The 114,372-nt window shown below is 64.6% G+C and carries 103 protein-coding genes and 1 pseudogene (1 of these 104 only partly in view); 54 read left to right on the top strand and 50 right to left on the bottom strand.

The genetic code is table 11. The annotated features are described in order from the left end of the window. Both IQ16_RS32780 and IQ16_RS32775 read left to right on the top strand, forming a co-directional pair. Positions 1-431, top strand: partial view of a leishmanolysin-related zinc metalloendopeptidase gene (locus IQ16_RS32780; protein WP_018643184.1) — the 3' portion only. The gene continues 421 nt to the left of window position 1, outside the view; 431 of the gene's 852 nt are visible here — the last part of the coding sequence; the start codon falls outside the window, past its left edge; it ends in the stop codon at positions 429-431. Between the two features lie 99 nt (positions 432-530). After that, a complete protein-coding gene (locus tag IQ16_RS32775) occupies positions 531-803 on the top strand; it encodes a hypothetical protein (RefSeq protein WP_244635967.1) in 273 nt (90 codons plus the stop codon). 87 nt (positions 804-890) lie between these two features. Here IQ16_RS32775 and IQ16_RS32770 read toward each other — a convergent pair whose 3' ends face one another. Next, on the bottom strand, positions 891-2,084 hold the full coding sequence (locus IQ16_RS32770) for a CaiB/BaiF CoA transferase family protein (RefSeq protein ID WP_026312028.1): 1,194 nt from the start codon (positions 2,082-2,084) through the stop codon (positions 891-893). Positions 2,085-2,228: 144 nt separating this feature from the next. Further along, positions 2,229-2,453 carry a hypothetical protein gene (locus IQ16_RS32765; protein WP_244635966.1) on the bottom strand — a complete coding sequence of 75 codons (225 nt, stop codon included), beginning with the start codon at positions 2,451-2,453 and terminating at the stop codon, positions 2,229-2,231. Between the two features lie 300 nt (positions 2,454-2,753). On the opposite strand from IQ16_RS32765, the gene IQ16_RS32760 reads away from it, so the two are divergent. The 5 genes from IQ16_RS32760 to IQ16_RS32740 all read left to right on the top strand — a co-directional run bounded on the left by IQ16_RS32760 (position 2,754) and on the right by IQ16_RS32740 (position 10,147). Further along, positions 2,754-5,327, top strand: a complete 2,574-nt coding sequence (locus tag IQ16_RS32760) for a M10 family metallopeptidase C-terminal domain-containing protein (protein ID WP_018643188.1) — start codon at positions 2,754-2,756, stop codon at positions 5,325-5,327. Positions 5,328-5,880: 553 nt separating this feature from the next. Then, the gene (locus IQ16_RS32755; protein WP_026312029.1) at positions 5,881-6,729 is read left to right on the top strand and encodes a right-handed parallel beta-helix repeat-containing protein; all 849 of its coding nucleotides are present in this window, start codon (positions 5,881-5,883) and stop codon (positions 6,727-6,729) included. Between the two features lie 374 nt (positions 6,730-7,103). Next, a complete protein-coding gene (locus tag IQ16_RS32750; protein WP_018643190.1) occupies positions 7,104-8,300 on the top strand; it encodes a hypothetical protein in 1,197 nt (398 codons plus the stop codon). Between the two features lie 29 nt (positions 8,301-8,329). Beyond that, positions 8,330-9,424 (top strand): acyltransferase family protein, encoded by a 1,095-nt coding sequence (locus IQ16_RS32745; RefSeq protein WP_018643191.1) that lies wholly within the window; start codon positions 8,330-8,332, stop codon positions 9,422-9,424. Positions 9,425-9,577: 153 nt separating this feature from the next. After that, a complete protein-coding gene (locus IQ16_RS32740) occupies positions 9,578-10,147 on the top strand; it encodes a tetratricopeptide repeat protein (protein WP_018643192.1) in 570 nt (189 codons plus the stop codon). A 147-nt stretch (positions 10,148-10,294) separates the two neighbouring features. Here IQ16_RS32740 and IQ16_RS32735 read toward each other — a convergent pair whose 3' ends face one another. Both IQ16_RS32735 and gspD read right to left on the bottom strand, forming a co-directional pair. Beyond that, a complete protein-coding gene (locus IQ16_RS32735) occupies positions 10,295-10,891 on the bottom strand; it encodes a prepilin peptidase (RefSeq protein ID WP_018643193.1) in 597 nt (198 codons plus the stop codon). A 4-nt stretch (positions 10,892-10,895) separates the two neighbouring features. Continuing rightward, complete coding sequence (gene gspD, locus IQ16_RS32730) at positions 10,896-13,277, bottom strand: type II secretion system secretin GspD (RefSeq protein WP_018643194.1); 2,382 nt, start codon at positions 13,275-13,277, stop codon at positions 10,896-10,898. A gap of 136 nt (positions 13,278-13,413) precedes the next feature. Between gspD and IQ16_RS32725 the strand changes: the two genes are divergently transcribed. From IQ16_RS32725 to gspM, 9 genes are all read left to right on the top strand, one after another. Further along, positions 13,414-15,102 (top strand): GspE/PulE family protein, encoded by a 1,689-nt coding sequence (locus tag IQ16_RS32725; RefSeq protein ID WP_430648221.1) that lies wholly within the window; start codon positions 13,414-13,416, stop codon positions 15,100-15,102. A gap of 216 nt (positions 15,103-15,318) precedes the next feature. Further along, positions 15,319-16,530 carry a type II secretion system F family protein gene (locus tag IQ16_RS32720; protein ID WP_145831972.1) on the top strand — a complete coding sequence of 404 codons (1,212 nt, stop codon included), beginning with the start codon at positions 15,319-15,321 and terminating at the stop codon, positions 16,528-16,530. A 23-nt stretch (positions 16,531-16,553) separates the two neighbouring features. Then, positions 16,554-17,009 (top strand): type II secretion system major pseudopilin GspG, encoded by a 456-nt coding sequence (gene gspG / locus IQ16_RS32715; protein ID WP_018643197.1) that lies wholly within the window; start codon positions 16,554-16,556, stop codon positions 17,007-17,009. Further along, positions 16,972-17,466, top strand: coding sequence for a prepilin-type N-terminal cleavage/methylation domain-containing protein (locus IQ16_RS32710; RefSeq protein WP_018643198.1), 495 nt, complete (start codon positions 16,972-16,974; stop codon positions 17,464-17,466). Before gspG ends, IQ16_RS32710 begins: the two co-directional genes overlap by 38 nt. Further along, positions 17,444-17,839 (top strand): PulJ/GspJ family protein, encoded by a 396-nt coding sequence (locus IQ16_RS32705; RefSeq protein WP_018643199.1) that lies wholly within the window; start codon positions 17,444-17,446, stop codon positions 17,837-17,839. Before IQ16_RS32710 ends, IQ16_RS32705 begins: the two co-directional genes overlap by 23 nt. Positions 17,840-17,865: 26 nt before the next feature. Continuing rightward, the gene (locus IQ16_RS32700) at positions 17,866-18,570 is read left to right on the top strand and encodes a general secretion pathway protein GspJ (protein WP_210315653.1); all 705 of its coding nucleotides are present in this window, start codon (positions 17,866-17,868) and stop codon (positions 18,568-18,570) included. Next, positions 18,567-19,481 (top strand): type II secretion system minor pseudopilin, encoded by a 915-nt coding sequence (locus tag IQ16_RS32695; RefSeq protein WP_018643201.1) that lies wholly within the window; start codon positions 18,567-18,569, stop codon positions 19,479-19,481. Before IQ16_RS32700 ends, IQ16_RS32695 begins: the two co-directional genes overlap by 4 nt. A 1-nt stretch (position 19,482) precedes the next feature. Continuing rightward, the gene (locus IQ16_RS32690) at positions 19,483-20,520 is read left to right on the top strand and encodes a PilN domain-containing protein (RefSeq protein WP_020607892.1); all 1,038 of its coding nucleotides are present in this window, start codon (positions 19,483-19,485) and stop codon (positions 20,518-20,520) included. Then, on the top strand, positions 20,517-21,107 hold the full coding sequence (gspM, locus tag IQ16_RS32685) for a type II secretion system protein GspM (protein ID WP_018643203.1): 591 nt from the start codon (positions 20,517-20,519) through the stop codon (positions 21,105-21,107). The genes IQ16_RS32690 and gspM overlap by 4 nt, the downstream gene beginning before the upstream one ends. A gap of 10 nt (positions 21,108-21,117) precedes the next feature. Here gspM and IQ16_RS32680 read toward each other — a convergent pair whose 3' ends face one another. The 3 genes from IQ16_RS32680 to IQ16_RS32670 all read right to left on the bottom strand — a co-directional run bounded on the left by IQ16_RS32680 (position 21,118) and on the right by IQ16_RS32670 (position 25,387). Beyond that, on the bottom strand, positions 21,118-21,459 hold the full coding sequence (locus tag IQ16_RS32680) for an addiction module antidote protein (protein ID WP_018643204.1): 342 nt from the start codon (positions 21,457-21,459) through the stop codon (positions 21,118-21,120). Next, the gene (locus tag IQ16_RS32675; protein ID WP_018643205.1) at positions 21,431-21,721 is read right to left on the bottom strand and encodes a type II toxin-antitoxin system RelE/ParE family toxin; all 291 of its coding nucleotides are present in this window, start codon (positions 21,719-21,721) and stop codon (positions 21,431-21,433) included. The genes IQ16_RS32680 and IQ16_RS32675 overlap by 29 nt, the downstream gene beginning before the upstream one ends. A gap of 69 nt (positions 21,722-21,790) precedes the next feature. Further along, positions 21,791-25,387 carry an autotransporter outer membrane beta-barrel domain-containing protein gene (locus IQ16_RS32670; RefSeq protein WP_018643206.1) on the bottom strand — a complete coding sequence of 1,199 codons (3,597 nt, stop codon included), beginning with the start codon at positions 25,385-25,387 and terminating at the stop codon, positions 21,791-21,793. Between the two features lie 334 nt (positions 25,388-25,721). Between IQ16_RS32670 and IQ16_RS32665 the strand changes: the two genes are divergently transcribed. The 7 genes from IQ16_RS32665 (at position 25,722) to IQ16_RS32635 (ending at position 34,059) form a co-directional block, all read left to right on the top strand. Further along, complete coding sequence (locus tag IQ16_RS32665) at positions 25,722-26,408, top strand: hypothetical protein (RefSeq protein WP_026312030.1); 687 nt, start codon at positions 25,722-25,724, stop codon at positions 26,406-26,408. A 210-nt stretch (positions 26,409-26,618) separates the two neighbouring features. Continuing rightward, the gene (locus IQ16_RS32660) at positions 26,619-28,172 is read left to right on the top strand and encodes a lipopolysaccharide biosynthesis protein (RefSeq protein WP_283812199.1); all 1,554 of its coding nucleotides are present in this window, start codon (positions 26,619-26,621) and stop codon (positions 28,170-28,172) included. 3 nt (positions 28,173-28,175) lie between these two features. After that, positions 28,176-30,014, top strand: a complete 1,839-nt coding sequence (gene asnB, locus IQ16_RS32655) for an asparagine synthase (glutamine-hydrolyzing) (protein WP_018643209.1) — start codon at positions 28,176-28,178, stop codon at positions 30,012-30,014. A gap of 3 nt (positions 30,015-30,017) precedes the next feature. Next, on the top strand, positions 30,018-31,106 hold the full coding sequence (locus tag IQ16_RS32650) for a glycosyltransferase family protein (protein ID WP_018643210.1): 1,089 nt from the start codon (positions 30,018-30,020) through the stop codon (positions 31,104-31,106). Between the two features lie 146 nt (positions 31,107-31,252). Continuing rightward, a complete protein-coding gene (locus tag IQ16_RS32645) occupies positions 31,253-31,873 on the top strand; it encodes an acyltransferase (RefSeq protein ID WP_018643211.1) in 621 nt (206 codons plus the stop codon). A gap of 67 nt (positions 31,874-31,940) precedes the next feature. Next, a complete protein-coding gene (locus IQ16_RS32640) occupies positions 31,941-32,873 on the top strand; it encodes an NAD-dependent epimerase/dehydratase family protein (protein ID WP_018643212.1) in 933 nt (310 codons plus the stop codon). After that, a complete protein-coding gene (locus IQ16_RS32635; protein WP_018643213.1) occupies positions 32,866-34,059 on the top strand; it encodes a glycosyltransferase family 4 protein in 1,194 nt (397 codons plus the stop codon). Before IQ16_RS32640 ends, IQ16_RS32635 begins: the two co-directional genes overlap by 8 nt. Here the strand turns inward: IQ16_RS32635 and IQ16_RS32630 are convergent. The 10 genes from IQ16_RS32630 to IQ16_RS32585 form a co-directional block, all read right to left on the bottom strand. Further along, positions 34,056-35,399, bottom strand: a complete 1,344-nt coding sequence (locus IQ16_RS32630) for a hypothetical protein (protein WP_018643214.1) — start codon at positions 35,397-35,399, stop codon at positions 34,056-34,058. The two genes, IQ16_RS32635 and IQ16_RS32630, sit on opposite strands and share 4 nt — an antisense overlap. A 43-nt stretch (positions 35,400-35,442) precedes the next feature. Further along, entirely contained in the window at positions 35,443-36,405 is a 963-nt protein-coding gene (locus IQ16_RS32625; RefSeq protein ID WP_026312031.1) for a UDP-glucuronic acid decarboxylase family protein, read from the bottom strand. A gap of 161 nt (positions 36,406-36,566) precedes the next feature. Beyond that, positions 36,567-37,316 (bottom strand): glycosyltransferase family 2 protein, encoded by a 750-nt coding sequence (locus IQ16_RS32620; RefSeq protein ID WP_018643216.1) that lies wholly within the window; start codon positions 37,314-37,316, stop codon positions 36,567-36,569. Positions 37,317-37,327: 11 nt separating this feature from the next. Further along, positions 37,328-38,731, bottom strand: coding sequence for a capsular polysaccharide export protein, LipB/KpsS family (locus IQ16_RS32615; RefSeq protein ID WP_026312032.1), 1,404 nt, complete (start codon positions 38,729-38,731; stop codon positions 37,328-37,330). Between the two features lie 3 nt (positions 38,732-38,734). Then, entirely contained in the window at positions 38,735-40,123 is a 1,389-nt protein-coding gene (locus IQ16_RS32610; protein WP_018643217.1) for a surface carbohydrate biosynthesis protein, read from the bottom strand. A gap of 69 nt (positions 40,124-40,192) precedes the next feature. After that, positions 40,193-41,707, bottom strand: a complete 1,515-nt coding sequence (locus IQ16_RS32605) for an MATE family efflux transporter (RefSeq protein WP_018643218.1) — start codon at positions 41,705-41,707, stop codon at positions 40,193-40,195. Between the two features lie 13 nt (positions 41,708-41,720). Further along, on the bottom strand, positions 41,721-42,542 hold the full coding sequence (locus IQ16_RS32600) for an SDR family oxidoreductase (protein WP_018643219.1): 822 nt from the start codon (positions 42,540-42,542) through the stop codon (positions 41,721-41,723). A 13-nt stretch (positions 42,543-42,555) separates the two neighbouring features. Further along, positions 42,556-43,257 (bottom strand): acylneuraminate cytidylyltransferase family protein, encoded by a 702-nt coding sequence (locus IQ16_RS32595; RefSeq protein ID WP_018643220.1) that lies wholly within the window; start codon positions 43,255-43,257, stop codon positions 42,556-42,558. After that, complete coding sequence (locus tag IQ16_RS32590) at positions 43,254-44,162, bottom strand: Gfo/Idh/MocA family protein (protein ID WP_018643221.1); 909 nt, start codon at positions 44,160-44,162, stop codon at positions 43,254-43,256. Before IQ16_RS32590 ends, IQ16_RS32595 begins: the two co-directional genes overlap by 4 nt. Beyond that, positions 44,159-45,208 carry a nucleotidyltransferase family protein gene (locus tag IQ16_RS32585; RefSeq protein WP_018643222.1) on the bottom strand — a complete coding sequence of 350 codons (1,050 nt, stop codon included), beginning with the start codon at positions 45,206-45,208 and terminating at the stop codon, positions 44,159-44,161. Before IQ16_RS32585 ends, IQ16_RS32590 begins: the two co-directional genes overlap by 4 nt. A 198-nt stretch (positions 45,209-45,406) precedes the next feature. Here IQ16_RS32585 and IQ16_RS32580 point away from each other — a divergent pair, with 198 nt between their 5' ends. Then, a complete protein-coding gene (locus tag IQ16_RS32580; RefSeq protein ID WP_018643223.1) occupies positions 45,407-46,018 on the top strand; it encodes an acetyltransferase in 612 nt (203 codons plus the stop codon). Here IQ16_RS32580 and neuB read toward each other — a convergent pair. From neuB to IQ16_RS32550, 6 genes are all read right to left on the bottom strand, one after another. Next, complete coding sequence (gene neuB, locus IQ16_RS32575; protein ID WP_018643224.1) at positions 46,015-47,085, bottom strand: N-acetylneuraminate synthase; 1,071 nt, start codon at positions 47,083-47,085, stop codon at positions 46,015-46,017. The genes IQ16_RS32580 and neuB overlap by 4 nt on opposite strands. Further along, on the bottom strand, positions 47,082-48,260 hold the full coding sequence (gene neuC, locus IQ16_RS32570) for a UDP-N-acetylglucosamine 2-epimerase (RefSeq protein WP_018643225.1): 1,179 nt from the start codon (positions 48,258-48,260) through the stop codon (positions 47,082-47,084). Before neuC ends, neuB begins: the two co-directional genes overlap by 4 nt. Next, positions 48,253-49,467: a LegC family aminotransferase gene (locus IQ16_RS32565; RefSeq protein WP_018643226.1), complete on the bottom strand. Its 1,215-nt coding sequence runs from the start codon at positions 49,465-49,467 to the stop codon at positions 48,253-48,255. The genes neuC and IQ16_RS32565 overlap by 8 nt, the downstream gene beginning before the upstream one ends. After that, the gene (locus IQ16_RS32560) at positions 49,460-50,479 is read right to left on the bottom strand and encodes an NAD-dependent 4,6-dehydratase LegB (protein ID WP_018643227.1); all 1,020 of its coding nucleotides are present in this window, start codon (positions 50,477-50,479) and stop codon (positions 49,460-49,462) included. Before IQ16_RS32560 ends, IQ16_RS32565 begins: the two co-directional genes overlap by 8 nt. Positions 50,480-50,613: 134 nt before the next feature. Beyond that, positions 50,614-51,816, bottom strand: coding sequence for an HAD-IIIA family hydrolase (locus tag IQ16_RS32555; RefSeq protein ID WP_018643228.1), 1,203 nt, complete (start codon positions 51,814-51,816; stop codon positions 50,614-50,616). Between the two features lie 124 nt (positions 51,817-51,940). Then, the gene (locus tag IQ16_RS32550; RefSeq protein WP_244635958.1) at positions 51,941-54,034 is read right to left on the bottom strand and encodes a hypothetical protein; all 2,094 of its coding nucleotides are present in this window, start codon (positions 54,032-54,034) and stop codon (positions 51,941-51,943) included. 195 nt (positions 54,035-54,229) lie between these two features. Here IQ16_RS32550 and IQ16_RS46730 point away from each other — a divergent pair, with 195 nt between their 5' ends. The 3 genes from IQ16_RS46730 (at position 54,230) to IQ16_RS32540 (ending at position 56,424) form a co-directional block, all read left to right on the top strand. Continuing rightward, the gene (locus tag IQ16_RS46730; protein WP_244635956.1) at positions 54,230-54,490 is read left to right on the top strand and encodes a hypothetical protein; all 261 of its coding nucleotides are present in this window, start codon (positions 54,230-54,232) and stop codon (positions 54,488-54,490) included. A gap of 258 nt (positions 54,491-54,748) precedes the next feature. Further along, on the top strand, positions 54,749-55,489 hold the full coding sequence (locus IQ16_RS32545; RefSeq protein WP_018643230.1) for a hypothetical protein: 741 nt from the start codon (positions 54,749-54,751) through the stop codon (positions 55,487-55,489). 59 nt (positions 55,490-55,548) lie between these two features. Next, a complete protein-coding gene (locus IQ16_RS32540) occupies positions 55,549-56,424 on the top strand; it encodes a hypothetical protein (RefSeq protein WP_018643231.1) in 876 nt (291 codons plus the stop codon). 88 nt (positions 56,425-56,512) lie between these two features. On the opposite strand, the gene IQ16_RS32535 is transcribed toward IQ16_RS32540, so the two are convergent. Then, a complete protein-coding gene (locus tag IQ16_RS32535) occupies positions 56,513-57,451 on the bottom strand; it encodes a glycosyltransferase family 2 protein (protein ID WP_035666528.1) in 939 nt (312 codons plus the stop codon). Between the two features lie 235 nt (positions 57,452-57,686). On the opposite strand from IQ16_RS32535, the gene rfbF reads away from it, so the two are divergent. From rfbF to IQ16_RS32515, 4 genes are read left to right on the top strand one after another with little or no spacing between them, the layout of a single operon-like run. Next, complete coding sequence (rfbF, locus tag IQ16_RS32530; protein WP_026312034.1) at positions 57,687-58,457, top strand: glucose-1-phosphate cytidylyltransferase; 771 nt, start codon at positions 57,687-57,689, stop codon at positions 58,455-58,457. Then, positions 58,454-59,515 carry a CDP-glucose 4,6-dehydratase gene (gene rfbG / locus IQ16_RS32525; protein ID WP_018643234.1) on the top strand — a complete coding sequence of 354 codons (1,062 nt, stop codon included), beginning with the start codon at positions 58,454-58,456 and terminating at the stop codon, positions 59,513-59,515. Before rfbF ends, rfbG begins: the two co-directional genes overlap by 4 nt. Positions 59,516-59,540: 25 nt before the next feature. Continuing rightward, entirely contained in the window at positions 59,541-60,782 is a 1,242-nt protein-coding gene (locus IQ16_RS32520; protein WP_244635954.1) for a class I SAM-dependent methyltransferase, read from the top strand. Further along, entirely contained in the window at positions 60,775-61,746 is a 972-nt protein-coding gene (locus tag IQ16_RS32515) for a Gfo/Idh/MocA family oxidoreductase (RefSeq protein WP_018643236.1), read from the top strand. The genes IQ16_RS32520 and IQ16_RS32515 overlap by 8 nt, the downstream gene beginning before the upstream one ends. Here the strand turns inward: IQ16_RS32515 and IQ16_RS32510 are convergent. The 8 genes from IQ16_RS32510 to IQ16_RS32475 all read right to left on the bottom strand — a co-directional run bounded on the left by IQ16_RS32510 (position 61,735) and on the right by IQ16_RS32475 (position 70,459). Continuing rightward, positions 61,735-63,096 (bottom strand): hypothetical protein, encoded by a 1,362-nt coding sequence (locus IQ16_RS32510; protein WP_018643237.1) that lies wholly within the window; start codon positions 63,094-63,096, stop codon positions 61,735-61,737. The genes IQ16_RS32515 and IQ16_RS32510 overlap by 12 nt on opposite strands. Before the next feature lie 135 nt (positions 63,097-63,231). Next, complete coding sequence (locus IQ16_RS32505; RefSeq protein WP_018643238.1) at positions 63,232-64,071, bottom strand: SDR family oxidoreductase; 840 nt, start codon at positions 64,069-64,071, stop codon at positions 63,232-63,234. A gap of 14 nt (positions 64,072-64,085) precedes the next feature. Continuing rightward, entirely contained in the window at positions 64,086-64,847 is a 762-nt protein-coding gene (locus tag IQ16_RS32500) for an SDR family NAD(P)-dependent oxidoreductase (RefSeq protein ID WP_018643239.1), read from the bottom strand. Beyond that, positions 64,844-65,692 carry a sugar phosphate isomerase/epimerase family protein gene (locus tag IQ16_RS32495; RefSeq protein WP_026312035.1) on the bottom strand — a complete coding sequence of 283 codons (849 nt, stop codon included), beginning with the start codon at positions 65,690-65,692 and terminating at the stop codon, positions 64,844-64,846. Before IQ16_RS32495 ends, IQ16_RS32500 begins: the two co-directional genes overlap by 4 nt. Beyond that, complete coding sequence (locus IQ16_RS32490) at positions 65,689-66,453, bottom strand: SDR family oxidoreductase (RefSeq protein ID WP_018643241.1); 765 nt, start codon at positions 66,451-66,453, stop codon at positions 65,689-65,691. Before IQ16_RS32490 ends, IQ16_RS32495 begins: the two co-directional genes overlap by 4 nt. Further along, entirely contained in the window at positions 66,446-67,135 is a 690-nt protein-coding gene (locus IQ16_RS32485; RefSeq protein ID WP_018643242.1) for an acylneuraminate cytidylyltransferase family protein, read from the bottom strand. Before IQ16_RS32485 ends, IQ16_RS32490 begins: the two co-directional genes overlap by 8 nt. Beyond that, complete coding sequence (locus IQ16_RS32480) at positions 67,135-69,054, bottom strand: N-acetylneuraminate synthase family protein (RefSeq protein WP_244635952.1); 1,920 nt, start codon at positions 69,052-69,054, stop codon at positions 67,135-67,137. Before IQ16_RS32480 ends, IQ16_RS32485 begins: the two co-directional genes overlap by 1 nt. A gap of 22 nt (positions 69,055-69,076) precedes the next feature. Beyond that, positions 69,077-70,459: a GHMP family kinase ATP-binding protein gene (locus IQ16_RS32475; protein ID WP_018643244.1), complete on the bottom strand. Its 1,383-nt coding sequence runs from the start codon at positions 70,457-70,459 to the stop codon at positions 69,077-69,079. A gap of 374 nt (positions 70,460-70,833) precedes the next feature. Between IQ16_RS32475 and IQ16_RS32470 the strand changes: the two genes are divergently transcribed. From IQ16_RS32470 to IQ16_RS32460, 3 genes are read left to right on the top strand one after another with little or no spacing between them, the layout of a single operon-like run. Beyond that, on the top strand, positions 70,834-71,895 hold the full coding sequence (locus IQ16_RS32470) for a Gfo/Idh/MocA family protein (protein WP_026312036.1): 1,062 nt from the start codon (positions 70,834-70,836) through the stop codon (positions 71,893-71,895). Then, positions 71,892-72,347 carry an acyltransferase gene (locus tag IQ16_RS32465; protein ID WP_018643246.1) on the top strand — a complete coding sequence of 152 codons (456 nt, stop codon included), beginning with the start codon at positions 71,892-71,894 and terminating at the stop codon, positions 72,345-72,347. Before IQ16_RS32470 ends, IQ16_RS32465 begins: the two co-directional genes overlap by 4 nt. Positions 72,348-72,373: 26 nt before the next feature. After that, positions 72,374-73,471: a DegT/DnrJ/EryC1/StrS family aminotransferase gene (locus tag IQ16_RS32460; protein WP_018643247.1), complete on the top strand. Its 1,098-nt coding sequence runs from the start codon at positions 72,374-72,376 to the stop codon at positions 73,469-73,471. Positions 73,472-73,568: 97 nt separating this feature from the next. Here IQ16_RS32460 and IQ16_RS32455 read toward each other — a convergent pair whose 3' ends face one another. After that, entirely contained in the window at positions 73,569-74,792 is a 1,224-nt protein-coding gene (locus IQ16_RS32455) for a phenylacetate--CoA ligase family protein (protein WP_018643248.1), read from the bottom strand. 86 nt (positions 74,793-74,878) lie between these two features. Between IQ16_RS32455 and IQ16_RS32450 the strand changes: the two genes are divergently transcribed. Beyond that, complete coding sequence (locus IQ16_RS32450) at positions 74,879-76,030, top strand: AGE family epimerase/isomerase (protein ID WP_018643249.1); 1,152 nt, start codon at positions 74,879-74,881, stop codon at positions 76,028-76,030. 17 nt (positions 76,031-76,047) lie between these two features. On the opposite strand, the gene IQ16_RS32445 is transcribed toward IQ16_RS32450, so the two are convergent. The 6 genes from IQ16_RS32445 to IQ16_RS32420 form a co-directional block, all read right to left on the bottom strand. Continuing rightward, positions 76,048-76,887, bottom strand: a complete 840-nt coding sequence (locus IQ16_RS32445; protein WP_018643250.1) for an ABC transporter ATP-binding protein — start codon at positions 76,885-76,887, stop codon at positions 76,048-76,050. A gap of 145 nt (positions 76,888-77,032) precedes the next feature. Then, positions 77,033-78,316 (bottom strand): ABC transporter substrate-binding protein, encoded by a 1,284-nt coding sequence (locus IQ16_RS32440; protein ID WP_018643251.1) that lies wholly within the window; start codon positions 78,314-78,316, stop codon positions 77,033-77,035. A gap of 43 nt (positions 78,317-78,359) precedes the next feature. Then, complete coding sequence (locus IQ16_RS32435) at positions 78,360-79,433, bottom strand: branched-chain amino acid ABC transporter permease (RefSeq protein WP_018643252.1); 1,074 nt, start codon at positions 79,431-79,433, stop codon at positions 78,360-78,362. Positions 79,434-79,436: 3 nt separating this feature from the next. After that, positions 79,437-80,330 carry a branched-chain amino acid ABC transporter permease gene (locus IQ16_RS32430; RefSeq protein WP_018643253.1) on the bottom strand — a complete coding sequence of 298 codons (894 nt, stop codon included), beginning with the start codon at positions 80,328-80,330 and terminating at the stop codon, positions 79,437-79,439. A 76-nt stretch (positions 80,331-80,406) separates the two neighbouring features. Beyond that, complete coding sequence (locus IQ16_RS32425) at positions 80,407-82,338, bottom strand: long-chain fatty acid--CoA ligase (RefSeq protein WP_018643254.1); 1,932 nt, start codon at positions 82,336-82,338, stop codon at positions 80,407-80,409. Then, positions 82,335-83,156, bottom strand: a complete 822-nt coding sequence (locus IQ16_RS32420; RefSeq protein ID WP_026312037.1) for an ABC transporter ATP-binding protein — start codon at positions 83,154-83,156, stop codon at positions 82,335-82,337. The genes IQ16_RS32425 and IQ16_RS32420 overlap by 4 nt, the downstream gene beginning before the upstream one ends. Positions 83,157-83,492: 336 nt before the next feature. Here IQ16_RS32420 and IQ16_RS32415 point away from each other — a divergent pair, with 336 nt between their 5' ends. After that, positions 83,493-84,167, top strand: a complete 675-nt coding sequence (locus IQ16_RS32415; RefSeq protein WP_018643256.1) for a Crp/Fnr family transcriptional regulator — start codon at positions 83,493-83,495, stop codon at positions 84,165-84,167. A gap of 6 nt (positions 84,168-84,173) precedes the next feature. Here the strand turns inward: IQ16_RS32415 and IQ16_RS32410 are convergent, their stop codons facing one another. Beyond that, positions 84,174-85,436 carry an MFS transporter gene (locus IQ16_RS32410; RefSeq protein WP_018643257.1) on the bottom strand — a complete coding sequence of 421 codons (1,263 nt, stop codon included), beginning with the start codon at positions 85,434-85,436 and terminating at the stop codon, positions 84,174-84,176. 141 nt (positions 85,437-85,577) lie between these two features. Then, the gene (locus IQ16_RS32405) at positions 85,578-86,420 is read right to left on the bottom strand and encodes a uroporphyrinogen-III synthase (protein ID WP_018643258.1); all 843 of its coding nucleotides are present in this window, start codon (positions 86,418-86,420) and stop codon (positions 85,578-85,580) included. A 157-nt stretch (positions 86,421-86,577) separates the two neighbouring features. Between IQ16_RS32405 and purU the strand changes: the two genes are divergently transcribed. Continuing rightward, the gene (gene purU / locus IQ16_RS32400; protein WP_026312038.1) at positions 86,578-87,441 is read left to right on the top strand and encodes a formyltetrahydrofolate deformylase; all 864 of its coding nucleotides are present in this window, start codon (positions 86,578-86,580) and stop codon (positions 87,439-87,441) included. 114 nt (positions 87,442-87,555) lie between these two features. On the opposite strand, the gene IQ16_RS32395 is transcribed toward purU, so the two are convergent. Next, positions 87,556-87,849: a hypothetical protein gene (locus IQ16_RS32395; RefSeq protein ID WP_018643260.1), complete on the bottom strand. Its 294-nt coding sequence runs from the start codon at positions 87,847-87,849 to the stop codon at positions 87,556-87,558. A gap of 583 nt (positions 87,850-88,432) precedes the next feature. Between IQ16_RS32395 and IQ16_RS32390 the strand changes: the two genes are divergently transcribed. From IQ16_RS32390 to IQ16_RS32365, 6 genes are all read left to right on the top strand, one after another. Next, complete coding sequence (locus IQ16_RS32390; RefSeq protein WP_018643261.1) at positions 88,433-89,611, top strand: ABC transporter substrate-binding protein; 1,179 nt, start codon at positions 88,433-88,435, stop codon at positions 89,609-89,611. Between the two features lie 136 nt (positions 89,612-89,747). Then, positions 89,748-90,617, top strand: a complete 870-nt coding sequence (locus IQ16_RS32385) for a branched-chain amino acid ABC transporter permease (protein ID WP_018643262.1) — start codon at positions 89,748-89,750, stop codon at positions 90,615-90,617. A gap of 8 nt (positions 90,618-90,625) precedes the next feature. After that, on the top strand, positions 90,626-91,654 hold the full coding sequence (locus tag IQ16_RS32380) for a branched-chain amino acid ABC transporter permease (RefSeq protein ID WP_018643263.1): 1,029 nt from the start codon (positions 90,626-90,628) through the stop codon (positions 91,652-91,654). Continuing rightward, complete coding sequence (locus IQ16_RS32375) at positions 91,651-92,406, top strand: ABC transporter ATP-binding protein (protein ID WP_018643264.1); 756 nt, start codon at positions 91,651-91,653, stop codon at positions 92,404-92,406. Before IQ16_RS32380 ends, IQ16_RS32375 begins: the two co-directional genes overlap by 4 nt. Continuing rightward, entirely contained in the window at positions 92,399-93,112 is a 714-nt protein-coding gene (locus IQ16_RS32370) for an ABC transporter ATP-binding protein (RefSeq protein ID WP_018643265.1), read from the top strand. The genes IQ16_RS32375 and IQ16_RS32370 overlap by 8 nt, the downstream gene beginning before the upstream one ends. 68 nt (positions 93,113-93,180) lie before the next feature. Beyond that, complete coding sequence (locus IQ16_RS32365; protein WP_018643266.1) at positions 93,181-94,299, top strand: cobalamin-independent methionine synthase II family protein; 1,119 nt, start codon at positions 93,181-93,183, stop codon at positions 94,297-94,299. 57 nt (positions 94,300-94,356) lie between these two features. Here IQ16_RS32365 and IQ16_RS32360 read toward each other — a convergent pair whose 3' ends face one another. The 5 genes from IQ16_RS32360 to IQ16_RS32340 all read right to left on the bottom strand — a co-directional run bounded on the left by IQ16_RS32360 (position 94,357) and on the right by IQ16_RS32340 (position 100,326). Next, on the bottom strand, positions 94,357-95,472 hold the full coding sequence (locus tag IQ16_RS32360) for an acyltransferase family protein (RefSeq protein WP_080648066.1): 1,116 nt from the start codon (positions 95,470-95,472) through the stop codon (positions 94,357-94,359). A 16-nt stretch (positions 95,473-95,488) separates the two neighbouring features. Continuing rightward, a complete protein-coding gene (locus tag IQ16_RS32355) occupies positions 95,489-96,214 on the bottom strand; it encodes a site-2 protease family protein (RefSeq protein ID WP_018643268.1) in 726 nt (241 codons plus the stop codon). Beyond that, entirely contained in the window at positions 96,211-97,140 is a 930-nt protein-coding gene (locus IQ16_RS32350; RefSeq protein ID WP_018643269.1) for a DUF2167 domain-containing protein, read from the bottom strand. Before IQ16_RS32350 ends, IQ16_RS32355 begins: the two co-directional genes overlap by 4 nt. A 313-nt stretch (positions 97,141-97,453) precedes the next feature. Beyond that, positions 97,454-99,175, bottom strand: a complete 1,722-nt coding sequence (locus tag IQ16_RS32345) for a caspase family protein (protein ID WP_018643270.1) — start codon at positions 99,173-99,175, stop codon at positions 97,454-97,456. Positions 99,176-99,264: 89 nt separating this feature from the next. Continuing rightward, positions 99,265-100,326, bottom strand: coding sequence for a retropepsin-like aspartic protease (locus IQ16_RS32340; RefSeq protein WP_244635949.1), 1,062 nt, complete (start codon positions 100,324-100,326; stop codon positions 99,265-99,267). 170 nt (positions 100,327-100,496) lie between these two features. On the opposite strand from IQ16_RS32340, the gene IQ16_RS32335 reads away from it, so the two are divergent. The 6 genes from IQ16_RS32335 (at position 100,497) to IQ16_RS32310 (ending at position 107,680) form a co-directional block, all read left to right on the top strand. Continuing rightward, entirely contained in the window at positions 100,497-101,852 is a 1,356-nt protein-coding gene (locus IQ16_RS32335) for a hypothetical protein (protein WP_018643272.1), read from the top strand. A 63-nt stretch (positions 101,853-101,915) separates the two neighbouring features. Next, positions 101,916-103,112 (top strand): methionine adenosyltransferase, encoded by a 1,197-nt coding sequence (gene metK / locus IQ16_RS32330; protein WP_018643273.1) that lies wholly within the window; start codon positions 101,916-101,918, stop codon positions 103,110-103,112. A 123-nt stretch (positions 103,113-103,235) separates the two neighbouring features. After that, positions 103,236-104,657, top strand: coding sequence for an adenosylhomocysteinase (gene ahcY / locus IQ16_RS32325; RefSeq protein WP_018643274.1), 1,422 nt, complete (start codon positions 103,236-103,238; stop codon positions 104,655-104,657). Between the two features lie 160 nt (positions 104,658-104,817). Next, complete coding sequence (locus IQ16_RS32320) at positions 104,818-106,278, top strand: flavin-containing monooxygenase (RefSeq protein WP_018643275.1); 1,461 nt, start codon at positions 104,818-104,820, stop codon at positions 106,276-106,278. A gap of 141 nt (positions 106,279-106,419) precedes the next feature. Further along, entirely contained in the window at positions 106,420-107,082 is a 663-nt protein-coding gene (locus IQ16_RS32315) for a ParA family protein (protein ID WP_018643276.1), read from the top strand. Further along, the gene (locus tag IQ16_RS32310) at positions 107,051-107,680 is read left to right on the top strand and encodes a phasin family protein (RefSeq protein WP_018643277.1); all 630 of its coding nucleotides are present in this window, start codon (positions 107,051-107,053) and stop codon (positions 107,678-107,680) included. The genes IQ16_RS32315 and IQ16_RS32310 overlap by 32 nt, the downstream gene beginning before the upstream one ends. Positions 107,681-107,705: 25 nt before the next feature. Here the strand turns inward: IQ16_RS32310 and IQ16_RS32305 are convergent, their stop codons facing one another. Genes IQ16_RS32305 through IQ16_RS32295 form a run of 3 tightly spaced genes read right to left on the bottom strand, consistent with a single transcriptional unit; the run spans position 107,706 to position 109,947 of the window. After that, positions 107,706-108,953, bottom strand: coding sequence for a YbfB/YjiJ family MFS transporter (locus IQ16_RS32305; RefSeq protein ID WP_018643278.1), 1,248 nt, complete (start codon positions 108,951-108,953; stop codon positions 107,706-107,708). A 30-nt stretch (positions 108,954-108,983) separates the two neighbouring features. Further along, on the bottom strand, positions 108,984-109,220 hold the full coding sequence (locus tag IQ16_RS32300; RefSeq protein ID WP_026312040.1) for a tautomerase family protein: 237 nt from the start codon (positions 109,218-109,220) through the stop codon (positions 108,984-108,986). 16 nt (positions 109,221-109,236) lie between these two features. Continuing rightward, a complete protein-coding gene (locus IQ16_RS32295; protein WP_018643280.1) occupies positions 109,237-109,947 on the bottom strand; it encodes an SDR family NAD(P)-dependent oxidoreductase in 711 nt (236 codons plus the stop codon). A 213-nt stretch (positions 109,948-110,160) separates the two neighbouring features. Here IQ16_RS32295 and IQ16_RS32290 point away from each other — a divergent pair. From IQ16_RS32290 to IQ16_RS32275, 5 genes and pseudogenes are all read left to right on the top strand, one after another. Continuing rightward, positions 110,161-111,083, top strand: a pseudogene (locus IQ16_RS32290) (LysR family transcriptional regulator). Positions 111,084-111,230: 147 nt separating this feature from the next. After that, positions 111,231-111,386: a hypothetical protein gene (locus tag IQ16_RS45940; RefSeq protein WP_014493894.1), complete on the top strand. Its 156-nt coding sequence runs from the start codon at positions 111,231-111,233 to the stop codon at positions 111,384-111,386. Positions 111,387-111,531: 145 nt separating this feature from the next. Beyond that, positions 111,532-112,461 carry an aspartyl/asparaginyl beta-hydroxylase domain-containing protein gene (locus IQ16_RS32285; RefSeq protein WP_018643281.1) on the top strand — a complete coding sequence of 310 codons (930 nt, stop codon included), beginning with the start codon at positions 111,532-111,534 and terminating at the stop codon, positions 112,459-112,461. A 182-nt stretch (positions 112,462-112,643) separates the two neighbouring features. Further along, positions 112,644-113,375, top strand: coding sequence for a sulfite exporter TauE/SafE family protein (locus tag IQ16_RS32280; protein WP_018643282.1), 732 nt, complete (start codon positions 112,644-112,646; stop codon positions 113,373-113,375). 141 nt (positions 113,376-113,516) lie between these two features. Next, the gene (locus IQ16_RS32275; protein WP_018643284.1) at positions 113,517-113,975 is read left to right on the top strand and encodes a YybH family protein; all 459 of its coding nucleotides are present in this window, start codon (positions 113,517-113,519) and stop codon (positions 113,973-113,975) included. Positions 113,976-114,372: the final 397 nt, after the last annotated feature.

The following is a 114,372-nucleotide window of genomic DNA, read 5'->3' as shown; positions in this document are numbered from 1 at the left end:
TCGGCATCGGAACGATCTGGACGAACAAGAAATTGCTGAAAGGCGCCCATTCCCACAATCCGACGTTCCATGGTGCCCACGCCATGCACGAATACGGCAAGCTCCGCGGCTCCGCGGCGCCACTGCCCGTTCCCGTCGAAAACACGGGCGGTGAAGGAACGGTGGACTCGCATTGGCGCGACACCGTGTTCGGCGCGGAGATGATGACCGGCTTCGTCAATGAAGGCGGCAATCCGATGAGCCGGATGACGATCGCCAGCCTGCAGGATCTCGGCTATCAGGTGAACATGGACGCCGCTCAGCCGTATCACCTGCCCAATCACCTCCATATGGCCGAAGCAGGAATAGTTGCAGCGCAGGCCGACAACACAAGAGGCATCGTGCTCCGGCGGATTCCGATCACGTTGCCCGAGGACAGCCTCGGCTCTTGAGTGAGGACACTTAAGCCAAGGCGCTGCTAAGCCAAGGCGCTGCTAAGCTAAGGCACTGCCAAGCCTTGCATAGTTCAGGGATGTCGGATCATGGAGGGCATGAAGCGACCGGAAGTGATCGTGCTGCCGGATTCGTCATTGATCCCGTCGGACTGCCTGATCTCGCCGCCGCCCAATCAGTTCACCCACGAGGTGGCGAGATCGCAGCCGTTCTACGTCTCGCGCGGTCTACCGAGCGGGCCGCCGGCCGGGCAATTCGAAGCGGGCGCCAAGGTCGTTCTGCTCTACCATGACGGCGGAGAGCTTTGCCGGGTTGTCGATGCTGCTGGCCACTATGTCGACACGCGGGTCGACGGTTTGCGCAAGATCTAGACGCTTGCGCAAGGCCGTCGGCGTCCGGCCGACCGTGATGTCGTGACGAGCTGGATCGGAAAGGCGGCTGTGAGAGCTGCCGCTCTGTCACACCACCTTGTGCTGACGCAGATCCGCGATCTCGTCCGCACTGAGGCCGAATTCCTTCAGCACCTCGTCGGTCTGCTCGCCGAATTCCGGCGGTCGCGCCACCATCCTGCTCGGCGTGCGCGACAGCGTCACGGGCTGGCCGACCAGGCGGATAGGCCGGCCCTCGTCGTTCGGCACGTCCTGCGCGATGCCGAGATGCTTGACCTGCGCGTCCTCGAACATCTGGTCGATGGCGTAGATCGGCCCGCAGGGCACGCCGGCCTCGTTGAGCTCACGGACCCAGGTCTCGGTCGACTTCGTCACGGTGCGCTTCTCGATCTCTGCGTTGAGCGCGTCGCGATTCCTGGAGCGGGCGGGGGCCGTCGCATAATCGGGATGATTGTAGAGCTCCGGCGCGCCGATCGCCTGCGCACAGCGCTCCCAGATCCGCCCGCCGGTCGTGGCGATATTGATGTAGCCGTCCGAAGTCTTGAACACGCCGGTCGGAATGCTGGTCGGGTGGTTGTTGCCGGCTTGCTTTGCGACCTCCTTCTCCATCAGCCAGCGCGCGGCCTGGAAGTCGAGCATGAAGATCTGGGCCTGCAGCAGCGAGGTCTGCACCCACTGGCCCTTGCCCGAGACCTCGCGCTCGAGCAGCGCGGTGAGGATGCCCATGGCGCAGAACAGGCCCGCCGTGAGGTCGGCGACGGGAATGCCGACCCGCATCGGGCCTTCGCCCGGCGCGCCGGTGATCGACATCAGCCCGCCCATGCCTTGCGCGATCTGATCGAAGCCCGGCCGCTTGTGATAGGGGCCGTCCTGGCCGAAGCCGGAGATGCTGCCATAGACGATGCGCGGATTGATCGCGGCGAGGCTTTCATAGTCGATGCCGAGCTTCTTCTTCACGTCGGGACGGAAATTCTCGACCACGACGTCGGCCTTGGCGGCGAGGCGCTTGAACACGGCGAGCCCGCGCTCGTCCTTCAGGTTCAGCGTCATGGCCCGCTTGTTGCGATGCAAATTCTGGAAGTCGGAACCGCGGCGCGGCCCGCCCGGCTGCTCGCCGCCGGCATCCTCGGTCAGTGCGTCGATCTTGATGACGTTGGCGCCCCAGTCGGCGAGCTGACGCACGCAGGTGGGCCCGGACCGGACACGTGTCAGATCGAGCACGGTGAAGCGCGACAGGGCTTCGGAGGCATGCGGAAAAGGCATCTTGAAAGGCTCCGGGACAGATTGCGGAGCCACCATAGTGCCGAAACGTCAGGCGGCAAGACGGCCGCGACGCGGATGCCGCCTGTCGAAATGCAAGGACTGGCCGGGGCTGGCCTGACGCAGCGGGTCGCGCCGCGCAAGGGATCAGCGCGACAGGCGCTTCAGCTCGGCGCGCGCCTGCTCGGCCAGCGGGTCATCGCCGTGGCGCGCGATGAAGAGCTCGAACGCCTGCCGCGTTCCCGTCCGACGGGCGGCTTCGAATTCCTCGGCCACCGCCGCGGAAGGATCGCGGGCCATTGGCATGGAGGGGGCGCGTCCCCCCTTGGTGTTCCCCTTGCTGCTTTCGTCCGCATTGGCTTTCGAAGCCATGACTGGCTGTTCTCCGATGGGCTGACGGTCCGGCCCGGCGAGCATGGCCAAGGCTCCAATTAAGGCTCCAATCAGGCCGGCCGAAAGTGGGCTCAGTTTCATAGTTTCCTTTACGGAACACGCTAGGCGCGGTACTGAATGCCGTCGCTGCTCCGTATCATTACGGACGTTGATGGCTAACACGGCGTTACGGCCCGACTGACGGCCCGACGCCCAAATTAAACCAAACGTATAACTCTCTAGCTAGAATCATGCCCCTGCGCGGCGAATCGCGCGCGATGCATTGCTTCGGAGAGTTCATTGGCTACCTCGGTTTCCATCAATGCCACCAACAACGCCGAGATCGACGGCCTGCTGTCGGGCTATAAATGGACCGGCACGATCAGCTACAGCTTTCCGGATTCGCCCAGCGATTATTCCAATCCTTACAGCGGCGGCAGCAGCGAACCGACCTCGTCGGGTTTCGCCTCGGCGGCCACTCAGATGCAGGCGGCGATCAACTACGCGATCGGGCTGATCCTCGGCTACACCAATGCCACGATCCAGTACAACGGGACTGGAAGCGCCGACATCATGATCGCGCAGTCCCCGTCGGCCAATCCGACCTCCTACGCCTACTATCCCGGCAACTATGCGTCCGGCGGCGACATCTGGTTCGGGACCCAATACAACTACTCGCTGGCCAAGCTCGGCAACTACTATTTCACGACGGCGCTGCACGAGCTCGGCCATGCCCTCGGCCTCAAGCACAGCCAGGAGACGGGTGGCCCCGCCAACGTCGCGGTGCCGAGCGCGCATGACGACAGCGAATACACCGTCATGAGCTATCGCAGCTATGTCGGTGCGTCGACGACCAGCGGCTACACCAATGAGTCGTATGGATATCCGCAGACCTATATGGCCAACGATATCCTCGCGCTGCAGACGATGTACGGCGCGAACTACACGACCCAGAGCGGCAGCACGGTCTACACCTGGAATCCGACGACGGGCCAGGAGTTCATCAACGGCGTCGGGCAACTGGCGCCGGGCGGCGGCGCCGGCGGCTCGGCCAACCGCATCTACGAAACGGTGTGGGACGGCGGCGGCGTCGATACCTACGATCTGTCGAACTACACGACCAACCTGAGCATCAACCTCAATCCCGGCGCGTCGTCGCTGTTCTCTGCGACGCAGCTCGCCAATCTCGGCAACGGCCATTACGCCTCGGGCAACGTCTACAACGCCTACCTCTACAACAATGACGCGCGCTCCTACATCGACAACGCCATCGGCGGGTCCGGCAACGACACCATCGTCGGCAACGCCATCCCCAACACGCTGAACGGCGGCACCGGCAACGACACGATCACCGGCGGCAGCGGTAACGACAGCATCGTCGGCGGAGCCGGCACGGACACGGCGGTGTATTCGGGCAACCGGGCCAACTATGTCGTCTCATACAATTCGGCGACGCAGACCTTCACGATCGCCGACCAGCGCGGCAGTTCGTTCGACGGCACCGATGCGGTCACGGGGGTCGAGTATTTTCAGTTTGCCGATCAAACGGTCGCGAGCTCGACGCTCACGGGCCCTGTCACCCTCGAATCCGTCGGCGTAACAGCGCTCGTTCTCGACACCCAAAACTACGAGCTCAATCCGACCGCGGGCGGTACCGGTCCCATCCTCAAGAATGGCGGCGCGGCGGTGATCGCGGGAAAGTACGGCGCTTGGTCACCCGTCGCTGCCGAGCAGGTCTCGGGCGGCGGTTATGATGTCGCCTGGAAGAATTCTTCGACAGGCTATTTTTCGATCTGGAGCACCGACAGCAACGGCAACTTCCTGACGACGTTGACGCCGGAAGTGCCTGGAACGGACTCCCGGCTGATTTCGCTGGAGACCTCGTTCCATCAGGACCTCAACGGCGACGGCAACATCGGTGCTGCAATCATCACCATCGAAGCCCAGGGGACGACCAGCCTGGTCCTGAGCGCAGGCAACTACTATCTCAATCCGACCGCAGGCGGCACCGGTCCCCTCCTGAAGATTGGCGGGGCGGCGGTGATTGCCGGCAACTACGGTGCCTGGTCGCCGGTGGCTGCCGAGCAGGTCTCTGGCGGCGGTTACGACGTCGCCTGGAAAAATGCCTCGACCGGCTATTTCTCGATCTGGAGCACCGACAGCAATGGCAACTTCCTGTCGATGCTGACGCCGGAGGTCGCGGGAAACGACGCCTCTTTGGTATCGCTGGAGACGTCGTTTCATCAGGATCTCAACGGGGACGGCAGTATCGGTGCCTCGAACGCTCTGGCGAGCACCACGATCGAGAATGCGGGCACGACCAGCCTGATCCTGAGCGCAAATAACTACTACCTTAATCCGAGCGCGGGCGGCACCGGCCCCGTCCTGAAGAATGGCGGGGCGGCGGTGATCGCTGGCAATTATGGCGCCTGGTCGCCTGTTGCCGCCGAGCAGGTCTCTGGCGGCGGCTATGACGTCGCATGGAAGAATGCCTCGACCGGCTATTTCTCGGTCTGGAGCACGGACAGCAACGGCAACTTCGTTTCAACGCTCACGCCCGAAGTGGCTGGAACGGACTCCCGCCTGAAGGCGCTCGAGCCGGTATTCCACCAGGACCTCAATGGGGACGGTGCCGTGGGCGCAGCGCCGCTCGCGGTCTCCGACGGCAGCTTTGTCTTCAATCAGAGTGCGGGCGGAACGACGCTGTCCGCATTGCCTGAGCTGCCGGACACCATGCCTGCGCCAGCCAACGCGCAGATCCCGTCAGAGCAGGGGACTGTCGCCGATGCGGCGGGGAATCAGGACGCGGCGATGATCCACAGTCTGATTGACCTTCTCCACAACCTCCACGATACCGGCTTCATGCTCGGCTGACGGATTCCAAAGATTGACAGGAAAATTCAAAATTGACAACGTAGACTTGCCAATGAAAAAGTCACGCTAAGGTTGAACCTCCCGCGATCCCGTGCGACCACTGGAAGACCCTGCGATTGAGTAGCTCGATCCACGACATCGCAGGAGTGGTGACAGCGTGCTTCCCGATATCGTTGTCGGGCTGAGGACATTATATGACGTGACACTATCGCCTGAAGCTTCCCATTTCCTCCTTCGGTAGTCGGTCCTCCGTTCCCATGAATCCATCAGATAACAATTTGCGACGATCGACGGCCGGGTGCCGCGAGGCAACAAGCGCGCCGGCCAAATAGCCGACGAGGCTCGTCTCGACTGAGTTTACCTTCACGTCTCTTAACCCACGGTAGTATTTGCGTATTTCAGTATCGGAAGCTGCCTAAGCCAAATTGCGCTCGCCGGCAGCGGCGGGGTTCCAGCAGAAAGTTGCGTTTGTGTTGTCGGCTGCGAGCTGCGCGGCCGGTTGATCATCGTGCATCCTAACAAGCTGACTATGTCAGCGATTACGGAGGTTGAAATGCGTCGAATTGCCTTCTTCGCCCTTGCCATTGGATTGTTCATACCCTTGATTGTGGCGCAGCCGGCTCAAGCCCAAGCCACCAGAACCTGGGTTTCTGGTGTGGGAGACGACGTCAATCCGTGCAGCCGCACGGCGCCGTGCAAGACCTTTGCCGGAGCGATCTCGAAGACGGCGGCAGGTGGTGAAATCAATTGTCTCGATTCCGCCGGTTTCGGCACTGTGACCATCACCAAGGCGATTTCCATCTATTGCGAAGGAGTCATCGGTGGCGTGCTGGCGTCCGGCACAAATGGAATCAATGTCAACGCAGCAGCGACTGATCATGTCGTTCTGCGCGGCCTGGATATCGATGGTGCCGGCACAGGGCTCAAAGGGGTGAATGTCTTGCAAGCTGCGTCAGTGGTTATCGACCACTGCTCGATCAGGAACTTCAATGCTGGCAGTGCGCAGGGAGTTTCGTTCGTGCCGGCAAATTTCAACTCGATGCTGCTGATCCGCGACAGCGTCATCTCGCACAACGGCGGAGCAGCCACCGGCGGCGGCGTCTTCGTGGACTCCACTGCAGGAAGCGCCCGGGGATCGATCGTCAACACGTCCATTCACAAGAACTTCGTCGGTCTCACCGTTCAAAACCAATCCAATGTTCAGGTCAACGCGAGCAACATCTCCGAGAACGTCGGCACGGGAATTGCTCAGAGTGGCGCGGCTGGCTTGCGTGTTGGCCGGTCGATGATTGTCAACAACCTCGGATCGGCCACGACCGGCACCGTCCTGTCGTACCTGGACAACCAGATTAACGGGAATAATCCGGACACCACGCCGGGAACAGCAGGCGGCTATCACTAGGACTCTTCGCTCGACGAGCTCCGGGCGTCCGCGCCCGGAGCTTTTTCGTGTCTACACTTCGGGATTCGTTGTTCTGCGATGGCCTCCGCAGGGACGTACGAGGCCTAACTCGGCAAACAACGTTGCGGCTTTGCGGGTGTTCATTCTGCTTGCCGAACTCGGCGAGACTGCCGTCCGGGGCCCATCTTGGAAGAGATCACGCGGCGGATGCCGAAGCTCGGCAGGCGCTGAAATCTACGCAATTCCGGAGCAGGAGTTGGGATTGCCAGGCTATTGAAGTCCTAGCGGCCACTCTGCTAAATGGCGTCGTTCCTGTTCTTTCAGACCAGTCAACGGTGCCTAGGTGCCGAGGCGCTGCTAACCGGGTTGTGGATATGTCGGCATCACTGGGCAATGAGACCGACGACGCGTCACCTTCGCTCAAAACGCTGTTTGCGTATTGGCTCGTGCCAAGCGTCTTGGTCGTTTTGTGGCACTACGGCGAGTTCCCCGCGCGCGTAATGCATGCGCTCACTGGTCTGCCTTGGCGGCCGATGAAGGTCGCCCTCTTGGCGCCGGTCGCGCTCGCCCCATTCTTGGTATTGATTTATTTTCGCAAGTACTTCGCCACTCGGACGAGGATCGGCTTGCTGGTCTGTTGTGGTCTTGCCTTATCGGTAGCCACGAACGAGGCCAATTATCTCCGGGCCGCAATGCAACACAGCCTGGATAACGAAATCGCGTACGTTACGAAACTGAACTTGGTGGAAGGCGTCATTCGACCGCTCATTTCGCGGATCGTTCAAGGTTATGTATGGGTTCTCGGCGACGATAACTCAGGACGCTCGACCTACGTTACGCATCTTTCTATCAACTATATGTTCGATTCTGCGTCGTTCATTGCCGCGTTTGCGCTGGCGACCGTCCTTGTCCGGCCAGCCTCGTTATTGATTCACATTCTCTTTGTCCTCTTCGTTGCATTTTTCGCAGAAGCCGCCTTCGTTCCGGGCCGTATGGGGTCGGCCTTCTTAGCGGGCGGATTCTTTTGGCAACTGTTTCTAATAGCATCCAAAAGATATGGTGTAGCGCTCTTGAGCGGGCTCCTCATTAGCTTCGCGCGAACGGACGTGGTTTTTGCTGCCGCTTTTGCCATCCCGGGAATACTCTGGTTTGAGCGTCGTTGGTCGGATTCCTGGGCGTGGCTGACGTTCGCTGGACTGCTCATCATTTCGTTAGTCATTCCGAAAATCCTTATCGCGCTTTCTCCCGTCCAGCCGGATTTCTCCTCCTTTCTCCTCACCCATGGAGATTATTTCACGAAGCCTCTGGGCAATCTTTCCGCCTCGCGGATAGCCGCTGGTATGGCAGCGCCGTTATTCGTCCTGCTGATCTTGACATGGACGCCTGGTGTGTCGCGAACGACCGCGCTGATGCTTCCGCCCGCGCTCGTCTATCTGGCGATGGTTTTCGTGATAGCTGATTTCTCTGAGACAAATAAACTGGGGCCAACACTCGGAGCTTTGGCCCTGATATGTAGCGAGCGACTCGCGACCTACTTCCAGCCGAAGACCGAACCAAACGTGGAATCCTGAGTGAGGCCGACCGGATGGGGAGACCGAGTATGTTTAGCTTAGATCCGGCAAAAAACGACACCTCGGTTACTTTGGACTTGCTGAGAGCCGTTGCGGCGCAAATGGTTTGCGTTGGTCATGCTTTCAACTTTGGTGGATTTGGAACGACATACATCCCCACCGATGGTGTGTTGTTGTTTTTCGTTCTATCTGGCTTTCTGATCGCCTATACGCTTGACTTCAAATCGGCTTCGACGGGCTACGGCATTGTCGAATTTGGCATAGAACGGTTTGCAAGAATCTATACGGCGTATCTGCCGGCCATCTTGCTCATCGGCCTCGTCACCGTGCTTTTTCGATGGTACGGCATCGAAATAAAGGCTGATCCAACCAATCTGAAAACCTTCATCGGCAATATCTTCATGCAGCAGAACGTGCCCTGCTGCCTGAGTGTATCGACGTTTGGGACGGCGGGACAGCTCACTTCGGTGGCGCTCGAATTTCACATCTACTTTTTTGTCGGCGCACTGTACTTCCTGGTGCGAGGGCGAAATGTAGTGCTGTGCTGTGTTGTTGCCGCGATGTTTGCTTTTATGCCCCTCGCATATTTCTCGAATTTGCCGGGCACTGATCGGGCGCTGTTCGCGCTTTGGCTATTGGCGTTCGCCTCCTATTTCGTTGTGAAAGCGCTAGCCGAACACAAGGCGAATGTGGGCTTCTGGTGTTTGGCCTTGGTAGTCACCCTGGCGACTTGGTTGATCCAGCGTACGCCTGGTGATGATGCGAATTTGCGGCAGTATCCGATGTTGATCCTCTCGTTCGTGAGCTTGGTGCAGATCACTCAGGCGATCCGAATCGTGCCGCGACGGTTGGCTTCGTTCATCAAGGTGGTTGCAGACTATTCCTTTTCGCTCTTTCTGATTCATCTCACGATACAGCGTGTGATATTCAGCTTTTGGACGGATGCAACCGTGTCGCGACTGCTGGTCGCGGTTGTTGTGACCAACGTCTTGGCATTCGTTTTCTCGCTTCTTTTCGAGCGGCACTATCATCGAGTGGCGAACGCGATAAAGACTCTTCTCGGTCGACCAGCGCGCAACTGGCGCAGCGAGGTGACCGCGAACGCCTCGGCGGGAGCCTCCTAAGTCCAATTGGTGTAGACGAAAGAGCCGGATTCATCTCGGTCGCATCGAGCGTTAGGCCAACCCATGCCCGGCGAATTGTTGTGCTCGGCACTCACTCTGGATTTCGCGGTGCTACCGGACTAATCTGGCTGCGGAGCAGGGAGAGCGGGCGGGATGGGGACCCTCGACAGCCACGATCAGGGGTTTTGCCGACAGATGCCGCGGGAAGCGGCGCGCGGTTTTGCGCGACGGACAGGATGGGTCGCCGCTGTTCTCGTGTTGCTCGCGACGCTCACCCTCGCCGCACCGGCCGAGGCCCAGTCGCTTCGTCAGGGCGTCTCCGCGTTCCAGCGCCAGAACTATGCGGCGGCCTCCCGCATCTTCATTCCGCTGGCCGAGCGCGGCAACGCGGCGGCGCAGACCTATCTCGGCTTCCTGTTCGAGACCGGGCGCGGCGTGCCGCAGAACTATACCGAAGCTGCGATGTGGTACCGCCGTGCGGCGGAGCAGGGCGACAGCCGTGCCCAATATTCCCTGGGCCTGCTCTACGACCGCGGCTTCGGCGTGCCGCAGGACATCGTCGAGGCCTCCAAGTGGCTCAACCTGTCGACGGCTGCAGCGCCCCCTCCGGCGCGCGAGGCGCGGGCCCGGATCCGCGATGCCGTCACCACCAAGATGACGCGCGGAGAGATCGCCCAGGCCCGCCTGCGGGCGCTGGAATGGGCGCCGAGCCGCGAGCACTGACGGCCTTCACGCGCCGGGCTTGCCCCGGCGGTTCGCGCCCCCAAACAAAAAACTGCGAAAACAACCCCATGCACAGTAGACGGCGACCGTCGGCGCGGCGTCTTCCGCGTGCGGTGGAATGACCATTCCTCCTGCTATCACCGCGCCTTAGCCGGGCCAGCCACCAGGCCAGTTGGCGTACCAGGTCTCGCCCAGCCAACCGAGCCAGACCGCCGGGGCGAGGAACAATCCGAACGGCAGAAAGGCGGTCGCGCGCAGCGGTCTCCTTCGCAGTGCAGCATTGGCGGCATAGACGGCGATCGCGAGCAGGGCCGCAAGCTCGATCACCGCCGCCACGGTCACGAGATCGAGCCAGGCGCCGCACACCGCGGCGAGCTTGACGTCGCCGAGCCCGAGCCCGTCACGGCCGCGCCAGCGCCGGTAGAGCGCCATCAGCAGCAGCAGCGGCAGCGCCACGGCTGCGGCACGGGCGAGCGGCCAGAGCAGTGCCTCCAGGCCGACATCGGGCACGAGCGCCCCGGCGCGGAGCAAGGCGAGGGCGAAAGCTGCGCCCGTCAGCTCGTTCGGAATGAGGTAGTGGCGGGCATCGTACGCGGCGATCGCCAGCATCAGGGCAGCCAGGAACGCGCCGTACAGGCCTTCCGCCCCCGGCGCGGTGACGAGGCTCGCGAACACCCCTAGCAGCGGGGCGATGCCGAGCGCGAGCGGAGCGCCCGTGCCGTCGTTCGCCGCCTGATCCGTCACGCCGTCAGCGCGCCGCCCTGGGCGGGCTCACGGTGACCACGGGATTGCTGGTCCCGACCAAACGGCCGTTCATCTTGCTGCGCATCTCCTCGGCGATGACATGCGCATCGACGCCGTCCTTGATCACGGTCGGACGGATGAACAGGATCAACTCGGTGCGGGCACGCGCGGTGGACTGATGCGAGAAGGCATCGCCCACGCCGGGAATGGAATCCAGGATCGGCAGGCCCTGGCGCTGCCTGTTCTCGGTCTCGCTGATCAGGCCGGCGAGCAGCACGGTCTGCCCGCTCGTCACCGCGATCGAGCTCTTGACCCGGCGCTGCGAGATCGTCGGCGTCAACGAGTTGGCACTGCCGGCGGCCACGCTCGAGATCTCCTGCTCGATGTCGAGCACGACGTTGCCGTTGGCGTTGGCGCGCGGCAGCACGCGCAGGATGATGCCGGTGTTCTTGTAGTCGATGGTGTTGACCACGGTGTTGTTGGCGGTCAGCACGGTCGCAGTGCCCGTCGAGAACGGCACCTGGTCGCCGACCTGCAAGGTCGCGGCCTGGTTGTCCAGCACCACCAGCGACGGGTTCGACAGCACCTTGACGTTGGTGATGCCGTGCAACGCGTCGAGCACGACGCGCGGCGAGTTCTCGGCGCCGATCAGGAAGTTGAAGCCCGGCAACGCGCGGCCGAGCAGGGCGCCGGCGGCGGCATTGACCGCGTTGCTCGCCGGCTCGGTGTTGCTGCCGATCGTGGCGCTGTTGCTGATGCCCGAAATGGTGTTGGAGATCGAGCCCTGCTTGCTGGCGAGGAAGAACTGCACGCCATAGTTCAGCTGGTCGTTCAGCGTCACCTCGGCGATCGTCGCTTCGATGGCGATCTGGCGCTGCGGCCTGTCGATCTGACGGATGGTCTGCTCGACGATGCGCTGCGACTCCTGATTGGCGTAGACCAGCACGGCGTTGTTGGTGACGTCGGCGGTGATCCGTACGTTCTGGAGGATGCCGTTGAGGCCGGACTTGGCGCCGCCGCCCGGCGGACCGCCGAGGCCATTGTCCTGCGCCGGCGTCGCGGCGGCGGCCGGAGCGGGACGGGCGCTGAGCGATGATCCCGGAGGCGTGGTGACGGGCGTTGCCGCGCCCGCGGCGGCAGTCGGCAGTGCGCTCAGCGACGCCACGGGATTGCTGGAGGACGTCGTCGACATCCCGGCGCCCGGTGCAATCTGGCTCGACGCGTTGTCCAGCGTCGAGCTGCTTGCCGAGCCTTGGCTGAGCAGCATCTCATTCAGCAGCGACACGATCAGCTTGGAATTGCCGTAGCGCAGCGGATAGGACTTCAGGTTCACCCCGTCGGTGTCGGAGCGATCGAGCCGCGCGATCCACGTCTGGGCGCGCTTGAGATATTCCGGCTTCTGGCTCACCACGAGAATCGAGTTGAGCCGCGAGATCGGCTGGAACTTGATCACGTTCTGGCTCATGCCGCCTTCACCGGAATCCATGATCTTCTCGATCTCGGTGATGACAGGCTCCGGCGAGGAATTGCGCACCGGGAAGATGCCGACGGATTGTCCGCGCATCCAGTCCGCGTCGAAGGAGAGGATGGTGTCGACTGCGGCCGCGCGATCGCTGCCGCTGCCGCTGACGATCAGCGTGTTGCGGGCATTGTCGGCACGCATGGTCGAGGCCTTCACACCGAAGGCATCGAGCAGCTTGAAGATGTTCTGCGACGAGACATAGCGCAGCGGCACCACTGTGATGCCCTGACCGGCCGCTGCGTTCACGGAACGATCGACCCCGCCGGGACCGGCTTCCGGCGCCGGGAGCAGGCGATAGCCGGTGCGGTCGCGGACCAGCGCGACACCGGACATGCGTAGCGCGTTCTCCAGCACGTAGAGCGCGTCCGCCTTGGGCACGGGGCGCACCGAGGCCAACGTCACGGTCCCCTGCACGCGCGGGTCGATCGTGTAGCCGACGTTCAGAACGTCGCCAAGAATGACCTTTGCCACGCTGGCGACCGGAGCATTCTCGAAATTGAGGTCGTAGCCGCTGCCGCCGCCATCGTCGCGCTCGGCGAGCGCGCCACCTTGCGGCGTTGCACCATCGCTGAGGTAGATCGCGGGCTTGGACGATTTCGCCTGAGCAATGCCGCTCGCGCCCGCATCCGCAGGTTGCCGCGGCTGCAGGTCGAGGGAACGGATCTTGTCGGCGATGTCCTGGGCGCGCGGATCCTTTGGATCGGCCTCGATCGACTGGTCGGCGGTGACGATGCAAGCGCCGAGCAGGAAGGCAGACGACAACAGGATGAGCGTTCCAGGCAACGCTGAGCGAAGGCGCGAAAGCGGCTGGAGCACCCTAAACAAAATACGCCTGCCAACGCTAGGAGTGATTGGAAATTGCATCCGATCCCCCTCGGTTCGGACGCGCAATCGTTTGCGCCACGATTATGTTTTTGCTAAGAAATAAGTCAAGGGCAAAGGGTCGTCCTTAACCCCTAAGTTGTTGCATTCAGGTAACAAGGTCAACGCTGTGAATGCGATGCGCGACCGCTCCGCAGATAGCTTCCGGCAGCACCTCCTGGAAAAATATTCACTGCCGCAGCGGGCGCACGCCCATATCGACAAGTCGGCCAATCCCGCGCTGACTCGCCCCTTGCGCGAATTGTGGGAGGCCACCGATCTTTCCGCAGCCGAATTCGCAGATGAAGTCTCCGACTATTTTGCCCTGCCGCGGCTGAGCCTTCCGCAACTGCTCGCGGCTGCGCCTCGTCTCGACGGCTTTTCGCGGCGTTTCCTGCGTGAATCCACCATTTTTCCCTTCAGTTCGACCGATGACGCGTTTCGGCTGGCCGTTGCCGATCCCTCCGACACCGCTGCCATTCGCGCCGCCGAAATCGTGTTCGGGACACCGGTCGATGTCGTCGTAGCGTCATATGAGGACATTACGACGGTGCTCGATCAACGGGCCGAGGCCGACGACGCAAATGCCGATCGAAGCGGCAGGAGCGTCGCGCAGCAGTCCGACGACGACATCGAAAGCCTGCGCGATCTCGCCAGCGGTGCGCCGGTGGTGCGCGCGCTCAACGATCTCCTGGAGCGCGCGGTGGACTTGCGCGCGAGCGACATCCATGTCGAGCCGTTCCGCGCCGGACTCGCCGTGCGCATGCGCGTCGACGGCCTCTTGCGTGCACTGCCGTCGCCGCACGGCATCCCGCCGCAGGCGTTGATCTCGCGCATCAAGATTCTCGCCAGCCTCAACATCGCGGAGCGGCGGCTGCCGCAGGACGGCGCCGCGCGCGTGCGTGTCGGGCGCAGCGAGCTCGACGTCCGCGTCGCCACCATGCCGACGCAGCACGGCGAGAGCGCCGTCATCCGCCTCTTGCCGCGCGACCGCGGTCTCCTGGAGACGAGCAAGCTTGGCCTCGCCGCACGCGACGAGAGCGTGATGACGCGCCTCCTGGCGATGCCGCACGGCATGATCGTCGTGACGGGGCCGACCGGCAGCGGCAAGACCACGACGCTCGCCACCATGCTGTCGATCCTGAACGAGCCGACGCGAAAGATCCTCACCATCGAGGATCCCGTCGAATACGAGATCCCCGGCATCAACCAGTCCCAGGTCAAGCCGTCGATCGGGCTGACCTTCGCCTCGGCCATGCGCGCTTTCGTGCGCCAGGACCCCGACGTCATCATGGTCGGCGAGGTCCGCGACGCCGAGACCGCCCATATCGCGATCCATGCCGCGCTGACCGGCCATCTCGTGCTGACGACGCTGCACACCGAGACGGCGGCCGCCGCCGTGCCGCGCCTGATCGATCTCGGCATCGAGGGCTTCCTGCTGAAGTCGACACTGCGCGCGGTGGTGGCGCAGCGCCTGGTGCGCGTCCTGTGCGACCGCTGCAAGGTGCCGCATGCGTTGACCGAGGCCGATCTTGCCAAGGATCCGCGCCTTGCGGTGATCGGCTTCAGGTGCGGCGAGGTCGTGCACGAGGCCGGCGGCTGCGAGCGCTGCGGCGGCACCGGCTATCGCGGCCGCAACGGCGTGTTCGAGATCCTCGAAATGTCCGACGAGGTGCGCCAGCTGGTCGGACCGCAGACCGACTCCCATTCGATCGACGCCGCCGCGATGCGAGGCGGCATGACGACCATGCTGGAGGACGCGGTGGCCAAATGCCGGGCCGGGCTCACCACCGTGCCCGAGGTCTTCCGCGTCACGACGGTGCGCTAGGACATGATGAGATCAGGCTCATATGCCGCGATGAGGGAGGGGTGCTCCCTCCCCCGCTTGCGGGGGAGGGTTGGGGAGAGGGTGTCTCCGCAATCGAGAACCCCCAAGAGGAGAGAGCCCTCACCCGCGCCTTCGGCGCGACCTCTCCCGCAAGCGGGAGAGGTGTACCGACCTCGCGGCCAATCTATTCAACCCAAGCTCATCTTGCACTGACGCATGCCGAACTATCGTTACCGCGCACTCAACGCCCACGGCGAACTGGTCTCCGGCGCCATCGCCGCGCCCGCGGCGAGCGACGTCGCGCAGCGGATCGAGCGGCTCGGCCTCGTCCTGGTCGACAACGTGACGCCGGAGGAGGGCGGCGCTGCCGGCCGCGTCACCAGCCTCTTCAACCGGCCGAAGCCGGAAGACGTCACCATCTTCACCCGCGACCTCGCGCTGCTCTTGCGGGCCGGCGCCCGCATCAATGACGGATTGGAGCTGCTCGCGGCCGATCCCGATTTCGGCCGGCTGCGGCCGGTCGTTGCCGACATCCGTTCCCGCGTCGTCTCCGGCGAGAGCTTCGCCGAGGCACTGGCACGGCATGAGGGGCTGTTTCCGCCGATGTACATCGCGCTGGTGCGGGTCGGCGAGGCCTCGGGATCCCTCGATCAGGTTCTGGAGGTGCTGGCCGGCGAACGCGCGCGCAGCGAGGCCTTGAGGCGCCGGCTGTCGGATGCGATCCGCTATCCCTTGTTCGTGCTCGGCGCGGCCGGCTGCGTGCTGCTGTTCTTCCTCACCTTCGTGCTGCCGCAGTTCGCATCCGTGCTGCAGGATTTCGGTGCCAAGGTCGATCCGGTCGTCGGTGTCTTCCTCAACATCTCGACCTTCCTGCGCGGCAATTCCGACGTGATGCTGGCCGGCCTTGCGACCGTCATCGCCGCGACATGGCTTCTGCTGCGGCAAGAGCGTATCCGCCGCGGCATCACCCATGCGATCACGCATCTGCCGGCGATCCGCAACATCATGAGCGCGTACCGCACGGCGCTGTTCTGCCGCAATCTCGGCCTGCTGCTCGGCAGCGGCGTCAATCTCACCACCACGCTGCGCATCCTCATCGACATGATGGCCACAACCGGCCCGTCCACGGTCTGGAGCGAGGCCGCCGACCGCGTCCGCCACGGCTCGAAACTTTCCGATGCGCTGGCCGAGACCGCGGCGTTGCCGGCGATGGCCGTGCGCATGCTCCGGCTCGGCGACGAGACCGGCCAATTGCCGATGCTGTCCGGGCGGGTCGCCGAATTCTACGAGGCCAAGTTGCAGCGAACGCTGGACCGTGCGGTCGGCATCGCGGGACCAGCGGCGATCATCGCGATCTCGCTGGTCGTCGGTGGCCTGATCACGTCGGTGATGACGGCGCTGATGTCGGTGAGCCAGATTGTCGGATAGGCAGGGAACGGGAGAAGTTTGAAGTGACCAAACATCCAACAGCAAGCCGCGGTCGGCGGCGCGCACGCCGAGGGGAAGCAGGCTTCACCCTCGTCGAGATGCTGGTCGTCATCACCATCATCGGGATGATCATGGCGCTGGTCGGGCCGCGCGTGCTGAACTATCTCAGCGAATCCAAGGCGAAGGCTGCGAAGATCCAGATCGAGAGTTTTTCCAGCGCGCTCGATCTCTATTATCTCGATCTCGGCCGCTATCCGACGTCCAATGAAGGCCTCGCGGCGCTGACCCGCAACAACAACCAGTCCGGCTGGAACGGGCCCTATTTGCGCGGCGGCGTGGTGCCGAGCGATCCCTGGGGCCACATATACGTCTATCGTTCGCCGGGCGCGAGCGCGCCCTACGAGATCATCTCGCTCGGATCGGATGGCCAGGAAGGCGGCAGTGGAACGGCAGCCGACATTGTCAGCGGCGCGCGCTGAGGACATCCGCGACGCGCGTGGCTTCGCGCTGATCGAGATCCTGTGCGTGCTCGCGATCATCGGCCTGCTCGCGGCGATCATCCTGCCGGCGATCCCGCGCTCGACGACCCGGGCGAGGCTGGAAAGCTACGCGGTCGAGACCGCGGCGCTGCTGAAGGCCGACCGCAGCGCGGCGCTGCGCCGCCAGGTCAGGGTGACGACGCAGGTGGACGCGGAGGCGCGCGCGATCCGTTCCGGCGTCACCGGGCGGACCATCCGCCTGCCGGGCGACGTGGTCATGCAGGCGATGCTGGCCTCGCGCTGTGCCGATCGCGCAACGGGGCGATCGATCGACTTCTTTCCGTCGGGCATGTCGTGCGGAGGAACGATTGCGCTGGCGCGGCCCGGCATGGGCTACGAGGTGCGCGTCAACTGGCTGACCGGAGGCGTCGAGATTGTCCCGCAGAAGCTGCTCTGACGCCGCCGGCTTCACGCTGATCGAGGCGCTGGTCGCGCTCGCGATCATCGCCGTCGTGCTGGGGACGATCGGCTCGGTCATCGCCACGACCGCGAAGGGCACGCGTGCGATCGACCAGCGTCTCGCACTCGCCGGCACGGCCGAGACTTTGCTTGCGAACCTGCCGGCGCGCGCCCTGCTGAAGCCCGGCCGGCAGAGCGGCGAAATGGCCGGCAGCCGCTGGCGCGTCGATGTTGCGCCGATGAGCGTGACGGGTGGCAATCCCGACACCGATCGCTTCGTGCCATTGGCCGTCAATCTGCGCCTCCAGCGCGCCGACGGCGCTGCGATCCAGATCACGACGGTGAAGCTGGTGCCGAGGGCTTCGCAGTGAAGGGCTTCTCTACTCAAGGCCCGGACATGAAGCGCCTGCGCCGCGCACTCGCCGATGAGGCGGGCTTCACCCTGCTCGAAGTGTTGCTGGCGACGCTGCTGATGACCGTCATCCTGGCGGCGCTCGCGACGGTGACGGCGCAATGGCTGCCGAACTGGAACCGCGGCATCGCCCGCGTGCAGCGCGCCGAGCGGCTTGCGACCGGGCTCGACCGCATCATCGCCGACCTGTCGGTCGCCGAGCAGATGACGGTCAACGGCGATGCCAAGGCGCCGCTGTTCGAGGGCGCCGAATTGTCGGTGACGTTCCTGCGCACCGCGCTCGGCCCTAGCGCGCGCCCTGGGCTCGAATTCATCCGCTTGATCGAGAAGGCCGACGCGCAGGGGCTCGCGCTGGTGCGCGAGCGCGCGCCGTTCCAGCCGATGCCGACGGACGGACAGATCCGCTTCGTCGACCAGGTCGTGCTGATCCGAGCGCCGTTCCGCGTCAGCTTCGCCTATGCCGGGCAGGACGGTCAGTGGCAGCCGACCTGGCGCGGCCAGCCGCAACTGCCGGCTCGCATCCGCATCACGGTGCGCGACGGCGCCAGCGGGCAGGTGCTGGCTGTGTCGGGCGCGGTGATCCCGCACATCACCGCGCCGGCCGAATGCGCGCGGGCCAAGAATCCGGTGACCTGCGTCGCGGCCGGCAGCCGGCCGCAACAGCCGACGAAAGAGGAGCAGCAGCTGTGAGCGGCGCGAGGCACGACCATGCGACGCCTGGTGACGGCCGCGGCTTCATCGTCGTCGCGGTGCTCTGGATGCTGGCGGCGCTGGCCGCGCTGGCGCTGATCTATCTGACCTATGTCACCAACACCGCGGTCACGGTCGCGGTCAACGCCGACCGGCTGCAGGCCGATGCGCTGGTGAACGCCGGGCTCGAACTCGCCGCCTACCGGCTGACGGCGCAGAACGAAGTGGCGCGTCCGACCAGCGGCACCTTCAATGCCCGCGTCGGGGCCGGGCAAGTGAGCGTGACGTTCCGCTCGGAGGCCGCGCGCATCGACCTCAACATGGCGCCGAAGCCGGTGCTCGCCGGGCTGATGACGGCGCTCGGCGTCTCCGCGAGTGATGCCCCGGCCTATGCCGACCGGATCCTGGCCTGGCGTTCGTCGACGGAGGCCGGACAGGACAATCCGGAGGATTCCTACTATCGCACGCTCGGCGCACCGTACTTGCCGCGTCATGCGCCGTTTCCGCACAGCGACGAGCTCTGGCTCGTCCGCGGCATTCCGCCCGCCGTGGTGGAACGCGTCATGCCGTTCGTCACCGTGTTCAGCAACATGCGCACCGTGAACGTGCTCGACGCCGCACCGCAGGTGGTGGCGGCGCTCCCCGGCATGACGCCGGAGACGCTGCAGCAGGTGCTGCGCGACCGCGCCGATCCCAGGATCGACCCGCGCTCCCTGGTCGGGCTTGCCGGCAGCGCCAATTCGACGATCGAGGGCTCGAAGGCGTACCGGATGACGGTCGCCGTCGAGGTCCCGTCGCATCGTCGCAGCTCGGCCGAAATCGTCATCCTGCTTCTCGAAAGCGGCGATGAGCCCTATCGTGTATTGTCGTGGCACAACGCCTTCGACGGCTCTGCCGGAAAGCCTCTGTGAGATGAGCTCGCTCAATTCCCTTCGCGGCATTCTCGATGCCTGGACCGGCACCGTGGCCGGCACGATCGTGGCCGCCCTGGAGCGGGTGGTGGCGCCGCGCGTGGTGCGGCTGGTCGAGACCGGGACCGGCGCATTCGCGCTGGAGGCCTCGAAGTCGGAGAACGTGCCGAACGAGATCACCTTCGAGGACGGCAAGTTCGAGGGCGCCAATCTCGCCCAGATCGTCCGCGGCAGCCGCGTCGAGATCGTGCTGCGGCCGACGCGCTTCCTGTTTCGTCCCCTGGAGCTGCCGGCCCGTGCAGCCGATTTCCTCGACGGCATCGTGCGGGCCCAGATCGACCGGCTGACGCCGTGGAGCGCCGCCGAGGCGGTGTTCGGGTGCAGCCCGCCCGTGGCGCATGGCAGCGAGAGCATCACCACGGAGATCGCCGCGGCGCCGCGCCGGCTGGCAATGGGCTATGTCGAGGCGCTGTCGGGCTTCCACCCCTCGGCGATCGCGATCGTGACGGAGGCGGCTGAGGGCCCGCGCATCAAGGTGTTCGAGCAGAAATCGCGCGGTGCCGTCGACCCGGTGCGGCTGAGCCGCGCGCTGCAAGCCGTCCTGGCGCTTGCCGCGGTCGCCGCGGTGACCGGCTCGGTCGCGGCAAGCTATCTCGCCGACAGCCTCAGTGCGCAGCAGAGCGAGCTCGAACGGCAGATCACCCAGCGCCGCGCCGCGCTGCGCGGCAGTGACGGCGGCGAGCGCTCGCCGCTCTCGCTGCTCGAGCGGCGCAAATACGAGACACCGGCGAGCGTGATCGTGCTGGAGTCGCTGAGCCGGCTGCTGCCCGATCACACCTATGTCACCGAGCTGCATGTTGCCGGCAACAAGATTCAGATCGGCGGCATCACCCGCGATGCGCCCTCGCTGATCCCGCTGATCGAGCAGTCCCAGCATTTCACCCGCGCGACCTTCTACGCCCCGACGACGCGCAGCCCCTCCGAACCCGGCGAGCGCTTCCACATCGAGGCGCAGATCGAACCGAGGAACGTGCCATGAGCAGTGCCATGGGCAGCAAGGTTGCGAGCGGAAGCGCCGTGGCGCGGGCGCTGACGGGCTCGCCGCTGATTGCGGTCTCGCTCTACATCGCCATCGCCGGCGGGCTGTTGCTGCTGGCCGGCCTCTCGATCGCCGACGTCATCGCTCACCGCCAGGCGCTGGCAGAGAGCTCCGACCTGCTCGATCAGCTGCGCGGCCGCAAGAGCGGCGCCAAGAACGCGGCGATGTCGGCGGCCGAGCATCCCGGCACGCCGTTCCTGGAAGGGCCGACCGTGACGGTCGCGGGCGCCAATTTGTTGCAGCGGGTTGCGGCCGCCGTCGGCAATGTCGGCGGCTCGGTGCAGTCTTCGCAGGTGGACGTATCAGGTGCGCAAACCAAGGACGGCTTCGTCGGCCTCGTCGTGAGCTGCGAGCTGGAGCAGCCCGCGCTGCAGAAGCTGCTCTACGATATCGAGGCCGGCATGCCGTTCCTGTTCGTCGACCAGCTCGACGTCCAGGTGCCGCAGACCACGGCGCTCGGCGACGCGCCCACCGGTCGCGTCAGGGTGATCCTGGGCGTCTCCGGCCAGTGGCAGGCGGGGAAGTAGGGCGGGGCAATCAAGCTACCTTCTGCTTATCATCGATGGGCTCGGCTACCAGTTTGACGCCGAGCGAGTTCATCACCTTGCGGACGGTCTCGAATTCAGGTTTTGCGGTCTCTTTGAACGTTTTGTAGAGACTCTCACGAGAGAGGCCGGTCGCTTTCGAAATGTCCCCCATTCCCTTCGCGCGCGCGGCGGTGTCTAGCGCGTTACAGATATAAGCGTGGTCATTTGTCTCGAAGGCTTCAGTGAGATAAGCGGCGATCGCCGTCGGTGTCTTCAGATAATCCGCTGCATCAAACTTGGTTACTCTGACCTTCGCGCTCTGCTTAGAGCTGGCTTGCGATCGCTTTGGCATGTCTGATGTCCCGGTCCTGGGTCGACTTGTCTCCACCGCAAAGGATCAACACGATCCTGTTGCCGACTTGCTTGTAATACACACGGTAACCTGGCCCGTAGTCGACGCGCAGTTCACTGACTCCCGCGCCCACGGCCTTCACGTCACCTGCATTGCCCATGGCGAGCCGCTCAATGCGAGAAGCGATCTTCGCGACCGCTCGCTGGTCTTTGAGCGCGGCCAGCCATTGATCGAATTCGTCAGTCTTCTGAACCTCAAACATAAGTATCCTATAGGATACAGTCAAGGACACCTTAGAGAATCGTCGCGTCGGGCAGAGAGATGCGCCAGCTCACCAGCTGTACTTGAACACGCCCTTGCCGGCATAGCTGGTGACGTTGCCGGAGAATTCGCCGTCGAAGGTACCGGCGATCGAGAAGCCGCTCAGCCATTTCATCTCGGCGCTGGCGCTGACCAGTGCGGAATCGGCATCGACCCTGGCGCCGTTCACGACGAACGAGGTGCCCGGCAGGGTCTGGAACAGGGCGGTGACGGCGCGGCCCGGATTGTAGTCGTGCGCCCAGGCGGCGCGGCCGCGCAAGGTCAGCACGCCGTTCTGCATGGCATAGGACTTGTCGGTGCGCAGGCCGAGCTCGGAGCGGGTGTCGGTGAGGGATTGCGCGGCGTAGTTCAGAGCGAACAGGCTGCCGCCATTGAGGCTCGTTTCGGAATAGTTCGGCAGGTTGAAATTCGTCACCTGCGCCGCCGCATAGGGCGTGATGCCGATCATCGGCGTTGCGAAGCGGTAGCCGCCCTCGAAACGGGCCGAGAAGCTGTCGGCCTTGTAGCGGCCCTGGAGCTGGTCGGCGCCGGCGAGCGCCACGGTGCGGTTGGTGGTGACGTCATGCCAGCCATAGGCGAGGGCGGCCGCGACATAGGCCGGTCCGAAATTGTGCCGGCCATAGACGCCGGCCTGGAACAGGTCGGCCGAGCCCGAGCCCATCGCGTTCGCGACCGAGTAGTTCAGCCCGCCGCCGCCGAGCGCGAAGCCGACGAGGGTGTCGAGCGAAATCCTGTAATCGGCGCCGGCCGCGCCGCCCCAGACCCGTGCGGTCAGGTCCTGCGAGCCGACCGCAGGATTGCCGCCGACCTCGGCCGAGCCGCCATAGCCTGCCGACCAGACGCTCCAGCGGCTGCTCGGCTGCGAGGAGAGCAGCGGCGCCTTGGTCGCCATTGCATAGGCTTCGCGCTCGCGCGCATTGGCCGGACGCATCCTGGCGTAGGCGGTAGCGTCGTCGCTCTCGGCGAATTGCGCGACGCTGCCCGCCTTGGCGAAGCCGCCGGAGCGGCCGATGACCGTGGGGTCGAGCATCAGGTTCATGAACTGGCCGTCGGCGTTGATCGCGGCCTGGAGGATGCCGGTGCCGAGCTCGCCCGAGGCGGTGGTCAGCCCCGCCGGGCTCAGCGCGGCGAAGGCCGCGGGGATGCCGCCGGTCGTGTTGAAGAAGTTGGTCAGCGTGTTCGCAACGTTCTGCTGGTTGGCGTTGAGGCCGCCGCTCGGTGTGAAGTTGACGTTGACGTTGAGGAATACGTTGTTGGTGTCGTAGCTCAGCGTCGCGTTGAGCGTCGGCATGTTCGACAGGACGGTCGGATTGAAGGTGGTGTTGCCGAGGCCGCCGGCCGCGTTCAGGATCGTGTACTGCTTCTTGACCGTGCCCGAGGTGAAGTTCGCGCGCACCGTCGCGCCGCCGAGATCGGCGCTCCCGAACACGTTGGTATGGCTGGCATTGGTTGAGGAGACCTGCACCAGATAGGTCGAGGCGGCGGTGAAGATCAGGCTGCCGGTTACCGTCAGCCGGCCGAACGGGTCGGCTACGCTGCCCGGCGACAATGTGCCGCCGCTGACCTGGACGCCGGCGACCCCGCCGCTGCCGGTGAGCGTGCCGCCGGTGTTGACGGTGACCGGGCTGTTCACGATCAAGCCGTCGACCACCAGCGTGCCGCCATTCACCGTGGTGGCGCCGGTGTAGTTGCTGTTGCCGGACAGCGTTTGCGTTCCGCCGGCGATGGTCAGGCCGCCGCCGAAGCCGAAATCGTCGATGGTGCCAGAGAAGGTTCCGCTGGCGTTGGTGATGGTGAGCGTGTTGAAGCCGAGATTGACGGTGCCCGAGCCTGACAGCGCCTTGATCGAGGTGCCGCCGTTGAGCAAGCCCGTGATGTCGAAGACGCCGTTGGCGATGACGTTGCTCGAGGTCGCGATGCTGCCATTGAGGGCGCCGAAATCGATGAGATCGAGCTCGCCGCCGGCCGCGATGGTGGTGGTGCCGGTATAGGTGTTGGTACCGAACAGCTGCTGCGTCGCGCCGTTCGCGATCACGAGGTTGCCGCCGGTGCCGCCGCCGATGCCGCCGTCCTGGATCACGCCGCCATAGAAGCTGCCGTTGGTGATCGTCAGCGTCTTCGATCCCAGCGAGACGAAGCCGGCGGTGCTGGGGGAGAGAAGGCCGCCGACCGAAGCGCCTGAATTGGTCTGGGAAATATCGAGCGTGGCGCCGGCGCCGGCGAGGGCGACATAGAGCGAGCTTGCGATTGAGCCGGCGCCCTTCAGAGCCAGCGTCGCGCCCCCGTCGATCTGGGTGACGTTGGTGTAGGTGTTCACGCCCGAGAGCGTCTGAGTGCCGCTGCCGACTTCAAATCCGCCAGTGCCCTGGATGACGCCCGCGAATTCGGTCGAGCCGTTGCTGATGAACAGCCCGTGGGCGCCCATGTTGACGACGCCGCTCGAACTGCCGGCGAGCGTGGTGACGGCGATGATCGGGAACGAGGACGCAGTGACGTCGAATGTCCCATTCACCGTCACGACACTGGAGCTCGAGATGTTGCCGGCGCCGGATAATGCCAGCGTTCCGGCCGAGATCGTCGTCGGGCCGGTGTAGGTGTTGACGTTGGTCAGGGTCAGCGTGCCGGTGCCGACCTTGGTCAGGCCGCCGCCGGCGCCGGAGATCACGCCGTCGACCTGGGTCGAGGTGTTGAGGCTGCCGGTGGCGAGCGTGTTGGCGCCGAGCACGTAATTGCCCGCGCCTTCGATCGAGCCGGCCGTCATGCCGCCGCTGGTGAGGCCCGAAATATCGACGGTGCCGCCGCCATTGGTGATGAAGCGCGCGCTGCCGCCGGTCGCCGCGCCGCTGAAATTCGTCGTCGCGCCGTTGTTGGTGGTGATGGTGGCGCTGCCGGCGCTGGCGGAGCCGTCGAAATTCACCGTTCCGTCGTTGATGATGGACGAGGTGGCGGCGGTGGTGGCGTTGTGGAAGTTCAGCGTGGCCGACGCGGCATTGCTGATGGTGGCGCTGCCGGCCGAGGCGCTGGTGAAGAAATCGATCTGGCCGCCCGCGTTGTTGGTGATCTGGGCGCTGCCGGCATTGCTGGAATCCTCGAAGGTGAGGAAGCTGCCGTTGATGATGCTTGCCGTCCCCGCCGTGCTGTTCTGGAGGAACGAGACGGTGCCACCGGAGCTGTTCGTGATCGTCACGGCACCAGTTCCGCCGCTGGCGGTACTGCTGTTCTGGAACACCATATTGATGCCGTTGGACGTCGACACGAAGTTCTGCGTGTTGCCCGAATCGTTGATGATGCCGGTGCCGTTGACGATGAACGCATCGCCGATCGTGACCGTGTAGGCCTGCGCAGTGTTCGTGAACTGCACCGTGCCGATGACGACGACGCCGTTGAAGTTGTCGACGTTCGCGCTGCCGCTGCTGGTGAAGGTCGCAGTTCCGTCCGGCACGCTCGGATTCCAGTTGGCCGGATCCGTCCAGTCGGTGCTGGCGCCGGTCCAGATGGCGTCCACCGCGTGGGCGGCGACGACGCCGAGCGCGGTCGTGGCGAGCAGGGTCGCCAGCGAGTGGCGCGTCACCGACCGCAGCCGGTGTCCGATCCTCTTGCGCGCCATTTCCGGTACGAACATCGGTGCTCTCAAATCAAAAAACTCAAAGCAAACATGCAACTTGGCCGTGCAGCACGGCCCGCGCGCCATGATCTCATGGCCTTACATGGGCTCGCAATGAACGGGGGTTTGATAGTGCAGGGTTCCTGCCTGTTCCGGATGCAATTTCCGCGATCGTGGCTGTTGGGCAACATTTCCACGCGACGCAACAGGCGGGACCCGGATTGCTGCCTGTCCGCCGGAGTTTGGGCGGACACGAGGCGGTTGATGGGCGGGCCCATCGGGCCTAGTTTGGCTTGCGGAAGGGGACCTGCAAAGAAATTCTCTGCAAGGAAATTCAATGTCCGGGTGGCTTCGAGCGATGGGATTGGCTGCGCTGTGGGCGGTGCTGGGCAGTGCCGCGACCTGGGCTGCCACCTCCTCGCGCATCGACATCCTGCCCGACGATGCCGCGGGCAGTCCCGCCGAGAGCGTCGATGTCGGCGCGGTGAGGCCGATTGCGCGGCCGGTGCCGGCTGCGAGCAAACCGGTCCCCCGCGGCAACCCGCTGTGGTCGGTACCGCTCTCGGCCCTGACGGCAACCGAGGAGCGCCCGATCTTCTCGGCCTCGCGCCGGCCACCGCCGCGCGCGGTCGCCGGGTCTCCGGTCGAAGAGGTGCAAGCAGCCCCGCCGCCCAGGGCGGTCGAGGCGCCGCCACCGCTGCTGTTGGTGGGGGCCGTGGTGGGCGAGGGCGACGCCATCGCGATTCTGGTCAACCGCATCGACCAGAAGGTCGTGCGCCTGCGGCAGGGCGAATCGCTCGCCGGCTGGTCGCTGACGGAGGTTCAGGCGCGCGAGGTGACGTTCAAGCAGGGTGATCGCAGCGAGGTCCTGGCGCTCCAGCGCCCGGCGGATCCGGCAGCGGCCCCCGGGGCTCCCCCTGCGGATGTCGGCGGGAGGCCGACGATGCCGGGGACGACGGATACGTCGTTTGCGCCCATTGTGCCGCGTTCGACGCCGAAGAACGGCGAGTCGGATGGGCTCTGAGCGCCTGGTTGCGAGATCGGGAAGCCCAATTCCGTGATGCGGCCCGATGACTTGCCGTGCCCGAACGGGCCCGGCGCAGGCGGCCAGTTGTTACCTCCGCAGACTATCGACAATCCGTGCACTGACTGCTAGCCCGAATTCGCGCTGCTTGGGGGAACCCTGATTGACGAGGTGGCAAAGGCTTGGTGAGGGTACGGCCGGGTGGCTGGCATGACTTCGAGAAAAAGACCGCCCGATCTGCTGGGGAACTCCGCCTGGAATGCGATGGCCTTCCTGGTGGCCGTGGTGCTGAACCTGGCCATCCTGCCTTTCGTGATCGTTCACCTCGGCCTCGCTGCGTTCGGCGTGGCGGGTCTGGTCACCGCCTGCATTGCGCCGGCGCTGGTGTTCAGCAATGCGCTGGGACTTTCGACGGCGCGCGAACTCGCGCAGCGACTGGAGCCATCCGATCGTGACGATGCGCGACGCCTGTTCGCGACCGCGGTGATGCTCGCGATCGGCGCGGGCGGCCCGATCAGTGTTTTCTTTCTGGTTGCCGGGGCTCCCATTGCGCGTCTCGGATTTCATCTGGCCGGTCCGGCCGCTGGCGACCTCGGATGGGCCTTCGCACTGGCCGGCATCGGCTGGCTATGTCAGTGCGTGTCGGCGGTCTTCGTTGCCCTGTTTACCGCGCGTCAGGACTATCGCCGGATTGCCTCGGTCGGCATGGCGAGCACTGTGGTCTCGACTTTCTCGATGCTCCTGCTGATCCCCGTCTGGCCATATGCGTCGACGTTTCTTGGTTGCCAGGCGCTGGGATTTGCGACCGGCCTGCTGATTGCCGTGGCGTGGTCCCGCGGCGCAATCGGTCAGTGGCTGGCACCGCCGGCATTGCATCGCGATGCCTTCGCGAGGCTCGCCCGGTTCGGCATCTGGCAGGTGGCCGCACAGGGCGGGGCGCTGCTCGCGGGGCAGGCCGATCGATATCTGCTCGGCGCGCTGCTGCAACCACAGTTCGTCGGCTTCTATGGCGTGGCGCAGCGCCTGCAGGAGGCGACCTATATCGGCATCCTCAAGGTCGGTGAGATCCTGTTTCCGTTCTTCAGCACGCTGCAAAAAGAGAGCGAGGATCGCAAGGTCGATCTGCTGTTCCGATCGTCGTGGATATTGAATGTCCTTGCCGCAAGTGCCTTGGGCGCATTGATCCCCGTGGCCGGTCCGCTGCTGCATGTCTGGACCGGAGCGGAGGTCGCAGCCGAGGCCGCGCGGGTGCTCGTCGTCCTGTCGATTGCCGGTATCCTAGGATCGAGTGCGAACGTGTTCGGCTTCTATCTGCTGGCGCAGGGGCGCTCGCGCTCCAACGCGCTCATCGCGTTCATCACGGGTATCGTCACCCTCGGCACCAGTGCGATCGTATTGCCGCGCTTCGGATGGCAGGCCGCAGGCTGGAGCGCCTGCGCCGGCATGATCGCGCAGATGGCGACCATCGTCGTGCTGCTGCGCCGTAGTTTTGACATTTCCGGCATTTGGCCGCGCGTCATCCATTGCGTGTTGATGCCGCTCGGCATCGGGATCGCGACGGCGCTGGTGCTGCGCACCGCCCTCGACCGCGCACCGTTCCACCTTGCGCCGTCCTGGTGGTCGGTGGGACTCGTCGCGTCGGTGTCGGCTGCGATCATCTTTGTCGCCGAAGTTGCCGTGTCGCAGCTGGGACCGTATCGAAGGGCCTGCTTGCAGGACTTGCGGGCCATTGTCAGTCGCTTCGTGCCCCTGAAGGCCATCTAGGACATGTGTGGAATCGCTGGAATCGTCGATTTGCGCGGCAATGCGGTCGAGCCGGCCGACATCTCGCGGCTGACCAGCCTGATCGCGCATCGTGGTCCGTTTGGCGAAGGCACGTGGTTCAGCCCGGACCGGACTCTCGCATTCGGCCATCGTCGACTTGCGATCATCGATCCCGGCGAGGGCGGCTATCAGCCGATGCTGTCGGCGGACGGCCGTCACGTCATCGTTTTCAACGGCGAGATCTACAATTTTCTCGAGCTGCGCCGCGAGCTCGAGGCGCGGGGCGCGGTGTTCCGCAGCCAATCCGATACCGAAGTGATCCTCGCCGCCTGGGAGGCCTGGCGGGAAGACATGCTGCCGCGCTTCAACGGCATGTGGGCGCTGGCGATCTTCGATACGAGCACGCGCGAATTGTTCCTCGCGCGTGATCGCTTCGGCATCAAGCCGCTGCTCTATGCCATGTCGCCGGAGCGATTTGTCTTCGCCTCCGAGCAGCGGGCGCTGGTGCGGAGCGGATTGATCGATGCTTCCGTCGACCTGGAGGTGGCGCGGCGGCTGTTGCTCGACGCTTTCGGGATCGAGGGAAGCGACCGCTCCCTGTTTCGGCAGGTTCGCCGTCTGCAGGCCGGCCATTGCATGTGGCTGCGCCAGGGCAAGGTCAGCGTCAGACGCTGGTGGCGGACGATCGATCATCTGCCTTCGGTGCCGGCCACGGAATCCGAACGTGTGGCCCGCTTCCGCGAGCTGTTCCAGGACGCCGTGGCGCTGCGAATGCGCAGCGACGTGCCGATCGGGACCTGCCTGTCTGGAGGCTTCGACTCATCGGCGGTGATCTGCACCATGGCGGCGCATGAGCAGGCCGGAATGGGGCCGCGCGACAGCGCCGCGTGGCGTCACGCCTTCGTCGCGACGTTCCCGGGCGCATCGAATGACGAGCGGCCGATGGCCGAGGAGGCTGCCGCCTGGGCCAAGGTCGAGCCCACCTTCCTCGAAATCGGACAGGGCGATGCGTTGACGGACCTCGATCGGATTCTCGACGATCTCGACGACGTCTATATCGGGTTGCCCAGCGCGGCCTGGCTGATCTATCGGCAATTGCGGCAGAACGACGTGACGGTGTCACTCGACGGCCACGGGGCGGACGAGTTGATGGGGGCCTATTTGCAGGACGGCCAGGCGGCTGCGTTTCGAATCCGGAATGCCGCGGAAGACCTGGCCTCGCGATCGCCGCTGGCGCGCCGCTGCGTGGACCTCCTGCGCGTACTCTCCTTGAAGCGTCAGGGCGTCTATTTTCTGCGTGGCGGGCTGCGCGAACTTCCGGGCCTGCTTCCGCTGGTTGCCGAGGACGACGTGCTGCCGCGTGAATGGGGCGGCCTGAACCGCCGGCTCTACCGCATGTTTCACAGCACGGTGCTGCCCACGATCCTGCGCAACTTCGATCGTCTCTCGATGGCCCACGGCGTCGAGGTCCGTATGCCCTTCATGGACTGGCGCCTGGTGACCTACACGATGGCGCTTCCGGAAAGCAGCAAGTCGGCAGACGGCTACACCAAGGCTGTCGCCCGGCGGGCGATGGCCAACCTGATGCCGGAGTCGATCCGGATCGCGCGCCGCAAGGTCGGCTTCAATTCGCCGATGCCCGAATGGTTGAACGGACCTTTGGCCGGCTGGACGGCAGACCTGCTTGACCGCGAGGTGCCGGCGTTTGCCGAGCTGGTGGACGAGGCGGCCTTGCGCCGAGCGATCAGCCGATTGACGGCGTCAAAGACGTGGGATTGGGAGAGGGCCGGGCGGATCTGGCCGTATCTGAACATGAAATGGATGTTGGCAAGGTACGCCTGAGCGATGCGCCTGTTCCAAAATAGTGCCCTTTACCCGTCCTATCTGCCGCGGTTGAACCAGCTCGCGGCGAACACCCGAAGCTTCGCGGAGCGGCGGGACGTGTTCCTGCACGACCGCTTCGGTGCGTCGCATTTCCTCAAGCCGGTGCTCGACGGATCGCCGGAGACCTTCTTTACCAATGGCGACGACGAGATCCTGCAGCGGCGCTGGGCGCGCGAGCAGGGCATGCCGGGCGAGCCGTCGCTCGAGGCCATCCTGCTTGCGCAGATCGAGCATCACGCCGCCGAGATTTTCTACAATCTCGATCCCGTGCGATATCCGAGCGCGTTCGTCGCCAAGCTGCCGGGGTGCGTAAAGACGACGCTGTGCTGGCGCGCGGCGCCGTCGGGAAATGCCGATTTCACGGCCTATGGCGCCGTGCTTGGCAACTTTCCGTCGATCCTCGACTTATGGCGCGGCAAGGGATGCCGGGCCGAATTGTTCTTTCCGGCGCATGATCCCGCGATGGACGAGTATGCCCACGGCGAACGTCCGATCGACGTCGTCTTCGTCGGCGGTTATTCGCGGCATCATCGCGTGCGTGCCAGGACGCTGGAGCGGGTCGCACGCCTGGCCGACGACCACAACGTCGTGCTTTGTCTCGATGCATCGCGCCTGACCAGGCTCGCCGAAAGCGCGATCGGACGATTGCTGCCACTGGGACGGCACAGGCGTCCCGATGCCATCGCCGCTATCGCGAAACCCCCTGTGTTCGGAAGGGATCTCTACGAGCTGATCGGATCGTCGAAGATCGTGCTCAACGGTGCGATTGACATGGCCGGCACCGACCGCGGCAACATGCGTTGCTTCGAGGCGATGGGGTGCGGCGCCCTGCTTGTCTCCGACGCCGGCGGGTATCCGGACGGAATGCAGGAGGGCGTGACCATCGAGACCTACGCTACGCCGGAACAGGCCGCCGAAGTGATCTCACGAAGCCTACAGGACTGGCCCCGATCGGCCGAAATCGCCGCGCTGGGTCGAGGCCGCGTCCGTGACATTTACAGCAAAGACGTGCAATGGAGAGCGTTCAGTGACCTCGTCGGGCGCCTTTGACCGAGCCACGATTTTTGCCGCAGCGTCCATCCGATTGATTGAATGAATGTCCACTTCCTGATGCAGTAGAGGGGGAGCATGGCTCCGTCGGAGGTGTCAATTGAGAATCCGAACGCGTTCGGCCTTGCGGCGCAGAGGGTGAGCTGATGTCCATTCTTTCTACGCTCGCGCGCCGTTGTGCGCATGCTATCGATGGCCTCAACCTTCACTATATCGTCCGACGCCTGACGGGACGAGCGACCTGCCGCTTGCACCGGGAGGCATTCCTGGCGCATTCCGCGCGGATCTGGAACGCGTTCGGCGATAGCGACAGGATCGTCGTCGGCAGCCGCTCTCACATCAGGGGCGAGTTGATGGTCCTCGGGCACGGTGGCCGGATTACGATTGGTGAGTGGTGCTATGTCGGAGACGGTACGCGCATCTGGTCGGGAGCTTCGATCGAGATCGGAAACCGCGTCCTGATCTCGCATTCAGTGAACATATTCGATAATCTTTCGCATCCGATCCGTGCTGCCGAGCGGCACGAGCAGGCAAAGCAGATTTTCACCTTGGGTCACCCACGCAAGCTCTCGCTCGACGATCGTCCGATCAAGATTTGCGACGATGCGTGGATCGGCGCTTGTGCGATGGTGATGCGAGGCGTGACGATCGGTGAGGGTGGCATCGTTGCCGCGGGTGCCGTGGTCACCAAGGACGTTCCGGCATATTCCATCGTGGCTGGTAATCCCGCCACCATTGTTAGGGAGTTGTCGCCGGACGAGCGATAAGGAATAGCCATGACGACGAGGATTGTAATGTGCTCACAAGCCAACCGTCCGCAAGCCAGGTAGCGCCATGTCCATGTGGGTTACCGGCGCGAACGGGTTCATCGGCCGCCATCTCGTCCGCGAGCTGGCGGCCGGCGGGCATGCTGTCCATGGCGTTGGTCATGGAGCGCTCGATCCGGCCGATGCACGCGCGCTCGGCTTGCAGACCTGGATCAATGGCGAAGTCGACGCCGCCAATCTGAACGCGCTTGCCGCCGCGCACGGGTTGCCCTCGCATGTCTTCCACCTGGCCGGCGGGTCGTCCGTCGGACTGTCGATCGAGCGCCCGTTCGAGGACTTTTCGCGGACCGTGGCCAGCACGGCACGTTTGCTGGAATGGCTTCGAAGCTTTGCGCCCGAGACCCGGCTGATCGTGGTGTCGAGCGCTGCCGTCTACGGGGCCGATCACGCCGGGCCGATCCCCGAGAGCGCGGTGCTGACGCCGATGTCGCCCTACGGCCATCACAAGCTGATGATGGAGCAGCTGTGTCAAAGCTACGTCCAGAGCTTCGGCATACGCTGCGCCGTCGTGCGGCTGTTCTCGGTCTACGGTCCCAACCTTCGCAAGCAGCTGCTCTGGGATATCTGCTCGCGGCTGCGCAACGAGCAGCGCACGCTGAATCTCGGAGGAACAGGGGCCGAGATCAGGGACTGGACCGACGTTCGCGACGTCGTTCGCCTGCTGGCGCACGTCGCGGAGGGGACCTGGAAGGACGATTTTGACGTGATCAATGGCGGCTCCGGGCGCGGCGTAAGCGTCGCCGGCATTGCCGAAGGCCTGATCGGGCATTGGGGCAGCAAAACGGCCGTGCAGTTTTCCGGCGTCGGCCGGCCCGGCGATCCGACCAGCCTGCTGGCCGACAACGCGCGCGTGCTCGCCATGAACTTCGACTGGCGCATTCCGCTGGAGCGGGGGCTCGCCGACTACGTCGCATGGTTCAAGGGCCAAACTCGTGCCTGAGCTTGCGCCGCTGCGGATCGCATTCACCAACATTCCGCGCCGCCTGTGGGCGGGAGGCTACAACTATCAACGCAATTTGTTCGAGGCGCTCAACAGATACGCGCCGGGAGCGGTGACGCCCGTGCTGTTTGCCGGAACGGCTGACGAGCCTGAGGAGATTGCAGCGCTGGCGGGCATTCCCGCCGTCGAGGTCGTGCGCTCGCCGGTGTTCGATCACGCTGCGACCGGTCTTGCCCGTGCGACGAATCTTGCCCGCGCGATCGCCTTCGGTCTGGATGGACGCGCCGTCGCCGAATTCGAGCTGCGCAAGATCGACATGGTGTTCGAATCCGCGCGCTTCTTCGGCTGGCGCCTGCCGTTCCCCGCGATCGCCTGGTTCCCGGATTTCCAGCACCGCCTGCTCCCGCACCTTTTCTCCAAGAGTGCCTATTGGCGGCGCGATCTCGGCTTTCGGGTCCAGATCGCATCCGGCCGGCACATCATGGTGAGCAGCGCCAGCGCGCTTGCCGATCTCAAGAGGTTCTATCCCGGCTTGTCGAACGGCGTCTCCGTGGTCCGGTTTGCGACCGAGCCGCCAGCCGGCCTGCTGACCACGAATCCGTCCGACGTGATCGCAGGCTACGGCCTGCCGGCACGCTATTTCTATCTGCCGAACCAGTTCTGGCGGCACAAGAATCACCGGATCGTCGTCGATGCGCTTGATCTTTTGAAACGCCGCGGGCTGGACATCGTCGTCGCGGCCTCCGGAAATACGCAGGACTCCCGTGACCCCGATCTGTTCGAAACGACGATGAAGCAAGTCAGGTCGCGCGGTCTCGATGCGAATTTCAGGCATCTCGGAATGATTCCGCTGGATCACGTCTATGCCCTCCTGCGCGCGTCGATCGCTCTCATCAATCCTTCGGAATGTGAGGGGTGGAGCACGACGGTCGAGGAAGCCAAGTCGTTCGGCGTCCCGATGATCCTGTCCGATATCGACGTTCATCGCGAACAGACTGAGGGACGTGCGCGATATTTCGGCATCCACGACGCCGAGACGCTGGCCGATCACATGTCTGAGGTTGCGCAGGCGGCCGGGCCTGCGACCGTCCGTAATCTGTTGCCGAATCTCGAGCAGCGCGTCGAGGCGTTCGTTGCGGATTTCGTCCGGCTGACTCGGGATGCGATGGCGTCAGCGGCCCGCTAGCCGGCCTTGCCGGATCGGGAGCGCCCGCCGTCCGCGGAGCGTTCCTGCGCAAAGACACTCCGGGGCACCACATACCAGAGCAAGAAGAGAAGCGCGGCGCCGTGAGTGAGCAAGGCGACCGAGAGCGGCACGTTGAGCAGGGTTTGCGGCAGCACGCCGGCGGACATCAGGATGAAGCGGGGCGGCAGGCCCGCAGACGCACGGTTGCCGAGCGCCAGCACGAAGCCCGATGCGAGCGCGGTCAAAGGTGCGAGATAGATTCCGACGGACGCGATCCCTTCGGTCGCAAACAGCGAGGCATTCAATTTGCCGAGGTCGTAAGCGTCGTGCATCAGGATGGACAGCTGCACCTCGTAGGGGCAATGCATCAGCGGCTTGAGGACGGAGATCTGGCAGAACCAGGTCAGCGGGTGGCTCGAGAAGAAGTTGTTGTAGATGTCAAGCGCGCTGGATGCAGTCGCGATCATCCGGATGTTGACGATGTCGAAGTACCTGCCGGGGATGCTGTTGATGGCGGCGCCGGTCGCAACGATCACGACGAGGCCAACGAGCATCGGGACGAAGATCGATGCGATGGCTGCCGTTCTCGCCTCCAGAAGGCGCGAGAGCACAGCCAGGGCGATCAACCAGGCTGGCGTGAAGAAGGCGAACTTGGTCAGCGTGATGGGGTAGAACAACAGGAGCAGGATAAGCACCAGTGCGGCACGCCAGCGATGGCCGAGCAGCCAGTAGCAGGCGAAGGCGAACGGCAGCAATGTGCTGGAGACCCAGCCCGTCAGATATCGCACCGCGGCCGGAAATTCGAGCGATTCGCGATAGTCGTAGATGTGGTCGACCGAAACCAGGCGGAAATTGTAGGTCGCGGCCACGGCGATGGTGATCATCGAGACGGCCAGGATCAGCGTCAGCAGATGCTCGAAATGTGCGTTCGACAACACGAATGGCTGTCGGAGCGGCGCCCTGACGAATAGCACCGGCAACAGGAAGAGCACCAGCGCCAGCGCCGCCGAGATGCCCGCGGGGAGTTGCTCGTAACTGTAATACGAGAACACGTCGATCCAGAGAAAGCCCAGGATCATCGTGTAGAAATAGAACCCGACGAAATAGCCGAAGCTGAAGCGGGCGACGACGAACAGCAGTGAAACGACGGAGAAGCTGGCCGCAACGATGACCGCGATCCAGAGGCGCTCCACGCTGAAGCTGATATAGTACTGGAAGGTGGCGACCTTGATCAGCGACAGGCAGGTGAGGGCGCTGTGCAGCAGCACCAGAACCGTCAGCGCAGTTTTCGAGTCCAGCCGTGACCGGAGGTCGCTGATCATCCTGGACGGTACGCTCATGGCGGACAGGCTCGCTGCAGACGAGGGGGAGTTGCGAGCGGGCTCAGGCCATTTCCAGCGAGTGCTTGAAATAGGCGATGGTCTCCTTCAAGCCGTCCTCGAGCGCCACCTTCGGCTCCCAGTTCAGAGCGGCCTTCGCCTTGGTGAGATCGGGCTGGCGCTGGCGCGGATCGTCCTGCGGCAACGGCTTGAACTCCAGCCTGGAGCGCGATCCCGTGAGCTCGATGACCTTCTCGGCGAGTTCGCGGATGGTGAACTCGGAATTGTTGCCGATGTTGATCGGGCCGGTGATGTCTTCGTTCGTCAGCATCAGCCGCATGATCGCCTCGACGAGATCGTCGACATAGCAGAACGAACGGGTCTGCCCGCCGTCGCCGAACACGCTGATCGGCTCGCCCTTCAGCGCCTGGACGATGAAGGACGACACCACGCGGCCGTCATTGGGCTGCATGCGCGGGCCGTAGGTGTTGAAGATGCGCGCGACCTTGATCGGCAGGCCGTGCTGGCGCCAATAGTCGAAGAACAGCGTCTCGGCGCAGCGCTTGCCCTCGTCGTAGCAGGAGCGGATGCCGATCGGATTGACGTTGCCCCAGTAATCCTCGGTCTGGGGATGGATCAGCGGATCGCCGTAGACCTCGCTGGTCGAGGCCTGGAAGATGCGCGCCTTCAGCCGCTTGGCGAGGCCCAGCATGTTGATGGCGCCGTGCACCGAGGTCTTGGTGGTCTGCACGGGGTCGCGCTGGTAGTGGATCGGCGAGGCCGGGCAGGCCAGGTTGAAGATCGCGTCGACCTCGATGTAGAGCGGGAAGGTGACGTCGTGCCTGACCGCCTCGAACAGCGGATTTGCGATCAGATGGGCGATGTTGCGCCGGCTGCCGGTGAAATAATTGTCCGCCGACACCACCTCGGCGCCGGCATCGAGCAGTCGCTCGCAGATGTGCGATCCGATGAAGCCGGCGCCTCCGGTGACGAGGATGCGGCTGTTCTTGTAGCTTTCAAACGGCATGATCGGTTCCAGATTGTCCGCGGCGGGAGCGGGCTGAGTGGTATCGGCAACGGCCGGACTCGCCAATAGCCAAGTGGGCTTGGATACAGGTATTTGAATACCCCTACTGTGCATGGGGTTGTTTTCGCACTTTTTTCAGCCCTCGGTGACCGGCGATGCGCCTAGAACTCCCGCCGCTTCAGCCACGCCCGCGCCCCCCAATGGGCGAAGCACCAAGCCGATCGGACGAGGGAGAGGTGCTCGACGTTGCGGTAGATCTGCCAGACCCATTTGGCCGAGCGTACCGGGCGGCTGGAGACCGAGGAGCCCCTGACACGATAGCGGGCCAGGTCCTCATTGAGGCCATATGCGGTGTGGCCGCGCTTGAGGATCGAGAGCCATAGGCAGAAATCGTCATAGCCCTCGTTCTTCATTGCGATCGGGCCTGCGATCTCGCGGTCGACCATCGCGGTCAGCGTCGCGATCGCGGTGTTCTTCAGGAGCTGACCGTAAGTGAGCGAGGCCGGCACCTCGATCAGGCGTCCGGTGACCGTGTTGGTCTCGTTGATGCGGCGGAAGGCGGTGTAGCTGAGCGCAGCCTTCTTTTCCTTCGCGAAGGCGAGCTGCCGCTCGAGCTTCTCGGGCAGCCACAGATCGTCGCTGTCGAGGAAGGCGAGATAGCGGCCCTGCGCCCGGTCGATCGCAGCCTGGCGCGCCAGCGCCGGCCCGCCGTTCTTCGCCTGCCGGATCAGCTTGACGCGCGGATCGCGCGCGCCGATGTCGGCGATGATCTCAGGTGTCTTGTCGGTCGAGCAATCGTCGGCGATCAGGAGCTCCCAATCGGCAAAGCTCTGGCTCTGCACCGAGCGGATGGTCTCCTCGATCAGGCCTTCGACGTTCCAGGATGGGGTAATGATCGAGACGAGCGGCATGACGGGTCCGTTCAATTCGCGCGGGCGGGCTCGGCGATCGCGGCACGCAAGGTGGCCGCAAACGTATCGAGCAGCTTGGGATCGCCGATGTAGAGCTCGCCCGGATAAGACCTGCGCCAGGCCGCTTCGAAATAGGGCGCGCCTTTGGCGGGATCAAACGGCCCGGCGGAGAGCGCCTCGCGCAGCCGCGCAGGCACGTCCGCGAGACGGTCGACCGCGTAGACCAGCGGGCAGGAGCGGTAGAACGCATCGCCCATCACCACGACCGGCTTGCCGAGCAGCAGGGCCTCGGCGCCCGACTTGCTGTTGACGGAGATCACGGCGTCGGCGCGGTTGAGCACGGTGTAATTGTTGGTCTGCGGCGGCAGCAGCACCAAATTATCGAACCGGCGCGCCAGCTCGAACAGGCGGTCGGCCGAGATCGCGCCGATCTGGGCGGGGTGTTCCTTCACCACCAGCACATGCGAGTCCGGGATCGTGCGCAGCAGGAAGTCGACGGTCGCGACCTGGTCGAGATAGTCGGGCGAACGCAGCGTCAGCGCCATGTCGGCCGGGACGTGGAACGGATAGTAGACGAAGGGCGCCTCGGGGATCGGCTTGTAGAGCTTGCGCAGCCGCGTTGCGTTGAGCGCCATCGCGGCGTGCACGCGGGCGTGGCGCAGATTGTGCCCGAACTCCTGGTGCTTGCCGAGCGCGAACTGGTCCCACAGCTTTTCGGTGAGGCGGCGGGCGTTGCGCAGGTTCACGACCTTCTTGAAGGCCGCCGAATAATGATGCTGGTCCTTCTTGGGGATGACGATCGCCCGCTGCGTCAGCGTGTCGTCGAGATAAGCCCGCACCTCCGGTGACACCGCGTCCGCCGGTGTCGGCATCACGTCGGGCGCACGAAGCGTGTCGGGCGTGAAGTACATGCGGCCGCGAAAGAACGACGGCTCGATGAACCAGTTGCGGATGTTGCGGCGCCTGGCGCCGTAGAAGCTCGCGATCACCGAGAGAAAGCCGCCGAGCTCCTGCACCAGCTCGACGCGCTCGCCTTGCCGCTCCAGCCGGTCGAGCACCGTCTCCATCGCATTGGCATAGATCATGAAGCGCCGGCGCAGCGCGGCGGTATCGCGGATGCCGAAGGTGAAACGCTCATGGCTGAACAGGAAATTGGTCCCGTCGAGGCCGTAGGCGACGACGCGCGCGTCGAACGCGCTGCGATCGTCGGGCGCGGGGCCGGTCTTGAGGCCCTCGCGGTACATGTTCGTGACAGGCACGCCCTCGGCCGCCGACATCTCGGCGCTGCGATCGTCGAAAGCGAGCAGCTCGACCTCATCGCCGGCTGCGCGCAGCCGTTGCGCGACCGGAATCCAGAACCGGGTCTGGTATTCGGCGAGCGTGGTGATGAGAATGGTTCTTGCAGATGTGGCCATGGTCTATCGGGCGGGTTCGATGGCAATGCTCGCGAGCGGCAAGCCTGTCGTCGCGCAGTGCGCGCGCGTTGCGGTGAATTGCGACGGGCTTGCACGGTCATGCGTTGCAATACGCTGCAGCAGCGTCCTGACGAAGACCGGCTCGATCCGCTTGTCGCGCCGGGCGGGGTTGAATCGGCTGCGCAGCCGTTCGGTGACGGCCGATCCGAGCACGGCGCTGGCTGCGCCCTTGACGATCTGGCCGATGCTCGGCTTGTCGCGCGTGCCCTTCACGGTCGCCAGCAGCGAGAGGTAAGGCCGGTGCGAACTGCCTGCAGCAGTCAGGACGTCGGCGACCCGTTCGGCGGCCTGTCCATCGTTGAGATGGAAGAAGGCCTCGATATGGGCGGCGTGAACACGCGCGAAATCGAAGGTCTCGGTCTCGCGCTCGATGTGGTCGATCGCGCCAAGCAGTTCGTCGAACGAAGCGACCGCGCGGCTCACGCGCGCGGGCAGTGCGGCGTGACCGGCGGTGACCGGTGTGTTCAGATATTCGAGCTGGAGCGGAAGCTTTCCGAGCAGCACGGATTCGACGGCGGTGCCGCAGTTGAGATGCACGACCGCGGCCGCGTTGCGGATGCGGTCGAGCACGCTGCCGGTGCCGTCGATCAGGACGTTGTCATGGCGCGCCAGCGCGTTGCGATAGACATCCTCGCTCTCGAAAGGATGCGGGCGCACGAGAATGGTGCGGTCGGGCCGCGCCGCGGCGAGCCGGTCGATCTCGGCGAGGTAGTTCGTGAAGACCTGCTTCAGGTCCGCGATGAAGCGGTCGACATAGGCGCCATCCCAGCCGGCCCGCACCATCGCCTCGCGCTCGCCGCCCGGCTTGCCGGTAAAGCGCGAATTGACCAACGGGAAATTGGCGTTGACGAGCACATAGCCGCGCGGCTCGCCGTCGAGCAGCGCGCGCCAGCGCGGCGCTGCGAAATCGAAGCGCGGGCATCCGGTGAGGTGAAGCTGCTCGGGCGTCATGGTTCCCGCCGCCACGAAGGCGTCGTGCAGCCGGCTGCCCCAGAAGAAATAGCCCGAGAGGATCTCGGCGTAGCCGCTGCCCTTGACGTGTGCGGCCATCGCCGGCGGCGAGTTGCCGCCCTTCTCGGCGAGCACGCCGCCTTCGGTGTCGAGCACGTAAAGCGCAAGGCCGGCCTTGGCGAAGCTACGCATCAGGTCGAGATTGACGGGGCGCGCATAGTTGACGACCAGCGCGTCGAGCCCGAGCCGTGGCACGTCGACGGCCTGCTCGTACATCGGCACCAGTACGACCGAGACGCCGCGCCGCGCAAGTTGATAGCCGAGCATGACTGCACCCGGCAGGTCACGCTTGGGGTGATCGACCACCAGGCCTATGCGCACCGTTTACGTCTCCTCGTGTCAACCAAGGCGGTCATCGATCTCCCGAACATGTCGGTGCAGGTTAACAAGCTAGGTCGACGCCCAGCCGAAGCGATGGCCCAGTTCCGCGAAGATCGCCCGCTGGCGGTCTTCCAGAACGAGAAAATACTGAATGGCCCAGCTCGCCATGCAGAACGAGGCGATCGCAAGCCCGAGTCCCCAGAAGCCGTCGATCGCCAAATGGTCTGCAAGCTCGAGGAGCAGCAGGCCCAAGACCACGAGAATGACAGCCTGGGCGAGAAGTGCTCTAAGGAGGCGGTAGGAGTCAAGCTGCAACCCGCGGCTCACGGCCGCGATCTGCAACGGCAGAATGACGGCGTTCCCAACTACCTGGCCAAGGATCAGCGCTCGTTCGTCGAACAGGTGCAGCGTCGCAACCGCCACCGCGGCCCACACCGCCAATTGATAGATCATGAGCCGATTCAGGCGCGACTGCACGTCCGTGCGGGTCAGGAACATGACGTTGCCGAAGGCGAGGTACTGAGCGCAGATCGGAACCACGAAGCCCAGGCCCATCCAGAACGCGTAGGGAGCCATCTGCGGTCCAATCCATACCTGCATGATCTCGCGCGACAGCATGGCGGCCGCCATCAGCGGCGGTACCGTGAACATGGGCAGGATGATGAGGCCGAATTCACCGAGGCGCTGGAACGCTGCAGCATTGCCGCGTTCGTCCAGGCGGCTTGCCACCGGCAGCAAGGCGGACGTCAGGAGACCGACGACGACCTTTGACACCCGGGGCAGCCGGACCAGCGTATCGTACACCCCGACACCCTTGGGCCCGAACAAGAGGCCGACCAGGAAAGGCTGAATCGGCAGCGCCAAGCCGCCCGTCAGCTTGCCCTGCGCGAACAGCGCGCAGCGGTGGAACAGCTCGCGCCGGATCGGCGCGTCCCACATCGCGAGCCTGACCTTGCGCACGACCGCGACGAAGGCCGCGGTGAACACCAGGCATGCGCGCATCAAGGTGCTGGCGAGATAGATATAGGCCACCAGCTCGAACGAGGCTGCGGAGTTGGCCGCCCAGATCGTACAGGCAACATAGACGATCGTGGAGGTCACCTCGGCCAGCCGCAGGACATTGTAGCGCTCAAAGCCCTTGACGATGCCTTCCCAGACGAGCGCGGGGATCAGCACCAGGTTGGCAAGCGCGGTGTAGCGCAAGATTTGCGCAAACCTGTCGGCGTGCGCGGTATCGACGCGGAGTGCGATGGTCAGATAGGGCGCGCTGATCCAGATCGTGACTGCGAGCAGCCCTGCGAGAACAGCGGCCATCACGGTGAGAAGCGCGAGTTGCTGGCCCGCAACGCGCCAATTGCGATGCTCGCGCGCGCGTGCGACCGCTTGCGTCGTGACTTCGGAGAGGCCGAGGTCGAGCAGCCCCATCATGCCGCTCGGCAGCAGGATGCGGGCCAGCACGATGAGGCCGAATTCGGTTACGCCCCAGGTGCGGATGATGACCGGAATGACAATCAGGCCGAGCACGGCCGCTATTCCGAACGCCGCGCTGGAAATCACCGTGTTTCGGATCAACTGCTTCAACATGGCATGGCCCGGCTCACCACGCGCTCAGCCCGCCATCGACCGCGATGTTCTGGCCGGTCACGTAGGACGCCGCGTCGGACACCAGGAACAGCATTGTGCCCACCATCTCGTCGGCACGGGCCATGCGGCCGAGCGGAATGCGGGCGCCGTAGCGCTGCTTGAAGGTCTCGTTCTGTCCGCTCTCGACGCCGCCCGGGGTCAGCGTGTTGACGCGAACGCCTTTCGCCGCCCAGTAGGTCGCGAGGTGCTTGGTGAGGCCGATGACCCCGGCCTTGGACGCGGTGTAGACCGCAGGCGTGTTGATGGCGCGGCCGAGATATTCGGAGCCTTCGTAGATGCGCTGGTCCGGGGCCATCAGTCCGTAGATCGAAGCGGTCTGCACGATGGCGCCATAGCCGCGCTCGGCCATCCGGCCGCCGAACACCTGGGCGACGTTGAACATGCCGTCGAGATTGACCGCCATGATCTCCCGCCAGGTGTCCTGCGCGAATGTCTCGACGGGTGCAAAGAAAGCGTCGAGGTCGCGCGCCTTGCTCGCGGCGTTGTTGAGCAGGATCGAAACGGGTCCGAGGTCGGCTTCGAGCGCCTCAGCCGTGGCGCGCACGGCGGAGGGCTGGGTGATGTCGCAGCCATAGCCCTTGGCGCGGATGGAGTGGCGCGAGGCGAGGTCGGCGGCCGCCGCATCGGTCGCGGCCTGATCGAGATCCACGATCGCGACATTGGCGCCGAACTCGGCAAGGCCTTCGGCGAAGCGACGTCCGAGAATGCCGCATCCGCCGGTCACCACGGCGGTGCGGCCGGTCAGATCGAACAGAGCCTTGAAGCTCGTGGTCATTGCTAAAGCCCCCTCAGGCGTTCAGTCGTTGGCGCAGCAGCAGTTCCACCAACGCGAAATCGAGATCGGAGTCGATATCGATCGAGCGCTCTTCCGGCATCTCGAACAGCCGTGTGTCCGGATAGAAGACCGCGGGCTGCTCCAGGAACGGCGCGACGCGCCAGACATAGATCGACGCGTTCATGTCGAAGCAGCGCGGCGCATCCTGCCGTCGCGTGATCGGCGGATTGGCGGATTTGGAGAGGCCGACGCTGCCGTCGGTGCGCTGCTCGACCAGGTTGAAATAAGGCGAGCGGCGTGCCGGCGCCCCTGTGATGACGTTGCGGGCGCCGCTCTCGCGCAGCAGCGCCACCGCGCCGGTGATGTCGGAGGCGAGCCGGAGTGGAGAGGTGACGTCGAGATCGACGAAGATTTCCGGGGCCTTGCCGGTTTGCGCGATGGCCCGCTCGAGGCAATGGCGGATCGCGGGCAGCTTCGGCGCGGTATCGGTCGCCATCTCGTCGGGACGCTTGACCGCGATGTCGGCGCCGGCCTTCAGCGCCGCTTCGAGCAGCGCGTCCGAATCGCTGCTGAACGCGATCGCATCGAACAGGCCGGTCTCGCGCGCCTGCGCGATGCTCCAGGCGAGCACGGGCTTGCCGAGGAGATCGCGCGCATTCTTGCCGACGACCCCCTTCGAGCCGCCTCGCGCGCAGATGGTGCAGACGAGGCTCATGGCGATACCCAGGTCTTGCTGCGCAGCGCGCGCTCGCTGGCGTCGATCAAATGCACGACGCCGAGTGCCTCGGGCAGGGAGCAGGCCGGGCGCGCGCCCCGCATCGCCGCGACATGCATGTCGCGATAGCTCTGGTCGCGCTCGCTGGCGATGTCCGTTGCCTTGCCGTTGACGATCAGGCGGCTGCCGACGAGATCGGCCTCGATGGTGTCATCGTCGACATTGACGCGGATGCGGCGGATGCCCTGGCGGTCGAGATAATCCATGTGGACGTGCACCGACGGCGCCCGCTGCATGTCGAGCAGCAGGTCGAGATGGTCGTCGACGTCGATGTCGCGCGCGCCGGACGCGCCGCCGAGCGCTGCGACGCGGTGCCATGGCCCGAACAGCCACAGCAGATAATCCAGCTCGTGGCTGAGATCCCTGAGGACGCCGCCGCCGGCGTCCGTTGTCGCAGATGCGGTGGTGCGATGGTCGCGGCCGGGCCGCCAGTCCCTGATGTCCTGCCCGACATAGGCGGCGACCGTGATCGCCTCGCGCCCGCGCAGTTGCTCGACCAGGGCCGTCATGACCGGATGGAAGCGCAGATTGTACCCGACGCAGACATGGGCGAACGGATATTTCGGCGGCGGCGCCGCCGTCGCGAACAGCGGCTTCTCGACCAGGACCGCGCCGCGGAAGCCGGCCTGCGCGAGCGCCTGCAGGTCGTCGGCATGGCGTGCGGTTTCGGTGGCAATCACCGCGTAATCCGGATGCGCGCCGGCGACGGCCTCTCCGATCGACCCATAGTCGCCGCCCTCTCGGCGGCTCACCGTCGCGACCTCGAGGCCGAGCTCGCGCAGGATCCGCGCATGCCTTGTACCGATCGAGCCGAGGCCGATCACGACGGCTTTTGTCGAGGTCACGGGAAGACCTCATGAAACTCCGCATGGGCCTGCTCGAAATCCTCCAGGCGGCCGATGTCGAGCCAGTATTCGCGGATCGGATAGACCGCGACACGTCCCTCGCCGGCGATCACGCGCTCCAGCACGGTCGGCATATCGATCCTGACGCCGGGCGTGACATGGCGGAAGACGGAGCTTCCAATCACATAGATGCCGGCGCTGACGAACCAGCTTTCGGTCGGCTTCTCGCGAATGGTCTGGAGGAAACCTTCCGACGTGGAAACCACGCCGTAGGGGACGTGCACCTTGTGCTCGCGGACGGCCATCGTCGCTTCCGCCGGCGTTCCGTTGTGGAAGTCGAGAAGCGCGCCGTAGTTGATCGTGGTGAGGATGTCGCCGTTGGTGACGATCATCGGCAGATCCGGCGGCGTCGGAAACAGCCCGAGCGCGCCGGCCGTGCCCAGGCGTTCGGTCTCGTGCACGTACTGGATATTGGCGCCGAAGGCGGCGCCGTCGCCGAAGTGACCCTTGATCGTCTCGGCCTTGTAGTTGACCGAGATGTAGATATTGGAAAAACCCTGCTGGACCACGTTGCGGACGATCGTCTCGAGCAGGGGCTTGCCGCCGACATTGAGCATGGGCTTGGGCAGGTCGCGCGTCAGCGCCCCCAGGCGCTCGCCGAGCCCGCCCGCCATGATCAGGACCGGATTGGCATAATGGCGCGGCTCGAGCAGCTCGTCGAGCGTCTCGACCACGACCAGATGGCCGCCCTCGTCGACAAGCGGGAGCTGCTTGATCGACTTGTGCCGCATCAGATGCAGGCGGTCGTCGCGGGACAACGTCGCCGGAGCCGACACCGGCGTGCGGTTCATGATGTCGGTGGCAAGCCCGGTGAGCGGGATGCCGCGCAGAAGCCCGCGCCTGACGTCGCCGTCGGTGACCACGCCGAGCAGGCGGTTCTTGTCGTCGAGCACGAGCGCAATCTGGATGCTTCCGCTCTCGATCGCGGCAATGGCCTCGCCCACGGTCGCCTGCGTTCCAACGACGGCCTTACGCCAGGATTTCATGGCAATCTGCCTCGTATACGCCAGATATTGGGGGCCGCCCGCGGCTGAGCCTGCTATATCGCGGCTGCGGGAGGCGGCGTCAACCCCGCCAGGGGATCCCGCGTTGTCCTTGTTAAATCTCGCGTTTTCAGGCCCGGTCCGGCGGTTTGAAGTGCCGCGCCCCCGTCGCTAAGATCGGTGCGGCTCGAGGGAATCGCGATGGACGATCTGATCATCATTGGCGGCGGCGAACATGCCTTCATGGTCTATGAGGCCGCGCTGCTGTCGGGCCAGTTCAACGTCGTCGGTTTCCTCGATCGCCAGCCGGGAACGCTGGGGGACGCGCGCTACCTCGGAACCGATGATGTTGCGCCGAACTATCCGGATGCCGCCTTCGTGGTCGGGATCGGAACGATGCAGGCGGGGCCCGCGCGCCGCCAGATGATCGGCCGGCTGCAGCTCAAGCGCTGGGCGTCGGTGATTCATCCGCGCGCGTTCGTCTCGCCGTCGGCGACGATCGGGGCTGGCAGCGTCATCATGCCGGGCGCGATCGTCAATGCGCGAAGCATGATCGGCCATCACTGCATCATCAATTCGGCCGCAGTCGTCGAGCACGACGTGCGCGTCGGGCACTACACGCATCTTTCTCCGGGAACGGTGGTCGGCGGCGGCGCAGAGATCGGCGACAACTGCTTTGTCGGTCTCGGCAGCCGCGTCCGCGATCACATCTCCATCGGCAACGATACGCTGGTGGCGATGGGCTCGGTCGTCACGGGCTCATGGCCGCCCGGGTCCGTGCTGCGCGGGGTTCCCGCAAAGCCTCGCCGCTAAACCGGATCGTCGGGTTCGAGCGCCCGCGGCGCCGCGGTTCCGATCAGGGACCAATACTCGATCGGCGGCCGCCCCGCGCCCGGCCGCTTGGCGGTGATGTCGGCCGGGCCGATGATCTCGCCGGCCTTCAGCGCGCGTGCCGCCACGATGCTCTTGCGCGCCACCGGCACGTTCCTGACCTCGGACTCCTTCGGCGTCTTCACGCCATCGCCGAGCGCAGCCTCGACGTTGCGAATGGCGCTGACCATCCGCTTGAAATCATCAGGCTCGAGCGAGGCCGCGTGATCAGGACCGGGCGCATTGCGATCCAACGTCAGGTGCTTCTCGATGATGGTTGCGCCGAGCGCAACCGCTGCGACCGAAATCTCGAAACCGTCGGTGTGATCGGAGTAGCCGACGGGAAGCTGGAACGCGGATCGCATCGTCGCCATCGCGGCGAGGTTCACATCCGTGATGGGGCAGGGATATTCGGTCGTGCAATGCAGCAGGCTGACGTGCCGCGCCAGCGCGGCGCGCGCCGCCGGATCGCGCCATGCCGCGCGGAACGAGGCGATGCCGGCGGGATCGTTGCGCTGCGCGTAGCCATGGGCCAATACGCCGAGCGCTTCCTCGACCTCGCTGAGCGTCGCCATGCCCGTCGACAGGATCAGCGTCGCGCCAGCCTTTGCTGCCGCGTGCAGCAACGGGGCATTGGTGAGATCGCCCGATCCGATCTTGATGCGCGGCAGCTTCAGCGACAGCAGGAAGCCGAGGGAGGCGTCATCGAACGGCGTCGACAGGAATTCGATGCCGCGTTCGGCGGCGCGCGTGATCAGTGTGTGGTGAGCGGCCTGCGGCAGCTCCAGCCGCTCCAGCATGGCGAGCTGGCTCTCGGCGGCGTCCGTGGTGCGCTGCTGATAGTCGGCCTTCTTCGCCGCTCCGCCCGCCAGCGCCTTCGCATTGAAGGTCTGGAACTTGACGATGTCGGCACCGGCGTCGGCTGCCGCATCGACCAGGGCCAGTGCCTTGTCCAGGCTGCCGTCGTGATTGACGCCGGCTTCGGCGATGATCAGCGTGTGCGTCGTCATGGCCGCGCCCCGCTTGCCGGAAGTTCGTGGAAGCTTTTCTTCAGGAGCTGGCCGAAATCCGGAATGCCGGCAATGATGTCGGCAAATCGCCGGCTGGAAGCGCCGTCGCCATAGGGATTGACGGTGTCCTTGCGGCCACGCTGAAGCGCTTGCGCGATCGCCGCACCGATCGCACCGCGTTCGGACGCGGCGTGGAACACCGAAGCCGCGCGCTCGCGTCCCTTCTGGCGGTCGCCGACATCAACCGTGGGAACGCCGAACGACGGCGCTTCGAGAATGCCGCTCGAGGAGTTGCCGATCACGACGTCCACCTGGCTCATCAGGCTGAGATAGCGGAGCTGCCCGAGCGAGGCGACCGCGATGGTGTTCGGCCGGCTCGCCGCGAACGCCTTGGTCCGCTCGTTCAGCGCGCGTCCCTCGGCATCGGCATTGGCCAGCGTGAAGATGAGGCGGAAGGCGGGATCGAGCGTCGACAGCGCCGCGAACAGCTCGTCGAGCTCAGCCATCGAGCGGCCGGCCTCGATCGTGACCGGGTGGAACGTCACGAGCGCATTGTGCTGGCCGAGCGGCAGGCCGATCGCGCGGCCGATACTGTCGCGGTCCATCAGGTCGAGATGCCTGATGGCGTCGATTCCGACCGAACCGATGGTATGAATGCGGGATGGATCCTCGCCGAGCTGGACCAGCCGCTGTGCCGATCCCGCATTGCTGGCAAAATGCAGGTGCGACATCTTGCTGATCGCGTGGCGGATGGATTCGTCGACCGCGCCTTCGGTGACGTCGCCGCCGAACAGATGCGCCATCGGCAGCCGCATGAACATCGCGGCCTGTGCGGCCGCGAACATCTCGAAGCGGTCCCCGAGCAGGACAACGAGATCGGGTTGCAGCCGTGCGAAGGCGTCGGCAAATCCGATCACGCCGAGCCCGACCGATTTCGCGACGCCCGCGCCGGTGTCGCTGGCGAGCAGCGTTTCGACGCGCTCGTCGACCTCGAAGCCCTCGTCGATGATGGTGTTGAAGGTGTAGCCGAACTCCGGTGCGAGATGCATGCCGGTCGCGATGAGCTGGAGCGTCAGGCCTGATGTCTCGCGGATCGCGCGCATCGGCCAGATCAGCAGTCCGAAATCGGCCCGGCTGCCGGTGACGAAGCAGATCTTTCGCGCGCCGCTATTCATCGCGTGCCCTGATGCTGGCGCTGCTCGGCAAGTTGATCAGGCGGCGCTCGATCGATTCGGCGGTGGTTAGATCGCCGCGGGGGCTCTGCGCGAACATCGGCAGGCGGTGCATCAGGGTCCAGGCCGGGCGTGCGCCGAAGCCGGCTTCGTTCAGCGCCGTGAGCACGTCGTCGCGCCGCTCGGCGTAGGCTTCGTCGAGCAGGATCGCGTTCAGCCAGTAATTGCTCGTGGTGCCGTCGGGCTCGCGGGAGAAGCGCACGCCGGGCACATCCGCAAAGACGCGGTCGTAGGCCGCCGCGAGGCGGCGCTTGCTCGCCAGGAAACCGTCGAGCTGCTCGAGCTGGGCGCAGCCCAGCGCGGCGTTCAGATTGGGCAGGCGGTAGTTGAAGCCGATCTCGTCGTGCACGAAGGCCCATTTGTGCGGCAGCTTCGCGGTGGTGGTGAGATGCTTGGCGCGGCGTCCGAGCTCCTCGTCATTGGTGAGGATGGCGCCGCCGCCCCCGGTGGTGACGATCTTGTTGCCGTTGAAGCTCAGCGCCGCGAGCCGCGCCTGCGATCCGACGGCGTGGCCTTTGTAGGTCGAGCCCAGCGATTCCGCGGCATCCTCCACCAGCGCGATGCCCCAGTCACGCGCGATCGCGGCGATCTCGTCGAGCTCGACGGGATGCCCGAACGTGTGCATCGGTGAGATCGCGGCGATGCGGCGTCCGGTCTCGCGATTGACGGCGCCCCTGGGCGTGCGCTCCGCAATCGCCTCGAGCCGTGCGGCGAGGGCGCGCGGGTCCATGCCGAGCGTCGTGAGCGAGCTGTCGATGAAATGCGGCACCGCCCCGCAATAGGCGATTGCATTGGTGGTCGCGATGAAGGTCAGCGCCGGCGACATCACCTCCTCGCCGGGCTCGACGCCGGCGAGGCGGAAGCAGGCGTGCAGCGCCGCCGTGCCGTTGACGACGGCGACCGCGCGCCTTGCGCCCGTCACCTCTTCCAGCATGCGCTCGAAGCGGTCGACGAACGGGCCGACCGAGGAGACGAAGGTGCTCTTGATGCACTCTTCGAGATAGGAGACTTCGTTGCCTGCAAATACCGGCTCATGCAGGCCGAGGATGCCGTTGGGCGTGCCCGCGGCGCGCCGGACGGCATCGACCACGGCCTTCGGATCGAATGTGAGCGCTTTGGTCGCGGCCGTTCCCACAATTGCCTCAGACATTGTAGACGTCCGCCTTGTAACGGCTGAGATTGGCGGGATTGGTGAACCAGTTCACCGTCTTCACGATGCCCTGGCGCATGCCGTCGATGCCGCCGAATTCCGGGCTCCAGCCGAGCTGCTGGCGTGCCTTGGAATTGTCGGCCCAGAGCCGCTCGACCTCGCTGTTGGCCGGACGCAGGCGCGCCTCGTCGGTCTCGATCTCGATCTTCACGCCCATCACATCGGCGATCATCTCGACGGTCGCGCCGACCGAGATCTCGAAGCCACTGCCGAGATTGATGGTCTGGCCGACGCATTGTTCGGCCGGCGCGGTGAGGCCTGCGATCAGGCCGCGCGCGGTATCGGTGACGAAGGAGAAGTCGCGCGTCGGACTGACCGCGCCGAGACGGATCCTGCGCTTGCCGGTCGCGATCTGGCTGATGATGGTCGGGATCACCGCGCGTGCCGACTGCCGCGGTCCATAGGTGTTGAACGGCCTGATGACGACGACCGGCATGTCGAACGAGGCCTGGAACGACAGCGCCATCTGGTCGGAGGCGATCTTCGAGGCCGAGTAGGGCGATTGGCCGACCAGCGGATGGTTCTCCTTGATCGGCACGATCTGCGCCGTGCCGTAGACCTCGCTGGTCGAGGTCTGCACGAAGCGCCGCACGCCGGCCATGCGCGCCGCCTGGAGCACGTTGACGGTGCCGCGCACATTGGTCTCGACATAGGAATCGGGCGCGACATAGGAGAAGGGGATCGCGATCAGCGCCGCCAAATGCAGCACGTCGGTGCAGCCGCTGGCGGCTGCGATCATGAAATGCGGATCGCGGATGTCGCCGGCGACCACCTCCACGGACTTCATGATGTCGGCGGGAACAGTATCCAGCCAGCCCCAGGAATTGAAGGAGTTGTAGTAGACGACCGCCTTGACGCGGGCTCCGGCTTTCACCAGCTCCTCGACGACATGCGAACCGATGAAGCCGTCGCTGCCGGTAACGAGGACGCGGGCGTCCCTCAGATCTGCCATGCCGGACCCCAAAAGGCGATTAAGCCAGTATTCGCAACAAGATGGCCGCTATAGCACACTGGCCGTCGCGCGCAACAGAGCAGCACCCGAAAGCTGCCAAATGCCCGGGGATGCAGCAGTTTTTGTAAGGCCGCCTAAGCCTTGCCGGCCGGGTTCAGGCGCGCTCTCACGAACGCCTCGAGATTGCCGCCCTCGAACAGATGGCCGGGGAGGCCGGCAGCCCGCGCGGCCTCGATGTCGCTCGGCTTGTCGCCGATCACCATGCTGCGCGTCATGTCGACCGGAAAGCGCTGCGCGAGGTCGGTGATCATGCCCGGCGCCGGCTTGCGGCGGTCGCTCGTGCGGCAATAGCGCGCGACGGTTCCGTCGGGATGATCCGGGCAATATTCGAAGGCGTCGATATGCGCGCCGACCTCTGCCATCTGGTCCGCCATCCAGCGGTGCAGGGTAACGATGTGATGCTCTTCGTAATAGCCGCGCGCGACGCCGGATTGATTGGTGATGACGAAGGCGAAATAGCCGGCGTCGTTGACCGCCTTCACCGCCTCGCGCGCCCCCTCGATCCATTCGAGCTTGTGCGTCTCGAACGTGTAGCCGGAATCGTGGTTGAGCACGCCGTCGCGATCGAAGAACACGGCGGGACGCCGCAGCTTCTCGCGCAGCTCGCGATCGGCGCGCGCGAAATCATCGGGGATGCCGATGTCGATGAAATAGCCGCGATAGGCCGTGCCGCGCAGCTCGCCGCGCGAAACGAGACCGGGAAACACGTCCTGCTCGAGCGAAGCGGGCAGCTTCGCGATATCAGCGAGAACGGACTTGTCGACGACGTAGATGCCGGCATTGACCGGGCCTGTGGCGCCTGCGCCCGGAGCGATGAAATCGCGGACCACGTCGCCGTCGAGGGCGACGCGCCCGTAGCGATCCCCGATCACGCCGTCGCGCAGCGCCATGTGAACGCGCCCGTCCTGCGCGCGCGCGATCAGATCCAGCAGGTTGAAGTCGAACAGAGAGTCGCCGTTGAGCAGCAGGAAGCGGTCGTGCAGCAAGTCGCGCGCATGCACGAGCGCACCGCCGGTGCCGAGCGGCTCGGACTCGCGCGACACGATGATTCGCGTGGATCCCCTCGCGGCCTCGGCGTAGTGCGTCTCGACGATCTCCGCCTTGTGGCCGGCAAGCAGGACGATTTCATCGAACATGCCATAGCGGACGAGTTCGTCGATGAGCGTGTCGAGGAACGGCCGCCCGCCGATGTCGAGCATCGGCTTCGGAACCAGCCTGGTGCGCTCGCCAAGCCGGGTGCCAAGCCCGCCGACGAGGATAACGGCCTGTCTCAGCATAGCGTGGGGAGTTTGCGACATCGATCGAGCTGTCGGTGAGAGGCGAGTGTCATTTCCACGTCCATAGCGCGCCACCGATCTGCGCGCCAGATGCGCTTTGGTTCGTGACGGAGAATGCCTGAGGTCAGCGCTCGCACGGGATGCGAACGATGGCAGTCTGGTTGTTTGCAAACAGCGCCTGGAACGGCCCGGCGCGAAGCGACTTGATGAGCCCGGGATCCAGCGGCTCCGTCGGCGGAAAATAGGAGAGCCGTTGACCGGCGCCGAGATCGATCCATCCGATCGCACGGGGATTGATCACGGCGACGAGCTGCCAGGTGTCCTGGCCGCTTCCCAGCACACTCTGGATCAGCTCTCGATCCGTCTCTTCCGTCGCTTTGGGCGTTTTCGGCGGTGCCGCCTCGGGCTCGTCCGTCTCCGGCGTTTTCGGGGGACGGACAGGTCGCAAAATTCCAGACAGAGCGTCGGCCCGGTACATCTGAAAAGACGTCTCCTGGTTGATCTCCTGCAGGACCGGCCGGATGGAGGCGCAGGCATCGGCCAGCCGCCGCGCTCCGTCGTCCCGTTCGACGATCGCGGAAAGCACGGCGCGCACCGGCCTGGCGGTAGCCTCGTTGACGGTATCCAGATTCGAGAACGTGTAGGCCGCGGGGGCGCCGGTCAGGGCCTGGATCATGCCGAGCGTGTAGGGATCGGATAGCAGGATGCCTTTCCTGAGGTTGCCATGCAGCCAGCGTGCGGCGTCGAGATCGCTGGCATTGTAGTGCGTGATGGCGGTGGCACCGCCCGGAAGGGGCCCGTAGCTGTAACTCTTGGACATGCCGGCGATGCCGGCGCGGTCGAGGCCGATGCCCAAGCCCATGATGGTCGCGAGCGCGCCGACATGAATCCATCTCGAGCGGATGAGCGCCATCGGCACGAGCGCCACGAGGAGAACCGCTCCCGCGATCTCGGCCGGCCGCAGGAAATCCTGGTACCGCGCGGCGGGCAGGTCGGGCCGCCAGGTGAAGGCATAGACCGCCAGTGCGAGGCCGGCGGCGAGCAGAGTAACCGTGATTGCCGCAGTCGCCCGCCGCCGGAAGGACGCGGGAGAGGGATCGACCAGTAACTGGCAGAACGCTTCGGTTGCCGTGACCGTGAGCAGAACCAGGACGATCATGGTGGTGCGGTACAGGAACGGAAAGCCTGACAGCACGGCGACGGCAAGGCTGCATCCGATCGTCCACGACCACAGCAATTTCGACATGCGTTCGGTTTGGACAGGGGTGGCAGCCGTGCCCAAGGGAGTGCTCGCGCGATCGATCCACCACCAGGCCATCGCCATCGCGATGCAGACGGCAAACAGCGGGCCTATGGCCCGGCCCAGTTCGATCACTGCGACCTGCGGGCCGGTGCCAAGGAACAGCTCTTCGCCACTCTCGATCGTCTTGCCCAGCACCAGTCCCGTGATGTGAGAAAATACCACATTGGCGTTCGCCGACGGCAGGTAGCCGAGCCGCATCGCCACGATCGTGGCGACGATTCCGCATACGATCAGCGGCAGCACGACGGACAGGGCGCGGAGAATCCGGAGGCTCTTCGCCGGCCGGCGTGACATCTCGCGCAAGATGAGCAGGTAGCTCAGCCAGGCTGCGAGGACAGTCGGGATGAACAGGTACGATCCACGGTGTGCCAGCAGCAACATCGCGGGCCATCCGCAACCCACGAAAAGGATGCTCTCGCGCGGATGGCCCTTGCCCAGTATCCTGAGCAGGAGCAGCCCGACCGTCAGCAGCACCAGCACCAGCGCGTTGTTGTTGAGCATGAAGGCGGTGAGGAGCGAGGTCGCCGCACTCAGGGTCAGCAACGCGACTGAGCCCGCCGGAATTTCCTCTTTCGCATCCCGCCCGGCATTGGCGAACAGGACACCCAGGAAGACTACGCTGCCGGCCAGCGCAAGGCTGCCATTCGTCAGCAGCCCGACGCCGTTGCCTGCCGCCGCGAACAAAAAGGTGATCCATCTCCGGATCGGTTCCGCATAGAGGCCTTCGGCGAACGCGTAGAAGGCCAGAAGAAAGCACAGGATCGAGACGAAGCGGTAGGTCCAGCCGAAATACAGGAGATCGAGGCCGAGCGCGCCCGACAACACGCCGGCCAATGCCGAGCGAAGGTCGACGTACGATTGCGACGCGTAGGGGTTGATGACACCGCTGTCGGCATATTCCTGCGCCGTCTTCATCCAGTGAACGTCAGCGCCGATATCGGAGTAGGGGAATTGCGAAAATGCACCGAACGTCCACCACCACGTCGCGAGCGCGATCGGGAGCGATAACAGGCACCAGAGCAGGATATTTCCGGCATCGCCGGTGCGCGGGCTCCAGGCCGGCCAGGTCCATGCCAGTCCGAAGGCGGACAGCGCAACCATGATCGCCAGATGAAGCCAGATGTCGTCAATCAGAACGGAGCAGAACCCGAGAAGAATGCCCACGGCGGAAGCGCCGATCGCATATCCCAGCACCACGAACTGGAGCTTCGTCAGTCGGCTCCTCTTGATCAACTCCAGCGGGACGATCGCCAGAATGGAAAGGCCGATGCCGAGCTGAATCAGGACGAATACGAAGGTCAAGAGCAACGTATTTATCCACATCGCAACATCCCTATCGTTCTTCCACCTGGGCCACGCCTACGCATGTGACCGGCTGGCCCAAACGCGGCGAATGGCTGCCAGTCATTTCGAGGGTGCCGCGTCATGCCAATCGAGGGTGCCGCGTCATGCCAAGTTTTCCGAAGGCGCGGTGCAGCTCCGTTCATAGTTGATTCCAAGTACGGCTGAGCGTAAACATCCTTGGAATTGTGCAGGATTTTTAGCATGCGGGCGAGAATATCTGGGCGCAATCTTCGCTATCCGTCGGCCAATCCGGCCTGATCGTCGCTTCCCGCCGAGTTTCGTCGCATGCCCGGTGAATTGCAGATTGGTGAGGCCGTCGCAAGGGGCTATCCGCCCGCGGTGCTCTACCTGCGCAATGATGACACCGTCACGACGGAAGTCTGCGCATTCAACTACTTCTCGGTCTTCATGAAGGATCATCCGGACGTGGATGCCCACGTCTGGTTGTTCGACGGGGCGGGCAAGCAGGCTGGATATTTCCACAGGGAACTCGGAGTTAACGGGCAATTGCAGTTGCAGACATCCGAGCTCTGTCCGCGCGTTTCGGGAACGGTGGCGATGGCGCTGGTGCCGAAACATGAGGCCAAGCTACGTCCCGGACGAAAGGTGACCACCGGCTATTACGCACAATATTTTTCGCAGCACGGCGCAATCACGTTGTCGCATGAGCGCGAGCCTGTCGCCCCATCGCCGTTTCCGACCACCGCCTGGATGCAGTCCTATCTTACGCGGTTCCTGAAGGAGTCCGGTGCGGTGCTCGTGAACTCCTGCATGGCACCTCAGGGCGTTTCGGTGGGGACGGCCCGGCTCATGGCTCTGGACGGCACCGCCTTGGGCGAGCGGGTCCTTCCGGAAATCGCGCCGATGGGTGCGGTCCGCATCAGCACGCTGGACCTGTTCCCCGAGGCCGAAAGGTTGGTGGGTACGGCCGAGGGGTTTGCGCTCGAGTTCAAGGGCACCAACATCGCCAGCCCGTTCAGCTATTATGAATTTGCCAACGGCAAGTTCAGCTTGCATCATTTCTAGAGGCCCCGCCCGTGACACGTTTCTCGTCCCGTCCCTGGAAGCCTCACGAGCCCAGATTCATGTTCCCGACCTTTGCGGGCATCGAGTCGCGCATGGGCTTCTCGATTCCCGCCTGGTACCGTCCGATCGACGTCCGTTATCTCCGCAGCCTCGTCGCCGGCAGCCTGCGCAAGAACTTTCGCGAAACGGTCAAGGATCTTGTTCCCGAGCTGGCCAGCCTCGTCGCCTCGGGTTTCAGCAAGAAGCTCAGATTCAAGCTGCACATCCTGTCGCGGCAGGGTGACTACCGGGCGACCTACGAGTTCCCGGAAAACTATGCGCCGGGCGCCACCGTCGAGATCGAGCTGTCGCGCCTCTTCGCGTCGCTCAAGCTGCCTCAGGACGATTATCTGGTCATCGCGGTGATGTCGCGCGGGCGCATGGACGGATTTCGTTCCTCGCCTGCAAGCTATTCCATGACCTATGTGGATCAGGACAACGTCGCGATCTATCGCACCGGCGCGTTTGCCCGGCCGCTGAACGAGGGCAGGCTCAAGGCGCATGTCGGGTTCACCGGGATCAATCCGAAGGTCATCGCGACCGATGATATCGTCAGCAGCCTGATGCTGATCAATCATTCTTCTGATCCCGAATATGCTCATGCCGCGCGGCCGACGTCGAGGCTGATCCGGGAGGATGGCGAGGAGCTCGAAGCGGATTTCGGCGAGATCCCGCCGCTCGGGGCACGCGAGATGTCCGTCGTGGATATGTTCGGCGGTCGCGTGTTCGACTTCCTCAAGCCGTTCGGCGGTCGCGGCAGCACGGTCACCACCTGCACCGGGGTCACGCTCGCGAGCCTGCATTTGCAGCGCACGAACGATAACCGGCGGACGCTACTGGGCATCGAGCACTCGCGCCCGGCTCACATGAATCTCGCCGGCATTTTGCAGCACTGATTTGGAAGTCGATCGACCGAGGGTAGGTCGATGACCGGGGCTGACCGACGGGCCCTGAAGGCCCGGTCGTCGCCAGACGTCAGGTCGGTCAGAAATTGATCCGCTCGCGCTCGACCACGATCGGGCGTCGCCGGACCTGGTTGTAGATCGCGACGATATATTCGCCGAGCACGCCGAGGAAAAACAGCTGCACGCCACCGAAGAAGAACAGGCCGATGATGATCGTGGGGATGCCGTGCGGACCGATGTCGAAGCCGGCTATCTTGAGCAGGAACACGACGAACGCATAGGCGAAGCTCAGCGACGAGATGATCAGTCCGAAGAAGAACGCGGTACGTAGCGGCACGGTCGAGAAGCTGATGGCGCCGAGCAGCCCCTGGTCGATCAGGCTCGACAGCCGGTTGCGGGAGATGCCGTGCTTGCGCGCCAGCCAGGTGTAGGGCACGCCGATCGAGCGAAAGCCGCATTCGAACGGCATCATTCGCATGAAGGGCTGGACGTCTTCGAATTGCTTCATGGCGTCGAGCACCTTGCGGTCGACGAGCTGGTAGTCGCCGACGTCGGCCGGATAGTCGACATAGGACATCCGGCTGATCATCTTGTAGTAGAGATGCCGCGCGGTCCGGCTCATGAGAGGCTCTTCGCGCCTGGCCCGGATGCCGAACACGATCTCGTAGCCTTGCTCCCAGTGCTTGACGAAAGTCGGGATCAGCGACGGCGGGTCCTGCAGATCCGCGGGCATGAACAGCACGGTGGCATCGCCTGTCGAGGCCAGCACGCCGTTGTAGGTATTCCTCAGCACGCCGAAGTTCCGGGCGTTCACGATGACCTTCACGGAGGGATCCTCGGCTGCGATCTCCTTGAGAATCTCCACGGTCCGGTCGGTCGAGGCGTTGTCGCAGAAGATGTGCTCGCGCTCGTAATCCGGCAGCTCACGGTCGAAGATGTCCTTGACCGCCGCGTAGCATTCCCGGATTCCCGCCTCCTCGTTGTAGCAGGGCGTCACAAGGCTGATCTTCTTCCGCATCAATCCTCCAGGACGTCCGTCGAGCGGGATTACTCCCCCGTGGGGGAAGCGGCAGCCGGCGGCCGCCCGAGGGGACTGGCACGCCGGTGGTGGGGTTGCCATCCTTCAATCGTTTCTTTAGCAGGTAAGTCGGCAACTTCAACCGTTCCGGGAACGGGGCGAGGGCGGTTGGATCTTGTTGACAAGACTGGACTAATCGTTCTGATGTGACGTTTTCTGCTGGACGGGTATGAGCATGAAGGCCGTGATTCTGGCAGGTGGGTTCGGGACTCGCATCACCGAAGAGAGCCACATCAAGCCGAAACCCATGATCGAGATCGGCGGCAAGCCGATCCTGTGGCACATCATGAAGATCTTCTCGTCGCACGGGATCGACGAATTCATCATCTGCTGTGGCTACAAGTCCTACGTCATCAAGGAATACTTCGCGAACTACTTCCTCCACATGGCGGACGTCACCTTCGACCTCGCCAACAATGCGATGGAAGTGCACAACAAGTTCGCCGAGCACTGGAAGGTGACGTTGGTCGACACCGGCCTCAACACCATGACCGGCGGCCGCCTCAAGCGCATCAGGGATTATGTCGGCAACGAGACGTTTTGCATGACCTACGGCGACGGGCTCGCGGACGTCGACATCGGCGCGCTGCGGGAGTTTCATCGTGCTCACGGGCGTCATGCGACTGTCACTGCGATCCAGCCGCCGGCGCGTTTCGGCGCGCTCGATATCGGCGACGACGTGGTCCGGCATTTCGAGGAGAAGCCGCGCGGCGACGGTCGCTGGATCAACGGCGGCTTCTTCGTGCTGGAGCCCGCGATCTTCGACTATCTCGGCGACGACGCCACCATCTGGGAGCAGGAGCCGCTGAAGCGTCTGTCGCAGGACGGGCAGCTCGCGGCCTACCGTCATACCGGCTTCTGGGAAGCGATGGACACCCTGCGCGACAAGCTTCATCTGGAGCAGCTCTGGGAGAGCGGGCAGGCCCCCTGGAAGCGATGGCAATGAACCCTGGCTTCTGGAACGGCAAGCGCGTCCTCGTTACCGGCCATACCGGCTTCAAGGGCGGCTGGATGGTGGCGTGGCTGCGCCATCTCGGCGCCGAGGTCGCGGGTCTCGCGCTGCCGCCGTCGACGACGCCCAACCTGTTCGACCTGGCGCAGACCGCGCAGGACATCGCGTCGGTCTTCGCCGATATCCGCGATCCGGCCGCGGTCAAGGCGGTGTTCGACCGATTCCAGCCCGAGATCGTGTTTCACATGGCCGCCCAGGCGATCGTGCGGGCATCCTATGACGATCCGGTCGGCACCTATGCAACCAACGTCATGGGCACCGTGCATGTCTTCGAGGCGGTGCGGACTTCCGGCGTGCGCGTGGTGGTCAACGTCACCAGCGACAAATGCTACGACAACAAGGAGTGGGTCTGGGGCTACCGCGAGACCGATCCGCTCGGCGGCAAGGATCCTTATTCCAGCAGCAAGGCCTGCGCGGAGCTGGTCACGGCGGCGTATCGGTCGTCGTTCTTCAGCGGAAGTCGCCGGATCGGCTTCGCCAGCGCCCGCGCCGGCAACGTGATCGGTGGCGGCGACTGGGCGCAGGATCGTCTCATTCCCGATGTGATCGCCGCGATTCGCAATGGACAACCGGTGCCGGTCCGCAATCCCGATGCGGTGCGGCCCTGGCAGCACGTGCTCGAGCCGCTGTCGGGCTACATTCTGCTCGCCGAACATCTGTGGCGCGATCCGGCTGCCTTCTCCAGCGAATGGAATTTCGGTCCGGACGCAGATAGCGTGCGCACGGTGCGCTGGCTGGTCGATCGCCTCGCACTGCTGTGGAGTGTTCCGCCGCAGCAGATGCCGCAGCCCGGAGAGCATCCGCACGAGGCGCGGCTGCTGTCACTGGACAGTTCCAAGGCGCGGGCTCATCTCGGCTGGGCGCCGCGTTGGGGCCTCGATCGCGCCGCCTCCGCCGTGGTGGAGTGGTACAAGGCGTTCGAGCAGGGCGCTGCGGTCAAGCCGGTGATGGTTGACCAGATCGACGCTTTCATGAACACAAGGCGGGACTAGCCGCCCTTCAAATCGGATCAATATGATGGCCACCACGTCGACGAGACCGCTTACCGAGATCAAGAGTTGCGAGGTCTGCGGCAGCGACAAGCTCGTGCCGGTGCTCGATCTCGGCCTGCATCCCCTGTGCGACGACCTGGTGGCGGTCGGCGATTCGCGTGTATGCCGCGAATATCCGATTCAGATCGATTTCTGCCCGACTTGCGCCACCGGCCATCAGCGCTTCCAGGTTCCGAAAGAGGACCTTTTCCCCAAGGACTATCACTATCGCTCTCGCTTCACCGCCGACGTGCTCTCGGGGATGAAGGGGCTCGTGGCGACCTGCGCGGAGCGGATGGGACCGTTGACCGGCAAGATCGCGCTCGACATCGGCTGCAACGACGGCAGCCTGCTGGATTTCTTCCGTGAGGCCGGCGCGACAACGGCCGGCATCGAGCCGACCGGCGCGGCGCAGGACGCCGCCGCCAAGGGCCATTTCGTGGTGCAGAACTATCTCAGCACCGAGACCGCGGCCGAGATCCGTCGCGCCGTCGGCACGCCCGACATCATCACCTTCACCAATGTTTTCGCGCATATCGAGGATCTGAACGGCGTGCTCGCGGCGCTGAAGGCGCTGCTCGGGCCCGAGACGGTGATCGTGATCGAGAACCACTATCTCGGCGCGGTGCTGGACCGGCATCAGTTCGACACCTTCTACCACGAGCATCCGCGCACCTATTCGTACAAATCGTTCAGCTTCATCGCGAGATCGCTCGGCCTCGACATCGTCAATGTCGAATTTCCCGCGCGCTATGGCGGCAATATCCGTGTCATTCTCGGACATGCGGCCAAGAGCGATACTGTCGCAGCCGAGATCGTCGCGCGCGAAAACAATTTCCAGGCCGAGTTCGCCCAGCTCGCGCGCGACGTCGAGCTCTGGAAGGCGCGCAAGGGCGAAGAGCTGAAGAAGATCATCGCGGCGCACGGTCCTGTCAGGGCCAAGGCGTTTCCGGGCCGCGCGGCGATCCTGGTCAAGTTGCTGGGGCTGACTGAAAAAGAGATCGTTGCGGTCCACGAGAAACCCGGCTCGATCAAGATCGGCCATTATGTGCCGGGCACGCGCATTCCGATCGTGTCCGACGACGAACTGTTCGCGCATGGCGATCAGGGCAAGCCGCTGCTCAATCTCGCCTGGCACATCTCGCGCGAGATCCGTCAGTATCTCCAGGACAACGGTTACAAAGGGCCGGTGATCGACGTGCTCGGCGCGGACGATTTCCATGCCTGAGGCGCCCGTTTTCACGATCCTCGGATCGGGTTTCGGGATGTATGGATATCTGCCTGCGCTGATCGAGTGCGGGAAAAGGGTGGCGCTGCCGGAGCGCTACCGCGCGGTGGTCGGCGGGCGAAGCGAGCTCGTCCAATATGCGCCCGAGGTGATCTGGTGTCCCGGCACCGAGGAGGCGTTGGCACAGGCGAGCGGTGCGGTGATTGCGCTTCGCCCTGCCGATCAGGCCGGCTGGATGGCGAGGCTGGCAGAAATGCCCGGTATCGGAGAGCTGATCCTGGAGAAGCCGGTCGCGCCCACGCCGCAGCTTGCGGCGCAGCTCATCGAGGCGTTCGAGAGCACCGGTAAGCGCTACCGCGTCGGCTACACCTTTCGTTTCATGCCGTGGGCGGAGCGGCTTCGCGCGGTGCTCGGCGAGCGAACCGATGGCCTTTCGCTGGACTGGAGCTTCATGGCGCATCACTACCGCGCCAATCTCGCGAACTGGAAGCGGTTCGACGCCAGTGGCGGCGGTGCTCTCCGCTTCTACGGCATCCATCTGATCGCGCTTCTTGCAGAGCTCGGTTACGACGACGTCTCGTCGTCGGCGGTTGGCGGACCGTCGGACGCTGAGACGTCGTCATGGGAGGCCGTGTTCACAGCCAAGGCCCTGCCGCCATTCACGCTGCGCGTCGACAGCCGCGCGCCACAGACCTGGTTCAGAATCACCGCGGATCCGCGCGTTACGCTCGTGGACCAGTCCGATCCCTTCGCGTCGGTCGAGCCAGCCTCGATCGACGTTCGCGATCCCAAGGTCGCCCGCGATCCCAGGGGCGCTCGCGATCCCAGGGTCGACGTGCTGTCACGGTTGTGTCGCTCGCTCAGCGAGCTCGACGCGGGCCATGCGCAGCGTCAACGTGACATCATCGCGCTGTGGATGCGAGTAGAGCAGGCGTCCCGGCGAGTCTCCGCGTCATTGACGTGATGGTGGCGCCAGCGATAGCGCGTGCTCGCGGGCGGTGGCCCAGACGTCCGGCGGCAAAGTGGGGTTGAACGGTTTCTCGTTTGCGCGATACACGCGCTCGATCACGTCTCCCGAAGCCCAGTTGATCTGGCGCAGCATCAGGCCGGCCTGCAGCGACCAGGCGACCCAGACGCAGGCGATCAGCGCGGTCGGCCGTGGGCGGCCGGGCAAGAAGCTCGCAAGCTCGTTGACCGCGATCGCCAGCAAGAAAGCATAGGCGAAGGCGGGCAGGGCAAGATGCCGGTCTCGCGCATAGGAATAGGAGAGGAGCGGCCCTCCGATCGCGATCGCTGCGATGACGACGACGACGAGCGTATGGCGCTGTGGCCGGCCCCTGAGCGCAACAAGGCCTGCCACGATGAGCGCGGTCGAGAGGGTCTCCACGATGATCTGGTAGTGCGGGCGATCGAAGATGACGCCCCACTGGGTGATGCGGAATGCGAGCGCGCCCAACTGTGCCAATACGTTGTAGACGTAGAGCTTGTACACAGCATGGCCCGAGAATAACGTCAGACGTTCCTCCTTCGACAACATCTGGAAGAAATAGCCGACGGACTCATCGACCCCGGCGGTCCCCATGCCGGAGCCGAGCACGACGGCGCGCATGGCGAAATAAGCCAGCGTGATGCCGCCGAACACGATCGCCGCCCTGAGCGGCGCGGTGCGCAGGAAGTAGATGTAGAACGCGATCAAGAAGAGCCCGTTTTCCTTCGAGAGCAGCGCGATCGCATACGCCAGCCCGCACAGCGCGAGCTTTACCCTGTCGGTGTTGTCAGAGAGAACACTCAGCAGCGAGGCCGCAAAGCAGACGAGCACGAGGACGTGCGGCAATTCGCTGATCCATACTACCGATCCGGAAATGAACGGCGAGCCGATTGCGAACACGGTGATCAGCAGCACGCTTTCCGGGCGCAAGCCCAGTCGCCGCACCACCTGAAGGCTCAATCCCATCAGCAGCAGGAAGATGGCGAACTGCACATAGCGATACGGCGTCGGGTCGAGACCGAATAGCGCATACAGGCATTTCAGCAGGAATTCGGCGACCGGCCGGTAGAACGGACTCTGGAGCATCCAGGCGGGCGACAGTGGCAGGTCGAGGAAGCGGTCGTTACGCAGCTTGGCGAGCCAGATCAGATCGTCGGTCGCCTCGAACGGCTGCCGCAGCATGGTGTTGAGCAGCAGGCCGAGCCAGACCACGGTTCCGATCGCCATGACGACGATGAGCGTATTGGCGAGGCCCGCTGCCGCAAGTGGATGACCGTGGCGCCGCGCATCGGCCGTGATCAGCTCGTCACTCACTTTGTCGGTCATTTCAGGTCGCGTTGTCGGGCCAGGCGAGGCCGGCTTGGGATGGTGAGCCCGGTGGAAGAGATTGATCAGCCTTGCGTGAGGATGGACGATCGCACACTGATCAGCAACCGGAAGTTGGTCAATACCGCGGGACCGCTACCACACGCTCCGGCCGCCATCCATGACGAGGTTCTGCCCGGTCATGTAGCTCGAGGCATCCGAGCAGAGGAACTGGACGGCGGCGCGATATTCGTCGACCTCGGCCATCCGCCCCATCGGGATCAGGCGGGTGAGGCGTTCCACGAAGGCGGGATCCTGGTTGTTGAAGACGCCGCCTGGCGAGATCGCGTTGACGCGCACGCCGTGGTCGGCCCAGTAGGTCGCCAGATATTTCGTCAGGCCGATCAGCCCGTGCTTGATCACCGAGTAGGTCACGGGCTTGACCGGCTGCTCCTCCTCGCGCGTCACATGCGGTTGGCGGTAGAGCCTCTGGTCCGGCGCGATCACGCCGAGATCGGAGGCGATGTTGAGGATCACACCGCGGCCGCGCCTGGTCATCTGGCCGCCGAATTCCTGCGCGCACAGCATCGCTCCGGTCAGGCCCACAGCGATCTCGGTCTGCCATTGCGGCACCGGGAACGCCTCGAAGCGCGAGGAATGCATGACGCCCGGGCTCGATGTCACCTTCGGATCGATCGCGGCGTTGTTGACGAGGATGTCGACGGTGATGCCGCGGCCCGCGAGCTGCTCGCTCGCTGCGCGCACCGAATCCTGTGCGGTGACATCGAGCGCGAGCGCGATCAGATCCGCGGAGGGCGTGACCTGTTTCAGGGCGGCGACGGCCGCCTCGGCCTGCGCGAGGCCGATTTCGGTGACGACGACGCGCGCGCCCGCTTCGGAGAGTGCGGCGACATGCTGCCGTCCGAGCAGGCCGCCGGCACCGGTCACGAGCGCCGTGCGTCCGGCCAGATCATAGCGGGAGGAGGGGCTTGCCATTGGGAGGCTCCTGTTCAGCTGCGCAACTGGCCGCCATCGGCGACCATGACACTGCCGGTGATGAAGGCGGCGCGGGGTGAGGCAAGGAACGCGACGAGGTCGGCGATCTCTTCCGGCTTGCCGAGCCGGCGCAGCGCCACCTCGCGCGCAAGCATGTCCTCGACCGCGGCCCTGTTCTCGGCGAGCTTGCGCGCCCAGGTCCCCTCGGCTGCGAGGATATTGCCCGGCGCAACGGCATTGATGCGGATGCCCTCGAGCGCCAGCGGCCGCGCCAGCCCGCGTACGGTCGCGTTCAGCGCCGCCTTCGCGGCATAATAGGTCACGGGCGCGCCGAGCGCCGCCATGCCGGCAATCGAGGAGATGCAGATGATGGAGCGGTCGCCGCTGCCGCGCGCCATCAGCGGCCGTGCGGCCTCGATCGTGTTGGTGCTGGCGAAGAAGTTGAGGTCCATCAGCCGCGACCATTCCGCCGCGGTTTCCTTGCCGGGCGGGACGGAGGCGCCGCTGCCGACATTGCAGACGAGGACGTCGAGGCGGCCCCAATGCTGCTCGACATCCTGGATCAGTGCCGCGGCGGCGTCCGCATCGGTGACGTCGGCAATATGGACCGAGCTCTGTCCGCCGATGGTCGCGCGCGCCGCGTTCAGCGCATCCGAGCCGCGTGCAGCCAGCGCGACCTTCGCTCCCTCCGCGGCAAGCGCGGCGGCAATGGCAAGGCCGATGCCGCGGCTGGCGCCGGTGACGAGAGCGACGCGGCCTTCCAGCTCGAGCTTCATCGCGCCGCGTCCTCGATCCAGCCGACCGTCATGTCGCGATACCTTGCGAGCGCGCCGGCGTGGTCGCCATCGGCCGCGCGTGCGGTCTGCAGGATGTACTGCCCCCTGTAGCCGGAACGCTCGATCAGCCGGATCGTCTTGGCGAGATCGGCATTGCCGGTGCCGAGCGGCACGGTGGTGCCGCCGCGGACGCGGTCCTTCACATGCACATTGAGGATGCGGGGCGCGTAGGCTTCGATCTCCTCGGCGCTGTCATAGCCGAGCGAGGCGCTGTTGCCGCTGTCGTAATTGATGCCGAAGACGTCGGCCGGAAACGCCTCCATGAAGCGGGCGAGATCGCGCGGCGGCAGATCGGATTCGAACACGATCTTGACGTTCTGCCTGACAAGCTGTTCGCGGCGGGCGATCAGCACCCGCTTGAGCGTGTCGCTCTCGCTCTCACGTCCGATCTTGCCGTTGTCGACCAGCGGGATCACGACGAACTCGATGCCGATCCGGCTGCAGGCGGCAATCAGCAGATCGAGATCGCCGACGAGAGCGTCGCGTACGACCGCATCGACCTTCCAGAACGGCGCCTGCATGAAGCAATCGCCGGTCAGGCTCGGAATGCGCAGGCCGTTCTCGCGCGCCTGGGCGATGATCTCCGCCTGGCCGGCCTCGGTCATGAGCGGATTTTCCCGCAGCCGTTCCTGATCGATGGTCCATTCCATCCGCGTCAGGGCGAGCGCCTTGGCGCGGGGAAACTCTTCGCGCCATTCATCCCACGGGAACGCCTGGATCTTGCCGTCGACCAGTGCCGACAGGCGTCCCTGCATGAAGCCGATGCGTTGCAATGTTGCGGTCACGACTTGTTATCCGAGTTGATGGCGAGGCCCTTGGCGGTCCAGCCGCCGTCGACGAAGATCTCCTGGCCGGTCACATAGGCCGAGGCGTCCGACGCCAGGAAGACGGCGGCGCCGACCATGTCGGCGGGGTGTCCCCAGCGACCGAGCATGGTGTGGCGGCGCCGGTCTTCATGCATGACGGGATCGGCAAAACTCTTCGCGGTCATCTCGGTCGCGACGTAACCGGGCGCCAGCGCGTTGACGCGGATGCCGTCGCTCGCATAGTCGGCGGCGAGCGCGCGCGTCAGGCCGGCGAGGCCCGCTTTCGCCGCGACGTAACCGGGATTGCCGGGAAAACCGCGGATCGAATTGATGCTGGTGACGTTGATGATCGCGGCCGAGCCCGCGGCCTTGAGCAGCGGATAGGCGGCAAGGATCGTGGCGTAGACGCCGGTGAGGTCGGTCGCGACCGTAGTCCGGAAGCGCGCGATCTCGCTTTCGGCGCCCTGCGGGGGAAGGCTGATCCCGGCCGCGTTGACCAGCGCGTCGATACGACCGCCTTGCGCCGCGATGGCATCGAAAGCGCGCCCGATCGCGGCATCATCGGAGAGATCGCAGGCCATCGCCGTGACGCCTTGCGGCGCGGTCCCGGAACGGCTGAGACCGAACACCGTGGCGCCAGCGTCCTTCAGGCCGCTCGCGATAGCAGCGCCGATGCCGCGCGAGGCACCGGTGACGACGGCGATCTTGCCGGCAAGAGAGAAGGCGCTGAGATCAGGCATAGCCATAACTGCGCATGATGGCGCCGCAGAGCTTGACGTCTTCCGGGCGGTCGATCTGGAACATCTTATGACGCTCCATCACGTGAAAGCCGATCTTGCCGCCGAGACGGTTGCTCTGCTCGCGCAGGAGTGAAGGAATCAACACGTAGAACGAGCCGTTCTCCAAATAGCGCTTCTCGATCTGCTGCCGCATGCGGCGGTTGCGATAGTCATAGTTGATCGGCTCCGGCCCGTTTTGGCCGATGCGCCAGTTGAAATAGTCCTCGACCTCGCAAACCGAGAGCAGGCTGTCGAGATGCTCGCGATCGAAGGTCGCAAGCGCCGCCTCGATGTCGCCGGACTCGCGGATCGGTGAGGTCGCCTGCAGCGCGACGATGCGCTCGAAGCGGCCCATCCGCCCGTCGACGGCCTCGAGCGCATGCAGCCAGGCGGATTCGGAGGAGGCGAGATCACCCGAAATGTCGTCGGGACGCCGTACGCCCACCGCACCGGCGGCCTCCGCCGCTTCCAGGATCCTGTCGCTGTCGGACGAGACCGCCACCATGTCGACGCCCTGCGCGGCGCGCGCCTGCTCGACCGTCCAGGCGAGCAGCGGCTTGCCGCAGAGATCGAGCAGGTTCTTGTGCGGGATGCCCTTGGAGCCGCCGCGTGCGGCGATCACGGCCAGCGTCTTGCGCGCCATCAGATGTGTCCTTCGAGGCGCTCGAGCGCGGTCCAGAAGCCTTCGCCCATGTTCTTGTGGCCCTGCCAGATCTCGGGAATGAAGGATGCGGTGGGTGCATGCTTGCGCAGCACCTGTCCGATCTCGTCGAAGTCGATCTCGCCTTCGCCGACCTGCAGGCCTTCGCCGTCGAGCCCCTTGGCATCGCCGAAATGCAGATGCGCGGTGTGAGGACCGAGCTGGGCGAGGCCTTGCGCGAAGTCGAAGCCGAAGTGATTGGCGGCGAGCTTGGTGTGGGAGATGTCCACGCACATGCGCAAATCATGCTTGGCGCAGAACGCGGCCGACTCGTCCGGGAAGATGAAGATGTTCTGGTGGCGCTGGCCGCCGAAATGCCAGGGGAAGGGCGCCATGGTCTGCGGCGTCAGCTCGACACCGTCCATGTCGAGCTCCTTCAGGCTCTGCGCGAAAATGCGGTAGCGCTCGGCCTTCTCTTCCGGGGGCAGCGGCTCGTCCATGGTGAAGCCGCCGATATTGGCGACGATCGGCGGACGCTTCGTCTTGGGGAAGAACTTCTTCAGGCCGCGGGTGATGTCGATCACCGCCTGCGTCTGCTCGAGCGAGTAGCGGCGCAGCGCCTCGTCGGGCGTTGCGAGGTCCATCAGCTTGGAGCCGGCGAACAGTTCCGGCGCATGCACGACGAAGCCGAGATCGTAGGTGCCGGAGAGATAGGCCGCCGGATCGCGCTCCATGTCGCTGTAGCTGAGATGGAATTCGATGATGTCGGGCTCGCAGATCTCGAGAAAGCGCTCGGTGTCGTGATAGCGCACCGGCACGCCCCAGGGCCGGTCGAAGCGGTAGCGTCGCGCCTTCGCGGCGCCCGCGTCGAGGTCGCTCTGGAAGAAATAGTCGTCGGCCGCCATCCTGCGCTTGAGGGTCTTGCCGATCAGGGCCGGCATCTTCAGCGGCGACAGGCCCTGGCCCGGGCTCTTCACGGCGACGTCGTCCTCGGAAATGACCGTACCGGCTTCGACGTCGCGTGCGGCGACGAGGCTCTTTGCGAGATTCTCGCGATTGATCAGCTCGCCCTGGCTGAGCGCGCGCTCAGCGAGCTTTTCGCCGCGCGCCGCTTCCACCTCGCGGATGCCGGTGACGAGCGCCTTGAATTCCTCCGGCTCCAGGCTCGCGGCATGGTCGGGGCCCTCCATCTCGCGGTCGAGCGTGATGTGACGCTCGATCACGACGGCACCGAGGGCGACCGCCGCGGTCGACACCGCGGTGCCGCGCTCATGACCGGAATAGCCGACGACCGGGTGGATCTCGCGCAGCGTCTCCATGAAGCGCAGATGGATGTTGTGCAGCGCCGCGGGATAGGTGCTCTGGCAATGCAGCAGCACATAACCGGCGTTGCGGTCGTCGAGGAATTTCGCCGCGGCCTTGATCTCGTCCGTGGTGCTCATGCCGGTCGAGACAATCAGCGTCTTGCCGGTTGCGGCGAGCCGCGCGAGCAGGGGAAGGTTGGTGAGATCAGCGGAGGCGACCTTGTAGGCCTGCACGCCAAAACCTTCGAGCACCGCGACGCTCTTCGCGTCCCAGGGCGTGCAGAGATATTGAATGCCCTTCGAGCCGCAGTAGTCGGCGATCTTCTTCTGCTGCTCCGTGGTCAGCTCGAAGCGGCGGAGCAGGTCGAGCGTGTATTCGACGGCGAGGTCGTCATCCTTTCCGGAGAGCGAGGAGGCGCGATAGACCTCGTCAAGCTTTCGCATCTGGAATTTGGCGCAATCCGCGCCGGCCGCGACCGCGGCGTCGACCAGCGCAATGGCGCGGTCGAAATCGCCGTTATGGTTGTTGCCGATCTCGGCGATGACGTAGGAGGGCTCACGCTCGCCCAGGAGGCGGTTGCCGATACGGACTGGAGCTGGCTGTTTGGGGGGTGTCATCAACATTCTCGTCTCACATGCGTCAGGCGGATCGCGCTGGAAGGCGCGATTTCCACGTCCGCAGTCCGTTCTCTTCGAACAAGATGCGCGAGCAGCTGTGCCCCTGCTGTTCCAGCGCCGCGATGAGCTGGTAGCGCTCGAACGGACGCACGAAGAACAGGAAGTAGCCGCCGCCGCCGGCGCCCAGCAGCTTGCCGCCGACGGCGCCGTGCGATTTGGCGAAATCGTAGAGGGCATCGAGCTCGCCGGAGGAGATCTTGGCGCTGAGCTTGCGCTTGGCGTGCCAGGCTTCGTCGATGAGGCGTCCGCAATCCTGCAGCCGGCCGCGCAGCAGGTGCTTGCGGATCTCGCGCGTCACTTCCTTCTGCTTGGCGGCGGCGCTGACTGCGTCGGTCGTCTCGTGCTGAGCTTTCTGGTCGCGATGGATCGCCCCGGAGTCGCGGCCTGCGCCGGTGTAGCAGAGCACGAGGCTCTCCTCGAGCTCGGCGATGATGTTGGAGTCGAGACGCAGCGGTACGATGGTGTTCTGGTCGGACGAGAACTCCATGTGGTTGAAGCCGCCGAACACGGTGGCGTATTGATCCTGCCACCCGCCGGGAATGTTGAGCATCAACCGCTCGGCCTGGAACGCCATTTCCGCGATCTCGTGGCGATCCCATTGGTCGCTGCGGAATTCGTTGAAGCAGCCGATGATGGCGGAGGAGACCACCGCCGAGCCGCCGAGGCCGGAGCCGACCGGGAAGTCGGCGGAGACCTCAAGCTCGAACCCATAGGTCGGCTTGATCAGGCGCACCACCGATTTGATCAGGGCGAGTTCGCCGCCCGTGCCGAGCTCGGCGAGATTATCGGCCTCGACCGTGCGGCGAAAATCGTGCGAATAGATCCGGATTCGGGGATCGCTCCGGCGCCGCAAGGTCGCATGCGCGTACATCTTGATCGTGGCGCTGATCACCGCGCCGCCGTCATTGGCGACGAAGTAGTGCGTCAGATCGGTGCCGCCGCCGGAGAAGGAGATGCGGACCGGCGAGCGGGCGCGCGCGAACACCTCGCTCTCCTCCGACAGGTTGAACAGCTCGCGGCTGAACACGTCGACCAGCCGGCCCTCGGTATCGAGGATGGGCACGACGTGCACGCGCTGGTCGAGCAGCTTGAGGATCTGCTCCCGCGGTCCGCCGGCCTGCGCCCAGACGAAGTTGCGGTTGATGCAGGCTGCCACCTCGTCGTGGATCGTGAGGCCCGTCAGCATCCGTCGGCGGATGTCGCCATCGGTCACCGCGCCGACGATTCGTCCGGCCGCATTCTGCGCGAACAGGATCCCGAGCATGTTGGCGTTGAGGCGCCGGAAGGCTTCCTCAATGGTCTCGGTTTCGGCGATGGTGAGATGGCTCGTTTCTGCCAATGTCATGGATCCAAAAAGGGGAAGGAATTTCAGTCCCTTAACCCCGCGGCGAGCCGCCTCTTCGAGTCGTTAGATACGGCAGGGGGGCGGATCATGCAAGTTTCCCGGAATCGCGCGTCTGCGCGCCGCAAATGGGCTCGTCAGTGCCGGAACCGGCTTCGTCAGGAGCCGGCTTCGGCATTGCGGACCGCTCGCGGTGTCCCGCCCCGAATGGGCCACAGGCGTTGCGGGGCGGGGTGTGCAGCCTGCTCTACGGCTCGCCTTGCCTTGCCGTCTGCTTTGCCTGTATTTGACGAAGCTGGCACTTGCCGACGATCGGCCTTGCCTGGGCCGGCCCCGTCCGCGATCACCGGCGTTTACCGGTATGATGAAGGCTCTGCATGATTAGATTTGGGCTGCTCGGCTGCGGGCGAATTGCCAAACGCCACTCCGACCTCTTGGGCGGCAATCACGTGGAAGGTGCGAGCCTCGTTGCGGTCTGCGATCCCGTCCGCGCGCGCGCCGATGCCATTGCCGGCAAGTTCGGGGTGCCTGCCGATTACGACATGGACGATTTTCTCGCCCGCAAGGACATCGACGCGGTCGCGGTGCTGACACCGAGCGGGCTGCATCCGGCGCACGTCATCGCTTGCGCCAGGGCCGGCAAGCACGTCGTCGTCGAGAAGCCGATGGCGCTCCGGCTGCAGGATGCTGACGACATGATCCGTGCCTGCGACGAAGCGGGCGTGAAGATGTTCATCGTCAAGCAGAACCGCTTCAACGTGCCCGTCGTCAAGGCGCGCGAGGCGCTCGATGCCGGCCGTTTCGGCAAGCTGATCCTGGGTACCGTGCGCGTGCGCTGGTGCCGCGATCAAGCCTATTACGACCAGGATGCCTGGCGCGGCACCTGGGTCTATGACGGCGGCGTGCTCACCAACCAGGCGAGCCATCACATCGACATGCTGGAGTGGTTCTTCGGCGACGTCGTCAGCGTGCATGCGCGCGGGATGACGGCGCTCGCGAAGATCGAGACCGAGGACACTGCGGTTGCGACGTTGAAGTTCCGCAACGGCGCGCTCGGAATCGTCGAGGCCACCACGGCGGCGCGGCCGACCGATCTGGAGGGATCGCTCTCGATCCTCGGAGAAAAGGGCACGGTGGAAATCTCCGGCTTCGCGGTCAATCAGATCCGGCATTGGCGCTTCGTCGACGAGCTGCCGTCCGACAAGGACGTGGTCGAGAAGTTCTCGGTCAATCCGCCCAACGTCTACGGCTTCGGCCATCAGGCCTATTATCACCATGTGGTCGACTGCCTGGTGAACCAGCGCGCCGCGCTGGTCGACGGGCTCGAGGGCCGCAAGAGCCTGGAACTGATCTCCGCGCTCTATGAATCGATCGAGACCGGCGCCGAGGTCTCGCTACGATTTACACCGCGGCTGAGCCGCCTGGGTGTCGTCACGTGAACAAGCCGGACATCCATCAAGCCGCCATTCGCGATGTCGCGTTCGGTACCGGCGTCAAGGTCGTCGAGCCTTGCAACCTCTATGGCTGCAAGATCGGCGACGATTGCTTCGTCGGTCCATTCACCGAGATCCAGAAGGACGTGGTGATTGGCGCGCGCACCCGCGTGCAGTCGCATGCCTTCATCTGCGAGCTGGTGACGATCGGCGAGGATTGCTTCATCGGTCATGGCGTGATGTTCATCAACGATACGTTCTCGACCGGCGGACCGGCGCGCGGACACAAGGAGCTTTGGCGCGAGACGGTGATCGGCAACCGGGTGTCGATCGGCTCGAACGCCACCATCCTGCCGGTGAAGATCGTGGATGACGTCGTGATCGGCGCGGGCTCCGTGGTTACCAAGGACATTACGACGCCGGGCACCTATGCCGGCAATCCGGCGCGCCGGCTGTAGACCGGTAATTTAAGGGAATACGATCGATGGCCGTGCCTTTTGCCGATCTGCATCTGCAGCATCAGACCATCAAGAGCGAGATCGATGCTGCAATCGCGGGCGTGATCGGCGACAGCGCGTTCATTCGCGGTAGCTATGTCGATGCCTTCGAACGGGAATTCGCCGAGGCCGCCGAGGTGAAGCATTGCGTGTCCTGTGCCAACGGGACCGATGCGCTTTATCTCGCCATGAAGGCGCTGAAGGTGAAGCCGGGTGACGAGGTGATCACCACGGCGCATTCGTGGATTTCGACGGCCGCGATGATCACCCATGCCGGAGCTTCGGTCGTGTTCTGCGACACCGACGGTGCGACCTTCACGATCGATCCGGCGGCGATCGAGGCGGCGATCACGCCGCGCACTGTCGGCATCATCCCTGTCCATCTCTACGGCCAGCCCGCCGACATGGATGCGATCATGGCGATCGCAGCCAGGCACAAATTGTGGGTGATCGAGGATTGCGCGCAGGCGCATCTGGCACGTTACAAGGGGCAAATGGTCGGCACCTTCGGCGCGGCCGCGACCTATTCGTTCTATCCGGGCAAGAATCTCGGTGCGATGGGAGACGCCGGCGCGGTGGTCACCAATGACGGCGCACTCGCCGAGCATATGACCATGTTGGCGCGCCATGGCGGGCTCGTGAAGCATCAGCACCAGATCGAGGGCATCAACAGTCGGCTCGATGGTCTGCAGGCGGCCATCCTGTCGGCGAAGCTGCCGCATCTGGCGGCCTGGACCGAGGCGCGACAGGCTGCAGCGAAAGTCTACGACGCAGGACTGGGCCAAATCGAGGATATCATGGTGCCCGCGGTCGCGCCCAAGCGCAGTCACGTCTACCACCTCTATACGATCCGCCATCCGCGTCGTGATGCATTGGCCGCCCATCTCAAGGCCAACGGCGTGCAGACGGCCATCAACTATCCCACCGCATTGCCATTTCTGGCCGCCTATCAGCGGCTCGGCTACCGCACGGAACAGTTTCCGAATGCATCTCGCGACCAGGGACAAATCCTGTCGCTGCCGATGTTCGCGGAAATCACTCGCGCGCAGCAGGACGAGGTGATCGACCTCGTCCGGAAATTCTAAAGCGCGATGAAATTTGGATTAATCATCCTCGCGCTTTAGGTTGTTGTTTGCGCGTGATCTTTCCGGAAAACCGCTTCGCACTTTTCCGGATCATGCTTTAGCGCTCGTCCGCGATCACCTTGCCGTCGTTCGGCAGCGCACCGGGGCCGACCAGCTCGATCGCGCCGCCGAGCTTCGTCACCGCCCGCAAGGTGCCCGCGATCTCCTCGCGCAGTGCCTCGCTTGCCGCCGCGGTTTCGGCCTTCAGCGTCATGGCGTCGGTTTCGCCCTGGCGCGTGACGACGAGACGCAGGCGGCCGAGGGCGGGATGGCGCTTGGCGATCTCGGCGACCTGCTCGGGACGGACGAACATGCCCTTGACCTTCGTGGTCTGGTCGGCGCGGCCCATCCAACCCTTGATCCGCATGTTGGTGCGACCGCAGGGGCTGGTGCCCGGCAGCGCGGCGGTGAGATCGCCGAGCGCAAGCCGGATCCAGGGATGGTGCGGGTCGAGCGAGGTGACGACGATCTCGCCGACGTCGCCCGGCGCCACGGGATCGCCGGTGCCGGGCTTGACGATCTCCATGATCAGGTCCTCGTTCACGACCATGCCTTCACGGGCCTCGGTCTCGAACGCGATGAGGCCGAGATCGGCGGTGCCGAAGGCTTGGTAGGCGTCGATGCTGCGCGCCTTGATCTCGGCCTGGAGCGAGGGCGGGAAGGCCGCACCCGAGACCAGCGCGCGCTTGATCGAGGAGACGTCGCGGCCTGCGGTTGCGGCAGCGTCGAGCAGGATCTTCAAAAAGTCCGGCGTGCCGCTGTAGCCGACGGGACGATAGGCTTCGATCAGCTCGAATTGCTGCTCGGCATTGCCGGGACCTGCGGGGATCACCGCGCAGCCCAGTGCGCGCGCCGACGAGTCGAAGATGAAGCCGCCGGGCGTGAGGTGGTAGCTGAATGTGTTGAGCACGATGTCGCCCTCGCGGAACCCGGCCGCGAACAGCGCCCGCGCGCCGCGCCACGGATCGGCCTGCCGTCCTTCCGGCTCGAAGATCGGTCCCGGCGAGGTGAAAAGCCGTGCGAACGAGCCCGGGGCTGCCGCCACGAAGCCGCCGAAGGGTGCCGAGGCCTTGTGCAGGGCCGGCAGTTCCGACTTGCGCAGCACCGGCAGGCGCGCCAGCGCCGCGCGCGTGGTCACGGCGTCCGGATCCACGCCCTTCAGCCGCTCGGCATAGGCTGGTGCCGTCATCGCGCTGCGCAGCACGGCGGGCAGGCGCGAAAACAGCTCGGCCTCGCGCGCAGCCTGCTCGCGCGTCTCGAGGGCGTCGTAATGGGCGGTCATGGCTGATCTTTCCGGGTTGGCATCCGTTGCACGCCGCCGCTGGCATGGGTATCAGACGGCCATTGTCGGGACGTGGAGAGAGCGAGATGGCGGAGGAACCGATCATGGCGGCGGAGGAGACGGCTGGCGTCGTCGCGCGCCTGAAACGCCGCATGATCGAGGAGGCGATGCCGCTGTGGTCGACCGTCGGCTGGGATCATGAAGCGGGCGGCTTCATCGACCGGCTGCACCGCGACGGCACGGCGGATGCCGCCGCGCCGCGGCGCGTGTTCGTGCAGGCCCGCCAGATCTACTGCTACGCCAAGGCGGCGCAGATGGGCTGGTATCCGGAAGGGCGCGCCATCGCGCTGAAGGGGCTGGAGCACCTGCTGGCGAAGGCCAAATCGCCCGACGGCAAGCCCGGCTATGTGCACCGGCTGACGCCGGAGGGCGCGATGCTGGACGGTCGGCGCGACGCCTATGACCACGCCTTCATCCTGTTTGCGCTCGCGACCGTCTACACGCTCGACAAGGACGCGCAAATTCGCGTCGAGATCGACGCGCTGCTCGCCTTCCTCGACGGCCATCTGCGCTCGCCGCATGGCGGCGTTCACGAAGGTCTGCCGGTCTCGCTGCCGCGCCGGCAGAACCCGCACATGCATCTGTTCGAGGCGATGATCGCGTGCTTCGACGCGACCCACGATTTGTCGTTCCAGAACCGTGCCGGCGAGTTCTTCGCGCTGTTCCTCGCCAATCTCTACGACAAGCAGAAGCACGTCTTGTCGGAGTATTTCGAGGAGGACTGGTCCAAGATCGAGCCGGTTAGCGTCGAGCCGGGCCATCAGGCGGAATGGGTCTGGCTGCTGAAGGGATTTGAGCGCATCACGGGTTGTCCGACCGGGCAGCGGCGCGCGGAGCTGCTGGCGACCGCGCTGCGCTATCGCGACGAGGCGACGGGCTGCCTGATCGACGAGGGCGATGCGAGCGGCAACATCCGCCGCAGCACGCGCCGGCTGTGGCCGCAGACCGAGATCGCAAAAGCGTGGATCGCGCAGGCCGAGTCCGGCGAGGCGGGCGCGGCGGAGGAAGCGCGCGCGGCGCTGGTGCGGCTCGAACGGCATTATCTCAGCCATCCCGTCAAGGGCGGCTGGTACGACCAGTTCGATCGCGACGGCAAATCGCTGGTCGACACCATTCCTGCGTCGTCGTTCTATCATGTTCTCTGCGCAGTCACGGAAGCGGAGCAGGTGCTGGGCTAGGCTCGAAGCGTTGCGGGTCACAGCCAACGCTTGCGCCGCTTGAAGCTCTTGAGATTTTTAAAACTCTTGCGCTGGTCGCCGGCGCCGCCGAGGTAGAACTCCTTGACGTCCTCGTTGTCGCGCAGTTCGTCGGCGGTGCCGTCGAGCACGACCTTGCCCTGTTCCATGATGTAGCCGTGGCTCGCCACCGACAGCGCCGCGCGCGCGTTCTGCTCGACCAGCAGGATGGTGACGCCGAGGTCGCGGTTGATCTTCTGGATGATGGAAAACACCTCCTTCACCAGCAGCGGCGACAGGCCCATCGACGGCTCGTCCATCAAAATCATCTTCGGGCGCGCCATCAGCGCGCGGCCGATCGCGAGCATCTGCTGCTCGCCGCCGGAGAGATAGCCGGCAAGCCCGGTGCGCTCCTTCAGGCGCGGGAAATAGTTGAAGACCATGTCGAGGTCGGCATCGACCTCACGGTCCCTGCGGGTGAAGGCGCCGAGCTTGAGGTTCTCCAGCGATGTCATGTCGGCGACGATGCGCCGGCCCTCCATCACCTGGAAGATGCCGCGGCGGACGATCTTGTCGGGATCGATGCCGTTGATGCGCTCGCCCTCGAACAGGATCTCGCCGCGCGTGACCTCGCCGTCCTCGGTCTTGAGCAGCCCCGAGATCGCCTTCAGCGTTGTCGACTTTCCGGCGCCGTTGGCCCCCAGCAGCGCCACGATCGCGCCCTTGGGCACGTCGAGACTGAGACCGCGCAGCACCAGGATGACGTCGTCATAGACGACCTCGATGTTGCGCACGGCGAGCAGGGGCGGCGCGGGGACGATGCTGGGCGAGGGACGAACGGTTTCTGCGGTCTCGGTCATGCTTCATAACTCTCCGCTGTCGTCGCCCGGCTTGACCGGGCGACCCAGTATTCCAGAGACGCCTGAGATTCACGGAGAAGCCGCGGCGTACTGGATCCCCCGCCTTCGCGGGGGATGACAGTTGTGTGTGGGGAAACGGCGTGGCTCACCAGCCCAGCAGTTCCGGCTTGCGCGGCAGCTCGACGGTCTTGACCTTCTCGAGCTTGATCGTGCCCTTGGCCATGAGGTCGTTGAGGTCGCCGTCGGTCGCGCCCGACACCTTGGTGCGGTAGAGGTCGACCTTCAGCGTGCCGCGGTGATCCTTGTCGGTCCAGGTCGAGGGATTGCAGACGCCTTCCATGCCTGATGGCACCCAGTCCTTCTTCTGATAGAAGCCCTTGGCGACGTTCTCGCCGGTGGCGCCGCCGTTCTGGGCGGCCCAGTCGAGCGCTTCTTTCATGTACAGCGCCGAGCAGACCGCCGCGATGTAGTGCACCGGGCGATAGACCTTGCCGCTCGGATCGGACATCTTGGAGATCTCCATCACCGTCTTCATGCCGGGCGCATCGCCGCCCCAGCTCACCGCGGTGCGCAAGGGGAAGATCACGCCGTTGGCGGAATCTCCGGCCGTCTTGGCGGCGTTCTCGTCCATGCCCCAGACATTGCCGAGGAACTGGATCTCGACGCCGGCGGTCTTGCACGCCTTCATCACCGAGATGTTGGAGGCCGCGGTGTTGCCGAGATAGGCGTAGTTGGCGCCCGAGGATTTCAGGCTCAGGCACTGCGCGCTGTAGTCGCCCGGCGTGAGCGCGAACACCAGCGGCGGCAGCACCTCGAAGCCGAGCTCCTGCGCCATGGCTTCGCCCGCGGCCTTCGGCGCGTTCGGATAGGGATGGTTGGCGCCCATGTGCACGAACTTCGGCTTGCCGGACTTGCCCTTGGCCTTCCAGTCCTCGGCCGCCCACATCAGCATCGCGCGCAGCGAGTCCGAATAGCTCGGGCCATAGAAGAAATTGTAGGGCGCGGGCTTGGCCTTGCCGCTGACGCCTTCGGGATCGGTCAGCGCCGCGGCATAGGAGCCCGACATGTCGGGGATCTTGTCCTGTGCGAGGAAGCCGGTCAGAGCTTCGGTGTCGGCGGTGCCCCAGCCCATGATCGCCGCGACCTTGCTGTCCGGCGCCGACCATTTCTTGTACAGCGCGATCGCGCGCGGCACCTGGTAGCCGTAGTCGTTGGTGTCGACGCTGAGCTGCTTGCCGCCGACGCCGCCGTTCTTGTTGACCCAGGCAAAAGCGTCGGCGACGGCCTGGCCGTAGGGCGTGCCGACGTCGGAGGTGCCGCCGGAATAATCGGCGAGATGCCCGATCGCGATCTGCGCCTGCGCGCCGGCCGAAAAGGCGGCGATCACGATCGCGAGCGATGCGGTGCTCAAAAGGGATTTTGCCTTCATGGGTCGGTTCCTCCTGTTTATTGTTTAAGTGAAGTTGCCGTGCTCAGTGCGAGAACGGGTAGAGTTTCCAGTACGCCTTGATCTGCCGCCAGCGATGCGCGAGCCCATCGGGCTCGAACATCAGGAACGCGATGATGATCACCCCGATCGCGATCTCGCGGAGGAAGGTGATGTTGGTGTTGAGCGACAGCGCCTTGTCGATCGCGCCACCCTTCAAGTAGTGGCTGATGAACTCCATCCCCTCGGGCAGCAGCACCACGAAGGCGGTGCCCATCAGCGTGCCCATGATCGAGCCGGTGCCGCCGATGATGATCATGGCCAGGAACAGGATCGAGCGCTCGATGCCGAAGCCTTCCTGGGAGACCACGAGCTGGTAGTGCGCGTAGAGCGCGCCGGCGATGCCGGCGAAGAAGGCGGCGAGGCCGAACGACAGCGTGCGGTACTTGGTGAGGTTGATGCCCATGATCTCGGCGGAGAGATAATGGTCGCGGATCGCCACCAGCGCGCGGCCGTCGCGCGTGCGCATCAGATTGGTGACGAGGATGTAGCTCAGGAGCACATAGGCCAGCACGACGTAGAAATATTGCTTATCGCCGCGCAGCGTATAGCCGAAGATCGAGAACGGCTCGGCGCTCGCCGGCACCGAGCCGCCGGAGAACCATTCGGCGCGCGAGAAGAAGTCGAGCAGGATGTATTGCGCGGCCAGCGTCGCGATGACGAGGTAGAGGCCCTTCAGCCGCGCAGCCGGGATGCCGAAGATCAGACCGACCATCGCGGTGACGACGCCCGCGAGCGGAATCGCGAAGAACACCGGGATCGGCGCGTTGTTGGAGATGTAGGCCGAGGTGAAGGCGCCGAGCAGGAAGAAGGCGGCGTGCCCGATCGAGATCTGGCCGGTGAAGCCGACCAGGATGTTCAGGCCGAGCGCGGCGATCGAGAAGATGCCGATCTGGATCAGGATGCTGAGCCAGTAGCCGCTGAAGAATTGCGGCGCGAGGCAGAGCAGCAGCACACCGAGAATCGCGAAGTTGCGGCTGGTGGTGGTCGGGAAGATCGTGGTGTCGGCCGCATAGGAGGTGCGGAAGTCACCAGCGGGGATGAGGGCAGGGCCGGCCATGGGTCAGATCCGCTCGATGTCGTGGGTGCCGAACAGGCCGTAGGGCTTGATCATCAGCACGATGATGAGGACGTAGAACGGCGCAATCTCGTAGAGATTGCCCCAGTGCAGATACTCGCTGTCGACATACTGGGCGACGTTCTCGAGCAGGCCGATGATGATGCCGCCGAGCACGGCCCCGCCGACGGAATCGAGCCCGCCAAGGATCGCCGCCGGAAACACCTTGATGCCGTAGGCGGCAAGGCCCGAGGACACGCCGTTGACGACGGCGACGACGACGCCGGCGACCGCGGAAACTGTCGCCGAGATCGCCCAGGCCATCGCGAACACGCTTTTCACGGAAATTCCGAGCGACTGCGCGACCTGCTGGTTGAACGCGGTGGCGCGCATCGCGAGGCCGTATTTCGAGGCGCGGAAGAACCAGGCCATGCCGATCATCATCGCGACCGAGACGACGAGGCTCATGACGTAGACGGTCTGGATCTGGAGGCCGAACAGGCTGACCGACTGGCTCTCGAACACGCGCGGGAACGGCTGCGGGTTGACGCCGAACATCCACTTCAGCGTGGCCTGGAGCACGGTGGACAGGCCGATCGTCACCATGATCACGGAGATGATGGGCTCGCCGATCATCGGCCGCAGGATCAGCACCTGCACCGCGATGCCGAACACGAACATGAACACCAGCGTGATCGGCATGCCGATCCAGAACGGCACCTGGTATTTGGCGAGCAGCGCCCAGCACACCCAGGCGCCGACCAGCAGCAATTCACCTTGCGCGAAATTGACGACCTGGGTCGCCTTGTAGATCAGCACGAACGACATCGCGACCACGCCATAGAGCGTGCCGACCACGAGGCCGTTGACCAGGAGCTGGATGAGGAAGGCGGTGTTCATGTGATGCTATCCTTCGCCTCTCCCCGCTTGCGCAGGGAGGGGTGGATCGATTGCCGACTCTGTATTGGAAGCGAATTCACTCCGCAGCCTCCGCCATGTGCCCATGTCCGCCGAGGTCGACCACGCGCAGTGTCGTTCGTACGCGCTGCGTGGTGCCGTCCTGGAAGCGGATCACGGTGTCGACGGGGATGTCGGCATCGCCGCGGTAAATGGCGTCGATGATACCCTCATACTTCTCGTTGATGACGCCGCGGCGCACCTTTCGCGTGCGGGTGAGCTCGCCGTCGTCGGCGTCGAGCTCCTTGTAGAGCAAGAGGAAGCGCGAGATGCGCTGGGCGGGCGGCAGCGTGGCGTTGACGGTCTCGACCTCCTTCTGCAGCAGCGCATAGACCTCCGACCGCGAGGCGAGATCGCTGTAGGTCGTGAAGGAAAGGCGGTTCTTCTCCGCCCATTTCGAGATGATGGAGTAGCGGATGCAGATCATTGCCGCGAGCGCGTCGCGGCCGGCCCCGAGCACCACGGCTTCGGCGATATAGGGCGAGAACTTCAGCTTGTTCTCGATGAATTGCGGCGAGAAGCGCTCGCCGCGCGAGGTCTCGGCGAGGTCCTTGATGCGGTCGATGACGACGAGCTGCCGATTGGTATTGAAATAGCCAGCGTCGCCCGAGAGCATCCAGCCGTCCTTGATGTCGGCGACACTCGCCTCGGGGTTCTTGTAATAGCCCAGGAACATGTTGGGATGCCGCACCACGATTTCACCCACGCCGTGGACGTCGGCATTGTCGATGCGGATCTCGACGCTGTCGGCCATGGGCACGCCGGTCGTGTCAGGATCGACCTTGCCCTCGGGATGCAGCGTGTAGGCACCGAGCAGTTCGGTCTGGCCGTAAAGCGTGCGCAGCGGCACGCCCATGGCCTGGAAAAATTTGAAGGTGTCGGGGCCGAGCGCCGCGCCGCCGGTGGCGGCCGAGCGCAGGCGGGTGAAGCCGAGGCGGTCGCGCAGCGCGCGGAACAGAGTCGCGTCGGCAAAGCCGGAGCGCTTGCCCTGCTCCAGCGCGGCGAGGCCCGACTTCATGCCGATGTCGAACAGGCGCTGCTTGAAGGGCGTCGCGTCCATCACCTTGGCGCGGACGTCGGCGGCGATGGACTCCCAGACGCGTGGGGCAAAGAGCACGAAGGTCGGCGCGATCTCGCGCAGATCGTTCATCATCGTGTCGGGCTCTTCGACGAAGTTGATCTTCATCCGGCAGAGCAGGCCTTTGCCGAGCACGTAGACCTGCTCCATGATCCACGGCAGCGGCAGCACCGAGACATATTCGTCATCGGGCCCCTTGGGGTCGAAGGCGAGATAGGTCGCGCAATGGCCGAGCACGCGGCCGGCGGCGAGCATCGCCAGTTTCGGATGCGAGGTGGTGCCGGAGGTGGTGCAGAGGATCGCGACGTCCTCGCCCTTCGTGGCATCCACCAGCTTGTCGTAAAGCTCCGGCTCGCGCGTGGCGCGGGCGCGGCCGAGCTCGGCAAACTTCTCCGCCGACATCAGGCGCGGGTCGTCATATTTCCGCATGCCGCGCGGATCGGAATAGATGATGTGCTTCAGCTTCGGCACACGCTCGGCCAGCGCCAGCAGCTTGTCGACCTGCTCCTCGTCCTCGGCGAAGACCAGCTGCGCCTCGCCATAGGTGAGGAGATAGGCGGCTTCTTCATCCAGCACGTCGCGATAGAGCCCGAGGCTGAGGCCGCCAATCGCATGCGTCGCCACTTCCGCTGCGACCCAGTCCGGTCGGTTGTCGCCGATGATGCCGATGACGTCGCCGCGACCAAGGCCGAGCTCGATGAGGCCAAGCGCGAAATCGCGCACCCGCCGCTGGTAGTCGCTCCAGGTGAAAATGCGCCACAGCCCGAGATCCTTCTCACGCAGCGCGATCTCGTTGCCGTGCTCCTTCGCATTGAGCCGCAGCATCTTCGGGTAGGTATCGGCCTGCGCGACGCGGCCTGCATAATCCATCATGCCGCGCTCTCCTGCGCCGGAGGAGCGTCGTCGGGATCGACCAGCACCTCGTCTTCTTCACCCAGATAGGCGCGCTTGACGTGGGGATCGGCGAGCACCGCGCCCGGATCGCCTTCGGCGATCTTGCGGCCGAAATCCAGCACCATGACGCGGTGGGAGATGTCCATCACCACGCCCATGTCGTGCTCGATCATCACCACTGTCATGCCGAACTCCTCGTTGAGATCGACGATGTAGCGGGCCATGTCCTCCTTCTCCTCGAAGTTCATGCCGGCCATCGGCTCGTCGAGGAGGATGAGGCGCGGCTCCAGCGCCATGGCGCGGGCGAGCTCGACACGCTTGCGCAGGCCGTAGGAGAGGGTGCCGGCGGTCGCCTTGCGCACCGACTGCAGGTCGAGGAAGTCGATGATCTCTTCGACCTTGCGGCGGTGTTCGAGCTCTTCCTTGCGCGCGCGGGTGAGCCAGTACAGCGAGCCCGTGAGGAAGTTGTTCTTCAGGAGGTGATGGCGGCCGACCATGATGTTGTCGAGCACGCTCATGTGGTGGAACAGCGCGAGATTCTGGAAGGTGCGGCCGATGCCGAGCGAGGCGCGCGCATTCGGGGTCAGGCCGGTGATGTCGCGATCGCCATAGAACAGCTGGCCTTCGGTCGGCTTGTAGCGACCGGAAATACAGTTCACGATCGAGGTCTTGCCGGCGCCGTTGGGGCCGATGATCGAGAACAGCTCGCCTTCCTTGATGGCGAAGCTGACATCGGTCAGCGCACGAACGCCGCCGAATCGTAAGGACACGCCGCGCACTTCGAGACTGGTAGCCACCAAACAAATCCCTCCCGGTGATGGCGCATTCTGCGGCGCTCTTCGTCGGTTCTGTCGGGCGATCCTAATACGGCCGTGCCTGCCAGACCATGCAGCTATTGGTCTCGACCGGACGGTCGCCACTTTCGTTCCCGTTTGGGATCAAAAGCCGCATCACCCGAGGTGGTTCTCAATAGGGGAAAGCGCTATTTTGAAATGTCTCCGGCCTGACAATTCTGCGACAAAGTTTTTCGGACCGAGGCGGCCTTCATCTTTCGTCGGATGGAAGCCGAAATGTTGATGTTGCGATGCAGCATACGGGTGGAGTGACGACACGGTGCGGCTGGCTTCGAGATCATGATTTCAGAGGATCATCTGAAGCGCGTTGCCGCCTGGTCGCGCGAGCTCACGCGCGCGGAGATCGAGGTCGCCCGCGCCGGAATCACGGAGCGGTCCTACGGCACCGGCGAGACCGTGTTCATGCGTGGCGACAATTTCGACTATTGGGCCGGCATGGTTTTCGGCCTTGCCCGGATGGGCGGGGTCTCGCGCGACGGCAAGGAGACCAGTCTCGCCGGGCTGACGGCCGGGGCCTGGTTCGGCGAGGGCAGCGTGCTCAAGAACGAGCCGCGCCGCTACGACGTGGTGGCGCTGCGCAACAGCCGCGTTGCGCTGATGGAGCGCAGCGCGTTCATGTGGCTGTTCGAGAACAGCGTCGGCTTCAACCGCTTCCTGGTGCGCCAGCTCAACGAGCGACTCGGCCAGTTCATCGGCATGCTCGAGGTCAACCGCACGCTCGATGCCACCTCGCGGCTTGCCCGCAGCATCGCCTCGCTGTTCAACCCGATCCTCTATCCGGAATCGACGGCGCATCTGGAGATCACCCAGGAGGAGATCGGCGCGCTCTCCGGAATGTCCCGCCAGAATGCCAACCGCGCGCTGAACCGACTGGAGAAGGAGGGGCTGCTGCGGCTGGAATATGGCGGCGTCACCATCCTCAATGTCGAGCGGCTGCGCGGGTATGGAGACTAGGCGCCGTCAGCGCGCGTTGGCGGGGGCGTGCAGCGGCCAGAGGTCGGCGCGCCAGCGGATCGCGATCGCCAGCATCGCGATGAAGCCCACGGCGGCGTAGAGCGACCCTGTCGCGGAATAGCCGATGATGTCGATCAGGCTGCCGGCCGCGAGCAGTCCGAGCGGCAGGCCGTAGATCACCATCATGCGCACGCCCATCACGCGGCCGCGCAGATGCGCGCTCGCCGTGCGCATCAGGATCACGGCCGCCGAGATCATCGACATGCTCTGTGCGATGCCGGCGAGAACGAGGCAGGCCATGGCGACGGGCATCGTCCTGATCTCGACGAACACCAGCAACATGGCGTACCAGGCCAGCGTCGCGCCGATCAGCAGCCGGGCAATGCGCAATCCGCCGACCAGGCTGAGCGTGATCGAGCCGATCAGCGAACCGACGGCAAAACTCGCCGAAAGATAGCCGAGGCCGGTCTGGTCGGTGTGAAAGATTTCGCGCGCGATGTAGGGCAGCAATCCGCCGGTGAAGGGAAATGCGGTGAGATTGGCGAGGAAGGCAACGCACAGCGCAGCGCCCATTCCAGGGCCATTCCAGGCGTAGACAATCCCTTCCTTCAGCTCGTCGAGCAGTTTTGAAACGGCGCGGCTGTTCGCCGGCAGGTCCGTCGTGGCGACGGTCCTTTTCGGCCGGGTCAGGCAGGACATGAGAATCGCGGCCACCAGGTAGAGGCTCGCGACCGCCGCATAAACCAATCCAATGCCGAGCACGGCGAAGAGGCCGGCTCCTGTCAGCGCTCCGGCGATGCGGGCGCTATCCTGGGTCGTGCGTGACAGGCTGATCGCGCCGACCAGCTGCTCGGCCGGCATGATGTCGGCGAGCAACGCGCTGCGGAGGCCGAGATCGGAGGAGCGGATCAGGCCCGTGATCGTCACGATGATCATGACGTTGAGCGGCGCCAGGTGTCCGGTCAGCGCCAGCACCATGATGGTCGAGGCCAGCGCCGTGTAGGTCAGGCGCAGCACCACGAGGAGATCGCGATGACCCATGCGGTCGCCGACCATCCCGAGCGCCGGTGCAATCAGTGTTCCCAGATATTGCAGCGAGGCGAGAAGGGTCAGCAGCAGCACCGATCCGGTCTCGACCAGGATGTACCAGCCGAGCACCAGGGTCTCGATCTCGAACGCCCAGGAGGTGAGCAGGTCGGATGGCCACTGGAAGCGATAGTTGCGAATGCGGAACGGTGCGAGCGCTGAAGGTCGCGCGCCTCTGCTCAAGAGGCGATGACGCGTGTCACGGCGATTCCCTGCCTTTGTTGTTTCTTCTTGCTGTGTTGTTTCTTCTTGCTGTTCGGCAAAGTAGCGCTGACGCTACACCTGTCAATCGCAGCCGCTGCAGGCCGCCCCCGCGCTCGGCTCTTACCTCGCTGCGCCTTGCGGCTTCCGTTCCGCCAGCGCTGCGGCGATGGCCGAGATCAGCGGGCGCATGAAGTAGGCTTCCTCCGGAGGCGACACGTCGGTGCGCAGGCCGTGCGCGGCGAGCTCGCCGGAGACGGCCGGGCCCACCGAGGCGATCAGCGTGCGTTCGAGGCCGGCGCGCAGCTTCGCCTCGCTGCCATGCGCCCTGGCGGCTTCGATCAGGCGGCGGACCTGGCCGAGATTGGTCAGTGCGATGGAGTCGATGCGTCCTTCCGCCATGTCGTCGATGGCGGCGACGATGCTGGCATCTGCGGCCTTGGAATCGTAGACATAGGGCAGCACGGTGTCGACCTCGGCGCCTAGCGCGGCGAGCGCGCCGACCAATGCGCTGTGATCCTTGTCCGGATAAAGCTGCAGGCCGAGGCGATGGCCCTTCAGGTCGAGCTTGCCCAGCATCTCGATCACGCCCTCGGTGGTCGGCTTCTCCGTGGTCTGCTGCGCCTCGAGCGAGATTTCACGCAGCGCCTTGCCGGGCTTCGGCCCGCGGGTGAATTTGCGCGATTTGGCGAGCGACGCGACCAGGGCCTGGTCGAGCCCGCGAGCGCGCGCGAGCTTCATGATCCGCCGCAGGCCTTCGCCGGTCATCAGCACGAGGTCCTCAAAGGGCCTGTCGATGGCGCGGCGAATCCAGGCCTCGATCGGGGCGGGGTCCGGCGCATCCTCGATGGTGAACATCGGGCATTGCACGACCTCGGCGCCTTGTTCGGCCAGAAGCTTGGAAAACTGCGCCTCCTCGCGTGTTTCCAGGATCAGGATGCGGGTGCCGTTCAAGCGGTCGGCCATGGGCGAGCTCCGGTATAAATCGCAATGGTACGTTCATCCTGACTCTGCGCCCGGGATTGGCGCAAGGCCAGCGTCGGTGCTAGAGCAGGGCGCAAATTGCGGGGTGTTCCGCGGCCGTTGCACAAACCTTCATCAAGAGCCAAGCCTGTTCATCAAGATGCCCGATCATCAATATGTCCTGACCCTGTCCTGTCCGGATCGTCCCGGCATCGTCTCGGCGGTGTCGACCTTCCTGGCCCATAACGGACAGAACATTCTCGACGCCCAGCAGTTCGACGACGTCGAGACCAAGAACTTCTTCATGCGCGTGGTGTTCACCGCGGCCGATCTCGTCGTCGAGCTCGCGGCACTGCAGACCGGCTTTGCCGCCATCGCCGAGCGTTTTGGCATGGAGTGGCAGATGCGCGACCGCGCCGCGCATCGCAAGGTGATGCTGCTGGTGTCGAAGTCCGACCATTGCCTGGTCGACATCCTCTACCGCTGGCGCACCGGCGAATTGCCGATGGTTCCGACCGCGATCGTCTCCAACCATCCGCGCGAGGTCTATGCCGGGCTCGATTTCGGCGGCATCCCGTTCCACCATTTGCCCGTCACCAAGGAGACCAAGCGCGAGCAGGAGGGGCAGATCATGGATCTCGTCGGCAAGACCGGGACCGATCTCGTGGTGCTCGCCCGCTACATGCAAATCCTCTCCGACGATCTCTCGGCAAAGCTCTCGGGACGCTGCATCAACATCCACCACTCGTTCCTGCCGGGATTCAAGGGCGCAAAGCCCTATCACCAGGCGCACGAGCGCGGGGTCAAGTTGATCGGCGCCACCGCGCATTACGTCACGCGTGATCTCGACGAAGGCCCGATCATCGACCAGGACGTCGAGCGCATCAGCCATCGCGACACGCCGGAAGATCTCGTCCGCAAGGGCCGCGACATCGAGCGCCGCGTGCTGGCCCGCGCGATCCGCTACCATCTCGACGACCGCGTGATCCTCAACGGCCGCAAGACCGTGGTGTTCGTGGATTAGGGCACCGTCATTCCGGGGCGCCTCGAAGAGGCGAGCCCGGAATCTCGAGATTCTCAGGTGCGCAATTGCGCACCATAGTTCGCGCTTCGCGCGCCCCGGAATGACGGCAGGAGGCTAGCGCACCGCGCCAGCCGACGTCGTCCCCGTCGCGCCCTTCTGCGCCTGCTCTTCCTTCTCGCGATCGGCCGCCGGCATCAGCCGCTTGCGCTCGCGCTCCTTCATGTAGGCGTCGTATTGCGGCGTGCCCGGTCGCGGCGGAGCATCCGCCGGAAGACCGCCGGCCCATTGCGGGACGTAGTCGCCCATGCCGGCCGAGAGTTTCTCGTTGACCGTGCCGCAGCCTGCAAGGTTGGAAGCGAGCAGGGCGACTGCAGCAGCGATCGAAAGCGAACGGGAACGCATGGACATCTTCTAGGTCGTGCCCGATCGGGCGCGGGATGAGGGGACGCCGGATGGGCGTCAGCGACGAACTATAGCCCTCAACATCTAAAATTGGCCTATTCGAGGGTCGGCGATGATGTATACAAAGAAGGTATTATAATAAGCAAATTTTGCCCTTGAAGGGGTGAATTTAGCTGGTACGGTATACATCACGTATTCCCCGTTCGATGGGCGTCACCCAAGTGGCCCCACCGCGAAGCAGGTGAGATATCCAAATTCTGCAAATGAGGGGCGGAATCCTCCATCTACGGCGTCGTGCGGTCTTCTTAAAATGGCGCATCAACAATCACCGCCCAATCGGCCAGCGCCACGAGGGGCTTTTTCGTTGACAGGACCATTATATTTGTACAATCGTACAAATCTCTCCCTGCCGTCGTTGAGGCAGATCACGCGGCTTGCGCCGAATGGTCGCCCAACGTCCGATTGACAACGGGGTTGCAGAGGACGCCATGTGGCCGCACGGCATGGCTCGTCCGTGAGTAAAGCGCGGCAAGGACCGGGCACTCGGTCCGGCTCACAAGAGGTCAGGAATGAAGGGGAGGGACATCTGATGTTCGAACGCAAGATTTTTTCGCGCACCGCAGCGGCCGCTGCCATCGCGGGCTTCGCGGCCGTCGCGCCCGCCAAGGCGGAAGACACGGTCAAGGTCGGCCTCATCCTGCCGATGACCGGCGGCCAGGCCTCGACCGGCAAGCAGATCGAGAACGCGATCAAGCTCTACATGCAGCAGAAGGGCGACACCGTCGCCGGCAAGAAGATCGAGATCATCCTCAAGGACGATGCGGCGATTCCGGACAAGACCAAGACCGCCGCGCAGGAGCTGATCGTCAACGACAAGGTCAACTTCATCGCCGGATTCGGCGTGACGCCCGCCGCGCTCGCGGCCGCGCCGCTGGCGACGCAAGCCAAGATCCCGGAAGTCGTGATGGCGGCCGGCACCTCGATCATCACCGAGCGCTCGCCCTACATCGTGCGCACCAGCTTCACGCTGGCGCAGTCCTCGACCATCATCGGCGACTGGGCGGTGAAGAACGGCATCAAGAAGGTCGCGACGCTGACGTCGGACTACGCGCCGGGCAATGACGCGCTCAACTTCTTCAAGCAGAACTTCACCGCGGGCGGCGGCGAGGTGGTCGAAGAGGTCAAGACGCCCTTGCAGAACCCCGACTTCGCGCCGTTCCTGCAGCGCATGAAGGATGCCAAGCCCGACGCGATCTTCGTGTTCGTGCCGGCGGGCCAGGGCGGCAACTTCATGAAGCAATATGCCGAGCGCGGCCTCGACAAGGCCGGCATCAAGGTGATCGGGCCGGGCGACGTCACGGACGACGACCTGCTCAACAACATGGGCGACGCCGTGCTCGGCACGGTCACCGCGCATCTCTACTCGGCGGCGCACCCCTCGCAGATGAACAAGGACTTCGTCGCGGCCTACAAGAAGGCCTTCGGCAACCGTCCGGGCTTCATGGCGGTGAGCGGTTATGACGGCATTCACCTGATCTACGAGGCGCTGAAGAAGACCAATGGCGACACCAACGGCGACAAGCTGATCGAGGCGATGAAGGGCCAGAAGTGGGAGAGCCCGCGCGGTCCGATCTCGATCGACCCCGAGACCCGCGACATCGTGCAGAACATCTACATCCGCAAGGTCGAGAAGGTCGACGGCGAGCTCTACAACGTCGAGTTCGCGACCTTCGAGGCCGTCAAGGATCTCGGCAAGACCAAGAAGTGACGCGCGAAAGCGCGTCATCCCGGGGCGCGCATTAGCGCGAACCCGGGATCTCGAAATAGTTGAAGCGAGATTCCGGGCTCAGCGCTTTCGCGCTGCCCCGGAATGACGAGCGTCCACCAGGAACGATCTATCCTCGATGACCGCGATCCTCACCAACCTGTTCGATGGCGTTGCCTACGGCATGCTGCTGTTCGTGCTCGCCTGCGGGCTCGCGGTCACGCTCGGCCTGATGAACTTCGTCAACCTCGCCCATGGCGCCTTCGCCATGGCCGGCGGCTATGTCTGCATGGTGCTGGTCAACCGGATGGGCTGGCCGTTCTTCGCGGCGCTTCCGCTCGCCTTCGTCTCGTCGGCAGCGATCGGCATCGCGCTGGAGCGCACGCTCTATCGCCATCTCTACACCCGCAGCCATCTCGACCAGGTGCTGTTCACCATCGGCCTGACCTTCATGTCGGTCGCAGCCGTCGACTACATCCAGGGCTCCTCGCGCGTGTTCATCAACCTGCCGGCCGCGCTGCAGGGCCAGTTCGATGTGTTCGGCGTCGGCATCGGCCGCTATCGGCTGATGATCATCGTGATCTGCGGCCTGCTCACCATCGGCCTTCAGATGGTGCTGGCCAAGACCCGCTTCGGCAGCCGCCTGCGCGCTGCGGTCGACGATCCCCGCGCCGCGAGCGGCCTCGGCATCAACGTGCCGCAGGTGTTCGCCTTCACCTTTGCGTTCGGTTGCGGGCTCGCCGGCCTCGGCGGCGCGCTCAGTGCCGAGATCCTCGGCCTCGATCCGTATTTCCCGCTGAAGTTCATGATCTACTTCCTGATCGTGGTCACCGTCGGCGGCTCTTCCTCGATAACGGGCCCGTTCCTGGCCTCGCTCCTGCTCGGCATCGGCGACGTCGCCGGCAAATATTACGTGCCGAAGATGGGACCCTTCGTGATCTACACCATGATGATCGTGATCCTGATCTGGCGCCCGAACGGCCTGTTCGGCCGCACGGCTGCGCGTTGAGTTCGCCGATGACCGCTGCTTCCGACGTCGGTTTTCACGCCCAGCGCCAGGCGCGCTGGCACTACGGCGAAGTCGCCTTCTGGCTCATGGTGCTGGCCTGCGGCTTTCTGTTTCCCACGCGCTATCTGATCATGACCGACATCCTGCGGCTTGCGCTGTTCACGATGTCGCTCGATCTCATCCTCGGCTATGCCGGCATCGTCTCGCTCGGCCATGCCGCCTTCTTCGGCGTCGGCGCCTATGCCGCGGGACTGCTTGCCCTGCACGGGATCATCAACGAGCCGGTGCTGGCGCTCATTGTCGCGGGCCTCGCCGCGATGGTGCTCGGTTTCGCCACCAGCTTCCTGGTGATCCGCGGCGTCGACCTGACCCGTCTGATGGTGACGCTCGGCATCGCGCTGCTGCTGGAGGCGCTTGCCGAGCGCTTCTCCAACATCACCGGCGGCACCGACGGCCTGCAGGGCATCGAGATGCAGCCGATCTTCGGCGAGATCCCGTTCGACATGTTCGGCAAGGCCGGCTTCTTCTATTCGCTGGCTGTGCTGTTCGTGCTGTTCCTGTTCGCCCGCCGCGTCGTGCATTCCCCGTTCGGCCTGTCGCTGCGCGCCATCAAGAACAATCCGTTGCGCGCCGCCGCGATCGGCATCCCCGTCAACCGCCGCCTGATCGCGATCTACACGCTCGCGGCATTCTATGCCGGCATTGCGGGGGCGCTGTTCACCCAGACCACCGCGATCGCCTCGCTCGATGTGTTCGCGTTCGAGCGCTCCGCCGATTTGATGCTGGTGCTCGTGATCGGCGGCACCGGCTATCTCTATGGCGGGCTGATCGGCGCGGTGGTGTTCCGCATGCTCCAGGAATTGTTCTCCACCATCACGCCGCAGTACTGGCAGTTCTGGATCGGCCTCGTGTTGGTCGTGATCGTGCTGGTCGGCCGCCAGCGCCTGCATCGCTGGGTGCTTTATGTGCCGAACCTGATCATCAGGCAGGTTGCTGGACGCAAGGCTGTCGTCGCCGTGCCGGAGAGCGACGCATGACCATCGCGCTCGAAACCCAAAATCTCGAAAAGACTTTTGGTGGCCTGCGCGTCACCCGCGACCTGTCCCTGAAGATCGAGCAGGGCGCCCGCCACGCGCTGATCGGGCCCAACGGCGCCGGCAAGACCACCGTGATCAACCAGCTCACCGGGGTGCTGAAGCCGAACTCGGGCCGCATCCTGCTTGAAGGCCAAGATATCACCGACCTGCCCGTGCACAAGCGCGTGCTGCGCGGCCTTTCGCGCACCTTCCAGATCAACCAGCTCTATCCCGACCTGACCCCGCTCGAGACCATCGGTCTTGCGGTCTCAGAGCGTCTCGGCCATGGCGGCGACTGGTGGCGGCGGATGGGGACGCGCGGCGACGTCAACGGCGAGATCGCCGAGCTCCTGACACGCTTCCATCTGCTCGACGTCATGAACGAAGAGACCGTGACGCTTCCTTACGGCAAGCAGCGCCTGCTCGAGATCGCGGTCGCGATCGCCGCCAAGCCGCGCGTGCTGCTGCTCGACGAGCCCGCCGCCGGCGTGCCCGAGAGCGAGCGCCATGACATTCTCGCCGTCGTCGGCGCGCTGCCGCGCGACGTCACCGTGCTGCTGATCGAGCATGACATGGATCTCGTCTTCTCCTTTGCCGACCGCATCTCGGTGCTGGTGTCCGGCGCGCTGCTGACGGAGGGCCCGCCCGAGCAGGTCGCGCGCGATCCGCAGGTGAAGGCGGTCTATCTCGGCGAGGAGGCGGTCAATGTCTGACCTGCTCGCAATCGAGGCCCTGCGCGCCGGCTATGGCGAGGCGGTGGTGCTGCCGAAGATGACGCTCAGTCTCGCCGAAGGGCAGGTGCTGGCACTGCTCGGGCGTAACGGCACCGGCAAGACCACGCTGATCAACTCCATCGTCGGCGTCACCCGCCGCTTCTCCGGCACCGTCGCGCTGGCCGGCACCGACGTCACCGCCTTGCGGCCCGACCAGCGGGCGCGCGCCGGCATCGGCTGGGTGCCTCAGGAGCGCAACATCTTCCGCTCGCTCACCGTGGAAGAGAACATGACCGCGGTGGCCCAGCCCGGCCCCTGGACGGTGGAGAAGGTCTACGAGATGTTCCCGCGGCTGAAGGAGCGGCGGAGCAACTTTGGCAACCAGCTCTCTGGTGGTGAACAGCAGATGCTGGCGATCGGCCGCGCGCTGACCCTCAACCCGAAGGTCCTGCTGCTGGACGAGCCGACCGAGGGCCTAGCCCCCATCATCGTCGAGGAGCTGCTGAAGGCGATCGGCACCATCACCCGGGCTGGAGGCATCTGCTCCATCATCGTCGAGCAGAATGCCCAAAAGATTCTGGGGCTTGCCGATCGCGTTGTGATATTGGAGCGCGGAACGATCGTCCACGACGCCCCGAGTGCCGCGCTGAAGGCTGACCCGTCGGTCCTGGAGCGCCATCTCGGCGTCGCCGGAGCGGCCCACTGATCTTTGCCTCTCCCCGCTTGCGGGGAGGGGCGTACAACGAGCGCCGACTGAAATTGGGAGAAACAAGAATGCAGCGAACCAAAGCCCCCTTCCGCGCCGACGAGGTCGGCAGCCTCCTGCGCCCCGCCAAGATCAAGGAAGCCCGCAGCCGTCTGGAGAAGGGCGAAATCTCGGCCGACGATCTGCGCAAGATCGAGGACATGGAGATCGAGAAGGTCGTGCACAAGCAGGCCTCGCTCGGCATGAAGCTCGCCACCGACGGCGAATTCCGCCGCTCCTGGTGGCATTTCGACTTCCTGGCCAAGCTCACCGGCTGCGAGCTGTTCCACCCCGACACCGGCATTCAGTTCACGGGCGTGCAGACCCGCCACGACGCGGTGCGCGTGATCGGCAAGCTCGACTTCCCCGATGACCACCCGATGCTGGACCATTTCCGCTTCTTGAAGAAGGTCGCCGATCAGGCCCACGTCACCGCCAAGATGACGATTCCCTCGCCGGCCGTGCTGCACTTCCGCGGCGGCCGCAAGTCGATCTCCAAGGACGTCTATCCCGATCTCGAGGCCTTCTACGAGGACCTCGGCAAGACCTACCGCAAGGCGGTGAAGGCGTTCTATGACGCCGGCTGCCGCTACCTTCAATTCGACGACACCGTCTGGGCCTATCTCTGCTCGCAGGACGAATTGCAGAAGGCGCGCGAGCGCGGCGACAATCCGGACGGTCTGCAGCAGATCTATGCCCGCATCATCAACTACGCGCTGGCCGAGAAGCCCGCCGACATGGTGGTGACGACGCATGTGTGCCGCGGCAATTTCCGCTCGACCTGGATCTCCTCGGGCGGCTACGAGCCCGTGGCCGAGACCCTGCTCGCCGGCACCAATTACGACGGTTACTTCCTCGAATACGATAGCGACCGCGCCGGCGGCTTCGAGCCGCTGCGCTTCCTGCCCAAGGGCAGCAAGGTCGTCGTGGTCGGCGTCATCACCTCGAAGTTCGGCGAGCTCGAGAAGAAGGACGACATCAAGCGCCGTCTGGAGGAAGCCGCCAAGTTCGCGCCGCTGGAGCAGCTCGCGCTGTCCCCGCAATGCGGCTTCGCCTCGACCGAAGAGGGCAACATCCTCTCCGAGGAGGAGCAGTGGGCCAAGCTCGGCCTCGCGGTCGAGATTGCGAAGGAAGTGTGGGGGCAGTGATCCCGCGCAGCCGCGTCATCGCGTGAGCGAGGCATCCGGGCTGCTCGATCGGCGACATCAGAGCGGGGCCGGACTTGTCCGCCCCGCTTGTTTTTTGCGCAGCAGAGTGCTGCGGATCAGCCGCTGCGCCGGCGCCTCGAACCAGCGATAGGTGAAGTGCGAGGCGACGAGCGTCGGCAGCACGAAAGCGGCCCAGAACAGGTGACTGCCATAGGGAATGGGTCGCTGCATGGCGGCGCAGGCGAGTGCGATGGCGAGCTGGAACGGGAAGTGCAGGAGATAGCAGGAATAGGTCATGTTGCCGGCCGCCTCCAGCAATGTCTCGATCCGCCGCGGCAAGGTGAGCTGGCCCGAGCAGCAGAACAACAGGATCGGCGCATAGGTCAGCAGCAGCGGTCCTGCGACCGGGACGAGCTCGATGTCCGCCAGCCAGAGCGCCGCGGGCACCGCGATGGCGGCGCACCCGGCCATCGCCTCCAACATCCGTCGATGCCGTGTAAAGACGACGGCCTGCCGGGCCATGGCGGCAAGCCCGCCTGCATAGAAGAAAGCCAGGCTGGTTCCGAGCTGGGTGCCGAACGTGATCGAGGCGAGGATCACGACCAGATTGAGCAGCGGGGATGCGGTCACAAAGCGCAGCGTCAGGAAGAAGGCCGCATAGTCCACGATCTCGACCGAGACCGACCAGATCGGTCCGTTGAAGCTTTCGCTGCGTGGCGGCAGCCAGTCGCTCGCCATGAACAGCTGCGCGATGAAGTGCGGGACATCGTTGTTCTGATAGACGAAGTAGAAGCCATGCTGCGCGAAATAGACCGGCTGCAGCACGGCGACCAGCAGCAGCGTCGCGATATGGAGCGGGTAGAGCCGCGACAGCCGGTACACGAAGAAGGTCCGGCCGCCGATCGTGCGATCGGCGACGACGGCGCGATACTTCCAGAAGAAGATGAAGCCCGAGATGCACCAGAAGAACCAGACGCCGTATTCGCCGGCCTCGTAGAACGGGAACAGAGCCTGATAGAACGGCAGCTCGCTTCTGGTGAGATTGATGCGGGGGCCGCCAGCGAAGGCGAAGTGCTGATAGTGCCAGAGCAGAACGGCGGCGGTTGCAAGGAAGCGCAACCCCTCCAGACCCAGGAGCTTCTGGGCCTCCGGCAATGTCGACGTTTTCGGCATGACGATACTGCCTCGGCTACCCCTGCCGCGTCATCGGCCCCAACATCTCGTGGACATCGTAGGTCATGACCGCGAGCAGGGCTGCGAGCGCCAGATAGGCGCTGCCATATTCGAGCTTGGTCTGGAGCGGCACGCCGTAATACGCGACGTTCTCGGGCGCATGCGGATCGTATCGCCACGCGCTGATCAGTTGCGGGGCCGCGAGGATCGCCACGATGAGCAGCATCGGGCTTGGCCGGTACAGCACCAGTGCAACCAGGATCGGCACGCCGACGAACCAGATTCGCGGACTGAGGACGGCCGTCACGCGGCCGCCGTCGAGCGGCGAGATCGGCAGCAGATTGAACAGATTGAGGAACAGTCCCGCATAGGAGATCGCGAGCAGCAGGGCACTGTCTTCCGATCTTGCCCACAGATAGACCGCGAGGGCGGCGGCGGTGCCGACCACAGGACCCGCGATTGCTACATAGGCTTCCGTCTCGACGTCGACCGGCTTGTCCTTGAGCGCGATCCACGCGCCGACGAACGGAATGAAGGCGGGGGCGCCGACGTCGAGGCCGCGCTGGCGCGCGGCGAGGTAGTGTCCCATCTCATGCGCGAACAGCAGTGCGATGAAGCCTGCCGCATAGTGCCAGCCCCATATCGTCGCGTAGACCGCGAGCGACAGCAGCATGGTGCCGCCGCTGGTGACGAGTTTCCCCCATTTCAGCCCGGAGAACAGCAGCAGAAAGAGAGTCTTCATGCCGTGCCGCCGGCGGAATCGCCGCGCGGCTTGCGACGGAAGAATTTCGCCACGCCGGCGCCGGCGACCGCCAGACCGAAGATGATGGCCTTGGCGAACTTGAGCACAAAGGCAAGCAGCACCGCAAACAGGCCGAGCTTCTTGGCGGCGACGCCGCCGACCAGGGCGAGCAGGCCGTATTCTGCGATGCGGTCGGTCGAGGCGCTGAAGTCCTCGTAGCGCTTGCCGGATTGATAGGAGAGGTTGGCGAGCAGTTCGTGAGCCGCTCCCTTGTCCGTTGCGATCCGGCCCGAGTCCGACAGCAGGTTCAGGCTGAAATAGCCTTCGCGCCCCAAAGCATATGTGTTGTAGTTGACGTCCTTTTCGACGTTGTCCGGCGCGCCCTTGTCCTTGCCGAGGACCGACCACACCAGACGGTGCGACACGGCATCGTATTTCGGTGGCTCGATCCAGCCGATCACTTCCATCTCGGGAAATCCGCGGGCGAGGCGGTCCTTGTTGGACTCCTCGACGCCTTCCTTCAGGTTCTTCAGGAGATCGTCCGCATTCCAGTCCTTGGCGGCATCATCCTTGATGTAGCCTTCCTTGATGTGGTTGATCACGACCAGCCACCGGTCGTTCTGCCGGGTGCCGAGCACGAGACCGACGAATGTCGCCTCGTGCACGACATTGCCGAGAGCGCGCATGACCCGTGCCCCCTCGGCTTTCGGCACGAAGAAGTCGCCGGTCGGGATTTTCAAAGTCGCCTGATCGATCAGCGGAATGTCGGCAGGACCAGCGGTGCCGGCATTGCCGGCTGCCTGCCACGCGGCGGCAAGCTCCGCCTTGCGCGCCGCCTCGCTCGATGGTGCACCTTGCGAGAAACCAGGTTGTGATCCGAATAAGACAGACAGGGCGATGCCGACGGCGGCAACGAATTTTCCCACAAGTTCCCCCAACCACCAGTCCACCAACGCGTTGGTGTTGCCGGTATTGTAGGATAACGATAAGTGGCAGGACAGAGCAGCCGCAGGTTGCGTTCGACTATCTTGCAGGCTGTTGCAATTTTAGCGCGCTGTGGTGGCTGCGTCGGCGGGCTGCTCGCTTTGCTCGTGTCCCGGACGCGCTGCAACGCTCTTAGCGTTGCCGCGCAGAGCCGGGACCCAGAAGGCAACGGGCTGCACTGTGTTGAAATGGGCCCCGGACGCAGCGCACCGCTGAATAAGCGCTGCACTGCGTCCGGGGCACGGAGAGAGTGTCTCACTTCTCCGCCAGATAGACCTCACCCAGCAGCGATGAATTCGACCACGGAACCTGCTTGTTCTTCGTGGACGAGACCACCTCCGCCCGCACGCGCGTGAGCATCTGCTGCACCTCCAGCCCGGGCGTGCCGATATGGCGGGACAGTGCGGCGGAGAACGGCGAGTTGGCGCCTTCGCCGTCGAGTGCGACCTGACCCGGTGCGGTGGCGAACGCGATCAGGGTGCCGGCCCCCAACGTTGCGCCGGCGCCCAGGCTCGTGGGCGCGGCGAGACCCGAGGCACCCTCAATGCCGCGATTGGTGCCGGCGCTCGCCACCTGCTGCGCCATCGGATTGTTGCGGCAGGCATCGAAGATCAAGATGTTGGTGCGGACCTGGTCGTCGAGGCCGGCCATGATCGTGTCCATGTCGATCATCGCGTCCGTCATGCCGGTGCCCGGCTTGAGCTCGACGTCGACGGGAATGAGATAGTTGCGGCCGTCAACCTGCACGCCGTGCCCGGCATAGTAGACCAACGCGACCTGCGCCCGCGCGGCCTCGCGCAGAAAGTCGCGCGTCATCTTCTGCATCGCGGCGCGGTCGAGATCGACGCCCTCCGACACGGTGAAGCCGATGTCGCGCAGGCTTTTCGCGACCGCGCGCGCATCGTTGGGCGGATTGGGCAGCGTCTTCACATGCGCATAGCCGCCGTTGCCGATGATCAGCGCCATGCGCGTGCCGCGGACGGCGGGAGCGGGCGAGGGGGCCGATGCCGCGCCGGTCTGCTGCGGGGCAGGGGATGCCGCCGGCTGCGTCGCGGGGGAAGGCGCATCGCGCGGGATCGGCGCGGCTGCATCCGTCACCAGCGACAGTCGCACCTTTGCGGTGGCCTGGTTGGCCTTGCTACCGGCATCGGACGCCACGATCGCGAGCGTCGCCTTGTAGTCCTCGCGCGCGTGGGCATAGTCGCCCTTGGCCTCATAGGCCAGCGCGCGATGGGTGTAGCCCGAGATCAGCACGCTGTTGGGCGGCGTCATGATGTTGACCGGGGGCTTGTCCTTGGCGAGCCGGATCGCTTCGCTGCCGTCGGCGATGGCACGATCGAAATCGCCCCTGGCGCGCCAGATCGCGGTGCGGTTGATCAGCGGCTGCGGCAGCGACGGGTCGAGCCGGATCGCCTGGTTGATGTCCGCGAGCGCGCCGTCGAGATCGCCGACCGCTTCCTTCGAGATGCCGCGATTCTGGAACGAGAACGCCGATTTCGGATCGGCCTTGATTGCGGCATCGTAGTCGGCGATCGCCTTGGCGTAGTCGCGCTTGCCGCGCCAGGCATTTCCGCGATTGTGGAAGATGATGCCGCTGGGCGGGCCGAGCGTCAGCGCATCGTCGAAATCGGCGATCGCGATGTCGTAGTCGCCCTTGTCGTAATAGGCCGAGCCCCTGAGATTGTAGACGGCCTGGCTCGGCTGCAGTCGGATCGCCTCGGTGGCGTCAGCGATGACCTTGGCGTACTCGCCCTTCTTGTTCCAGCCCACGGCGCGCCAGAAATAGACGGTCGCGAGCTGCCCGCCCTTGAAGACCTTCAGCGCGATGATCTTGGTGCAAGCGTCGACCATCTGGTCCGCCGGCGTGGTCTCGGTGGTGCAGAGCGGCCCGAGCTGGTTGCGCGCCTGCGCGTAGGCCGGTGCGCACCAGAGCAGGGCGGCGAGCATGGCAGGGAGGACCAGGAGCAGGCGGCGCAAGGAGACCTCGGCTGCGGCGATTTGATGGGAGTGTCTGCTCTTGGTCTTCCGCGCGGCTTTTCGGGTTCACGGTGTGATCGTCTGCGACGTTATTTCCTGGGTTGGCGGGTGCGGATTTCGATCGATCCGCTCGCCATCTGGACCTCGAACCGGGACAAGAAGCTCATGCCGAGGAGGCCGTCGACCCCGGCGCCAAAACCCTTGTCGTCGCCCCCGAGGACCGCGACAGGTACGTTGGCCGCTTCGAGCTTGCCCAGCAGGACCTTGTCGGCTTTGGAGAGTTTTGCCTTCGCTTCCCCGTTGGCTGTGACCAGCGTGATGTCGTTGGAGCCGCCGTCCGCTATCTTGGCCTTGCTTGCAAACGCCGATTTCACCGACACATAGCTCGCGCCGGTGTCGAGGACGAACAGTCCGCGCACGCCATTGATCTCGGCTTTCACGGTGACGATGCCCTTCGGCCCGTGCATCGGGAAGCTTTCCTTGCGGGCCTCGGTCGACGAGACGCAATTGCCCTGCCGCTCGTAGTCGGCGATCATCTTTTGGGTCCGGCTGTTGTCGCGCGTCGCCGGATCCAGCGCGACCCAGCGGATGATCGGCGCTGTCGCCTCACAGAACTGCTTCAGGGCCGCGTAGGCGTTCGCCATGCGGAGGAAGATCCCGCCGGAGATCATTTTCTTGTCGCCGCTGAACAGCTCGATCGTATCGGAATAGTCGGCGAGCGCGCGGCGGTAGTCCCCGGCGGCGTCCAGGGCCATGGCGCGGACATAGCGTGCGCTCTGGTCGGACGGCGCACGTGTCACATACTCGTCGGCGACCTCGACGGCCTTCGGATAGTCGGTGATGCTCATATAGATGACGGCCGCCTTGTTCAGCGCCGTCAGTGGGGCTCCGCAGTTCTGGACGAACTTGTAGAGCCCGTCGGCGGCTTGCCGCCGATAGCCGCGCCTGTCGAGCATCCCTGCCAGATCGTCGATGCTCCGCTGGTCGCACGGCTCACGCTTGAGCTCCTCCAGCTTCAGCCAGACCAGACGCTCGCGCGCCACCGCGGCCGGCAGCGCCCCGATGCGGGCGTAGACGGATTCAAAGACTTGGTCGGGATTGTCGGTGGTGGGGTCCCCTGCGCGGGCGATACTTGAGAAGGCTACGAGCAACAGGACCGTCAGGCATTTTCGCCGGAACATATGCACCCCAGAGTATCGCAATCGGCGCTCTCTATATCGGGAAGTGTGGCCTGTGCAAATTGGAGCCCCAATCTTTCCCTGGTGGGCAGATGATGTTAGAAACCCTCTATCCCACTCGGCTGCCCACCGCCTTCCCACTCATGAAGAACGACGAAATCCTGAGCCAAATCACCGAGTTCTGCCGCAAGGCGGGCATGGCCGAATCGACTTTCGGCCGGCGTGCGGTGAACGATGGGAAGCTCGTGCAGCGCCTGCGCGAGGGCAAGCGCATCACCATCGACACGCTGGAGCGGATCCAGGCCTATGTCGCCGCATCGACGACCGGCGGCCTGCCGCCGCCACGGGGGCTTCAGGTGCCGCCCGAGAAGCGCGATCCCCGCGGCAATTTCCGCTTCTTCGAGAACCGGCAGAAATATCTGCTGTTCGTCCACACCTGCAGCGAAAAGCGGGTGATCGCGGACCGGGTCGCGCTGGAGCTTTCCGCCATCCATCCGCGCCCGCCGGCGCTGCGCATTTTCGACGCCGGCGTCGGCGACGGCACGGTGCTGGCACGGGTGCTGCGCGCGACACATCAGCGCTACCCGCATATGCCGTTCTATGTGGCCGGCAAGGAGCTCAGCCTCGAGGACCTGCGGCTGACGCTGGAGAAAGTGCCGGACCGCATTTTCGAGCATCCGGCGTCGGTTTTCGTCTTCACCAACATGTTCTATTCGGAGGCGCCCTGGCTCACGCCGGCCTCGCCCGCGGCGGCGGCGGCCACCGTCTGGCACGAGGTCCCGCTGCGGGGCGCTTCATCGGGCGAGTTCGAGCAGCAGATCGCCGAACTGCGGCCGTTCCTGGAGCAGAACTGGCGCGCCGCGATCAGCCCCCGCACAGCCATGCCGCTCTATGAGCGGCCGGTCGTGCTGGTGCTGTATCGCGAGGACCACAGGTTCTTGCTGGATTCAACCATCCCGCGGCCGGGCCAGACTGAGGCTAATTTCGACCTCGTCATCGCATCCCAGCCCTACCGCGCGCTGTCCTCGGTCAATTTTCGGGCAAAGCGGATCATTGCGCCCCTGGCGCGGGCCCTGCGGCCGGGGGGGCGGCTGATCGGTATCCACTCCCATGGCCAGGATCCGGGCATGGAAATGATCCAGGCGATCTGGCCCGGAGAAAATCCTTTCTCGGTGAGCCGTCATGAGCTATTGCGCGCCGTGAAGTACGAGCTTGGGTCGTTGGGCCGCGACTTAAATTTTAATGCTTATGCTGATAACCGCTCGATCTTCAGGTATGATATGGAAGCTCTGCCCAACGAGGTTACCGGCAATATCGGAACCTCGACGGCCTTTGCAGCGTGGAATGCGGCGGTGTATGTCGCTCAGATCGAGGACGACCGGTTGACAGAAATGACTCAAAACGGCCGCACTCTGGATGCCGCCAGGGACGTGCTGAGAAAGTACAACGGCCTCTGGTTTCTTGACGAATCCTACGTCATCTCGCGCCGGCGTGATTGACACAATCCAACCGTAAACATCGCAAACGAGCCGCCGTCGAGTGGCGGAACAAGGGGTTACTTGATGCGCGCGTCCTATCTCTTCACCAGCGAGTCCGTGTCCGAGGGCCATCCGGACAAGGTCTGCGACCGGATCTCCGATGAAATCGTCGATCTGTTCTACCGCGAGGGGCCGAAAGCCGGCATCGACCCGTGGCAGATCCGCGCCGCCTGCGAGACGCTCGCGACCACCAACAAGGTCGTGATTGCGGGCGAGACCCGCGGTCCGAAGTCCGTCACCAACGAGCAGATCGAGAGCGTCGTGCGCGGCGCGATCAAGGACATCGGCTACGAGCAGGAAGGCTTCCACTGGAAGACTGCCGACATCGAGATCCTGCTGCATCCGCAGTCGGCCGACATCGCCCAGGGCGTCGATGCGCTGCAGCCGGGCGAGGTCAAGGAAGAGGGCGCGGGCGACCAGGGCATCATGTTCGGTTACGCCACCAACGAGACCCCGGATCTGATGCCGGCGCCGATCTTCTACGCCCACAAGATCCTACGCCTGATCTCCGAAGCCCGTCACTCCGGCAAGGAGAAGGTGCTCGGTCCGGACTCCAAGAGCCAGGTCACCGTCCAGTACGAGAACGGCAAGCCGGTCGGCGTGCGCGAGATCGTGGTCTCACACCAGCATCTGGTTCCGGATCTCAGCTCGAACCAGGTCCGCGAGATCGTCGAGCCGTACGTGCGCGAGGCGCTGCCGAAGGACTGGATCACGCCGAAGACCATCTGGCACATCAACCCGACCGGCAAGTTCTACATCGGCGGTCCCGACGGCGATTCCGGCCTGACCGGCCGTAAGATCATCGTCGACACCTATGGCGGCGCAGCCCCGCACGGCGGCGGCGCGTTCTCCGGCAAGGATCCGACCAAGGTCGACCGTTCGGCGGCTTATGCTGCGCGCTACGTCGCCAAGAACATCGTCGCGGCTGGTCTTGCCGACCGCTGCACGCTGCAGCTCGCCTACGCCATCGGCGTGGCGCGCCCGCTGTCGATCTACATCGACACCCACGGCACCGGTAAGGTGTCGGAGGACCAGCTCGAGAAGGCCGCCGCCAAGGCGATGGACCTCACCCCGCGCGGCATCCGCAGCCATCTCGATCTCAACCGCCCGATCTACGCGCGCACCTCGGCCTACGGCCATTTCGGCCGCACGCCCGACAACGAGGGCGGCTTCTCCTGGGAGAAGACCGATCTCGTCGAGCAGCTGAAGCGCGCGCTCTAGTTCTCTTGCGTCATTCCGGGGCGCCGCGGCCGCGGCGAGCCGGAATCTCGAACCTTACGGATTCCGGGTTCGCTCGTTGCACGAGCGTCCCGGAATGACGATCCCAACAAACAGGAACCCCCTATGAACGCGAAGCCCGGCTTCACCGATTACATCGTCAAGGACATTTCGCTCGCCGATTTCGGCCGCAAGGAGCTCTCGCTGGCCGAGACCGAGATGCCCGGCCTGATGGCCACCCGCGAGGAGTTCGGCCCGAAGCAGCCGCTGAAGGGCGCGCGCATCGCGGGCTCGCTGCACATGACGATCCAGACCGGCGTGCTGATCGAGACGCTGGCAGCGCTCGGCGCCGACATTCGCTGGGTCTCCTGCAACATCTATTCGACGCAGGATCATGCCGCTGCCGCGATCGCGGCCGCCGGCATTCCCGTCTTTGCCGTCAAGGGCGAGACGTTGACCGAGTACTGGGACTACACCGCAAAACTGTTCGACTGGCACGGCGGCGGTCACCCGAACATGATCCTCGATGACGGCGGCGACGCCACCATGTACGTCCATCTCGGTCTGCGCGCCGAGAACGGCGACACCGCCTTCCTCGACAAGCCCGGCTCCGAGGAAGAGGAAGTCTTCTTCGCGCTTCTCAAGAAGCAGCTCAAGGAAAAGCCGAAGGGCTACTTCGCCGCGATCGCCAAGAGCATCAAGGGCGTGTCCGAAGAGACCACCACGGGCGTGCATCGTCTCTATGACATGCAGAAGGCGGGCACGCTGCTGTGGCCGGCGATCAACGTCAACGACAGCGTCACCAAGTCGAAGTTCGACAACCTCTATGGCTGCCGTGAATCGCTGGTCGACGGCATCCGCCGCGGCACCGACGTGATGCTGTCGGGCAAGGTCGCGATGGTCGCCGGCTTCGGCGACGTCGGCAAGGGCTCCGCCGCTTCGCTGCGCCAGGCCGGCTGCCGCGTCATGGTGTCGGAGGTCGATCCGATCTGCGCGCTGCAGGCCGCGATGGAAGGCTACGAGGTCGTGACCATGGAAGACGCAGCGCCCCGCGCCGACATCTTCGTCACCGCGACCGGCAACAAGGACATCATCACCATCGACCACATGCGCGCGATGAAGGATCGCGCCATCGTCTGCAACATCGGTCACTTCGACAACGAGATCCAGATCGCGTCTCTGCGCAATCTGAAGTGGACCAACATCAAGCCGCAGGTCGACGAGATCGAGTTCCCCGACAAGCACCGCATCATCATGCTGTCGGAGGGCCGCCTCGTGAACCTCGGCAACGCGATGGGCCATCCGTCCTTCGTGATGTCGGCCTCCTTCACCAACCAGACGCTGGCGCAGATCGAGCTGTACGCCAACAACAAGGACGGCAAGTACAAGAAGGAAGTCTACGTGCTGCCCAAGACCCTCGACGAGAAGGTCGCGCGCCTGCACCTCGCCAAGATCGGCGTCAAGCTCACCGAGCTGCGCAAGGACCAGGCCGACTACATCGGCGTCAAGCAGGAAGGTCCGTACAAGTCGGACCACTATCGGTACTGATCTGCTGGTTCGATCGACCATCGACGCAAAGCCCCGGAGCGATCCGGGGCTTTGTTGTTTCGGCGCATGGAATTCAACTCGCTTTGCAGTTGCGGTACGGCCGATTGCCAATTGACGGCCAGCGGCGGCGGGCGGACAATCCTCCTTCGCGGAGGAAACCATGCAACAAGAACATTTCGATGTGCTGATCGTCGGCGCGGGCTTGTCCGGCATCGGCGCGGGCTATCATTTGCAGGGCAAGTGCCCCACCAAGAGCTACGTCATCCTGGAGGGGCGCGACTGTATCGGTGGCACCTGGGATCTATTCCGCTATCCCGGCATCCGCTCCGACAGCGACATGTTCACGCTCGGCTATTCCTTCAAGCCGTGGACCGATCCGAAGGCGATCGCCGACGGGCCGCAGATCCTGAACTATGTCCGGGAGACCGCGAGCGAAAACGGCATCGAGAAGCACATCCGTTTCCGCCACCGCGTCAAGCGCGCGGCGTGGTCGACGCCGGATGCGCGCTGGACCGTCGAGGCCGAGCGCATCACGGACGAGGGCGCGACCGAGCTGGTGCGCTTCACCTGCAATTTCTTATTTCTGTGCTCGGGCTATTACAAATATGAGGCGGGCTACACGCCGGAGTTTTCAGGCGTTGCGGACTTCGCCGGACGCATCGTGCATCCGCAGAAATGGACCGAGGACATCGACTATGCGGGCAAGCGCGTCGTCGTGATCGGGTCCGGCGCGACCGCGGTGACGCTGGTGCCGGAGCTCGCCAAGGCAGCGGCGCAGGTCACCATGCTGCAGCGTTCGCCGACCTATGTGGTGTCGCGCCCGGCGCAGGACCCCGTCGCCAACAAATTGCGGCGCAATCTGCCGGCGCAGCTGGCCTATCATCTGATCCGCTGGCGCAACGTGATGTGGGGGATGTTCTTTTTCCAGCTCAGCCGGCGCCGGCCCGCGAAGGTGAAGGACCTCATTCTCAAGGGCGTGCAGATGGCGCTCGGCCCTGACTACGACGTCGCGACCCATTTCACGCCACGCTACAATCCCTGGGACCAGCGTCTGTGTCTCGTTCCCGACGGCGATCTCTTCAAGGCGATCCGCGAAAAGCGTGCCGCCGTCGTCACCAACGAGATCGATACGTTTACGCGCAACGGTATTCGTCTCAAGGACGGCAGCGAGCTCGTCGCCGATATCATCGTGACAGCGACGGGGCTGGTGCTCCAGGTCGTCGGCGGTATCGAGGTCAGCGTCGACGGCCGCACCGTCGATTTCGCCAAGACGCTGACCTACAAGGGCATGATGTATGCCGACGTGCCGAACATGGCCTCGGCCTTCGGCTACACCAACGCGTCCTGGACGCTGAAATGCGATCTCACCTGCGAATACGTCTGCCGGCTCATCAACTACATGGATCGGCACAATTTCCGGCAATGCATGCCGCACAATGACGATCCTGAAATCACAGCGCAGCCCTCGCTGGATTTCACCTCCGGCTACGTGCAGCGCTCGGTGGCGAAAATGCCGAAGCAGGGCTCGAAGCGGCCGTGGCGGCTGTACCAGAACTACGCGCTCGACATCGTCTCCTTACGCTTTGGCCGGATCGACGACGGCGTGATGCAATATTCCTGAGCTTGCTGCGTAGGATACCGGCATGGCGCCGCGTTCGCTTGAGACGAATCGCGACTTGCGGTAGTATTTTTGCGCTGCAAGAAGTTTATTTCCGACGACGTCTGAGTTCCGCGTCGTTGCCGTCCTGAGGGAGCGCGGGACATGCACGTCCTTGCCCTGGTCACGCAAAAAGGCGGAAGCGGCAAGAGTACGCTGTCCGTTGGACTGGCGGTGGCGGCAATGCAGCGTTCGGAGCGCGTTGCTCTCATCGAGGCGGACGCACAAGGTACGATCTCGAGATGGAAGGAGCGCCGCGAGCATCCCTATCCTCGCGTCGAGCGCGTAGTTGATCCTGCCGAGATCGAACCGTTGATCGCGCGCCTGAGGGCCGAAGGCGTCTGGCTTGCCATCATCGACACAGCTGCCACGACCAACAGCCTGGCGATGCGCGTCATCGCCTGCGCCGATCTCTGTCTCATCCCGGCGCGCCCGAGCCCGGCCGATATCGAAGCCGCAATCCCTACACTGATCGCCATACGCAGGCTCAATCGGCGATTTGCCTTCATCCTCAATCAGACGCCGACGCGGGGAGGCCGGCTGAGCGAAGCTGCCACATCGCTAAGCTCGCTCGGTGTGCTTGCGCTTCCGTTTGTTGCGCAGCGTAACGATCACCAGGATGCGCTCGGAGCGGGGTTGGGCGTGACGGAGTTCGCACCGGTGGGCAAAGCTTCGGACGAAATTGTCAGTTTGTGGGGTTGGATCGCGGCGCACTTGGCCGAGGAGTCGGACGATTATGGCAAAGGCGCGCTCAAAGCTGCCTGCTGACGTTGCCCGCGCCGGGCGTCGCTCGCTGCTGGAACTGGCGGCGGAAGTGAGCCGGGCGGTCGACGAGGGCTTGGCCATGCCGCCGGGCTCGGTCGCCGTCTTCCCCCAAGATGCGCCGCAGATCGTGCAAGAAGCGCCTGCTCCGATGAATGTTCCGGTACAAGAAGCGGCCAGCGTCATCGTTGCACGACCTGAACCTCCGAGCAGTACCACCACTGATCTCATGGTGGACATGGCCAAGCAGTATCAAGCCCGCGCCTTGGACGGCTTGAGCGCTACGCTCAACTATGCCAATGACCTCGCCAAGTCGCGGCTCGCCGGTGTGACATCAGAAGCCAATGGAACCGTCGTCGCGGAAAGCGACCTCATCGACGCGATTGGAACGGCCGCCGAGTGTCGCACCGTCGTGCTCGAACTGATGAAGGTCAATGCGGGCGCGACCTTGGAGTATGCGCGGGAGCTAGGCGGTGCAAAAACGCTGGCGGAGTTGGTTGAGCTGTCGGGCACGCATGCGCGAAAGCAATGTGAGTTGGTCCTGAAGCAAACCGAGTTGCTGAGGTCGCTTGCTCAGAGCATGACAAAGCCCGGTGCCAGGTAATGCCGCTCGCCTGACATCATCGCGCTCAGGATCTGCGCGGGACGATCAGGGCGAGGCCGAGATCGATCGCCAGTGCCAGCACCACCGCGCCGCCACCGAGGCCGAACAGGACCTGATAGTCTCCGCCGGTCTGCGCGTAGATCCAGGAGAAGCCGTAGGCCGCGGCCGCCTGGAACAGCGCGAAGCTGGTGGTGGCATGGCTCCAGGTCGCGCGCTGCTGCTCGGTCGAATGAGGCACGAGCTCGTGGATGCGTCCGAGCACCAGCGGCACGATGCCTGGTGTGAAGCCGCCGACCACGACGCTCGACACGATCAGCGACAGCGGCGCGGTGCTGACGGTCGGGAGCAGCACGGCCGCCGCCTCGATCAGGAACGCCGCGCGCAGGGCGGGACCAAAACCGGAGCGGTCGCCGAGATGGCCGGTGACGAGCGGGCCGACGATGGCGCCGAGACCGTACAGCACCCAGTAGCGCGATCCCGCGGCAATGCCCTGGCCGAGGCCGCGCGCCACGAAATCCACGATGAAGACCATGTGGGGCACCAGCGCCACGGCGTTGAGGCCGTACTGCACAAGCAGCGCACGGGCGGCCGGCGAGCTGCGATGGTGCTTGGCTTGATGCGAAGGCGCAGCATCCGCCTTTGCTTCGGCGGGCCAGTTCCACCAGCTCGCGAGTGTGAGCACGGCCGAGAGCACGCCGAGGCCATACCAGCTCTGCTGCAAGCCCTGCTGCAGGAGCAACGGCCCCAGCGTGCCCGAAGCGGCGACGCCGAGGCCGACACCGGCGAAGATCACGCCGCCGACGATGCCGCGCCTTGCGGCCGATGTATGCGGCAGAATGACGGACGCTGCCAGCACCATGATGATGCCGCCGGTGAGGCCCGACAGGAAGCGCCAGGCAAAGAACCAGGTGAACGATACCGGCGCTGAACTTGCAAAGAAGGAGAGGGTGGCGAGCAGCATCATCGCCCGCAGCGCGCGGACTGCGCCGATTCTGCTGGCGATGGCGCGTGCCGCGAGCGCGCCGGCGAGATAGCCGGCGAGGTTCGCAGCACCGAGATAGACGACATCGGATGCGCTGAACCACTTTGCTGCGATCAGGGCCGGGATCAGCGGCGTGTAGGAAAAGCGGGCGAGGCCGAGCCCGACCAGCGATGCGGACAAACCCGCCACGGCGTATCGCCAGGTTTGCTGTGAGGATGTTTGTTGTGACGCCGATCCCTGCCGCTGCTGCGGCCGGGTCTCGACGTGTCGCTTCGAATCTGTGTTGGTCATGTCATCCTCCTGCGCGCGACGGCGCGCGGATCATCCTGTCTGGGCTGCGCTGCGGCGCCGGAATTCCTGAACGGGCAGGCCGCCCCAGCCCCAATTGTCGGTGTCGACTTCCTCGATCACGACGAAAGTGGACTCGAGCGGCTTGCCGAGCACGTCGAGCAGGAGCTGGCTCGAACCCTTGATCAGCGCCGCCTTCTCCTCCGCCGTGAGCGACGCCGCACCCGGCGTCGTTCCCTCGCGGGTCACTTGAATGGTGACGATGGGCATTGTCTGTCTCCTCGGCTCAGTGGCCGGCGCTCTGGCCGCCGTCGACATGCAGGATCTCGCCGGTGACGAAGGAGGCACGTTCGAGATAGAGCACGGCATCGACGATGTCGGACATCTCGCCCATGTGGCCCAGGGGATGCATCGCGCCGTACTGCGCATGCGTCGCGATGGCGTGCATCGGCGACTTGATGATGCCGGGCGACACAGCATTTACGCGGATGCCGCGCCTGGCGTATTCGATCGCGAGCGATTTTGTCGCGGCGTTCAGCCCGCCCTTGCTCAGCGAGGCCAGTACCGAGGGCACGTTGGAATTGGCGTGGTCGACCAGCGTGGTCGTGATCTGGACCACGTGGCCGGATCCCTGCTTCTCCATCTCGGCAATGGCGAGCTGCGTGATGTTGAAGAAGCCCGCGACGTTGGTGCCCATCACCGCCGCATAATCTTCGGCCGTGTACTGCGTGAAGGGCTTGGCGACGAAGATGCCGGCGTTGTTGACCAGCGTGTCGACGCGGCCGAAGCGGGCGATCGCCTGCGACACCACGCGCTCGGCGGTGGACCGGTCGGCGATGTCGCCCGCGACGGCGAGGACGTCATCGTCGCCCGACGGCTTGATGGAGCGCGCCGTTGCGACGACGCGATAGTTGCGATCGCGAAAACCCTGCACCAGGGCGGCGCCGATACCCTGTGATGCACCGGTGATGATGGCGACTTTCTGCTCGATACCCATGACGGACTCCTGTTGTTGGCTTGAAGACCTGCGCCAGCAGCCGCTGGCTTGCCCGCTGAGGTACGCTGCGGCGGCTTGCTTGCGAATATCCGCTGCCCGGCAGACACTCTTTCGCGGCGCGAACGAATGCCGGATCGTCGCCCGGTGGCGGTTGTCGCGACCGCAGCGAACGCCTAGCCTGCAGCTGAAATCTCGGGGGACGGCGGGACGCGCATGGATCGTCTGGATGCGATGAATGTGTTCGTGCTTGCGGTGGACGAGGGCAGCCTCGCCGCCGCAGGCCGCAAGCTCGGCCGCTCACCCGCGGCGGTGAGCCGCGCCATCGCGTTTCTGGAAGAGCGCGTCGGCGCCGAGCTGCTGCACCGGACGACACGCTCGATCAAGCTGAGCGAGGAGGGCGAGCGCTATGTCGCGATCTGCCGCCGCGTGCTCACCGAGCTGGAGGAAGCCGAGGACATCGCGGCCGGACCGCACACCGCGCCGCGCGGCCTGCTCACGATCACCGCTCCGGTGGTCTCGGGCGAGATGGTGCTGCGGCCGATCCTCGACGCATTCCTCGATGCCTATCCGACCGTATCGGCAAAACTCCTGCTGTTCGACCGTGCGGTGAATCTGATCGAGGAGGGCGTCGACGTCGCGCTTCGCATCGGTCCGCTGGCGGATTCGCGATGGTGGCGATGCGGGTCGGCGGCATCAGCCGTGTCGTGGTGGCCGCCCCCCGCTACCTGAAGCAGCATCCGCGCATCGCCGAGCCGGGCGATCTCGCAAAACACCAGATCGTCGCGATGGCGCATCTGCCCAATTCCTGGACCTTCGCGCCGCAGGCGGGCTCGTCGGCGCCGCGCACCGTGCAGTTCACCCCGCGGCTCGTCGTCAACAGCACCTATGCGGCGGTGGCCTCCGCTGTGGCCGGGCGCGGCGTGGCGCGGATGTATTCGTACCAGGTGGCCGAGCAGGTCGGGCGCGGCGAGCTCGAGATCGTGCTGGCAGACGATGAGGATCCGGAGATGCCCGCGCACCTGATCTGCCCGCAGGGCCGGATCTCGGTGCCCAAGGTACGGGCCTTCACCGACTTCGCCGTGCCCCGGTTGAAGAAGCAGTTTGCGCTGCTGAAGAACAGCATCAAGGCGCGCTGAGCCGCTTCCCGCCGGCCGCAATGCGTTGTTTTGCGTATACGGTGGGCCGGCTGAATCGGCGATGGTTCCCAAACGGTTAACGCCGATTTAACGGATGAGTCCTAGCCTGTCTCGGCCGGGGTTACTCGCAAGGCCGAGGTGAGCCCAATGGAAGCCCAGAAGATCGCGGTCGACGCCGTCGTCGCGCTGACCGATTGCGATCGCGACGCCGTGATCGCGTTCATCCGCCGGCTCTACCTCGCCGGCGTCACCGACCCCAAGCGGCTGACCTTCAAGGGTCTCCAGGCGCTGTCGCGGGCCTAATTCGGTTCGTCTCGGCCGGTTTAGCCCCAAATTCCATTCCCTTGCTCTCTCCGGTGTGATTGCAACCCACCGGTGAATATCTTGCTGCTCGCGCCGGGTCGGAGTAGATGACGTCCCCGGCTGGGTCACCTGGGAACTTGGGGAAATGCTGAAACAGCTTTTTGCGCCGCAACTCGTCATTTTATATGTGCTTGCGGCCTCGACGATCTACGTTCACTTCCGCGGCAAGCAGCGGCTGCGCTTCGCGCGCCAGCTTGGCGATCATTCGACCTACCTCGCGCCGTACAACGTGCTGATGTACGCCGGCTCGGCCGTGCCGAACAAGCCGGTGATCTCGGTCGATCAGTTTCCGGAGCTCAAGCCCCTCAGCGAGAACTGGGAGACGATCCGCGACGAGGCCGTGCGCCTGTTCGACGAAGGTTTTATCCGCGCGGCGGCCAAGAACAACGACTGGGGCTTCTACTCGTTCTTCAAGAGCGGCTGGAAACGCTTTTACCTGAAATGGTACGACGACTTCCTGCCGTCGGCGAACACGCTGTGCCCGAAGACGGTGGAGCTGCTCAAGTCGATCCCGAGCGTGCACGGCGCGATGTTCGCGATGCTGCCGCCGGGCGGCAAGTTAGGGGCGCACCGCGATCCCTTCGCGGGCTCGCTGCGCTACCATCTCGGCCTCGTCACGCCGAACTCGAATAGGTGCCGCATCCTCGTCGATGGCGTCGAATGCGTCTGGCGCGACGGCGAGGCCTTCATGTTCGACGAGACCTTCATCCACAGCGCCGAGAACCAGACCGACGTCAACCGCATCATCCTGTTCTGCGACGTCGAGCGTCCGATGAAGTTCGGCTTCATGACCGCGATCAATCGCTGGGTCAGCCATCACATCGTCAAGGCGTCGGCGACCCAGAACGTCGAGGGCGAGAATGTCGGCGTGCTCAACAAGGTGTTCGGCAAGCTCTACGAGATCCACCTCGCCAGCCGTAAGGTCAAGGAGTGGAACCGCAACGTCTACTACACGCTGAAATATTCGCTGACGGCGCTGATCCTCGGCCTCATCGTGCTGTCGGCGCTGCGGTAGGCCGCGGTGCGACTGCGTAGCCCGGATGGAGCGAAGCGAAATCCGGAACCGTTGTCGCGGCGAGAGAGCCCCGGATTACGCTTTGCTTCATCCGGGCTACGGTGCCTGAATCACAAAGCCCGGAGCACGCTCAGGGGCTTTTTTCTTTGTGGTCTCGGCCGCCTACGTTGTACGTAGGCGGAATGCTCTCGGTGTTATTTGCGGTCATTTCGCTGTTGTACGCAACGGTGGGCCAAGCTGGCGGTACGGCGTTTCTCGCCTTGATGGCGTTCGCCTCGTTTCCACCGGTTGAGATGCGTCCCACGGCCCTCCTGCTGAATATCGTTGCTGCCACGTACTCCACCTGGCTTTTCAATCGCGGTCGTTTGGTCGACTGGACCAAACTCCGTCCGTTGCTAGCCGCGTCGCTGCCGGCCGCTCTTGTCGGCGGGTTCATCGTGCTTGATGCGCATCTGTACAAGGCTTTTACTGGAGTCGTGCTTTTGCTCGCGGCGGCAATCCTTGCTGTCGGTCACGTACGTCAGGGAGCACAAGATCGATCGATTCCGTTGCGCGGCGCCTTCGCTGTCGGTGCGACGGTTGGTCTCGTGTCTGGGCTTACCGGTGTTGGTGGCGGGATCTTCCTGGCACCGATCTTGATTACGCTGCGCTGGGCTTCGCCGAAACAGACGGCAGCTCTCTCAGCGCCCTTCATTTTGGCAAATTCGGTTCTGGGGTTTCTCGGCGCAGCATATGCCGGTCAAACCCCCTCCGAGCAGACGTGGCTCTATGCGTTGGCGGCGCTTGTAGGTGCGATGCTCGGGACACTGATAGGTTTGCGCTGGTTGTCGGAAAGGATGACACGTTGCGCTCTGGCAGCGATCCTGGGCATGGCTGGCCTTCAGCTTTTGCTCCTACCCTATTTGCGAACGTAAACTGGTATCGGCACGGCGTCGATTGTTTGGCTACGTGCGACGTCAGAAGCGATCGGCTTGCCTCCACTACCGGCAACATGGCGGACATCAGACGCACTGTGATGTAAGGGTAGAGACCTTGTGGCCAATATGGAGCAGGCAATGGCGCCTTTGCCGACCGCGAACACCGAGATCACGCAGTTCTTCCGCCAGTGGCTTGACACCTTCGCGGGTTATGTCCGCGAGGTCGACTACGCCTCGGCAAGGCCGCTCTTCCATCCCGACGTGCTCGCCTTCGGCACGCACAACGATGTCATCCCCGGCCTCGATCAATGGGTCAAGACGCAATGGGACAACGTCTGGCCGAAGACGGCCGACTTCCATTTCGTCCTCGACCAGGCCTCTGTTCTGGCATCACCCGACGGAGCGATGGCGACCGTGATCGCGCCGTGGACCAGCACGGGCTATCATCCCGATGGCAGTGCGTTTGCGCGACCGGGCCGGGCGACGATGCTGTTTTCAAAGGATAACGATGGCTGGCTGTGCGTGCATTCGCACATGTCGCTCAATCGCGGTGTGCCGCAGGCAAGCCACGCCAATCGGCCGGTGAAGGCCTGGTAGAACGCGATCACATGTTCGAAATGCAAAAGGCCCCGGACACGTCCGGGGCCTTTCGATTGTGTGCCGAGTATGAGCGACAGCTTGGAGGTGGAAGTCCTCTATCCAGCCTGATGGCGGCGAAGGATTAGCGAAGCGCAAGGGCGTCATCGTGAGGTGGGGTCTGAAGAAAGCGTGGAGCAAAGCCGCGGCCCGATGGACAAACACCGGATAACGAGGCCTACCCGGCCGGACGAGCGAGCAATTGATCGCGAAGTCCAAGGTCATCAAAGGTCGGGGTGGTAAATTCGGCGGGCGTGCGGTGAAGGCGGTCGGTCTTACCTCGGGAGGTCTGCGCTGTGTCTCGGCAACGAGACTGAGACCGTCGCAAGACGGCCTGACCGCAGCGCAGAAGTCAGCC

Source organism: Bradyrhizobium huanghuaihaiense, from assembly GCF_007830635.1.
Classification (GTDB): Bacteria; Pseudomonadota; Alphaproteobacteria; order Rhizobiales; family Xanthobacteraceae; genus Bradyrhizobium; species Bradyrhizobium huanghuaihaiense.
Note: the sequence above shows the minus strand (reverse complement) of the source record. Positions and strands in the feature narration are given on the sequence as shown.

Excerpts from the sequence above, each read along its gene's own strand:
- IQ16_RS32755 (WP_026312029.1), top strand. The coding sequence starts at position 5,881 with ATGCGTCGAATTGCCTTCTTCGCCCTTGCCATTGGATTGTTCATACCC.
- IQ16_RS32565 (WP_018643226.1), bottom strand. The coding sequence starts at position 49,467 with ATGTCTGAGGCAATTGTGGGAACGGCCGCGACCAAAGCGCTCACATTC.
- neuC (WP_018643225.1), bottom strand. The coding sequence starts at position 48,260 with ATGAATAGCGGCGCGCGAAAGATCTGCTTCGTCACCGGCAGCCGGGCC.
- IQ16_RS32455 (WP_018643248.1), bottom strand. The coding sequence starts at position 74,792 with ATGACCGCCCATTACGACGCCCTCGAGACGCGCGAGCAGGCTGCGCGC.
- IQ16_RS32505 (WP_018643238.1), bottom strand. The coding sequence starts at position 64,071 with ATGGCAAGCCCCTCCTCCCGCTATGATCTGGCCGGACGCACGGCGCTC.
- IQ16_RS32375 (WP_018643264.1), top strand. The coding sequence starts at position 91,651 with ATGACCATCGCGCTCGAAACCCAAAATCTCGAAAAGACTTTTGGTGGC.
- IQ16_RS32640 (WP_018643212.1), top strand. The coding sequence starts at position 31,941 with ATGTCCATGTGGGTTACCGGCGCGAACGGGTTCATCGGCCGCCATCTC.
- IQ16_RS32660 (WP_283812199.1), top strand. The coding sequence starts at position 26,619 with ATGACTTCGAGAAAAAGACCGCCCGATCTGCTGGGGAACTCCGCCTGG.
- ahcY (WP_018643274.1), top strand. The coding sequence starts at position 103,236 with ATGAACGCGAAGCCCGGCTTCACCGATTACATCGTCAAGGACATTTCG.
- IQ16_RS32435 (WP_018643252.1), bottom strand. The coding sequence starts at position 79,433 with ATGGCCGGCCCTGCCCTCATCCCCGCTGGTGACTTCCGCACCTCCTAT.
- IQ16_RS32600 (WP_018643219.1), bottom strand. The coding sequence starts at position 42,542 with ATGACCACGAGCTTCAAGGCTCTGTTCGATCTGACCGGCCGCACCGCC.
- IQ16_RS32365 (WP_018643266.1), top strand. The coding sequence starts at position 93,181 with ATGCAGCGAACCAAAGCCCCCTTCCGCGCCGACGAGGTCGGCAGCCTC.
- IQ16_RS32370 (WP_018643265.1), top strand. The coding sequence starts at position 92,399 with ATGTCTGACCTGCTCGCAATCGAGGCCCTGCGCGCCGGCTATGGCGAG.
- IQ16_RS32770 (WP_026312028.1), bottom strand. The coding sequence starts at position 2,084 with ATGCCTTTTCCGCATGCCTCCGAAGCCCTGTCGCGCTTCACCGTGCTC.
- IQ16_RS32305 (WP_018643278.1), bottom strand. The coding sequence starts at position 108,953 with ATGACCAACACAGATTCGAAGCGACACGTCGAGACCCGGCCGCAGCAG.
- IQ16_RS32335 (WP_018643272.1), top strand. The coding sequence starts at position 100,497 with ATGAAGAACGACGAAATCCTGAGCCAAATCACCGAGTTCTGCCGCAAG.
- IQ16_RS32680 (WP_018643204.1), bottom strand. The coding sequence starts at position 21,459 with ATGCCAAAGCGATCGCAAGCCAGCTCTAAGCAGAGCGCGAAGGTCAGA.
- IQ16_RS32470 (WP_026312036.1), top strand. The coding sequence starts at position 70,834 with ATGATTAGATTTGGGCTGCTCGGCTGCGGGCGAATTGCCAAACGCCAC.
- IQ16_RS32275 (WP_018643284.1), top strand. The coding sequence starts at position 113,517 with ATGGCGCCTTTGCCGACCGCGAACACCGAGATCACGCAGTTCTTCCGC.
- IQ16_RS32595 (WP_018643220.1), bottom strand. The coding sequence starts at position 43,257 with ATGAGCCTCGTCTGCACCATCTGCGCGCGAGGCGGCTCGAAGGGGGTC.
- IQ16_RS32500 (WP_018643239.1), bottom strand. The coding sequence starts at position 64,847 with ATGAAGCTCGAGCTGGAAGGCCGCGTCGCTCTCGTCACCGGCGCCAGC.
- IQ16_RS32665 (WP_026312030.1), top strand. The coding sequence starts at position 25,722 with ATGTCCGGGTGGCTTCGAGCGATGGGATTGGCTGCGCTGTGGGCGGTG.
- IQ16_RS45940 (WP_014493894.1), top strand. The coding sequence starts at position 111,231 with ATGGAAGCCCAGAAGATCGCGGTCGACGCCGTCGTCGCGCTGACCGAT.
- IQ16_RS32670 (WP_018643206.1), bottom strand. The coding sequence starts at position 25,387 with ATGGCGCGCAAGAGGATCGGACACCGGCTGCGGTCGGTGACGCGCCAC.
- metK (WP_018643273.1), top strand. The coding sequence starts at position 101,916 with ATGCGCGCGTCCTATCTCTTCACCAGCGAGTCCGTGTCCGAGGGCCAT.
- IQ16_RS32360 (WP_080648066.1), bottom strand. The coding sequence starts at position 95,472 with ATGCCGAAAACGTCGACATTGCCGGAGGCCCAGAAGCTCCTGGGTCTG.
- IQ16_RS32580 (WP_018643223.1), top strand. The coding sequence starts at position 45,407 with ATGGACGATCTGATCATCATTGGCGGCGGCGAACATGCCTTCATGGTC.
- purU (WP_026312038.1), top strand. The coding sequence starts at position 86,578 with ATGCCCGATCATCAATATGTCCTGACCCTGTCCTGTCCGGATCGTCCC.
- IQ16_RS32615 (WP_026312032.1), bottom strand. The coding sequence starts at position 38,731 with ATGGCCACATCTGCAAGAACCATTCTCATCACCACGCTCGCCGAATAC.
- IQ16_RS32355 (WP_018643268.1), bottom strand. The coding sequence starts at position 96,214 with ATGAAGACTCTCTTTCTGCTGCTGTTCTCCGGGCTGAAATGGGGGAAA.
- IQ16_RS32720 (WP_145831972.1), top strand. The coding sequence starts at position 15,319 with ATGCCGAACTATCGTTACCGCGCACTCAACGCCCACGGCGAACTGGTC.
- IQ16_RS32310 (WP_018643277.1), top strand. The coding sequence starts at position 107,051 with ATGGCAAAGGCGCGCTCAAAGCTGCCTGCTGACGTTGCCCGCGCCGGG.
- IQ16_RS32700 (WP_210315653.1), top strand. The coding sequence starts at position 17,866 with ATGAAGCGCCTGCGCCGCGCACTCGCCGATGAGGCGGGCTTCACCCTG.
- IQ16_RS32540 (WP_018643231.1), top strand. The coding sequence starts at position 55,549 with ATGTTCCCGACCTTTGCGGGCATCGAGTCGCGCATGGGCTTCTCGATT.
- gspD (WP_018643194.1), bottom strand. The coding sequence starts at position 13,277 with ATGCAATTTCCAATCACTCCTAGCGTTGGCAGGCGTATTTTGTTTAGG.
- IQ16_RS32315 (WP_018643276.1), top strand. The coding sequence starts at position 106,420 with ATGCACGTCCTTGCCCTGGTCACGCAAAAAGGCGGAAGCGGCAAGAGT.
- IQ16_RS32450 (WP_018643249.1), top strand. The coding sequence starts at position 74,879 with ATGGCGGAGGAACCGATCATGGCGGCGGAGGAGACGGCTGGCGTCGTC.
- IQ16_RS46730 (WP_244635956.1), top strand. The coding sequence starts at position 54,230 with ATGAAGCCAGATGTCGTCAATCAGAACGGAGCAGAACCCGAGAAGAAT.
- IQ16_RS32675 (WP_018643205.1), bottom strand. The coding sequence starts at position 21,721 with ATGTTTGAGGTTCAGAAGACTGACGAATTCGATCAATGGCTGGCCGCG.
- IQ16_RS32300 (WP_026312040.1), bottom strand. The coding sequence starts at position 109,220 with ATGCCCATCGTCACCATTCAAGTGACCCGCGAGGGAACGACGCCGGGT.
- IQ16_RS32475 (WP_018643244.1), bottom strand. The coding sequence starts at position 70,459 with ATGACATTGGCAGAAACGAGCCATCTCACCATCGCCGAAACCGAGACC.
- IQ16_RS32515 (WP_018643236.1), top strand. The coding sequence starts at position 60,775 with ATGCCTGAGGCGCCCGTTTTCACGATCCTCGGATCGGGTTTCGGGATG.
- IQ16_RS32510 (WP_018643237.1), bottom strand. The coding sequence starts at position 63,096 with ATGACCGACAAAGTGAGTGACGAGCTGATCACGGCCGATGCGCGGCGC.
- IQ16_RS32585 (WP_018643222.1), bottom strand. The coding sequence starts at position 45,208 with ATGAAATCCTGGCGTAAGGCCGTCGTTGGAACGCAGGCGACCGTGGGC.
- IQ16_RS32485 (WP_018643242.1), bottom strand. The coding sequence starts at position 67,135 with ATGGCGCGCAAGACGCTGGCCGTGATCGCCGCACGCGGCGGCTCCAAG.
- IQ16_RS32430 (WP_018643253.1), bottom strand. The coding sequence starts at position 80,330 with ATGAACACCGCCTTCCTCATCCAGCTCCTGGTCAACGGCCTCGTGGTC.
- IQ16_RS32415 (WP_018643256.1), top strand. The coding sequence starts at position 83,493 with ATGATTTCAGAGGATCATCTGAAGCGCGTTGCCGCCTGGTCGCGCGAG.
- IQ16_RS32395 (WP_018643260.1), bottom strand. The coding sequence starts at position 87,849 with ATGTCCATGCGTTCCCGTTCGCTTTCGATCGCTGCTGCAGTCGCCCTG.
- IQ16_RS32745 (WP_018643191.1), top strand. The coding sequence starts at position 8,330 with ATGTTTAGCTTAGATCCGGCAAAAAACGACACCTCGGTTACTTTGGAC.
- IQ16_RS32545 (WP_018643230.1), top strand. The coding sequence starts at position 54,749 with ATGCCCGGTGAATTGCAGATTGGTGAGGCCGTCGCAAGGGGCTATCCG.
- asnB (WP_018643209.1), top strand. The coding sequence starts at position 28,176 with ATGTGTGGAATCGCTGGAATCGTCGATTTGCGCGGCAATGCGGTCGAG.
- IQ16_RS32405 (WP_018643258.1), bottom strand. The coding sequence starts at position 86,420 with ATGGCCGACCGCTTGAACGGCACCCGCATCCTGATCCTGGAAACACGC.
- IQ16_RS32740 (WP_018643192.1), top strand. The coding sequence starts at position 9,578 with ATGGGGACCCTCGACAGCCACGATCAGGGGTTTTGCCGACAGATGCCG.
- IQ16_RS32295 (WP_018643280.1), bottom strand. The coding sequence starts at position 109,947 with ATGGGTATCGAGCAGAAAGTCGCCATCATCACCGGTGCATCACAGGGT.
- rfbG (WP_018643234.1), top strand. The coding sequence starts at position 58,454 with ATGAACCCTGGCTTCTGGAACGGCAAGCGCGTCCTCGTTACCGGCCAT.
- IQ16_RS32775 (WP_244635967.1), top strand. The coding sequence starts at position 531 with ATGAAGCGACCGGAAGTGATCGTGCTGCCGGATTCGTCATTGATCCCG.
- IQ16_RS32440 (WP_018643251.1), bottom strand. The coding sequence starts at position 78,316 with ATGAAGGCAAAATCCCTTTTGAGCACCGCATCGCTCGCGATCGTGATC.
- gspM (WP_018643203.1), top strand. The coding sequence starts at position 20,517 with ATGAGCAGTGCCATGGGCAGCAAGGTTGCGAGCGGAAGCGCCGTGGCG.
- rfbF (WP_026312034.1), top strand. The coding sequence starts at position 57,687 with ATGAAGGCCGTGATTCTGGCAGGTGGGTTCGGGACTCGCATCACCGAA.
- IQ16_RS32520 (WP_244635954.1), top strand. The coding sequence starts at position 59,541 with ATGGCCACCACGTCGACGAGACCGCTTACCGAGATCAAGAGTTGCGAG.
- IQ16_RS32490 (WP_018643241.1), bottom strand. The coding sequence starts at position 66,453 with ATGCCTGATCTCAGCGCCTTCTCTCTTGCCGGCAAGATCGCCGTCGTC.
- IQ16_RS32320 (WP_018643275.1), top strand. The coding sequence starts at position 104,818 with ATGCAACAAGAACATTTCGATGTGCTGATCGTCGGCGCGGGCTTGTCC.
- IQ16_RS32690 (WP_020607892.1), top strand. The coding sequence starts at position 19,483 with ATGAGCTCGCTCAATTCCCTTCGCGGCATTCTCGATGCCTGGACCGGC.
- IQ16_RS32285 (WP_018643281.1), top strand. The coding sequence starts at position 111,532 with ATGCTGAAACAGCTTTTTGCGCCGCAACTCGTCATTTTATATGTGCTT.
- IQ16_RS32460 (WP_018643247.1), top strand. The coding sequence starts at position 72,374 with ATGGCCGTGCCTTTTGCCGATCTGCATCTGCAGCATCAGACCATCAAG.
- IQ16_RS32380 (WP_018643263.1), top strand. The coding sequence starts at position 90,626 with ATGACCGCTGCTTCCGACGTCGGTTTTCACGCCCAGCGCCAGGCGCGC.
- IQ16_RS32550 (WP_244635958.1), bottom strand. The coding sequence starts at position 54,034 with ATGAAGACGGCGCAGGAATATGCCGACAGCGGTGTCATCAACCCCTAC.
- IQ16_RS32480 (WP_244635952.1), bottom strand. The coding sequence starts at position 69,054 with ATGACACCCCCCAAACAGCCAGCTCCAGTCCGTATCGGCAACCGCCTC.
- neuB (WP_018643224.1), bottom strand. The coding sequence starts at position 47,085 with ATGACGACGCACACGCTGATCATCGCCGAAGCCGGCGTCAATCACGAC.
- IQ16_RS32630 (WP_018643214.1), bottom strand. The coding sequence starts at position 35,399 with ATGAGCGTACCGTCCAGGATGATCAGCGACCTCCGGTCACGGCTGGAC.
- IQ16_RS32555 (WP_018643228.1), bottom strand. The coding sequence starts at position 51,816 with ATGCTGAGACAGGCCGTTATCCTCGTCGGCGGGCTTGGCACCCGGCTT.
- IQ16_RS32645 (WP_018643211.1), top strand. The coding sequence starts at position 31,253 with ATGTCCATTCTTTCTACGCTCGCGCGCCGTTGTGCGCATGCTATCGAT.
- IQ16_RS32725 (WP_430648221.1), top strand. The coding sequence starts at position 13,414 with ATGCGCGACCGCTCCGCAGATAGCTTCCGGCAGCACCTCCTGGAAAAA.
- IQ16_RS32535 (WP_035666528.1), bottom strand. The coding sequence starts at position 57,451 with ATGCGGAAGAAGATCAGCCTTGTGACGCCCTGCTACAACGAGGAGGCG.
- IQ16_RS32280 (WP_018643282.1), top strand. The coding sequence starts at position 112,644 with ATGCTCTCGGTGTTATTTGCGGTCATTTCGCTGTTGTACGCAACGGTG.
- IQ16_RS32560 (WP_018643227.1), bottom strand. The coding sequence starts at position 50,479 with ATGGCAGATCTGAGGGACGCCCGCGTCCTCGTTACCGGCAGCGACGGC.
- IQ16_RS32605 (WP_018643218.1), bottom strand. The coding sequence starts at position 41,707 with ATGTTGAAGCAGTTGATCCGAAACACGGTGATTTCCAGCGCGGCGTTC.
- IQ16_RS32445 (WP_018643250.1), bottom strand. The coding sequence starts at position 76,887 with ATGACCGAGACCGCAGAAACCGTTCGTCCCTCGCCCAGCATCGTCCCC.
- IQ16_RS32385 (WP_018643262.1), top strand. The coding sequence starts at position 89,748 with ATGACCGCGATCCTCACCAACCTGTTCGATGGCGTTGCCTACGGCATG.
- IQ16_RS32750 (WP_018643190.1), top strand. The coding sequence starts at position 7,104 with ATGTCGGCATCACTGGGCAATGAGACCGACGACGCGTCACCTTCGCTC.
- IQ16_RS32425 (WP_018643254.1), bottom strand. The coding sequence starts at position 82,338 with ATGATGGATTATGCAGGCCGCGTCGCGCAGGCCGATACCTACCCGAAG.
- IQ16_RS32390 (WP_018643261.1), top strand. The coding sequence starts at position 88,433 with ATGTTCGAACGCAAGATTTTTTCGCGCACCGCAGCGGCCGCTGCCATC.
- IQ16_RS32765 (WP_244635966.1), bottom strand. The coding sequence starts at position 2,453 with ATGGCTTCGAAAGCCAATGCGGACGAAAGCAGCAAGGGGAACACCAAG.
- IQ16_RS32650 (WP_018643210.1), top strand. The coding sequence starts at position 30,018 with ATGCGCCTGTTCCAAAATAGTGCCCTTTACCCGTCCTATCTGCCGCGG.
- IQ16_RS32625 (WP_026312031.1), bottom strand. The coding sequence starts at position 36,405 with ATGCCGTTTGAAAGCTACAAGAACAGCCGCATCCTCGTCACCGGAGGC.
- IQ16_RS32620 (WP_018643216.1), bottom strand. The coding sequence starts at position 37,316 with ATGCCGCTCGTCTCGATCATTACCCCATCCTGGAACGTCGAAGGCCTG.